The organism is Paraburkholderia sp. A3BS-1L, assembly GCF_051125215.1.
GTDB lineage: Bacteria > Pseudomonadota > Gammaproteobacteria > Burkholderiales > Burkholderiaceae > Paraburkholderia.
Genome location: NZ_CP120446.1, coordinates 626,548 through 741,890, shown reverse-complemented (window position 1 = coordinate 741,890; position 115,343 = coordinate 626,548). Strand labels below are relative to the sequence as shown.

100 protein-coding genes and 8 pseudogenes (2 of these 108 only partly in view) are annotated in these 115,343 nt (G+C 60.2%); 50 read left to right on the top strand and 58 right to left on the bottom strand.

What is annotated here, in order from left to right; genetic code table 11:
- The 5 genes and pseudogenes from P5W99_RS39055 to P5W99_RS39035 form a co-directional block, all read right to left on the bottom strand.
- Positions 1–5,082 carry the beginning of a beta strand repeat-containing protein gene (locus tag P5W99_RS39055; RefSeq protein WP_434667423.1) on the bottom strand. 7,065 nt of this gene lie to the left of the window's left edge, so the window shows 5,082 of its 12,147 coding nt (coding positions 1–5,082); it begins with the start codon at positions 5,080–5,082; its stop codon lies beyond the left edge, outside the window.
- A 626-nt stretch (positions 5,083–5,708) separates the two neighbouring features.
- A pseudogene (locus P5W99_RS39050) lies at positions 5,709–5,897 on the bottom strand (IS6 family transposase); the annotation flags it as partial.
- Between the two features lie 222 nt (positions 5,898–6,119).
- Positions 6,120–6,971 (bottom strand): annotated as a pseudogene (locus P5W99_RS39045) (ISKra4-like element ISBte1 family transposase); the annotation flags it as partial.
- 37 nt (positions 6,972–7,008) lie between these two features.
- Positions 7,009–7,533: a plasmid pRiA4b ORF-3 family protein gene (locus P5W99_RS39040; RefSeq protein ID WP_434667420.1), complete on the bottom strand. Its 525-nt coding sequence runs from the start codon at positions 7,531–7,533 to the stop codon at positions 7,009–7,011.
- Between the two features lie 77 nt (positions 7,534–7,610).
- A pseudogene (locus tag P5W99_RS39035) lies at positions 7,611–8,218 on the bottom strand (ISNCY family transposase); the annotation flags it as partial.
- Between the two features lie 388 nt (positions 8,219–8,606).
- On the opposite strand from P5W99_RS39035, the gene P5W99_RS39030 reads away from it, so the two are divergent.
- The 11 genes from P5W99_RS39030 to P5W99_RS38980 all read left to right on the top strand — a co-directional run bounded on the left by P5W99_RS39030 (position 8,607) and on the right by P5W99_RS38980 (position 19,929).
- Complete coding sequence (locus P5W99_RS39030) at positions 8,607–9,437, top strand: substrate-binding periplasmic protein (protein WP_434667417.1); 831 nt, start codon at positions 8,607–8,609, stop codon at positions 9,435–9,437.
- A gap of 138 nt (positions 9,438–9,575) precedes the next feature.
- On the top strand, positions 9,576–10,721 hold the full coding sequence (locus tag P5W99_RS39025) for a porin (RefSeq protein WP_434667415.1): 1,146 nt from the start codon (positions 9,576–9,578) through the stop codon (positions 10,719–10,721).
- A gap of 429 nt (positions 10,722–11,150) precedes the next feature.
- Complete coding sequence (locus P5W99_RS39020) at positions 11,151–11,984, top strand: amino acid ABC transporter ATP-binding protein (RefSeq protein ID WP_434667412.1); 834 nt, start codon at positions 11,151–11,153, stop codon at positions 11,982–11,984.
- A gap of 8 nt (positions 11,985–11,992) precedes the next feature.
- Positions 11,993–12,664, top strand: coding sequence for an amino acid ABC transporter permease (locus P5W99_RS39015; RefSeq protein ID WP_434667409.1), 672 nt, complete (start codon positions 11,993–11,995; stop codon positions 12,662–12,664).
- Positions 12,665–12,674: 10 nt separating this feature from the next.
- Positions 12,675–13,340 carry an amino acid ABC transporter permease gene (locus tag P5W99_RS39010; RefSeq protein WP_434667407.1) on the top strand — a complete coding sequence of 222 codons (666 nt, stop codon included), beginning with the start codon at positions 12,675–12,677 and terminating at the stop codon, positions 13,338–13,340.
- A 23-nt stretch (positions 13,341–13,363) separates the two neighbouring features.
- Complete coding sequence (gene dapA / locus P5W99_RS39005) at positions 13,364–14,254, top strand: 4-hydroxy-tetrahydrodipicolinate synthase (RefSeq protein WP_434667404.1); 891 nt, start codon at positions 13,364–13,366, stop codon at positions 14,252–14,254.
- 51 nt (positions 14,255–14,305) lie between these two features.
- Complete coding sequence (locus tag P5W99_RS39000; RefSeq protein WP_434667402.1) at positions 14,306–15,322, top strand: 4-hydroxyproline epimerase; 1,017 nt, start codon at positions 14,306–14,308, stop codon at positions 15,320–15,322.
- A gap of 17 nt (positions 15,323–15,339) precedes the next feature.
- Positions 15,340–16,611 carry an NAD(P)/FAD-dependent oxidoreductase gene (locus P5W99_RS38995; protein ID WP_434668431.1) on the top strand — a complete coding sequence of 424 codons (1,272 nt, stop codon included), beginning with the start codon at positions 15,340–15,342 and terminating at the stop codon, positions 16,609–16,611.
- Positions 16,612–16,623: 12 nt separating this feature from the next.
- A complete protein-coding gene (locus P5W99_RS38990) occupies positions 16,624–18,105 on the top strand; it encodes an aldehyde dehydrogenase family protein (protein WP_434667399.1) in 1,482 nt (493 codons plus the stop codon).
- Positions 18,106–18,117: 12 nt separating this feature from the next.
- Positions 18,118–19,149: a proline racemase family protein gene (locus P5W99_RS38985; RefSeq protein WP_434667396.1), complete on the top strand. Its 1,032-nt coding sequence runs from the start codon at positions 18,118–18,120 to the stop codon at positions 19,147–19,149.
- Between the two features lie 72 nt (positions 19,150–19,221).
- The gene (locus P5W99_RS38980) at positions 19,222–19,929 is read left to right on the top strand and encodes a GntR family transcriptional regulator (protein ID WP_434667394.1); all 708 of its coding nucleotides are present in this window, start codon (positions 19,222–19,224) and stop codon (positions 19,927–19,929) included.
- Positions 19,930–19,981: 52 nt separating this feature from the next.
- On the opposite strand, the gene P5W99_RS38975 is transcribed toward P5W99_RS38980, so the two are convergent.
- Positions 19,982–21,394, bottom strand: coding sequence for a PLP-dependent aminotransferase family protein (locus P5W99_RS38975; RefSeq protein WP_434667392.1), 1,413 nt, complete (start codon positions 21,392–21,394; stop codon positions 19,982–19,984).
- A gap of 114 nt (positions 21,395–21,508) precedes the next feature.
- Here P5W99_RS38975 and P5W99_RS38970 point away from each other — a divergent pair, with 114 nt between their 5' ends.
- Both P5W99_RS38970 and P5W99_RS38965 read left to right on the top strand, forming a co-directional pair.
- A complete protein-coding gene (locus tag P5W99_RS38970) occupies positions 21,509–22,837 on the top strand; it encodes an aspartate aminotransferase family protein (RefSeq protein WP_434667390.1) in 1,329 nt (442 codons plus the stop codon).
- A gap of 49 nt (positions 22,838–22,886) precedes the next feature.
- Positions 22,887–24,410 (top strand): CoA-acylating methylmalonate-semialdehyde dehydrogenase, encoded by a 1,524-nt coding sequence (locus tag P5W99_RS38965; protein WP_434667387.1) that lies wholly within the window; start codon positions 22,887–22,889, stop codon positions 24,408–24,410.
- A gap of 273 nt (positions 24,411–24,683) precedes the next feature.
- Here P5W99_RS38965 and P5W99_RS38960 read toward each other — a convergent pair whose 3' ends face one another.
- Together P5W99_RS38960 and P5W99_RS38955 are read right to left on the bottom strand one after the other, a co-directional pair.
- The gene (locus P5W99_RS38960; protein ID WP_434667385.1) at positions 24,684–25,442 is read right to left on the bottom strand and encodes an SDR family NAD(P)-dependent oxidoreductase; all 759 of its coding nucleotides are present in this window, start codon (positions 25,440–25,442) and stop codon (positions 24,684–24,686) included.
- Positions 25,443–25,605: 163 nt separating this feature from the next.
- Positions 25,606–26,898 carry a D-amino acid dehydrogenase gene (locus tag P5W99_RS38955; RefSeq protein ID WP_434667383.1) on the bottom strand — a complete coding sequence of 431 codons (1,293 nt, stop codon included), beginning with the start codon at positions 26,896–26,898 and terminating at the stop codon, positions 25,606–25,608.
- 195 nt (positions 26,899–27,093) lie between these two features.
- On the opposite strand from P5W99_RS38955, the gene P5W99_RS38950 reads away from it, so the two are divergent.
- A complete protein-coding gene (locus P5W99_RS38950; RefSeq protein ID WP_434667381.1) occupies positions 27,094–27,789 on the top strand; it encodes an SDR family oxidoreductase in 696 nt (231 codons plus the stop codon).
- 152 nt (positions 27,790–27,941) lie between these two features.
- Here the strand turns inward: P5W99_RS38950 and P5W99_RS38945 are convergent, their stop codons facing one another.
- The 5 genes from P5W99_RS38945 to P5W99_RS38925 form a co-directional block, all read right to left on the bottom strand.
- Complete coding sequence (locus tag P5W99_RS38945) at positions 27,942–29,126, bottom strand: porin (protein WP_434667378.1); 1,185 nt, start codon at positions 29,124–29,126, stop codon at positions 27,942–27,944.
- A 207-nt stretch (positions 29,127–29,333) separates the two neighbouring features.
- A complete protein-coding gene (locus P5W99_RS38940; RefSeq protein WP_434668428.1) occupies positions 29,334–30,449 on the bottom strand; it encodes a cupin domain-containing protein in 1,116 nt (371 codons plus the stop codon).
- Between the two features lie 135 nt (positions 30,450–30,584).
- Positions 30,585–31,754, bottom strand: coding sequence for an aminotransferase class V-fold PLP-dependent enzyme (locus P5W99_RS38935; RefSeq protein ID WP_434667375.1), 1,170 nt, complete (start codon positions 31,752–31,754; stop codon positions 30,585–30,587).
- Between the two features lie 28 nt (positions 31,755–31,782).
- Complete coding sequence (locus P5W99_RS38930) at positions 31,783–33,078, bottom strand: MFS transporter (protein WP_434667372.1); 1,296 nt, start codon at positions 33,076–33,078, stop codon at positions 31,783–31,785.
- Between the two features lie 39 nt (positions 33,079–33,117).
- The gene (locus P5W99_RS38925) at positions 33,118–34,542 is read right to left on the bottom strand and encodes a M20 family metallopeptidase (protein ID WP_434667369.1); all 1,425 of its coding nucleotides are present in this window, start codon (positions 34,540–34,542) and stop codon (positions 33,118–33,120) included.
- A gap of 122 nt (positions 34,543–34,664) precedes the next feature.
- Here P5W99_RS38925 and P5W99_RS38920 point away from each other — a divergent pair, with 122 nt between their 5' ends.
- Positions 34,665–35,582, top strand: coding sequence for a LysR family transcriptional regulator (locus P5W99_RS38920; protein WP_434667366.1), 918 nt, complete (start codon positions 34,665–34,667; stop codon positions 35,580–35,582).
- 412 nt (positions 35,583–35,994) lie between these two features.
- Positions 35,995–36,333 carry a DUF4148 domain-containing protein gene (locus P5W99_RS38915; RefSeq protein ID WP_434667363.1) on the top strand — a complete coding sequence of 113 codons (339 nt, stop codon included), beginning with the start codon at positions 35,995–35,997 and terminating at the stop codon, positions 36,331–36,333.
- Positions 36,334–36,421: 88 nt separating this feature from the next.
- Here P5W99_RS38915 and P5W99_RS38910 read toward each other — a convergent pair whose 3' ends face one another.
- From P5W99_RS38910 to P5W99_RS38835, 16 genes and pseudogenes are all read right to left on the bottom strand, one after another.
- Positions 36,422–37,180, bottom strand: a complete 759-nt coding sequence (locus P5W99_RS38910) for an SDR family NAD(P)-dependent oxidoreductase (RefSeq protein WP_434667360.1) — start codon at positions 37,178–37,180, stop codon at positions 36,422–36,424.
- A gap of 27 nt (positions 37,181–37,207) precedes the next feature.
- Entirely contained in the window at positions 37,208–38,002 is a 795-nt protein-coding gene (locus P5W99_RS38905) for an enoyl-CoA hydratase/isomerase family protein (protein WP_434667357.1), read from the bottom strand.
- A gap of 148 nt (positions 38,003–38,150) precedes the next feature.
- Complete coding sequence (locus tag P5W99_RS38900; protein WP_434667354.1) at positions 38,151–39,083, bottom strand: LysR family transcriptional regulator; 933 nt, start codon at positions 39,081–39,083, stop codon at positions 38,151–38,153.
- Between the two features lie 150 nt (positions 39,084–39,233).
- Positions 39,234–40,589, bottom strand: coding sequence for an MFS transporter (locus tag P5W99_RS38895; protein WP_434667352.1), 1,356 nt, complete (start codon positions 40,587–40,589; stop codon positions 39,234–39,236).
- Positions 40,590–40,724: 135 nt separating this feature from the next.
- Entirely contained in the window at positions 40,725–40,877 is a 153-nt protein-coding gene (locus tag P5W99_RS38890; protein WP_434667349.1) for a hypothetical protein, read from the bottom strand.
- Between the two features lie 104 nt (positions 40,878–40,981).
- Positions 40,982–41,734: an SDR family NAD(P)-dependent oxidoreductase gene (locus P5W99_RS38885; RefSeq protein WP_434667346.1), complete on the bottom strand. Its 753-nt coding sequence runs from the start codon at positions 41,732–41,734 to the stop codon at positions 40,982–40,984.
- 13 nt (positions 41,735–41,747) lie between these two features.
- Positions 41,748–42,629 carry an SMP-30/gluconolactonase/LRE family protein gene (locus P5W99_RS38880; protein ID WP_434667343.1) on the bottom strand — a complete coding sequence of 294 codons (882 nt, stop codon included), beginning with the start codon at positions 42,627–42,629 and terminating at the stop codon, positions 41,748–41,750.
- Entirely contained in the window at positions 42,626–43,213 is a 588-nt protein-coding gene (locus P5W99_RS38875) for a nuclear transport factor 2 family protein (protein ID WP_434667340.1), read from the bottom strand. Before P5W99_RS38875 ends, P5W99_RS38880 begins: the two co-directional genes overlap by 4 nt.
- A 54-nt stretch (positions 43,214–43,267) precedes the next feature.
- Positions 43,268–45,325, bottom strand: coding sequence for an acetate--CoA ligase family protein (locus P5W99_RS38870; RefSeq protein WP_434667337.1), 2,058 nt, complete (start codon positions 45,323–45,325; stop codon positions 43,268–43,270).
- A gap of 102 nt (positions 45,326–45,427) precedes the next feature.
- Positions 45,428–45,805 (bottom strand): annotated as a pseudogene (locus P5W99_RS38865) (acyl-CoA dehydrogenase family protein); the annotation flags it as partial.
- Between the two features lie 708 nt (positions 45,806–46,513).
- Positions 46,514–47,719 (bottom strand): annotated as a pseudogene (locus P5W99_RS38860) (acyl-CoA dehydrogenase family protein); the annotation flags it as partial.
- A 97-nt stretch (positions 47,720–47,816) separates the two neighbouring features.
- The gene (locus P5W99_RS38855; protein ID WP_434667334.1) at positions 47,817–48,590 is read right to left on the bottom strand and encodes an enoyl-CoA hydratase/isomerase family protein; all 774 of its coding nucleotides are present in this window, start codon (positions 48,588–48,590) and stop codon (positions 47,817–47,819) included.
- 45 nt (positions 48,591–48,635) lie between these two features.
- Positions 48,636–49,448 (bottom strand): SDR family NAD(P)-dependent oxidoreductase, encoded by an 813-nt coding sequence (locus P5W99_RS38850; RefSeq protein ID WP_434667331.1) that lies wholly within the window; start codon positions 49,446–49,448, stop codon positions 48,636–48,638.
- Positions 49,441–50,199, bottom strand: coding sequence for a carboxymuconolactone decarboxylase family protein (locus tag P5W99_RS38845; protein ID WP_434667328.1), 759 nt, complete (start codon positions 50,197–50,199; stop codon positions 49,441–49,443). The genes P5W99_RS38850 and P5W99_RS38845 overlap by 8 nt, the downstream gene beginning before the upstream one ends.
- Positions 50,200–50,231: 32 nt before the next feature.
- Positions 50,232–51,443: an SDR family NAD(P)-dependent oxidoreductase gene (locus tag P5W99_RS38840; protein ID WP_434667325.1), complete on the bottom strand. Its 1,212-nt coding sequence runs from the start codon at positions 51,441–51,443 to the stop codon at positions 50,232–50,234.
- A 10-nt stretch (positions 51,444–51,453) separates the two neighbouring features.
- Positions 51,454–53,112, bottom strand: a complete 1,659-nt coding sequence (locus tag P5W99_RS38835; protein WP_434667322.1) for a long-chain fatty acid--CoA ligase — start codon at positions 53,110–53,112, stop codon at positions 51,454–51,456.
- A gap of 322 nt (positions 53,113–53,434) precedes the next feature.
- Between P5W99_RS38835 and P5W99_RS38830 the strand changes: the two genes are divergently transcribed.
- From P5W99_RS38830 to P5W99_RS38795, 8 genes and pseudogenes are all read left to right on the top strand, one after another.
- Complete coding sequence (locus P5W99_RS38830; protein ID WP_434667319.1) at positions 53,435–54,496, top strand: LLM class flavin-dependent oxidoreductase; 1,062 nt, start codon at positions 53,435–53,437, stop codon at positions 54,494–54,496.
- Positions 54,497–54,968: 472 nt separating this feature from the next.
- On the top strand, positions 54,969–56,159 hold the full coding sequence (locus tag P5W99_RS38825; RefSeq protein ID WP_434667316.1) for a porin: 1,191 nt from the start codon (positions 54,969–54,971) through the stop codon (positions 56,157–56,159).
- 61 nt (positions 56,160–56,220) lie between these two features.
- On the top strand, positions 56,221–57,435 hold the full coding sequence (locus tag P5W99_RS38820; RefSeq protein WP_434667313.1) for a CaiB/BaiF CoA transferase family protein: 1,215 nt from the start codon (positions 56,221–56,223) through the stop codon (positions 57,433–57,435).
- 49 nt (positions 57,436–57,484) lie between these two features.
- Positions 57,485–57,663: pseudogene (locus P5W99_RS38815) on the top strand (ISL3 family transposase); the annotation flags it as partial.
- 242 nt (positions 57,664–57,905) lie between these two features.
- Positions 57,906–58,970: an LLM class flavin-dependent oxidoreductase gene (locus tag P5W99_RS38810; RefSeq protein WP_434667310.1), complete on the top strand. Its 1,065-nt coding sequence runs from the start codon at positions 57,906–57,908 to the stop codon at positions 58,968–58,970.
- 33 nt (positions 58,971–59,003) lie between these two features.
- Positions 59,004–59,792: a flavin reductase family protein gene (locus P5W99_RS38805; protein ID WP_434667308.1), complete on the top strand. Its 789-nt coding sequence runs from the start codon at positions 59,004–59,006 to the stop codon at positions 59,790–59,792.
- 12 nt (positions 59,793–59,804) lie between these two features.
- A complete protein-coding gene (locus P5W99_RS38800) occupies positions 59,805–59,987 on the top strand; it encodes a hypothetical protein (protein ID WP_434667305.1) in 183 nt (60 codons plus the stop codon).
- 57 nt (positions 59,988–60,044) lie between these two features.
- Positions 60,045–60,974, top strand: a complete 930-nt coding sequence (locus P5W99_RS38795) for an alpha/beta fold hydrolase (protein WP_434667302.1) — start codon at positions 60,045–60,047, stop codon at positions 60,972–60,974.
- A 123-nt stretch (positions 60,975–61,097) separates the two neighbouring features.
- Here the strand turns inward: P5W99_RS38795 and P5W99_RS38790 are convergent, their stop codons facing one another.
- Positions 61,098–61,415 carry a DUF4148 domain-containing protein gene (locus P5W99_RS38790; RefSeq protein ID WP_434667299.1) on the bottom strand — a complete coding sequence of 106 codons (318 nt, stop codon included), beginning with the start codon at positions 61,413–61,415 and terminating at the stop codon, positions 61,098–61,100.
- A 506-nt stretch (positions 61,416–61,921) separates the two neighbouring features.
- On the opposite strand from P5W99_RS38790, the gene P5W99_RS38785 reads away from it, so the two are divergent.
- Positions 61,922–62,671, top strand: coding sequence for an electron transfer flavoprotein subunit beta/FixA family protein (locus P5W99_RS38785; protein WP_434667296.1), 750 nt, complete (start codon positions 61,922–61,924; stop codon positions 62,669–62,671).
- A 22-nt stretch (positions 62,672–62,693) separates the two neighbouring features.
- Positions 62,694–63,641, top strand: coding sequence for an electron transfer flavoprotein subunit alpha/FixB family protein (locus P5W99_RS38780; protein ID WP_434667293.1), 948 nt, complete (start codon positions 62,694–62,696; stop codon positions 63,639–63,641).
- A 438-nt stretch (positions 63,642–64,079) separates the two neighbouring features.
- On the opposite strand, the gene P5W99_RS38775 is transcribed toward P5W99_RS38780, so the two are convergent.
- From P5W99_RS38775 to P5W99_RS38760, 4 genes are all read right to left on the bottom strand, one after another.
- On the bottom strand, positions 64,080–64,670 hold the full coding sequence (locus tag P5W99_RS38775) for a hypothetical protein (RefSeq protein WP_434667291.1): 591 nt from the start codon (positions 64,668–64,670) through the stop codon (positions 64,080–64,082).
- Positions 64,671–64,746: 76 nt separating this feature from the next.
- Positions 64,747–65,724 (bottom strand): AAA family ATPase, encoded by a 978-nt coding sequence (locus P5W99_RS38770; protein ID WP_434667288.1) that lies wholly within the window; start codon positions 65,722–65,724, stop codon positions 64,747–64,749.
- 25 nt (positions 65,725–65,749) lie between these two features.
- On the bottom strand, positions 65,750–67,732 hold the full coding sequence (locus P5W99_RS38765) for an integrase (RefSeq protein ID WP_434667285.1): 1,983 nt from the start codon (positions 67,730–67,732) through the stop codon (positions 65,750–65,752).
- Positions 67,729–68,361, bottom strand: a complete 633-nt coding sequence (locus P5W99_RS38760; RefSeq protein WP_434667283.1) for a hypothetical protein — start codon at positions 68,359–68,361, stop codon at positions 67,729–67,731. The genes P5W99_RS38765 and P5W99_RS38760 overlap by 4 nt, the downstream gene beginning before the upstream one ends.
- Before the next feature lie 179 nt (positions 68,362–68,540).
- Between P5W99_RS38760 and P5W99_RS38755 the strand changes: the two are divergent.
- A pseudogene (locus P5W99_RS38755) lies at positions 68,541–69,380 on the top strand (MFS transporter); the annotation flags it as partial.
- On the opposite strand, the gene P5W99_RS38750 reads toward P5W99_RS38755, so the two are convergent.
- From P5W99_RS38750 to P5W99_RS38710, 9 genes are all read right to left on the bottom strand, one after another.
- The gene (locus P5W99_RS38750) at positions 69,377–70,201 is read right to left on the bottom strand and encodes a putative hydro-lyase (protein ID WP_434667281.1); all 825 of its coding nucleotides are present in this window, start codon (positions 70,199–70,201) and stop codon (positions 69,377–69,379) included. The pseudogene P5W99_RS38755 and the gene P5W99_RS38750 overlap by 4 nt on opposite strands.
- 1 nt (position 70,202) lies before the next feature.
- Positions 70,203–70,631: a hypothetical protein gene (locus P5W99_RS38745; protein ID WP_434667278.1), complete on the bottom strand. Its 429-nt coding sequence runs from the start codon at positions 70,629–70,631 to the stop codon at positions 70,203–70,205.
- Positions 70,628–71,995: an acetyl-CoA carboxylase biotin carboxylase subunit gene (gene accC, locus P5W99_RS38740; RefSeq protein WP_434668425.1), complete on the bottom strand. Its 1,368-nt coding sequence runs from the start codon at positions 71,993–71,995 to the stop codon at positions 70,628–70,630. Before accC ends, P5W99_RS38745 begins: the two co-directional genes overlap by 4 nt.
- A 1-nt stretch (position 71,996) precedes the next feature.
- Positions 71,997–72,449 carry an acetyl-CoA carboxylase biotin carboxyl carrier protein gene (locus P5W99_RS38735; RefSeq protein ID WP_434667275.1) on the bottom strand — a complete coding sequence of 151 codons (453 nt, stop codon included), beginning with the start codon at positions 72,447–72,449 and terminating at the stop codon, positions 71,997–71,999.
- Positions 72,439–73,236: a LamB/YcsF family protein gene (locus tag P5W99_RS38730; RefSeq protein WP_434667272.1), complete on the bottom strand. Its 798-nt coding sequence runs from the start codon at positions 73,234–73,236 to the stop codon at positions 72,439–72,441. The genes P5W99_RS38735 and P5W99_RS38730 overlap by 11 nt, the downstream gene beginning before the upstream one ends.
- A 39-nt stretch (positions 73,237–73,275) precedes the next feature.
- Positions 73,276–74,229, bottom strand: a complete 954-nt coding sequence (locus tag P5W99_RS38725) for a biotin-dependent carboxyltransferase family protein (protein WP_434668422.1) — start codon at positions 74,227–74,229, stop codon at positions 73,276–73,278.
- A gap of 23 nt (positions 74,230–74,252) precedes the next feature.
- The gene (gene pxpB, locus P5W99_RS38720; protein ID WP_434667269.1) at positions 74,253–74,960 is read right to left on the bottom strand and encodes a 5-oxoprolinase subunit PxpB; all 708 of its coding nucleotides are present in this window, start codon (positions 74,958–74,960) and stop codon (positions 74,253–74,255) included.
- A gap of 76 nt (positions 74,961–75,036) precedes the next feature.
- The gene (locus P5W99_RS38715; protein ID WP_434668419.1) at positions 75,037–76,296 is read right to left on the bottom strand and encodes an MFS transporter; all 1,260 of its coding nucleotides are present in this window, start codon (positions 76,294–76,296) and stop codon (positions 75,037–75,039) included.
- Between the two features lie 71 nt (positions 76,297–76,367).
- Complete coding sequence (locus P5W99_RS38710) at positions 76,368–77,021, bottom strand: hypothetical protein (RefSeq protein ID WP_434667266.1); 654 nt, start codon at positions 77,019–77,021, stop codon at positions 76,368–76,370.
- Positions 77,022–77,216: 195 nt separating this feature from the next.
- Here P5W99_RS38710 and P5W99_RS38705 point away from each other — a divergent pair, with 195 nt between their 5' ends.
- The gene (locus P5W99_RS38705) at positions 77,217–78,128 is read left to right on the top strand and encodes a LysR family transcriptional regulator (RefSeq protein ID WP_434667263.1); all 912 of its coding nucleotides are present in this window, start codon (positions 77,217–77,219) and stop codon (positions 78,126–78,128) included.
- 27 nt (positions 78,129–78,155) lie between these two features.
- Here the strand turns inward: P5W99_RS38705 and P5W99_RS38700 are convergent, their stop codons facing one another.
- Entirely contained in the window at positions 78,156–79,076 is a 921-nt protein-coding gene (locus P5W99_RS38700; protein WP_434667260.1) for a LysR substrate-binding domain-containing protein, read from the bottom strand.
- A gap of 193 nt (positions 79,077–79,269) precedes the next feature.
- Between P5W99_RS38700 and P5W99_RS38695 the strand changes: the two genes are divergently transcribed.
- From P5W99_RS38695 to P5W99_RS38665, 7 genes are all read left to right on the top strand, one after another.
- A complete protein-coding gene (locus tag P5W99_RS38695; RefSeq protein WP_434667257.1) occupies positions 79,270–79,929 on the top strand; it encodes an RraA family protein in 660 nt (219 codons plus the stop codon).
- A 29-nt stretch (positions 79,930–79,958) separates the two neighbouring features.
- The gene (locus tag P5W99_RS38690; protein ID WP_434667254.1) at positions 79,959–80,639 is read left to right on the top strand and encodes an RraA family protein; all 681 of its coding nucleotides are present in this window, start codon (positions 79,959–79,961) and stop codon (positions 80,637–80,639) included.
- A 15-nt stretch (positions 80,640–80,654) separates the two neighbouring features.
- Positions 80,655–81,287 carry an RraA family protein gene (locus P5W99_RS38685; RefSeq protein ID WP_434667251.1) on the top strand — a complete coding sequence of 211 codons (633 nt, stop codon included), beginning with the start codon at positions 80,655–80,657 and terminating at the stop codon, positions 81,285–81,287.
- Positions 81,284–82,501, top strand: coding sequence for a pyridoxal phosphate-dependent aminotransferase (locus tag P5W99_RS38680; protein ID WP_434667248.1), 1,218 nt, complete (start codon positions 81,284–81,286; stop codon positions 82,499–82,501). Before P5W99_RS38685 ends, P5W99_RS38680 begins: the two co-directional genes overlap by 4 nt.
- A 191-nt stretch (positions 82,502–82,692) precedes the next feature.
- The gene (locus tag P5W99_RS38675) at positions 82,693–83,499 is read left to right on the top strand and encodes an alpha/beta fold hydrolase (RefSeq protein WP_434668416.1); all 807 of its coding nucleotides are present in this window, start codon (positions 82,693–82,695) and stop codon (positions 83,497–83,499) included.
- Between the two features lie 145 nt (positions 83,500–83,644).
- On the top strand, positions 83,645–85,150 hold the full coding sequence (ansP, locus tag P5W99_RS38670; protein WP_434667246.1) for an L-asparagine permease: 1,506 nt from the start codon (positions 83,645–83,647) through the stop codon (positions 85,148–85,150).
- Positions 85,151–85,299: 149 nt separating this feature from the next.
- The gene (locus tag P5W99_RS38665) at positions 85,300–86,445 is read left to right on the top strand and encodes a branched-chain amino acid ABC transporter substrate-binding protein (protein WP_434668413.1); all 1,146 of its coding nucleotides are present in this window, start codon (positions 85,300–85,302) and stop codon (positions 86,443–86,445) included.
- A 249-nt stretch (positions 86,446–86,694) separates the two neighbouring features.
- Here the strand turns inward: P5W99_RS38665 and P5W99_RS38660 are convergent, their stop codons facing one another.
- The gene (locus P5W99_RS38660; RefSeq protein WP_434667243.1) at positions 86,695–87,396 is read right to left on the bottom strand and encodes an IS6 family transposase; all 702 of its coding nucleotides are present in this window, start codon (positions 87,394–87,396) and stop codon (positions 86,695–86,697) included.
- A 42-nt stretch (positions 87,397–87,438) separates the two neighbouring features.
- Between P5W99_RS38660 and P5W99_RS38655 the strand changes: the two genes are divergently transcribed.
- Entirely contained in the window at positions 87,439–88,917 is a 1,479-nt protein-coding gene (locus P5W99_RS38655) for a PAS domain-containing sensor histidine kinase (protein ID WP_434667240.1), read from the top strand.
- Positions 88,918–89,579: 662 nt separating this feature from the next.
- On the opposite strand, the gene P5W99_RS38650 is transcribed toward P5W99_RS38655, so the two are convergent.
- From P5W99_RS38650 to P5W99_RS38630, 5 genes are all read right to left on the bottom strand, one after another.
- Positions 89,580–90,230, bottom strand: a complete 651-nt coding sequence (locus P5W99_RS38650; RefSeq protein ID WP_434666710.1) for a response regulator — start codon at positions 90,228–90,230, stop codon at positions 89,580–89,582.
- Between the two features lie 319 nt (positions 90,231–90,549).
- Positions 90,550–92,289: an IS1634 family transposase gene (locus P5W99_RS38645; protein WP_434661312.1), complete on the bottom strand. Its 1,740-nt coding sequence runs from the start codon at positions 92,287–92,289 to the stop codon at positions 90,550–90,552.
- A gap of 254 nt (positions 92,290–92,543) precedes the next feature.
- Positions 92,544–92,819, bottom strand: coding sequence for an SET domain-containing protein-lysine N-methyltransferase (locus P5W99_RS38640; RefSeq protein WP_434667237.1), 276 nt, complete (start codon positions 92,817–92,819; stop codon positions 92,544–92,546).
- Positions 92,767–93,486, bottom strand: a complete 720-nt coding sequence (locus P5W99_RS38635; protein WP_434667235.1) for an IS6 family transposase — start codon at positions 93,484–93,486, stop codon at positions 92,767–92,769. Before P5W99_RS38635 ends, P5W99_RS38640 begins: the two co-directional genes overlap by 53 nt.
- Before the next feature lie 322 nt (positions 93,487–93,808).
- Entirely contained in the window at positions 93,809–94,150 is a 342-nt protein-coding gene (locus P5W99_RS38630) for an H-NS family nucleoid-associated regulatory protein (RefSeq protein ID WP_434667232.1), read from the bottom strand.
- Positions 94,151–94,682: 532 nt separating this feature from the next.
- Here P5W99_RS38630 and P5W99_RS38625 point away from each other — a divergent pair.
- Together P5W99_RS38625 and P5W99_RS38620 are read left to right on the top strand one after the other, a co-directional pair.
- Entirely contained in the window at positions 94,683–95,285 is a 603-nt protein-coding gene (locus P5W99_RS38625) for an H-NS histone family protein (protein ID WP_434667229.1), read from the top strand.
- 121 nt (positions 95,286–95,406) lie between these two features.
- Complete coding sequence (locus tag P5W99_RS38620; RefSeq protein ID WP_434667226.1) at positions 95,407–95,799, top strand: hypothetical protein; 393 nt, start codon at positions 95,407–95,409, stop codon at positions 95,797–95,799.
- A gap of 62 nt (positions 95,800–95,861) precedes the next feature.
- On the opposite strand, the gene P5W99_RS38615 is transcribed toward P5W99_RS38620, so the two are convergent.
- Both P5W99_RS38615 and P5W99_RS38610 read right to left on the bottom strand, forming a co-directional pair.
- Positions 95,862–96,053, bottom strand: a complete 192-nt coding sequence (locus P5W99_RS38615) for a hypothetical protein (protein WP_321938441.1) — start codon at positions 96,051–96,053, stop codon at positions 95,862–95,864.
- Between the two features lie 349 nt (positions 96,054–96,402).
- Complete coding sequence (locus P5W99_RS38610; RefSeq protein ID WP_434667223.1) at positions 96,403–96,879, bottom strand: hypothetical protein; 477 nt, start codon at positions 96,877–96,879, stop codon at positions 96,403–96,405.
- A 684-nt stretch (positions 96,880–97,563) separates the two neighbouring features.
- Here P5W99_RS38610 and P5W99_RS38605 point away from each other — a divergent pair.
- Positions 97,564–97,884 (top strand): hypothetical protein, encoded by a 321-nt coding sequence (locus tag P5W99_RS38605; protein WP_434667221.1) that lies wholly within the window; start codon positions 97,564–97,566, stop codon positions 97,882–97,884.
- A 249-nt stretch (positions 97,885–98,133) separates the two neighbouring features.
- Here the strand turns inward: P5W99_RS38605 and P5W99_RS38600 are convergent, their stop codons facing one another.
- Together P5W99_RS38600 and P5W99_RS38595 are read right to left on the bottom strand one after the other, a co-directional pair.
- Entirely contained in the window at positions 98,134–99,513 is a 1,380-nt protein-coding gene (locus P5W99_RS38600) for a hypothetical protein (RefSeq protein WP_434667218.1), read from the bottom strand.
- Positions 99,514–99,713: 200 nt separating this feature from the next.
- A complete protein-coding gene (locus P5W99_RS38595; RefSeq protein WP_434667216.1) occupies positions 99,714–100,100 on the bottom strand; it encodes a hypothetical protein in 387 nt (128 codons plus the stop codon).
- 575 nt (positions 100,101–100,675) lie between these two features.
- On the opposite strand from P5W99_RS38595, the gene P5W99_RS38590 reads away from it, so the two are divergent.
- On the top strand, positions 100,676–100,870 hold the full coding sequence (locus P5W99_RS38590) for a hypothetical protein (protein ID WP_421028978.1): 195 nt from the start codon (positions 100,676–100,678) through the stop codon (positions 100,868–100,870).
- Between the two features lie 215 nt (positions 100,871–101,085).
- Complete coding sequence (locus P5W99_RS38585; protein WP_434667213.1) at positions 101,086–101,307, top strand: hypothetical protein; 222 nt, start codon at positions 101,086–101,088, stop codon at positions 101,305–101,307.
- Between the two features lie 99 nt (positions 101,308–101,406).
- Here P5W99_RS38585 and P5W99_RS38580 read toward each other — a convergent pair.
- Positions 101,407–101,559 (bottom strand): annotated as a pseudogene (locus P5W99_RS38580) (cystathionine gamma-synthase family protein); the annotation flags it as partial.
- Positions 101,560–101,990: 431 nt separating this feature from the next.
- Between P5W99_RS38580 and P5W99_RS38575 the strand changes: the two are divergent.
- Positions 101,991–102,359 carry a hypothetical protein gene (locus P5W99_RS38575; protein WP_434667210.1) on the top strand — a complete coding sequence of 123 codons (369 nt, stop codon included), beginning with the start codon at positions 101,991–101,993 and terminating at the stop codon, positions 102,357–102,359.
- A 1,395-nt stretch (positions 102,360–103,754) separates the two neighbouring features.
- Here the strand turns inward: P5W99_RS38575 and P5W99_RS38570 are convergent.
- Both P5W99_RS38570 and P5W99_RS38565 read right to left on the bottom strand, forming a co-directional pair.
- Positions 103,755–104,783 (bottom strand): cyclase family protein, encoded by a 1,029-nt coding sequence (locus tag P5W99_RS38570; RefSeq protein ID WP_434667207.1) that lies wholly within the window; start codon positions 104,781–104,783, stop codon positions 103,755–103,757.
- A gap of 86 nt (positions 104,784–104,869) precedes the next feature.
- Entirely contained in the window at positions 104,870–106,150 is a 1,281-nt protein-coding gene (locus tag P5W99_RS38565; protein WP_434667204.1) for a citrate synthase family protein, read from the bottom strand.
- A 46-nt stretch (positions 106,151–106,196) separates the two neighbouring features.
- On the opposite strand from P5W99_RS38565, the gene P5W99_RS38560 reads away from it, so the two are divergent.
- From P5W99_RS38560 to P5W99_RS38535, 6 genes are all read left to right on the top strand, one after another.
- The gene (locus P5W99_RS38560; RefSeq protein WP_434667202.1) at positions 106,197–107,591 is read left to right on the top strand and encodes an acyclic terpene utilization AtuA family protein; all 1,395 of its coding nucleotides are present in this window, start codon (positions 106,197–106,199) and stop codon (positions 107,589–107,591) included.
- Complete coding sequence (locus P5W99_RS38555) at positions 107,578–107,883, top strand: DUF4387 domain-containing protein (protein ID WP_434667199.1); 306 nt, start codon at positions 107,578–107,580, stop codon at positions 107,881–107,883. Before P5W99_RS38560 ends, P5W99_RS38555 begins: the two co-directional genes overlap by 14 nt.
- Positions 107,884–107,907: 24 nt before the next feature.
- Complete coding sequence (locus P5W99_RS38550; RefSeq protein WP_434667196.1) at positions 107,908–109,332, top strand: MFS transporter; 1,425 nt, start codon at positions 107,908–107,910, stop codon at positions 109,330–109,332.
- Positions 109,333–109,809: 477 nt separating this feature from the next.
- The gene (locus P5W99_RS38545) at positions 109,810–110,868 is read left to right on the top strand and encodes a porin (RefSeq protein WP_434667193.1); all 1,059 of its coding nucleotides are present in this window, start codon (positions 109,810–109,812) and stop codon (positions 110,866–110,868) included.
- Between the two features lie 75 nt (positions 110,869–110,943).
- On the top strand, positions 110,944–111,309 hold the full coding sequence (locus P5W99_RS38540; RefSeq protein ID WP_434667190.1) for a BON domain-containing protein: 366 nt from the start codon (positions 110,944–110,946) through the stop codon (positions 111,307–111,309).
- 137 nt (positions 111,310–111,446) lie between these two features.
- Positions 111,447–113,081 (top strand): 3-(methylthio)propionyl-CoA ligase, encoded by a 1,635-nt coding sequence (locus tag P5W99_RS38535; RefSeq protein WP_434667188.1) that lies wholly within the window; start codon positions 111,447–111,449, stop codon positions 113,079–113,081.
- Positions 113,082–113,356: 275 nt separating this feature from the next.
- Here P5W99_RS38535 and P5W99_RS38530 read toward each other — a convergent pair whose 3' ends face one another.
- On the bottom strand, positions 113,357–114,172 hold the full coding sequence (locus P5W99_RS38530) for a TrmB family transcriptional regulator (protein ID WP_047851968.1): 816 nt from the start codon (positions 114,170–114,172) through the stop codon (positions 113,357–113,359).
- A 132-nt stretch (positions 114,173–114,304) separates the two neighbouring features.
- Here P5W99_RS38530 and P5W99_RS38525 point away from each other — a divergent pair, with 132 nt between their 5' ends.
- Both P5W99_RS38525 and P5W99_RS38520 read left to right on the top strand, forming a co-directional pair.
- Positions 114,305–114,670 carry a RidA family protein gene (locus P5W99_RS38525; RefSeq protein WP_047851969.1) on the top strand — a complete coding sequence of 122 codons (366 nt, stop codon included), beginning with the start codon at positions 114,305–114,307 and terminating at the stop codon, positions 114,668–114,670.
- A protein-coding gene (locus tag P5W99_RS38520) for an MFS transporter (RefSeq protein ID WP_434667184.1) crosses the window boundary here: on the top strand, positions 114,667–115,343 show its 5' portion. The gene runs 526 nt beyond the window's last position; 677 of the gene's 1,203 nt are visible here — the first part of the coding sequence; the start codon lies at positions 114,667–114,669; the stop codon falls past the right edge of the window. Before P5W99_RS38525 ends, P5W99_RS38520 begins: the two co-directional genes overlap by 4 nt.

Here is a 115,343-nt window from a genome sequence, read left to right as displayed (position 1 = left end):
GGCCGCCGGCAGCACCGGCCGGTTGTGCGCGGAATAGATGATGTTCGGCCGGTCCATGCCCCAGCCGTTCGCCAGTTTTTGCTGGGCGCAGATGTTGTGAGGGGCAGGCCGGTCGTCCTGCGGATGGTCCGTGCGCCAGCAGATGCCTTCCTGGATCTGGCCGTTGGTCAGCGCCAGAACCCGCTGCTTGGGGTTCAGCGCATATTTGTGGATCAGGTCGTCGGGGCTGAACAAAACGGCGAGCGGATCGTAGACGAAGTGCAACTTCTGGAGCGAAAGGATCGGCTTGCCTTCCACGTCCAGATTGAAGCCCTGCTGGTAGTAGACGCCGTTCACGGTATCGCCGGGCTGGGCGATCACCTCGGGATAGATGAAGGTCCAGAACTGCTCGTCGAGGAAGTTGGCGATGTCCGCGACGAAGCCCCGGGTGGCATCCAACTCGGGGATGGGCACGAAGATCGTCGGCGCGTAGAAGGTCGTGCCCGCGATGCTCGAGAAGTCGAGCGTGTCGAGCGAGTCGACCATGGTCGTCGGGGTGTAGCTGTCGCCGAAATACTGCAGCCCGCTGCGCTTGTAGCGAGCGCCCTGAGCCAGCACCAGGTTACCGCTCGAGGACGGCACGAAGGTATCGATCAGCAATCCTGAGGTGCAGTTGAGCCCACCCACCGCGCCCAGCGCCGCGCAGCCGGAGACGGCGCGGACGAGATAGACCAGATTGTTGTAGGGGATCGCCTTGAATTGCGGGGTGGGCAAAACGCCGTCGTCGCCGGCCGGTGTGAAGAAGTTCCCGGTATTGGTCAGCGCCGGATTCAGTGCCGGCAAGTTGCTGATCGTCGTGCTGGCCTGGCCAACCACCTGGATTTCCACCGGGAAGCTCATGGCCACGTCATTGCCCATTGGCACCTGGATGCTGTTGGGCGACGGCATCATCCCTAGCGTCGAATAGATTGGCCCACTGGACAGGGCGCTGACGCTGATGACGTAGGGCGTGTTGGCGACGCTGATCGTCTGCGCCGTCAGGAACTGGCGGGTGGAAAAGGTGCTGGTCAGATTGTAGAGATGGGCGGGAATGCGGCTGTCGATGGCGAAGGCCATGTCGAGCCGCATGGGGATCAGGTCGCCGCCGCCGAAGGCGAGATAGACATTGGTCCCCGCCGGACGGGTCGAGACCATCAGCGTGCAGTCGGCGTCCCAGTTGCGGCGGCGGCATGCAAAGGACAGCGAACGAAAGTCGCCGATGGCGGTATTGCTCCCCGCTGTGACGACCGGGCGGTAGGGCAGGTTGGTGTAGACGTAATCTATCCCCGCTCCGGTCTCATGCTGCTCGCTCTCCACCGAGACGGGATTGAAGCTCAACGCGTCGTAGATGCCGCCGGTGTCGTAGAGCGAGCCTATGTAGCCGATCGGGAAATCGTTGGTGTGGGCCACCAGGTTGACGTAGCTCTGCTTGGTTTCGGCCTTTGCGAGATGCCCGTATTGGTCATAGGCGATCGACGGCACGATGATCGACATGTTGTAGGCTTTGAGCCGGTTCACGAACACGACCCGGACGTAGTACGGGTCGTAGGTCGCATTCTCGCTCGGGTGCGGCAGCCGGTCGGGGATCGCAAGGTCGGTCGCGACCAGTTCGATCAGGTAGCACTCGCCCGTAGCCGCGTCATAGGCGGAGAAGCCGTAGATCACCTGCGGCTTTCGGCTGGGCGCGAAGTCTTCGACGGCTACGGCCGTAGGCTGCTCCGCGGTGAGTTCCACCTGCGGCCCGGCCTTCTTGATCTGGGCGAGACTGGCCATCGCCTGCTGCGTCTGCAGGTTTTGCAGGCGCAAAAGGTCGGTGGCCGATGACGCGATGCTGTTGGCGGCGGCGAAAGTCTGGACGGCGATGCCGTTCATCGCGCTCGCCGCCGCGGCCGCACCACTCGCCGCAATGCTCGCGGCGGTGGACAGGGTCGCCGCCGCAGCGCCGAAATCGACGCCGTAGGTATAGGGGTTGGCCTGCGATGCCGCGCCGGGCACCACGATCTGCTCGGCCGACGACATCCCCAGACCGGCTTGCGGCGCTGCCGGAATTATCGTCATCAGCGCCTGCAGGATCCCGCTCACCAGTTCGCCGAGCTTGCCGGTGCTAACCGTCTGGGTCAGCCTTTCGAAGGGGAAGCCGAGGATCGGCCAGACCGCCATTGGGCCGGTGTTCAGATACATCTGCAGCGGCTCTTGCGTCTGCCGCATGGCCGCCGCGATGGTCTGAGTGTCGGCCTGCGCCAGGGCGATGCGGTCCGCCTCGGTCTGGCCTTGGTAGCGGATTTCGAGATAGGGATCGTGGCGGTTGGCGAACTGCCAGAATTGCGAATCCGGCCAGAAATTGGGCGGATAGGGGCGGGCAGTGGGGTCGTCGGTCAGATCGCCCAGTTCGATTACGCTCAGCACGTAGCGCTTGCCGCCGATGACGACGCTGTCGGTTTCCGGCACGAACACGAACTTGGTCGCCGGGCCCATCTGCGCCTGCCGCACCAGCCCGAGCACGAATTGCGTCGGCGCGAAGGCCTTGTAGGAGAGATCGTCGGGCGACGAATTGATCGCGATGCCAGCGATGAAGACGTTGGACGGACTGGCCGAGCCAGCCTTGCCGCTGTCCACGTCGATATTGGTGAAGACGAACAGCGAACTGTCTGTGATCTGCAGCGTATAGGCAGGCAGCCCGGCGCTTACCGCGGTCAAGGTCATGTCGCCGGCAAACGAGACGCCCGCAGGCAGTTGCCTGGGCGCCACCGCCAGGAACACCGGCACCGCCCACAGGGTCGCGTTCGCGGCCCCGCCGACGAAGCTGCCGAAATAGAGGTCCCCGGGCTGCGGTGTCGATTTGTCGTCGGGTTTCGGCGAGGGCGTCGCCAGCCCTGTCGCCAATGCTATCTGGTCGGCATCGAAGATATCGAGGCTGGACTGCTTCTCCCCGTAGGTCAGGCGCAGCGAATAGGTTTCGCCCTGTTCGATCCCGTTGACGCCGACGGCTGGCGCCGGCAGGGTCAGCGACAGGATTGGGTAGAGGCGGACACTCGCCAGCCCGGCCAGATAGACGATCGCTCCGACATAGGTGTGTTGCGCGTCCGGATTCTCAATTGGCGGGGTAGCGCTCAGCGACGAGCCGTCCGATCCCCGCACCGCGAGCGCGGTCCCCCGCAGGGTGAAGACGTATTGGACCCCGGCGGTGAGGCTCAGGCCAGTATCACGGGTCGCGAGATCGATCGGCTTCAGCGCATAGGCGTCGCCGTGGGCGTCGCACAGGTTGAGCACGACGCCGCTCGTCGCGGTCTGGAACGCGGCTCCGGGCCCTAACGGCTGCATGTTAAATGCCGTGCCGATCGGGATGGTCGTGATGCCTGTCCCGACCAGCGCCTCCACGGGTACAAAGCCGTCGAGTTCGGTCTGCACGGTCGACGGCGTCGCAGGGGCGGGGGTAGGGTTGTTGCCGCTCTGGCCCACCGGCAACTGGATCGGACCGACCGGGAATTTTGAAACAATGCCGGGCGGGACCCTGCGCGCTGCCTCGACTGCGTCGGCCGTCGTGCGAGCGGCGGTGACCGAATTCAGCGGCGGGCGGACCGGGGTGACCGGCGCCGGGGCGGGCGCGGGCGCTTGGGTGGGCGTGGTGGTCACCCTCACTGAGACCCGCGTCGTCAACTGGTCGGTCAGGCCCGCAACCGGGCTGGAGCTCATGTCGAATTGCAGCGCCGCGCTCATCACGCTCAGCCCGGGAGCAACGCCAGTGGGGGCGTATTGGCCGGCATTGGCGATCATCAACTGCAACACGTCGGCGGAGATCACGTAGCTCGCCGCCGAGAATTTCGCGAGCACGTTGGGCAGGTTGCCGCCGTTGAGGAACGGGGCGGTGGGGTCGTAGATTAGCGCCGGAACGATTTCGGCGGCAGTTTCGGCGATCTGGAACTCGGAATTGGCCGCCTGATAGTCGTAGATCGGATAGCCCAGGCTCTTGCCCCAGGCATTTTCGCGATAGAAGCCGACGATCCGCTGGTTCGAGTAGGCTGACAGCGGAAGGGTCGCCATACAGGTCAGGGCGGATACGCCGACGATCACTGAGCTTGCGACCACAGTGGTGGTGTAGGCGGTGGATTCCTTGAACGACGTGGTGATCAAGGTGGCCCCGCCGGCGCTCGATTGCTGTACACCGGTCTGCACCAGCGCCGCCGTCTTGGTCGCGTCGAATCCCGGCCCGCCTGTGAAGACCGCGGTTGCGCCATAGTCGAACGACAGGGCCTTGCCGCCCCGCTCCTGGGTCTGGGTCGCGCCGAAACGGTTGACGGCGTATTGGCCCGGCGTCGCCCGATCGACAACGTAGGCGATCGGCAGCATGAAGGTCGTGGCGCCGATGGCGTTGTTGGTGGTCAGGTCGTAGACCAGCGATGTCGCCAGCGGGACGATCGTCGGGCTTTCGTCATAGACCTGTTCGTTATGGACCTGCGTGAAATCGCCCAGCGGCACCACCTGGACGATGGCCGAGCCCATCAGGATGCGGCGCAATCCGGTGGCTGGGTCATAGCCGGTGGTCGTCGTCACCACTCTGCCCGCCGGCGTGCCGGCGACGACGGCGCGGCCTGGAACGTAGGCATGGGTGACGAACGGGAAAATCGCGCTCGCGGACAGGTTCTGGTACATCTGCAGGATGCCGGCGTCGGACCGCTCGTAGAGCTGCAGGGTGTCGCTCGCGAGCGAGGCGTCGGAATCGCGGTCGGCGGCGATCGAGAGGCCGAACTGGCCGTCCCGCTCCTCGATCACGAACAGGCGGGTGGCGCCGAGCTGCCGGTAAGGATCAACATCGGCGCCGATCAGAAACTGGCTGAAGCCGCCGGTCGAGCCGGAGGCGTCGGTATAGCTCCGCCCCAGCCAGCACAGCGCGCTGTAGAACCACGCGGGCGCCCATTTGCGGGGCAGGTGCTTGAAGATCTGGTCTGGCGCCCGTCCCAAGACCGTCCCGAGGGACGGTGATTGGGTGGCGGAGGTTGGGCCAGCGGCGATCGTGTCTAAAGGAACAACGATCTTGACGACGTTATCATTGCTTTCGTCCGCCATGGTATTCCCCAAAGAGACTTCATGAACTGGGCAAACTGTCCTCGGGCAGCGTGTGCTGCGCCCAAAAGCCATGCCCGGGCAGGTTTTTGAGGTTCAAAGTGAGTATCGGCGGGCAATCGATCTATTGAGCCGTCACCGAGGCGACGTTCGTAGACCTGATTCAGCGATCAATTTTCGTATTCTTGCGGACACGCCGCCAGACCTATTGCCGATACAAAGGTGATTTGAGCGTCGCGAACGGCACAAGAGCACCGCGACCAAAAAATTAAAGCAGGCCTGTAGAACGAGGTATTAATTGCATAGAAAGCAGAACGGATCATCTGCCTCCAATGTACATCGCCGCCTATTATCGTTAGCAATCCGACAGATATATAAAACATCAAATCGTTGCGGGAAATGCGACGTCCATTCGTTACTAGTAAACAGACTGCTTATGGAGAGTCATGGATGCGAGATCCTGGAGGGTGGGAGGTCGCCTATTGAGCCACCAATCACAAGGCCAACTATAGGCTACCTCCGATTGATATTCAACCGGTCAGAGAACGTGCTTACACTGCTTGAATGCAGACAGAGGGTCGTGGTGCAAATTGCGGACGTGAGCGATGAATGGCATATTCGCCGTTACTTCATCGTGCTGAAAGGACGGCCTTCCACACAGCAGGCGGTCTGGCATCTACGAGGCGCATGCTTGCCAGGTCAAACTGACCTTTGCGAATGCGATGCATCAGCTCAATGCCGGAAATTGCAACGTTCGCATTCCTGAAGCGATTAAAGCCGAGCATTGCATTGACTCTGGACTTGATGTGGCGATGATCGGGGTATTCTTACTATTCGCGCATTTTCTGGTGGTTTACGCGAAAAATCGTCTTTAAATCAACAAGTTGGAAATCCATCAAGTTGCAAAAGCCGCTGAGGCCGCGAAGCCTTGCTACAAGCGGCTCCTCACGCCGTTTCCGCCAGATTTTGCACGGATCGAACGAATACCCCCGCCTTGCTGTTGGGCGAGAGTGGTCCAATGCGCGCGGCATAAACCCATCAGCGTGATTGTTGACCGGGAGCGCCGGATACCATCGCTCGAAGCGTGACCGCAACTGCTCATTCAGGACCGCCGTCCTCACCTGCAGAAGGGCATGCGCGAGAGCCGGCCGCCACGCCATCTGCTGCCGCTTCACAAAGCGCTTGCTGACCACCTGGTTGACCGCCGATTCGACGAAACTCGAGGTGATCGGCGCCCCATGACGGTAGCGGTCTCCGTAGTTCACGATAAAGCTCTGGTTATTTTCGATGTAACCGATGAACTCCTCCAGTCTGGCCAGCAGCCTGGCCTCCTCTTGACTGCCAACCGCGGCGAGTTCCCAGCCCAGGCTTTCAAGCCGCTGCAGCGCCGGATAAGGGCAGCCGTGCCAGAGGTGCCATTTTGCACTGTGCAGCCTATCGATCAGCGCGCCGACGGCCGGCCGTTCGTCGCGGTCCGGCAACCCCTTGATCACCTGTTCCAGATTCTGCACCCGCATGGCGACGTGAAACCAGTCGAGTACCCTCTCGTCACAATCGCCAAAGTCGAGCTGGGCGCGGCGCACGGTGTCGCCGCCGTCGAACAGGAAAGTTACTGGCTGGTCCGCACCGACACCCTCGTGGGCGAGAAGCGCCAACATCCGATCGGCGGGCGCGTGCTCGAGTACCGGACACACGCTCATCCGAGCGATCGCTTCGGCGGCCTGCGCGTCGATCATCGAACGCTGAAGCTGGCCCAGCAGCGCCTTTGCCTCATCAAGATGCAAGCCGAGTGAGCCGGCATCGAAGCCTTCCCGTTCGAAGCGGGCAATCTCAGTGATACTCGGCTGCTCGTCGACGTCCGTCTGAACCACAATCTGCACGCTGATCTGCATGGCGGCCTCCGCTGGGCGCATCGCCCGGGCGGACAGCTTACCGCGCCAGCGTCTGCAGGCGTTCATTCGCCGCCCGACGGTCGAAACGCCGGTCCAGCCAGATCAACCATCCATCGGCCTCGATGCGCAGATCGTCCACGTCAATCAGGCCTTCGCGTAAAGTCTCAATCCACTCGAGAAATTCGTGTTCGCCATGTACTTCCACAGCGTTCATGTATCTCTCGGATCCGCCGGTATCTTCCGGCGGGCAGCGCCCGGCGCCCGCGATACAGCGAGGTAGTGGTCTTGACAGCAGGTCGCACGTTCGCCGCTCGACGCGCACGTCGTGTAACCACCGCGAGGTGAAATCGTACACGTAGGCAAAGCGCTCATGTTCGTGCAGGCCAAACGCTGCCAGCGACAGGGGGTCTGGGCCGTCGAAGAACTGCAACGCGCCGTCACGATGTCCACCATAACGCCACCCGCGGATGATGAACCGGTGCAGGTGTTCGTCGTTCCAGCCCATGGCGAGTTGCATCACACGATGCAGTTGCGCAATCGTGACCTGCTCGGGAATCAGCACTCGCCGCCAGACCGGAGGGCTCACGCCGCGCAGACTGATTCGCAACTGGAGGACTGAAGGCGGATCGGAAGGCTCGGGGCCTTGTCGCTGTACAGCGCTACCGGCTTGCCGTGACGCTCCAGGTACGCACGCGTCGCCTCGAAATAGCTGAACGTCTATTCGGTCTGCGTAAAGTGCAGGTGCATGATGCGGCTCGTCGCATCGTCCACATACACCAGCAGCGTGCAGGCCGGTGCGCGCTCCTCGAACCAGCGGTGATCGCTGCCGTCGATCTGGATCAGCTCGCCCAGGCACGCACGCCGTGCTCGCGGCTGGTAGACCTTTGGTGGACGCTGCGCACGTGGAATCCACAGCCCGGCGTCCGCCATGAGCTTCCTGACCGATTCCTTTGACAGCACCAGCCCATGACACTCACGCAGCTTCTCGCAGGCCAGCGTCGCCCTAAATCGGCTTAGCGCTCTCGGATGATGGTCAGCGCGCGCAACGCCAGTCCTTCGTCGAGCTTCCGGTTGCCTGGACGGCCGCGCTTGCCGGACGTCACGCCTTGCGCTCCGTTCTCGCGATACCGGATCACCAGCCGTTCGATCTGGCGCATGCTCAGGCCCAGCCGTTCAGCAGCACGGCCCGGCTTCAGGCCCAAATCGACCACCGCCTGAATCACCTTGATTCGGTCAAGCTCTCGCATCGCGTCAGTGTCACCAGTTCAACTGGTCGCACACGACATAATGAAATGGCCAGCCCGATCCCACCGACCGTTCTACGATAGGCAGTTCGGTCCGCGGTAGAGGATATAGCTTCTACAACACACCATAGCGAGCTTCTTCTTCGCCGTCGAGCGCTGCCGACGCGCGTGGCCGTCAACATTTCCATTACCTCCCGCCCGGTGTTAGCCAAGAACACCGTCGGATGCCATCGCTGTAACGCTGTAACTCATGCCGACCAGGACAATCGCCTAGTTGACAGCACGAATTATGGCTTTCTATGATGCATACATCGCTGCACACAATTAAGCGCACAGAATTGTGTGGCGAGTAGTCTTTGTCTACTGGATTACCCTCACTGGAGAAGTCATCATGGCTCGGCTGTCTCGCATTACCCGTCATATTCTTGTCAGTCTTGCAGCAGTTGGCTGCGTAATCGCCAGCGCACCGTCGCATGCCGAGGACAACGGCACATGGCAAAGCGTAAAAAAGGCTGGTGTGCTGCGGTGCGGCGCGGCAGTTGCGCCTCCCTATGTGATGCGTGACCCGAAGACCGGGGCATATAGTGGCTTCTTCTCGGACTTGTGTCGCGACTTTGGCCAGAACGTCCTCAAGGTGAAGGTCGAGTTCGTCGATACCACCTGGGACAACATCGTCGCGGGCCTGCAATCGGACAAATGGGATTTGTCAATGGCGCTCAACGATACGCCCGAGCGTGAAAAGGCTATTTCCTTCTCGGCCCCCGCGACTGACTACAACGTTTCGCTCGTGTACAACAAGAACAATCCCAAGATTCCCAAAGGGGCTCATAACCTCTCTGACATTGACAAGCCCGGCGTGACCATCGCTGTCATGTCCGGAACTTCTCAGGACAAGGCCATTTCGGCCGCCATCAAGCAGGCGCAAATCATGAGGCTGCCGGGCAATGATGAGACGCGTCTGGCGTTGATGTCGAAGCGCGCCGACCTTCTGGCGGATGCGAACATCACCAACATGCTCCTGACTGAGGAGCATCCTGAATGGGCTGTCGCGATTCAACCCAACCCGCCGCTCGCTCAACAGGAGGTCTCGTTCGGCCTGCGCAAAGAAGCGCCAAAGGCGGACATCGCTGTTCTCAACGACTTTCTGAACTCCCAGGTCAAATCGGGCGCAGTCAACCGCCTCATCAAGACTTCCGTCCAGGCAATGCTTGTCTCCAAGTGAGAGCTTTGGCGCCGCTGGCCCGTATGGTCTGGCGGCGCCATTTTTTGCATCAGCCTGAAGAATCCCGGCGTTTTGAAGTAGCAAGCGAAGAAATCCATCAAAAAAGGCCATTCAAGGCCAAAACGGTTTGGATAACTAATGAAAAAGACACTGGTCGGCGCCGTGCTCGCGAGCGCCACGCTTCCCGCATTCGCACAAAATTCGGTGACGCTGTACGGAGTCGTCGACGAGGGGTTTAACTATACAAATAATGTCAATGGCTCAAAGGTCTATGAGCTTCAGAGCGGCTACGTCCAGGGTAGCCGCTGGGGGCTGAAAGGAACGGAAGACCTTGGCGGAGGGCTGAAGACGGTTTTCCAGCTTGAAAACGGCTTTGACGTGAACAACGGAAAGCTCGGGCAAGGCGGCTTGATGTTTGGCCGACAAGCTTACGTCGGTCTGACAAGCGAGCGGTTTGGCACTGTGACCTTGGGGCGCCAGTACGACTCCGTTGTCGACTATCTTGCTCAGACGACCGCGAACGGCAGTTGGGGCGGCTATCTTTTTGCGCACCCATACGATAACGACAATACCGACAACACATTCCGTGTAAACAACACCGTCAAATACACGAGTCCGAGCTTTTCGGGCCTGCAATTTGGCGGCACCTACAGTTTCAGCAACGACACGAATTTTGCGAACAATCGCCAGTACAGCGTGGGAATGCAATACGCGACCGGCGGTTTGCTGTTCGCCGCAGCCTATCTCCAGGCGAACAATCCCTCGGCGACGGCCACTGGCGCAATCAACAACGGCGGGGATGAAAATTTTGTTGCCAACAGGCTCCGTATCTTCGGTGCTGGACTCAATTACACCTTTGGCAGCGCAACGCTGGGATTCGCGTACACGAATACCTACGTCGTGCAACCGCTCAGTTCGGGTTATGTCGGTGCAATCACCCCGACCGGAGGCGCGACTTTATCGTCGCTCAGATTTAACAACTTTGAAGTCAACGCAAAATATCAAATCACCCCAGCGTTTTTCGTCGGTGCGGCATACACATACACGCGCACCAGCTTTGATGCCACCAGCGGCAAGCTGCATCCAGTGTTCCACACGGCCGGGCTGATGGCGGACTACAACCTGTCGAAGCGAACAGACGTCTATCTGCAGGGTGGTTATCAACACGCAGGGGGCGACAAGACGGGCACAGTCCTCGACGTCGCGTACGTGCCAGGCGCGGACGCCGTTTCGTCCACCTCGAACCAGTTCGTCCTGCGCGCAGCCATCCGGCATAAGTTCTGACGAAATCGGTATCGCCTTCAATTGCGGCAGAGCGCACAGGCGTTCTGCCGCTCGTCGCATTGGCAGCACGCATCGGGCTTCCTGCCCACGACACTACACGGCCTCTACCTCTGGCCCACCCCCTTTCGGCCGCTATCAAGGGCGCCTCTTTCCCCGTGTTTTCCCTGGGAATCCCCAATCAGTCGTTGACGACCATCTTTTGACTTTCTAATATGTGTACAACGTTGCACACAATAAGACGTGCAGGCTTGTGTCCTGATGATGGCGTTGTACGCGATAGTCGCGGAAGTTGGCTAGAAGTGTGGCGCTCGGCCTGCAGGCGCGAAATGCGGCGAGGCTGACATCGCGAAGGATTCAGGGCCAGCCGTCAAACGGCAGATTCGATTCACACATTGCGTGCTTCCCGGTGCGCTCCGCTGGAGAGATTTCATGTTGTCACCGCAAACCATGGCTGCCAGACCTGGCGCTTCCTCGTCCGTCTTTGACTTCTCCCCGTCGACGACGGGCGACTTCGTGCAGTTCCGGGATGTCTACAAGCGCTACGGCGAAAACCTGGTTGTCATGGACCATTTGAGTCTCGACATGCGCGCGGATGACCGCCTGGTCATCATTGGCCCGAGCGGAAGTGGCAAGAGTTCGCTGCTGCGCGTCATGATGGGGCTGGAAGGTATTCAGGGCGGGCAGATTGGTTTCGAGGGCAAGCCGTACATCTATGGCGCCGATTCTGGGCGCTCGAAGCGTATCGACGCGAAGCTGCAGAAGCAGATTGGAATGGTGTTCCAGCACTACACGCTATTTCCGCACCTTTCCGTTCTGGGCAACCTCATCCTCGCGCCGGTAAAAACCGCGGGCATCTCGAAAGCGGAGGCGACCGAGCGCGCCCGTACGTACCTTGCGCGCCTGGGGCTCGAAAGCAAACTTCACGCGTATCCGAGCCAGCTCTCTGGCGGCCAGAAGCAGCGGGTGGCCATCGCACGAGCGCTCATGCTCGAGCCGAAGCTGATGCTCTTCGATGAAGTGACGTCGGCCCTCGACCCCGAGATGGTCATTGAAGTGCAAAACGTGATGTTGCAGTTGGCCGAACAAAAGATGGCGATGATTATCGTCACGCATGACATGCATTTCGCCCGGGATATTGCGACACGTGTGGTCTTCTGTGCCGGAGGAAAAATCGTCGAGCAGGGCGCCCCGGCGGAGATGTTCAAGTGTCCGAAGGAAGCTCGCACGCGGGAATTCCTCGAGAAAGTTCTGCATCTCGACTGAGGCCGACCATGAACTACCAGTTTGACTTCCACTTCCTGGAAGGAAGCTTCGGGTCCTTGCTCGAAGGCCTGAAAGTCACCATCGAACTCGCTGTTGCCTCAAACATCATGGGCCTCGTGTTCGGCTTTCTCCTCTGCCTGCTGGCCATGAGCCGCTGGGTCATCGTTCGCTGGCCCGCGCAGCTGTTCATCGAATTCTTCCGGTGCACTCCGGCGCTGCTCCAGATCGTATGGTTCTTCTACTGCATTCCGATGATGGTCGACGTGTTCATTGACCCCATTGTCATGGGCATTCTGGCGCTCGGCCTGAACCTCACCGCCTTCAATGCGGAGGCCTACAGGGCGGGGGTGCAGGCGGTACCAAAAGAGCACCTCGATGCATGCGTTGCGTTGGGATTGAAGCCCTGGCAGCGTACCTTCTACGTGGTCCTGCCGCAGGCACTTCGCAGCGCAATGCCCGTCCTCATGACTAACGGCATTGGCAGCCTGCAGCAAAGTGCGCTCGTCGCGATTGTCGCAGTGGCGGACCTGATGTACGTCGGCAAGAGTCTTGCAACTCAGGCCTATCGACCCCTCGAAACCTACACGGTCGTCGCTCTCATTTATTTCGCGCTTTCGCTTCCAATAGCGAGACTCGTCCACGTGATTGAGCGTCGTCAGGAACTGGCACATCAGCGCTAAGGAGAAGACCATGAATCTTGATTTTTCTTCTGTGTTGCCCTACTGGCTGGTCCTGCTCAAGGGGCTGGGTTTGACGCTTGCAATCACCAGCAGCTGTTCCGTCATTGGCAGCTTGGCAGGGTTTGTTCTCAGTCTGCTCCGTATGTCGCCGTCTCGATGGGTGAAAACAGCCACGACGTTGTATGTCGAATTCTTCAGAGGCACTCCGCTGCTCATTCAACTGTTTTGGGTCTTCTTCTGCTTTCCGGTCGTGTTTCGCATTCCGATTCCGCCGTACGCGTCGGTGGTCATTTCGCTCACCTTGTACATGGCGGCCATTACGAGCGAGACCTTCCGCGGCGCACTCAAATCTATCTCGTCTGAGCAGCACGATGCCTGCATCGCGCTCAGCCTGACACCGCAGGCGAAGATTGTGTACGTGATTTTTCCTCAGGCACTCCTGAGAGCAATTCCTCCCTTGCTCTCAAACGTCGTCAGCTTGTTCAAGGAGAGCGCACTCATCTCGTCTGTGGGTGTAGCAGACCTCATGTTCGTAGGGCAGAACATTTCGAATAGCACCGCACGGCCGGTCGAGTTCCTGACAACGGTCGCAATGATTTACTTCCTTGTCGCTTTCCCGCTGACGCGTCTCGTCGGCGTGGTTGAGACGAAATTGCTCAGGCGCTTTGCCTACTAACCCCCCAACCATTCCTTCGTGAAGTGGAGAAACACATGCAGATGAAAGGTATCCTGCCGGCGCTCGTTACGCCGTTCAACGCGTCGGGCGCTGTCGACCATGACACCCTCGCGAACATCCTCGAATTCCAGTTGAAGGCTGGTGTGAACGGCTTCGTGCCGCTTGGTAGTACGGGCGAATACTACGCCCTGACGCACGATGAGCGTCGCGCCATTCTGAAGACGGTTCTGGAAGTCGTCGGTGACCGCGGCATGCTCATTGGTGGAGCAAACGGCTCGTGTACCCGCGAAGTTATCGAACAGACGCGTCTGGTGCGCGACGCAGGTTACACGAACGTTCTGATTGCTCCGCCGTACTACGCTCTGCCGTCGCAGGAAGAACTCGTCGGCCACTATCAGGCGATTCTCGAAGCGGTGCCGGACGTCAACGTTGTTCTGTACAACTATCCGGTACGCACCAACGTGGAAGTGGGCTTCGGTGTGCTGGACGCGTTCAAGGACAACCCGCGTGTCATTGGCATCAAGGAGAGCAGCGGTAACCTGCTGCGTGCCATCGAAATCGGGGAGAAGTACAAGGACCACTACCAGCTGTCGTGCGGTTCCGACGACCAGGCACTGGACTTCTTCCTGTGGGGCGCGACCAGCTGGATTTGCGGTCCGGCAAATTGCTTCGTCAAGCCGGTGGTCGACTTCTACAACAAGTTCACCGCAGGCGACATCCGCGGTGCGCAGGACGTGATGCGCTCGCTGTTCCCGGTCATGGCGACCATGGAGGCAGGCAAGTTCGTCCAGAAGGTGAAGTACGGCTGCGAACTGGCCGGTTTCAAGGTCGGCGCAGCGCGTATGCCGCTGCAGCCGCTGACCGACGAAGAGAAGGCCGACTTCCGCGCCGTCTTCGAGGCGGCCCAAGGCTGACAAAGGCCGGCGGGTTGCTCCGCCGGCAAATCACTCTTCCAGGGATTCCGGATGAGCAAATACAGTTTCATGAGCATCGAGGGGCATACCGAGGGTATGCCCGTTCGCATGGTGATTGACGGAGCACCATTGCTTGCGGGGGCGACCATGGAGGCACGCCGCGAAGCGTTTGTCGAAAGGCATGACTGGATTCGGCGCGCGCTGATGCTGGAACCGCGTGGACACGCCCATATGTCCGGGACGCTTCTGTACCCGCCGGTGTCAGACGATGCCGACATGAGCCTGCTTTTCATCGAGACGTCGGGTTGCCTGCCGATGTGCGGTCATGCCTCGATTGGTTCTGTTTCGTTTGCACTCGAAGCTGGTCTCGTCCGCCCGCGAACCGCCGGTACCGTCGTTGTCGATGTGCCGGCAGGAAAGCTCACCGCCAGGTACGAAATGGACGGCAGCCGGGTCGCTTCGGTGCGCTTCACGAACGTACCGAGCTTCCTGCTTCATCGTGATGTCGAAATCCGGCATCCGCATTTGGGCACGTTGAATATCGACATTGCCTACGGTGGGAATTTCTATCCTATTGTGGAAGTACAGCCGAACTTCCCTGGCTGCGAACACTTTTCTCCGGAGGAACTGCTGGAATGGGGTCGCCAGTTGCAAACGACGGTAAACGAAGCAATCAACGTGGTTCACCCCGATAACCCGGGCATTCGCGGGGTGAGGCACGCCATGTGGACCGGCGCACCGGTCTCGGAAGGCGCAGATGCCCGAGCGGTGGTTATCGCCGGCGAAAGCCTGATTGACCGCTCACCGTGTGGTACCGGAACGTCAGCGCGGGTGGCCCAGCGACATGCGCGCGGTCTGCAACGCGAAGGAGAGGCCTTCCGGCATCAGAGCCTGATTGGCAGCTGTTTTATCGGTCGGGTCGAGTCGACAACAAAACTCAAGAGTGGTCTCGATGCGGTTTTGCCGAGTGTGGAAGGGCGTGCCTGGGTGACTGGGCGGGCGGAACATTACGTCGACGACTCACAGCCGTACGCTCATGGCTTCAGCCTGCAGGAGTATGTGAATTGAACGCAGTTCCTCGTGAAATGCCATCGCACGAGCCGGTTGCCTCATTGGGCGAAGCCGCCGTGGTGATAGGCGGTGGAATCGTAGGCGTGTGCTGTGCGCTGTATCTTCAGCGCGCTGGCTATGTGGTCACGCTCATCGACCCGGAAGAACCAGGCAACAGTACAGCGAAGTGGAGCTGTGGGCAGATGGCGGTGAGCGAAATCATCCCGCTTTCGAAGCCGGGCATCCTCATGAAAATACCGGGCTGGCTGATGGACCAGAAGGGCCCGCTTGCACTTCGTCCGAGCGCGCTTCCCGGGATTGTTCCGTGGTTCGTACGGTTCCTCATGTGCGCGCGGCATTCGAAGATTGTCGATATCGCTCAGTCCATGGCGACACTGACACGCGATGTCTATGAGGATTACGCTCCGCTACTGGACGCATGTGGCGACAAGGCACTTATGGGTGAGCGTCCTATCCTCGAAGTATTCGATGATCCGAGCGGCATCGCTCACGAGCAGCCCCACCTGGAACTGCGTGAGTCGCTCGGATTCAAGTCGCAGCGGCTCAACGCGAAAGACATCGGCGACCTTGAGCCTGCGCTCGCTGGCAAGTTCGCCCACGGGCTCCTTTTTCCCGACTGGCGTGCGGTGAGCGACACGATGGGCTTCATTGCGGCACTGACGGAAAGCTTCATCGCGCAAGGGGGGCGTCGAGTCCGAACCGAGGTAACGCGGATAGACGAATCCAACGGTCGCGCAACGGGCGTTACGCTCGAGAACGGCGAACGCGTTGCTGCTCGACATGTTGTCATAGCGGCTGGCACTGGCTCGCGCCGCTTCTTCGGTGCACTCGGTGTCAGCGTACCGCTGGAGGGTATTGCGGGCTATCAGGCGGTGGTTAAAAACCCGGGTGTCGAGATTCGCCACTCAACAATCTACGCGGACGGCGGCTTCTGTTTCAGTCCCATGACGCGTGGCCTGCAGATTGGAGGAACCATTGAGTTTGCGGGCCACGGGTCGAAGCCGAACTTCAAGCGCGCGGACATCATTCTCGAGAAGGCAAAGCGCGTCCTGCCGGAGCTACAGACCTCGAATGTCGAGTACGGCGTGGGCTATCGTCCATTCCTGCCGGACACCAAGCCCATCATTGACCGCTCGCGCAGACTGCCTAATGTCTTCATGGCGTTTGGACACGGTCAGCTTGGCCTGACGCTTGGCGCGACAACTGGCCGGCTGATTGCAGACATGGTTGCCGGCCGTCCAACAAAGCAGAACCTTGTGCCTTTTAGCGCCTATCGCTTCTCCTGACGAGACGAACTCATGAAATCGTACGAAAAACTCTATATCGACGGCCGCTGGGTGGCGCCCGTACACAACGGTACTTTCGAAACCGTCGACCCGAGTAACGAGCAGGTCATCGCGAAGGTCGCGGCTGCGACTTCCGAAGATGTCGACCTCGCAGTCAAGGCTGCGCGAAAGGCGTTCGACGAAGGCCCGTGGCCGCGCATGAGCGGCGCAGAGCGCGCGGCTGTCCTTCGCCGGGTTGGCAAGGGCATTCGTGACCGTTTGCAGGAACTCGCTGAAATCGAGGTGCGCGACAACGGCAAGCCGCTCCCGGAAGCGCTCTGGGACCTTGGTGATGCGGCCGGGTGCTTCGAGTTCTATGCAGGCCTCGCCGAGAAACTCGACGCGAACTGCGAGACACCCGTCGCGCTGTCCGATGACCGCTTCAACTCGGTCGTTCGCAAAGAGCCCATAGGTGTGGCCGGCGCCATCATTCCATGGAACTTCCCCATGCTCATGGCTGCATGGAAAGTCGCCCCTGCACTCGCTGCGGGGTGCACGATGGTCCTCAAGCCGTCCGAGCTTACGCCGCTCACAGCGCTCGAACTGGCCGACATTGCGGCGGCAGCGGACCTGCCACCGGGCGTGCTGAACGTAGTGACCGGCTTCGGCAAAGATGCTGGTGCGCCGTTGAGCGAACACCCCGGAATCGACAAGCTTGCATTCACGGGAAGCGTGCCGACGGGAAGCCGCATCATGCAGGCCGCCGCTCGCGACATCAAGAACGTCAGTCTCGAACTGGGCGGCAAGTCGCCGTTCATCGTCTTTGACGATAGCGATATCGATGCCGCAGTCGAGTGGATCATGTTCGGTATTTTCTGGAACCAGGGTGAGGTTTGTTCCGCGACGTCGCGCGTGCTCGTGCAACGCGGCATCTACGCCCGCCTGCTCGAGCGGCTCGAAGAAGAAGCGCGGAAAATCACCATCGGTAACGGCCTTGAAGACGGCGTGCTGCTCGGGCCGCTTGTCAGCAAGGGGCAGTATGAGAAGGTGCTCGATGCGGTCCAGCGCGGCAAGGATGAGGGAGCCCGTCTTGTCACGGGCGGCGGCCGCCCCAAACACCTCGACAACGGTTATTTCATGGAACCCGTGGTCTTTGCCGACGTCCCCGCTGACGCCTGGGTGTGGAACGAGGAGATTTTCGGCCCGGTCGTATGCATCCGGCCGTTCGAAGACGAAGCTGAAGCGGTGTGTTCAGCCAACGACTCGCGCTTTGGCCTTGGCGCGGCCGTGATGTCGCGTGATATGCAGCGCTGCGAGCGCGTTGCGCGCAATCTCCGTGCGGGTATCGTCTGGATTAACTGCTCCCAGCCGACTTTTACGGAGGCGCCGTGGGGCGGGTACAAGCAGAGCGGTATCGGTCGCGAGCTCGGTGAGTGGGGTCTGAATAACTACCTCGAAACGAAGCAGATTACCCGGTACGACAGCGACAAGCCGTGGGGCTGGTACATCAAGTAAGGTGGGTCAATCATGCGCTGGAAAAAGACGCTTCAACTCGTAGACGTGCATTGCGAAGGCGAGATTGGCAAGGTCATCACCGGCGGGGTCGTCGGAATCCCGGGTGAGACCATGCTCGACAAGATGAACTACATCAACGAGGTGGACGACAGCCTTCGCAGGCTCGTCGTGCTCGAGCCGCGAGGCTGCCTCCAGATGTCGGTCAATCTGTTGCTGCCGCCGACGCGACCGGAAGCGCACGCTGGTTTCATCGTGCTGCAGGCGGACAAGGCGCACCCGATGTCCGGGAGCAATGCTATCTGTGTTGTTACTGCATTGCTTGAGCTTGGCATGGTTGAGATGGTCGAGCCGGAAACGACCGTCGTGCTGGATACGCCGGCAGGCCTCGTGACGGCTCGTGCAACCTGCCGGGACGGGCGTTGCACCGGCGTTTCGCTGGATATGGTGCCGTCGTTCGTCGAGCAGCTTGACGTCAGCATCGAAACCGCGCAGTTCGGGAAAATCCGGGCCGACGTCGCTTTTGGCGGTGTCTACTACGCGCTCGTTGACGTCGGGCAGGTGGGACTGACGATTGCCCCGGAGAGCGCGCGCGAGCTCGCCGAGCTGGGGGTGTCGCTGAAGGACGTCATCAATCAGCAGATAACGGTTCAGCATCCGCTTTACCCCCAGATTAACGAAGTGGCCTACGTGATGTTCCGCAATCGCGTGAGCGACGGGCTCTACCAGACTTGCACGACTTTGCCTCCTGGCCGGGTAGACAGGTCCCCGTGCGGTACCGGAAGCTCGGCAAACCTCGCAACGCTCGCCGCGCGTGGCCTCGCGGACGTTGGAACGAAGCTGAAGTCGCGCTCGACCATTGGGGGCGAATTCTCCGTCGAGCTGCTCGGCAAGACGGAAGTCGGCGGCCGGCCTGCGGTCCTGCCGCGTGTACAGGGCCGTGCGTGGATTTACGGCATCCAGCAGATTGGGGTTGACCCGGACGACCCGCTGGCTGCCGGGTTCATGCTGAGCGACACGTGGGGCTCGGGATTTCCGAAGGCCTGAGGGGCGGGGCGCGCGATGTTAAACTTGAGCGCACGCCCGTCCTTCCGGGCCCACGACGATGGCGGTAAGACTATGAGCAGAGATACGAGCGAGGCGGAGGTCAATGTCCGTCGCCATGGCGGACGATATATCTACGAAGAGTTGCGCAGGCAGATTCTGACGCTGCAACTCAAGCCTGGCGCTCCGCTAGACGAAGTTTCGCTTGCGGCGCAATTCGGCCTTTCGCGCTCGCCTGTACGCGACGCGCTGGCGCGATTGATCAGCGAAGGTCTGGTCACCATCCTGCCGAACCGGACGACGCTGGTGACGCCGCTGGAAATTGAAGAATTCCCCAAATACATTTCGGCACTTGACCTCATCCAGCGCGCGGTAACCCGTCTGGCGGCACTGCACCGTACGGATGATGACCTCGTCCGTATCAAAAAGGCTGACGAAGCCTATATGCGGGCGGTTGATAGTGGCGACTCCGAAGCACTGACAGAGACAAACAAGGCGCTGCATATCGAAATCGCGCATGCGGCGAACAATCCCTATTTTGTGGGGTATTACGAGCGACTTCTGGGTGAGGGGCAGCGCCTTACGCATCTCCATTTCGACTTCACCGTGACGTCACCGAACGCGACGAAATTGGGGCGCGACCACGCGGAAATCATCGACGCCATTACGCGAAAGGATGCCGATTTGGCCGAAAGGCTCGCGCACGAACATACGATGCTCTTCCAGAAGCGCTTCCTCGATTACATGCGCCAGAACATGACGGAATCGATGGCAGTTGTCTGATTGCGCAACAGTGCCTTGGTCACTGCGCGGAGTACTCATCGCGCCTTTCGGGCTAGTCGCCGCTGCGCTTCAAGTCCTTCATAAACGTCCAAAGTTCAGGAACGTCAGATGTCGCGGCGTTGAATCTGAACCATTCGGATGCAGGCTCACCGGGGCGGAAGTATGACCCCGGGGCTAGCCAGATACCCTTCGCCAATGCTTCGTTCGTGACGGCAATGCTGTCTTCGGGCCGAATGGGCAATTTCGCCCATAGAAAGAGTCCCGCATTGGGCGCGTGAAATAGCTCGAGTCCCGCGTTGAGCATGGACGCTGCGACACGTGTGTGTGCGTTGAAGAGCCGTTCGCGGATAAAGGCAACATGGCGATCGTAGTGCCCTTCAATCAGGACGTTCGCCACCGCGCGCTCAGTAATTTCGGATGAAGTCAGGCCTACTGCCATCTTCGTCAACGCGAATCGAGAAATGAGCTCCCGGCTTGCCGCGATATAGCCCACCCGCATCGCCGGTGTGATGGTCTTCGAAAAGCCGGACAGATAGATAACCTGCTGCAATCCCTCCATCGCCGCCAGGCACGGCGCGCCGGGCGGCGCGAGTTCTCTGGAAATGTCATCTTCCACGACCCAAAGTCCTTCCCGGTCCGCAATCTGGAGGAGCCGGAATGCTGAGGAAACCGACAGGGATGTGCCTGAAGGATTCTGAAGCACCGTATTGATGAACATGCCCTTCGGTCGATGTTGCTTGACCGCCTCTTCAAGCAGTTCGATATCAATGCCGTCAGGCGTACGCGGGGCGCTGACGACATTGATGAACGCCACCTTGAGAATCTGGAGGAGGTTGCAGTAACAGGGGTCCTCAACAATCACGGTGTCGCCCGGCCGAAGAAGTGTTCGCACGACCAGATCAAGCGCCTGGGTGACGCCTTGCGTGAGCAGGATGTCCGCACTGCCGACGGACAGGGAATAGCGCCGCAGCGAACTGGCGATATGTTCGCGCAGGGTCACCAGGCCGTAAGGATGCCCATAGCCACCAATGCGTGGGCCTGGTACGCGTCCCACGACGCGCAACGCATGCTGCACACCGCTCTCGTTAATCCAGTCATTAGGAATCCAGCCGCATCCAGCCTTGATGGGCACGGATTGGTCAGCAAATACATCGGACAGAAGCCACGCTGCATTCAAGGTTGGCGCGCTCCACCCTGGCGCGTCGGGTGCGCACCCCATAGGGGTTGCGACGCGGTAGCCGGCGCCAGCACGCGCAGTCACCAGTCCGAGGGACACGAGCCGTTGATAAGCCTCGGACACTGTGTAGGTGCTCAGATTGTGGGTCTTCGCCAACTCGCGAACCGAAGGCAGCTTTGTTCCTGCAGGGTAGATGCCGTTGCGCAGTTCGTGTTCGATTGCCGAGACAATCTGATCGACCAGCGTGCCCTCATTCTTCCTGGCGCGGGAAAGATTCAGCTTGAACATTTCAATACAGTCTGAAGGAAATAATCAATACGGTTTGGCCGTTTGATTTTGGGTGTCCAGTGATTGTAGCGTGCGATGTCGCTACAGTTGGCTCCATCAACACGGAGCCATTTCATGAGCACTACGCACAACACCCCGGACCTTTCGAATTTCTGGATGCCGTTCACGGCCAACCGGCAATTCAAGGCGGCCCCGCGACTCTTCAAGTCTGCCAAGGGCATGTACTACACGACCGTGGATGACCGCACCGTTATGGATGCAACGGCAGGTCTCTGGTGCGTGAACGCCGGGCACGGTCGCTCTGAAATCACCGAGGCCGTCGCGGAGCAGCTCGCGACGATGGACTATGCGCCCACGTTTCAGATGGGCCATCCGCTCGCGTTCGAGGCAGCGACCAAAGTCGCGGAATTCATGCCTGCAGGTCTCGACCGAATCTTCTTCACGAACTCCGGTTCCGAATCGGTCGATACCGCACTGAAGATGGCTCTCGCCTATCATCGCGCACGCGGTGAAGGTCAGCGCACCCGCTTTATCGGCCGTGAGCGTGGATATCACGGCGTCGGTTTCGGGGGCATTTCCGTTGGTGGCATCTTGCCGAACCGCAAGGCGTTCTCCGGCAACCTCATGCCCCATGTGGACCACCTTCCGCATACGCTGAACATCGCAGAAGCGGCATTTACCCGCGGCCAGCCGACCTGGGGCGCACACCTTGCCGACGAGCTCGAACGGCTTGTCGCACTGCACGACGCGTCGACCATCGCTGCGGTTATCGTCGAGCCGCTCGCGGGCTCGACGGGCGTGATTGTGCCGCCGAAGGGTTACCTCGAGCGTCTTCGCGAGCTGTGCACGAAGCACGGCATTCTGCTGATTTTCGACGAAGTCATTACCGGCTTCGGACGCCTCGGTGCACCGACGGCGAGCGAGTACTTCGGTGTCACGCCGGACATTATTACGATGGCCAAGGCAATCAACAACGCGGCCATACCGATGGGTGCAGTCGCGGCCAGCCGAACGGTGCACGATACAGTCGTGAATGCCGGTGCCGAAAATGCCATCGAGTTCTTCCATGGTTACACCTACACGGCGCATCCCGCCGCTGCAGCTGCGGCAATCGCAACACTCGACATCTACAAGCGCGACCGCCTCTTCGACCGCGCACGCGAACTGTCGGGCGTGTTCGAAGATGCTGCACATGAACTGCGCGGCTCGCCGCATGTGAAGGACATCCGCAACCTCGGTCTCGTTGCTGGTGTCGAGCTCGAATCACGGCCGGGAGCACCGGGGGCGCGTGCGTATGAGGTCTTTCTGAAGTGCTATGAAGCGGGCGTGCTCGTGCGTTACACGGGTGACATCCTTGCGTTCTCGCCGCCGCTCATCATCGACGAGCAGAAGATTAACCAGATTTTTTCTACGGTTCGCGACGCCCTGCGCAACGTGGCCTGAATGTGAATCTCCGGTCGCAGGTGGCCGGAAAAATTTCCGGAGTTTCGAAATGAATGTTGCAAACGAGAATTCGAATCTTGCTGTGAAGCAGGTTAGCCACTTCATCAACGGACGGGTGGTTGAGCCGTCGAGCGGTCAATTCAAGGATGTGTTCAATCCCGCGACGGGCGAAGTGACGGGGGCGGTAGCGCTTGCCTCGGTCGACGAAGTCAACCAGGCGGTACAGGCGGCCAACGCGGCCTTCGCCAGCTGGAGCGAGATGGCGCCGCTCAAGCGCGCCCGCATCCTGTTCAAGTTCAAGGAACTGCTCAACAAGCATCACGATGAGCTCGCAATGCTCATCACGCGCGAGCACGGCAAGGTATTCACGGATGCGCAGGGCGAAGTCGTCCGCGGTATCGAGGTCGTCGAGTTCGCGTGTGGCATTCCCAATCTGCTCAAGACCGACTTCACCGACCAGATTGGCGGCGGCATCGACAACTGGAATCTGCGTCAGCCGCTCGGCGTGGTAGCGGGTATCACGCCGTTCAACTTTCCCGTGATGGTGCCGATGTGGATGTTCCCTGTAGCACTCGCATGCGGCAACACGTTCGTGCTGAAGCCGTCGGAGCGTGACCCATCGGCTTCGCTGCGCCTGGCAGAACTGCTGAAAGAAGCGGGTCTGCCGGATGGCGTGTTCAACGTCGTGAACGGTGACAAAGTGGCTGTCGATGCGCTCATTGACCATCCCGATGTCGCCGCACTGTCGTTTGTCGGCTCGACGCCGATTGCGGAGTACATCCATTCTGAAGCGTCGAAGCGAGGCAAGCGCGTGCAGGCGCTGGGCGGTGCAAAAAATCACCTCGTGGTGATGCCCGACGCCGACCTGGACCAGGCCGTGGACGCACTGATTGGCGCGGCCTACGGTTCGGCAGGCGAGCGCTGCATGGCGATCTCGGTGGCTGTCGCGGTGGGCAACACCGGCGACCAGCTCATCGAAAAGCTGATTCCGCGTGTGAAGTCGCTCGTTATCAAGAATGGCGAGAACCTCGATGCGGAAATGGGCCCGCTGGTGACGAGTGAACACAAGGCCAAGGTGACCGGCTACATTGCTTCGGGCGAGGCAGAAGGCGCGAAGCTCATCGTTGATGGTCGCGCTCATCCGGTTTCCGCCGAACCGGGCTACTTCATCGGAGGCACGCTGTTCGATGACGTTCGCACAGACATGAAAATCTACAAGGAGGAGATTTTCGGCCCAGTCCTTGCGGTGATTCGCGTGCCGGACTTCGCGAGTGCCGTGAAGCTGATTAACGCACACGAGTTTGCGAACGGTGTGTCGCTGTACACGTCGGATGGCGGCGTTGCACGCGCGTTTGCACGCCAGATTCAGGTCGGCATGGTCGGCGTGAACGTGCCGATTCCAGTGCCGATGGCGTGGCATTCGTTTGGCGGCTGGAAACGCTCGCTGTTTGGCGACCACCATGCCTATGGCGAGGAGGGTGTCCGCTTCTACACGCGCTACAAGAGTGTGATGCAGCGCTGGCCGGACAGCATCGCAAAGGGCGCAGAATTTACGATGCCTGTCGCAAAGTGATGTGCTGATGTTGTAGCCCGGCGGACCGGTGCCAGGTCCGCCGGGAAAAGTTGCCGGGTTCAAAGCACACCGTCGCAGGGTCGCTTCCGCAGAGAGAAGATGGCAAGCAATAATGCAGGCTCCAGCGGAGGGGCTGTTGCAGAATTTCGCTGGCCGATGACCGAGCCGCGCACCCGCCGGCGCCGCCGCCGGTGGCGCCTTCCGTACTCCCCATGGGCTGCATGGCGACGACTACGGGCTCGTTTCGCCTAACAGGAACCGCTGCGAAGTTGTTTATCGGATGTAGCTGCCGCCGTTCACATCGACTGTGGCTCCGTTTAGCGAAACCTGTGATCTACGGAGAACGAACGAAACAAGTTCGGCGACTTCCGATGGCATTGCCATTTCTCCAATGGGAATTTCCGCCACAGCGGTCAGCTTCCCGTGCTTCTCCACGTATTCTGCTGCCATGTCGGTGAGCACCCAACCGGGCGCAATGTTGACGGCCGTTACGCCGTCGGCCGCGAAAGAGCGGGCGATGGATTTCGTGAGATTCGCGAGCGCCGACTTGGCGGCGCCATAAGGCATCGCGTTCGCCGCATAACCCCGCTGGCCTGCGCGGCTTGTCATATTGACGATGCGTCCTCCACCGTTTTCCCCGAAGTGCTTGATGGCTTCCCTGCATAGGTCAACCGCTGAAAAAAAGTTAACCTGAAACTCTCTCTGCCAGGCGGCGTGCCAATCATCAATGCTGTCGTCGACCGTGACCTCGGTGCGAATACCGGCGCCGTTGACGAGATCGTGGATACGGCCGGTCGCATCAATGGCCCTGCGCCAGAGTTCGAAGGCTCCGTCGCGTGAGGACAAATCGCTTTGAACAATCACGCCTTTGCCGTCAATATGGGCGAGCAATGCATCCGCCTTCGTCTTGTCGCGGCCATAGTGAATGATTGGTCGCGCGCCGTCGGCAGCTAATTGTTCGACGATAGCGGCACCAATACCCCCGGAAGCCCCTGTCACGAGGACGGTCTGACCATCAAGCGGCTTACCCAAGTTTCTCTCCTGACATAAAGGGATGCGTTGTCTTCTTCAGGCATCAGAAAGCCCGAATTTCCAATGGTGTGGATTGTGATTTGCGACCCGCTAATCGGGCGGCGATAGGGGACCGCCGAGTATTGGCGGATTGCGCCGGCGCATCTGCCGACGCTTTCGACATTCAACTGAGGTCGAAGTCCGCTGGAGCCGGGGTGTCCTTCGCGTAGCGGGAGACATTCAGGTCGTCGTGTCGAATCGCCGGCTGTTTACCTGAAATCAGGTCGGCCAAAAGCTGGGCGGAACCACAGGACATGGTCCAGCCGAGCGTGCCATGACCAGTATTCAAATAGAGGTTCGGTACTGCGGTGCTACCCACAATCGGCGTGCCGTCAGGCGTCATGGGACGAAGCCCTGTCCAGAACGTTGCCTTCGCGGTATCGCCCCCGCCCGGGAACAGGTCGTTCGCACACATTTCCAGCGTTTCGCGGCGGGCTTCGCGCAGGCGTTTGTCGAAGCCAACAATTTCCGCCATTCCCCCGACACGAATGCGCTTGTCGAACCGCGTGATAGCGATTTTGTACGTTTCATCTAGTACCGTCGAAACCGGCGCGCATTGCTCATTGATGATGGGAGCGGTAATGGAGTACCCCTTGAGCGGGTAGACAGGAATCTTGACGACGTCAGAGAGGAAATTGGTCGAATATGCACCGAAAGCCACGACGAACGCATCGGCGTGAATGAGCTTGGCACCATGTCGGACGCCAACAACTTTACCACCCTCAACGACGAGACCATCGACCTGCGTGTTGTACCGAAAAGTCACGCCAGCGCGCTCAGCCAAAGCAGCAAGTCGAGTCGTAAACAACTGGCAGTCGCCCGTTTCATCGCCCGGCAAACGCAGACCACCGGTCAATTTGTGCGAAGTGGCTGCCAGAGCCGGCTCAACCCGGGCGAGCTCCTGTCTGGTCAGCAACTCGTATGGGACATTGGCCTCCTCAAGCACGGCAATGTCCTTCGCCGCACCGTCGAATTGCTGCTGGGTCCGAAAAACCTGCAAGGTGCCACCCGTGCGGCCCTCATATTGAATGCCTGTCTCTGCTCTTAGCGCCTTCAGGCAGTCACGACTGTATTGCGCGAGTCTGACCATCCTGTTCTTGTTGATGGCATAGCGCTCCGCAGTACAGTTCTGCAGCATCTGCCACATCCATTGAAGCTGGAACTGCTTGTCCTCGTCGTCCGGGCGAATCGCGAGCGGCGCGTGCTTCTGAAACATCCACTTCACTGCTTTCAACGGTACGCCTGGAGCCGCCCATGGTGCTGCGTACCCAGGGGAAATCTGCCCCGCATTTGCGAAGCTCGTCTCGAGTGCAGGCCCTTGCTCGCGGTCAATGACGGTGACTTCGTGCCCTGCACGCGAAAGATAGAACGCGCTCGTCACTCCCACGACCCCACTTCCCAACACGACGACACGCATGGCGGCTCCTGCGATAGAATTAATTGCACACAACAATGTATGCAGAATTAGGAGATGATGCTACTCATACTTTGGCAGTTTTTACTAATGTTTAGTCTGGAATTTTTGGTTGAATTGCCTGTTTTTACGAGGAAAATCAGTTTTACTTGTTAAATGCGGTTTATCGTTTTTTGACCGACTTTCGACGGAGGTGAGATGGATAAGGTTGCGATTGTTACTGCTGCTGGCAAAGGGATGGGCGCCGCTATTGCGAGGGAGCTTGCGAAGACCCATCGAGTCGTCCTGATGTCGCCATCGGGGAGTGCGGAGCAGTTGGCGCATGAACTGGGCGGCGTAGGCATTTCGGGCTCGGTCACGGAGGAATCCGACCTGCAACGTCTTGTCTCAGCGGCCCTGGGCAAATACGGTCGCATTGACGCTGTTGTCAACAACACGGGACACCCGCCCAAAGGGGACCTCCTGGCGCTCGATGATGCAAGCTGGCACACAGGTCTTGACATGCTGATACTCAACGTAGTGCGCATGATGCGCCTGGTGACGCCGGTCATGGAAGCGCAGGGTGGCGGTGCCGTCGTGAACATCTCGAGCTTTGCCGCAGTAGCTCCGGAGCAGTCAATGCCGGTTTCGTCGGCGCTCCGGGCAGCGTTGGGCGCCTGGACTCATATGTACGCTGAGCGCTACGCCGCGAGGAACATCCGTATGAATGCAGTGCTTCCGGGGTTTATCGACAGCTGGCCCGAGACACCGGAAATCGTAGACCGTATTCCGGCGGCGAGATTTGGCAAAACCAACGAAATCGCTAAAACCGTGGCATTTCTGCTGTCAGATGGGGCGGGCTACATCACGGGGCAGAACATCCGTGTCGACGGCGCCATTGTGCGCGCGGTGTGACCAACACTTATCTTTTCTCACAAACGTGAACTACCAGGAACCAGAAGCTGGACGTGTGATTGGTTCGGTGCTGAGGCCCGGCAAGCCCGGCGGCGCTCCATGTTGCCGAGGCGGCTCCACGATTTCTGGAGCCGCAGTTCCTTCAGGCGCGCTTAAAACTTGTGTCGCATGCCCACCTGAACGAACGTCTGCCGGTCAGTTGAAGAAGCCGTCAGCGCATTGAGTGTCGCACGTGCTTTGTGGCCGGTAGAGTCGGTACCACCGGCAAACTCGGTGCTGCCAATGATATAGACGTCTGTGCGCTTCGAGAGGTAATAATCGAAGGAGAGCGAAATATTGTTGTAGCTCGAACTGTCGATGGAGCCGACACCTGACCCGTGGGTGTAGCTATAAACGAACTCGGAAACCAGGAACGGCGTCCAGTAGTGCGTCATGTTGAATTCGGCAGTATCGAACTTCGCGGTACCCGACAGGCGCAACGGATTCGCTCCCGACGAAGTATTGCCCAGGTTCTGAAACTGCACGTTGCTGTAGACGATTCCGAACGTCGTGGTCTGCAGCGTGTAGCGCGTGGCGAATGCGACAGCCTGATAAGTATGCGCCGAAGCGTACCCGCTATAGACGGGACTGGCCGTCATGTTATTGACGTTCGTGCCGTTGACGTTGGTGGGCGAACTCGTGAAGAAGGACTGGTTCGGGTTGCGCGCATTCATGTAGGCAACGCCGGCGGAAAGATTGCCGTAATCGTAGCCCGCGCCCACCGACCAGATCTGGTTGCGCGAGTAGTCGCCGGCCTGGCCGCCGAAACCATACACCCCGCCGAAGGTGAAGCCAGCCAGGCTCGGGCTCATGTACTTGACCGAGTTGTTGACGCGCTTGCTGTTATTCAGGTTGTCGAGGTCACCAGGGTGCGCCGTCGTGCCGCCGCCGTAATTGGCGGAGTTCATGCGGCTTTCAACAAACGTCACAAGCGAGTCGTACTGGCGCCCGAACGTGAACGCGCCATATTGCCTGCTGGAAAGTCCCACGAAGGCCTGGCGGCCGAACAGCAGCCCTCCTTGAAGCGCAGAGCCCTTGCCGAGATCAAAGCCGTTTTCGAGCTGGAAGATGGCGCTTAGCCCACCGCCCAGGTCTTCATTGCCCTTGAAACCCCAGCGCGAGCCTTGCATGATGCCGCTCGCACCGCCTATGACGCGCCCGCCGCCGCTGTTGCTCTGATAGTTGACGCCGTAGTCGATCAGGCCGTACAACGTGACCAAGCTGGTATCCGCATGGGCCAACCCCGATGCGGTCGCGAGCAGGAAAGTGCAGGGAATTGCTATTTTAATAGTAAGCATGGCGAAATAAATTGGAGATTTGAGGTTCGCGACAAATCAGCGCGCATTCAGGCTGTCAATCGATCCGATGCGCCCGGATAAAACAGTAACGCTGCCGGCTGTTTCCTGTATTCGCAATTTATCAAGCGAGGTTTGCGGCACAAGCAAGGCTCACTTGAACGTCACACGGGGGCGCAGTGCAGCCAGGCGGCCGCGCTGCGCCCGAGCTCATGCCAACTCGAACACCGCCGGCAAAGTCACTTCGAGCAGTTCGAGGTCGTCGCTGCCGTTGGCGAGCGAGTAGGGCAACTGACCCGGAATCGTCACGCTGTCGTCGGCGGCAAGGCGCCATTGCCGCTCGCCTTGCACGACGTCGACCGCGCCGGCGAGCACGAAGAAGAAGCAGAACTCCGTATCGTGCCGGCGCACCGCCGCGCATGGCTCGCCGCTGTGACGCACGACGCGCACGCCGGCCACGCCGTTCGTTGCCGCGCCAATGCCGGTGTCCGCCGCCACAAAGCCCGCCGACGTCCAGGGCGTCCACGCAGCGCGCGCTTTCACGTGGTGCACGAAGCGCTGACCGTTGAATTCATGCTCCGGCGCATAGCGCTGCGTCGGCAGTGCCATTGTGTGGTCGGCCATGGTGATGTGATCGGCAGGACTGCCGATCTCCACGACTTCCGCCCCTGCGGAGCTCTCCAGCACCCGGTGACGGATCTCGGGCGGCTGGAGCACACAATCGCCCGCTTCGAGGACGAACGGCTCGCCCTGGCCTTCGTAGACGAGGCGCACCCAGCCTTTGCGGCAAAAAATCATCTGGAAGCGAGTCTTGTGATAGTGCACGTAATCGGGCACGGGTCCGCCTTCGAGGATACGGATATGCGAGGCGATGAATGCGCCACCGTGCCGCTCGGGCAACAGATCGCGATAGCGCATGCCTGCGCGACCGACGCTCCAGTTCGCGTTCTCACTCGCGCTCGCGAGCACCAGCGTCTGACGCGTGGGGGGCGTCCTGAGCGGCGGATTGGCGTGCACGAGGCGCAGGCGCACGCCGTTTGGCGCGATCAGTTCGCGCGTCCCGCCGGCGACCGAGTCGGGGTCGTCGCAGAGCACATCGAGCTCGGTGACGCCTTCGCGTACCTGAGTGCTGAGCCGGATCGCGAAGCCTTCGCGCGAAAGCATCGCGGTGCGCGGTTGATCGGCGGGAAAGATGGCGTCGATGCGAAAACCGAGTCGATCGATGAGGAATGTCATCGTCGCGGTGAGATCGGTGCAGTGCATCGGCACGTGCAGGCCGCGCACGCCGGGTACGCGGACATCAGTGGAGTCAGAGTTGACGTTCATGGTGAGGATCGCCAGGTCGTTATGCATGGGATTCGCGGATTCGGGCATCATGAGGCGTTCGAACCGGCGGCCCCGTCAGCACGCACGCAATCCCCGCGCGTCGCGGCGAGCGTGAACGGCCGCCGCGGCCGTCCTTTAGCGCGGCAAACATCGTGCGAGCCGCTCAAGTCCTGCTGCGGTCGTGCAGGTGCCGGGCGACAACCTGATCGTGCGGTCGCGCGCATCTACGAAGAGGTGCGCTTCACCGAGTTCTCGGACGATCTGCTCAGGATCGAGATGACTGGGCACGCGCGCCATCACGCTTGCGCCGCGTTCGTCATCGGTGCGCGGCGAGAGCAGGGTGTAGCCCTTTTCGTCGAGCAGCGCCATGAGTGTGTGGCAGAGCGCGAGGTTGTGCGCGCGCAGTTTGCCCGCAGGTTGCGTGCGCACCCAGCGCATGCCCGGCAGCGACGCAATGAAGGGCAGCACGGACGGCGTGCCGGTATCGAAGCGTCGTGCGTCGGGCGCGTAGGCGAAGCGTTCGAGGTTCCAGTTGAACGGATCATCCTGGCTAAACCAGCCGCGCACGGACGGTTCCATGCCCTGCGCCATGAGATGAGGGGCGACATACCCAAGGCCGGTGCCCGGCGCGCCGCAGAGCCATTTCAGCGTCGAGCCGCAGACGAAATCGAACGGCGTCTCGCGTAGGTCGAAGGGAAGAATGCCGATTCCCTGGGTGACGTCGAGCGCAACGAGACTGCCGGTGCGCAGCGCGTGTTCGCGCATGGCGCCAAGATCGACACGCTTCGAGGTGAGCGACGATACCCACGTGATGAGCGCGAGCGCGACGTCGTCGCGCCATGCATCGATGAAGTCCTCGTCCAGCACGTAGCACTTGCCTTCGCGCACGGGCACGGTGCGCACTGCAAAGCCGCGGCGGCGGGCCTCGCCGTGCAGCAGGAAATGCAGGCTCGGGAAGCAGTCAGCGGCGACCAGCACGGTCTTGCTGCGCAGCACGGCGTCGTTGAGCCCGTCCAGAAAGCGCGCGAACGCTTCCGTCACGTTCTGCGCGCCGAATACGTCCTGCGCACGAGCGCCGATCAACCCGGCCCAGTCTGCCAGCAGGCTCGCGCGCGAGGACAGCGCCTGGTCCCAGCGGTGCTCGTCTGCGGCGCCCCAGTAGTCGGCGAAGGTCGTGAGTGCTTCGGCCATCGCCTGCTGATGGCCTGGGTAGACGCCCACGGAGTGATACATGAGCCAGCCGCTGCGGTCGTCGTGTGCGGCGCGCGCCGGGGCGGCAAGCGTGTCGGTAGAAAAATCGTTCATGTCGTTGGAACCCGAATGCGTAAGGAGTTCAAATATGCTTGACGATGCAGCGGTGATAGATCGCGATACAGACGAGACTCAGCGCGGCGCAGGCTATGAGGTAGAACGCTGGCGAGAGCGGATCGTGCGTCCAGCCGATCATCGCGGTGACGAGCCAGGGTGTGAACCCGCCGAACACCATGACGCCGATGTTGTAGCTGAAGCCGAGGCCGGTGCTGCGCACTTCCGTGGGGAACAGCGACGAGAGCACGGCGGCGAGCGGGCCGAAGTAGATGGCCTTGAGTGCACCGGCCAGCACCATGATCGTCATCAGAACACCGAACGAACGGCTTGCGAACAGCCACGCAAAGCACGGATAGATCGTGGCAAATGTGGCGATCGCCGAGAGGGTCATCATGCGGCTGCGCCCATAGCGATCGGCGAAGTGGCCCATCAGCGGGGTGAATACCATCAGGATCGCACCCGTCACGACGGTGGCGGCGAAGCCGGTCGAGGCGGGCAGATGCAACTGCCGGATCGCGTAAGTCGGCATGTACAGGATCATCAGGTAGCTCGCCGCGGTCGAGACGGCCATGATGCCCGCAGCCAGCAGTACACGGCCCTTGCAGCGCGCGAGCAGTTCGCGCACTGGCGCCGTGCTGCTGGCCGACGCGACGTGCTGCGCCGGTAGCGTGTCGTCGATATGGCGGCGGATGTACAGCCCGACCGGCGCGACCAGCAGGCCGAATACGAAGGGCGCGCGCCAGCCCCACGACTCGATCTGCGCATGCGAGAGCTGTGTGCTGAGCACAAGCCCGGCGCAAGAAGCAAGCACCGTGCTCATGCCCTGGCTCGAGAACTGCCAGCTCGCGAGAAACGCCTTTCGGGCCGACTTTTGCTCGACCATCAGCGCCGTACCGCTGCCGAACTCGCCGCCGGTAGAAAAAGCGATCAAAATGCGCGCCGTCATCAACCCGAGTGGCGCAGCGAGGCCGATGCTCGCATAGGTTGGAATGGTCGCGCAGACCAGGGTGCCCAGCGTGGTGAGCGCGAGCGAGACGAGCAGGGCGGCCTTGCGTCCGCGACGGTCTGCATAGCGTCCCAGCACGAGCGCGCCGAGCGGGCGGAACACGTACGAAAGCCCGAAGGTGCCGAATGTCATGAGCAACGACACGGTATCGTCGTGTGCGGGAAAAAAGAGCTTCGAGAGCGTGACGGCAAAGAAGCCGTATGCCGCGAAGTCGAACCATTCCAGCGCGTTGCCAATGCTCGTGGCCACGATCAGGCGCCTGAGCGGTTTGCGGTCTTCCCGCGCGCTGCTGTCTCTGATGACGGTTGAGTCCATGACGTGTCCTGTGCAGAAATGTAAGCAGGGAGTGCGGTTTCAGCGCGCCTGAGCCGTATATTGGGTGTGTCGGGTGTGCTGCATGTAAGGCGTGTCGCCACTGCCGAGATCCCAGAAAAGGCCCGCCATCAGCCCGAGTCCCTCGCGCAACACCGAGGCGAGCCCGTGCTCGTCGGGCGCGTGCTGCCGGCATCCGGGGTAAGAGTGCGGGATCCAGATCGTTGGCAGTCCGAGCGTGTGCGCAAAGCATTCGTTAGGAATGGTGCCGCCCAGGTTCGGCAGGATGGTCGCCGGTTTGCCGGTCGAGGCTTCGATCGAGCGCTCGGCCCAGGCCACCCAGGGAGCATCGGGATCGAGGCGCGTGGCGGCGCCCGAGGCTTCGATTTCCACATCGATATCGGCGAAACCCTCGCGCGCGAGATGCGCGCGGATCAGCTCTCGCGCGTTGCGCCAGTCGGTGCCCACCACGAAGCGCAGCTGGCAGACGGCTTGTGCGAGATCGGGAATGGCGCTCACCGGCCGGCGCACGTCGCCGGCCTCCATCGCCAGCACTTCGAGCGTGTTCCAGGCGTAGACGCGCTCCGCTGCCGTGAGACCCGGCTCGCCCCAGCCCTGCGAAAGCGCGGGATCGCCTTCATCCACACCGATTTCCAGGTTTGCGATGCGCGCGCGAACCTGAGGCGCGATAGGCGGGGGCAGCAGCCCGTTGATGCGAATGCGGCCATGCCCGTCGACGAGCGAAGCGAGCGCGTTGGCGAGCACGGTCGCGGGATTGGCGAGCACGCCGCCCCAGTTGCCCGAGTGACGCGCACCGGCGGGATTGCGCGCGCGCAGCCTGAAGTGCAGTGCGCCGCGCGATCCGAGAAAGAGCGTCGGCGCGTCGGCGCGCTGCCGGGGGCCATCGGAGGCGATCAGCAGATCCGCGGCGAGACGCCCGCGCAGCGTCTCGCAGAGTGCGTCGAGGCCGGGTGAACCGACTTCCTCCCCCATTTCGAACAGCACCTTCGCATTGAAGCCGAGCCGGCCGCGCGCCTCGAACACGGCCGCCAGTGCAGTGAGATTGACCGTGTGCTGGCCCTTGTTGTCGGCGATGCCCCGTCCATACCAGCGTTCGCCTTCCACCCGCAGCTGCCACGGCGAGCGGCCTTCGCTCCAGCGTTCGGCGTCGCCGCCGATAACGTCGCCGTGACCGTAGAGCAGCACGGTCGGCAATTCAGGTGCTTCGATGCGTTCGGCAAGGAGAAAAGGCGGCATCCCGGCGATGGGATTCGCGACGATCTCGCAGGAAAACCCGAGGGCGGCGAGGGAGCTCGCAACCTCTTCGGTCAGGTAGGCGTGCAGGATGGGTGCCGATTCGGGGCGCTGGCTTTCGGTGGCAAGCGCCACGCGGCGGGCGAGGTCGGTGCGCAGGGCGCCGGAGTCAAAGGCACGCAAGGCGAGGTTCAGTGCGGTTTCGCGGGACATGTGGGCAATGCGAGTTGGGTTCAGTGTGTGTCGTGAGACCCAGATTAGCCGCACGGGAGTTTTTTTGTATTCGCAATCAAACAAGGTACATTTGCGTTTTACGCAAACCTCAGGGGCGCCCAATGCGCAAGCTGCTCGAACCCTCGCTCTACTACTTTTCGGTCGTGGCGCAATCGGGCTCGCTGAGCGCCGCGACTGAGAGTCTCGGCTTGACCGTGTCGGCGCTCAGCCGGCACATCGCCAAGCTCGAAGGCGATATCGGCGTGCCGCTGTTCGAACGCCACGCGCGCGGCATGGTGCTCTCGCAAGCGGGCCGGCTGCTGCTGCGCCACGCGCAGCGCACACTGTCCGATGCGCAGGCCGTGGTCGAGGAAATTCAGGGCGAGGAGCGGCGGCGTGCACGCAAGCTGGTGATCGCGTGCACCGAGGGGTTCGCGTTCGACTTTCTGCCCGTGGCGATGGGCGCGTTCACTGCCCGGCACCCTGACATTACGCTCGAGATCGAGGTGGTAACGAGCGCGCGCGCGAACCAGATGCTGCTCGCGGGCGAGGCGGCCATTGCACTTGCGTTCAGTTTCAAGCCGGAGGCGGGCGTGGCGGTGCAACTCACGCAACCCGCGCCGGTCATGGCGTTAATGCGCAACGATCATCCGCTTGCGGCACAGCGCCGGATTGCCCTCAAAGACCTCACACGCTGGCCCGTGCTGTTACAGGACAAGGGGACGACGAACCGGCAGTTGTTCGATATCGCGTGCGGCGTTGAAGGCATCGAAATCGTGCCGCTCATGAGCAGCCGCTACGTGGCGGCGCTCTACCGGTTTGCGCAGGTGGTACCGCGTGCGATCATGCCATCGGGATATGTTTCGGTGGCGAACCGCCTCGAGGCAGACGGGCTTGTGGCGCTGCCATTCGACAATCCGCTGCTGACGCAGCGCCGCCTGCAGGTCAAAACACTCGCGGGGCGCGTTCTGGATGGCATGGCGAAGGAATGTTTGGACTGGATTATCGAGCAGCTAAAGCGCGCAACGCCGCCGCGATAAATACCAAAGCAAAACTGCCGAGTACGCACACCCCAAAGGGCGGTTTTGAATCTAACATAAATTTAATGATCGATTTTTATCAATCAGCCTATAGTTGCTATTCATTATTATTCAGAAAATCTTGAAATCCGCCGAAACTAAGCAAAGAAAGTCCGCGTGCAGGAGTCAACGACCACTCGCGATATGTGAAACAGCCACGCACTGGTAACACGACGTAGAGGTCCGACCGGGATTCGATACCCCTGATACAGCAATTCGCGAGCGAGCTCCTTACCATAAGCCAGGGTCAACGCCCGCTATTCTCTTCAGTGCAGATCGTTTAAATTGAATGATGCGCACGTCGTGCGCAATGCGCCGCTTGCCTTAGCATTCGGCCAAGGGAAAGCCATTCAAAACAATCATAGAGGAATCGATGCGCCCAACTATTTTCAAACTGACTTTCGCCGCAGCAACCACTGCATTCTTGATCGGCGCCGCCGCGCCCGTGCTCGCGCAAACGGAGGCCAGCGCTACGGCCGGCGCCCAAGCTGCTGCCTCACAACCGCTTACGAAGGAACAGAAAGCGCAAGCGAAGGCACAGGCGAAAGCACAGCACAAGGCGGAACGCAAAGCCGCCCGCGCGAAAAACCACGCCGAACTCAAGAAGCTTGAAGATGCCGGCTACAAGCCATCACAGACCGATCCGAACTATCCGCAGAATCTGCAAGACGCGCAGAAGAAGGCTGGCGTGGCTGCTGGCGCCAGTCAGTAACGGGCGGCCATTCAGGTAATCCTATGGATTCCTGAAGACAAAAAAGCTCGCGCAAGCGAGCTTTTTTGTTTGCTGCCATAACTACTGCTTAAATATTCGTGAAGGTGATCCCGCCATCGACGGCCATCCACTGCGCGGTCACGAACCCAGCATCATCGGAAGCCAGATACACGATTGCCCTGGCGATGTCATCGACGCTGCCTAGGCGGCCCAGCGGAGTCGTGGCCACGCGTCTGGCATCACGTTCCTCATTACGATTTCGAACCGTGCCTTCGGTCGGAACCGCGGAAGGGCAAACTGCATTGACGCGGATATTTCGGGCACCCAGTTCTGCCGCCGCCGCACGCGTGATCCCCAGTATACCGGACTTGATGCCGGAGTACACGATGGAGTTCGCGGCCGAGCGCAGCGCTGCCGTCGAGGCCACGTTGACGATTGAGCCGCCGCGTTGAGGATCCATGACGGCGGTCGCGGCCTGAATGCCCCAGATTACGGCTTTGAAACCGATATCGAGCATACGATCGACAGTCTCGGGCGCGATTTCCAATACCGACTGATAGCGAACCCAAGCGGCGTTACTGATCAGAATATCGAAACGGCCGCTTTTTTCGTACATCGTATTAACGGCCTCTGTGATGCCTTCGCGCGTCGAGACGTTCTTCACGACCGGACATGCCTGGCCGCCTGCGGCGATCACGGCTTCGACGGTATCGTTGACGAGATCTTCCTTCAGGTCGTTGACGCCAACGACAGCGCCACGTGCGGCCAACCTGAGAGCAGTCGCTTTGCCGATGCCAGCGCCGGCTCCAGTCACGAGGGCATAACGCCCTGCCAGGTCTTGTTGCATATTCGCTTTCTGTTATCGGTTAGTGGATTAACGACCCTTAAAGACCGGTGCGCGCTTTTCCAGGAAGGCCATGCGCGCTTCCCTGGCGTCTTCGGTCCTGGCCAGCATCATCGTGATGTCCTGCTCGTGACGGTAGGCCTCACGCTGCGGCATCTGGTCGGTGAAGTTGGCCGCCTTCTTTGCCTGAACGAGCGCGATGGGGGACTTGCTGGCAATGCGGCGAGCCAGTTCCATGACGTGGGGCCGAAGCTGGTCGGCAGGCAGCACGTCCTCGAGCACATTACGACGCAAGAGATCTTGAGCCGTCAACTTGTCGCCGGTAAAGAACATGCGGCGAACGGTCGAGCGGCCGAACAACGTGCGCAGCATCGACGCACCGCCAGCCAGGCCGACGTTGATCTCCGGCATTGCAAACACGGCGTTCTCCGACGCATACATGATGTCGCATGAGGCCATCAGGCCCAGACCGGCACCCAGGGCTGCGCCGTTTACTGCAGCGATCACGGGCTTCGCGCACTCTTTGATCGAATTGCCGGTTTCGCGAGTCCAACGGTTGTGATCGAGGAAGTCGCCCGGGATGTCGGGGTCCGGACGATCGCGGAGGTCCGCTCCGGCGCAAAAGGCGGTGCCGGAACCGGTCAGGACAGCGCAGCGAATATCGTCGCGAAGGCTGATCTCGTCGAATACGGCAATGAGACGACGGCGCATGGCGCGCGACAGCGCGTTCTTGACCTCCGGACGATTGAGCGTGACCAGGGCCACGCCGTCCTGGACTTCCAGGGTCACCGTATTTTCGGCGGTCTCTTGCACGTCTGCGCTCATGTGGCTACTCCAATAGTTAGATCTTGATTTGTGGTATCAAGCTACGGGAGATTTTACTGTGGCCAGATTGGCTGATTTTCAATCAAAAACCAAGGCTGAATCATCAAAATTGCGGGTAATCCAATGTGCCAGCCGGGCCTTACCATGGTCAGTTCGTGGGGTTCCTCGCTTCGTGGGACTCGTAAGCGGAGAACCTGAGTTCAGAGCCGGAGACGCGGGAAGCGACGAAGTCCAAAAACAGGCGGATCTTGGTCGGAATGGACGGAGAATCGATAATCGTCGCGTACATACCGTCTTCGAATGAGGAATTGGTGACCTGATATTCGGGAAGCAGGCGCACCAGTCTTCCGCTCATAAGGTCCTTATGCACGGTGTAGTCATCCAGCAGAACGATGCCTTCGCCCATGCGCGCGAATTCGAGTAGCGCAATACCGTTATTGCTCACGTGACAGGGCTGGAACGAGACTTCGGTTTCGATATTGTCTTTTCGGAATCGCCAGGAATAGCCGTTTCCCGGCTTGGAATACGCGACGCACCGGTGAAGTTTCAGTTCTTCCGGCGAGGTGGGTTTGCTCCGGCCAAAGAAGTAACCGGGAGACACGACGAGGTAGCGGTCGCTCCTGAAAAGGATCCGGCGCTTGATCCCCGACTCAACTGGAGGTGCAATTCGAAAATCAATATCGATCTGGTCCTTGCTCAGATCAGCCGGGTTTTCACTCAGCATCAATTCGACTTGAATGTCCGGGTACAGCTTGGAGAATTCGCTGATCAGAGTCGGCAGCACGCCCAGGCCGAACATAACGCGCGAGTGAACCCGCAGCGTTCCCGAGGGGGCAGTGGTAATGGAAGTGATGCTCCGATGAGCGTCTTCAATGCGTCGCAGAATACCTTCGACATGCTTTGCGTATTCGAGCCCTGCTTCGGTCAAGGCGACATTACGGGTGGTGCGAGTGAACAGCTTGACCTTCAGATCATTCTCGAGATCCAGGACCATTCGCGAAACAGAGGCAGGGGCGATGCCGAATTGACGAGCGGTCTCTGAGAAGCTTTTATTTCTAGAGATGGAAAGGAAGAATTCCATCGCACGTAGTCGGTCCACGACGACTCACCTTTTGAAATTCAATAAAAATTAATTATTGCACATTTCGGAATAACTCTAACAGAAAAAGCACAAATCCGCCGTTCCTCGACGGCGGATTTGTACGTAGCGCAAAAATAGATCGTTTATTGATCAGTGGAAAGACGCAGCGGCGCCTTGATAGCGGCGAAGGAGCGCTGGAATTTTGACCCCGATGAAGATGATCGAGAGCGAAGCCAGCACTGCCGGAACCGCAACCCATGCGACGATGGCGGTCATCGTCCAGCCCATGCTCATCAGAACCGGGCCCAGGAACGTGCCGGCGACACCACCGAAACGACCAATCGTGAGCATCCACGCAGCGCCGGTAACCCGTGACGACGTTGGGTACATCTGGGTGGCCAGCGTCGACATCGAGGAGCAGGCGCCGTTGTTGGTCATCGCAACCAGCATCAACAGCGTGACCAGCGTGCTGCCGTGAGCGCCCGTAATGCCGACCATGAGCGCGGCCAGCGTGCAGACCGCGAAATAACCGGAGATCACGCGCAGCGGGCCAAAACGGTCCATCAGGATACCGGACAGGAAAATGCCGACTGCCGAGACCAAGTTGAAGTTCATCATCATGTCGGCCATGTCCGCCAGCGCGTGGCCGTTTGATTGCATGATCGACGGGAGCCACATCTGGAACACGTAGAGCGTGACGAGCGAGCAAAAATAAGCGATCCAGATCAGAATCGTAGGCATGGCCAGGTGGCTGCTGAACAGTTCGCTAACCGGCAGACCTTTTCGCTTGACCTGAACGGCCTGGTCGGTCACGAACCTGATACCCGTGAAATCGGTGCCAGGTGCGATCTTCGTCAGTGCCTTGGCAATACGGTCATCGTTATTGCCTTTGGCGGCCAGGTAGCGAACCGATTCGGGCAGCGTCAGGGCGAGCAGTACCGCGACTACGATAGGGGTGATACCGCCGACGATCAGATAACCTTGCCAGCCGTGTGCCGGAATCACGGCTTTGGCCAGCGGGCCAGTGACTGCGCCGCCAAACGCGAAACCGCAAAGCATGAAGTTCACGGCCATCGAGCGCATACGCGTCGGCACATATTCCGACATCAAGGTGGCACAATTCGGGATCGCGGCGCCGAGCCCCACGCCGGTCAGGAGACGCGCCCACAGAAGTTCAGTGACGTTCGTGCTGTAGCCGGCGGCGACGCTGAAAATGCCGAAAAACGCCACGCTGAACACCAGCACGGAACGGCGACCGATACGGTCTGCGATTGGCGCGGCAAAGGCGGCGCCGATGCCAATGCCAATCAGTGCAGCGGAAAGTACCGGGGCCAAGTCAGCCTTGGTCACGCCCCACTGATTAATCAGAGCCGGCGCGATCAGGCCCATCGCGCTCGTATCCAGACCATCGAGAACAATGGTCAGGAAACACAGCACAAACAGAAGCAGGTGGAAAAGGTTAAGCGGCCGTTCGTCGATGAACGACTGTACGTCAAGGGTTTTCATGTCCTAATCCCGTTTTACCTACGAATAATAAGCGCGCATAGCGGCGTGGCCGTTAGCTCCATGGCCACGCTGCTAATTCTTTGTGCCGAGAGGCGCCTGTTCAAGGCCTTCCCGGCTCTGCGGCATTTGACTGGTCTATGTGGATTTATGCGCCACTTGAGCGTCAGCGCGAATCGATGCGCTTTTAGTCGAGAAATTGTCCGGTGCCTGGTCGGCCCGCGCCAGTCCGGCAGCGCCGACGCCGAACAGGGTGCTGATACCGACAAAAATCGCCTTTTTTAAACTCATGCTGTGTCTCCAACCATGATTATCTATCTCCAATATCGGTGTAATTTTACTTTTTCTGCTTGTGATGCTGACTGCGTGGAACAACGGGAGAAAGCGGCTATCGCTTACAGGTAGGCAATCGCCGATCCGCCGTCAACGCGGACACATTCGCCATTCACGAACGAGCTTTGATCCGAAGCCAGGAAGCAGGCGGCGTTCGCGATGTCTTCAGGCTTGCCCAAACGGGGCATCGGCGTCTTGGCCTGGCGGATTTTGCGCGTTGCTTCGCTGACGTTCTTGACTACGCCTTCCGTTTCCGTATAGCCGGGAGCGACCGAATTGACGCGAATGCCGCGCGGGCCTAGTTCGGCGGCGGCGCTGCGCATCAGACCTAGAACACCAGCCTTGACACCGCAGTAGATCAGCGCCTTGGGCAATCCGATAAAGCCGGACGAGGACGCGATATTGACGACCGATCCGCCTTCCTTCATGTATTCGGCAGCCGCTTGAATGCCCCAGACAACCGAGTTAAAACCCGTGCCGGTCATCATCGATACGTCTTTTTCCGTGATCTCCAATACCGGGGCATAACGAACCCACATGGCATTGCTGACCATGACGTCGAACCGGCCTGCTTGCTCAACCAGGCCACCCGCAGCCATAAAAATGGTTTCACGTTTTGCCACATCGCCGCCGAAGGCATAGGCCTGGCAGCCTTGCGCCTTGATTTCATCGACGGCGGCCTGCGCTTTTTCCAGATCGCGATCCAGAATGCCAACGACCGCACCCTCGGCAATGAACTTGTTGACGATGCCTCGACCAATACCCTGCGCGCCACCGGTTACGAGTGCGACTTTGCCTTCCAGTTGCTTCGTCATTTCCATTCCTGATTTAAAGATCGTTAAACCGGCATTCGGTTAAACCACGTACACCGGTGCCTGTAATCGCTACAACGGCCCCTGCGTTCGGGTTCTCGCTTTTCAGCGTATTGCCGCTGTTGCTGATTGAGGTCACGAAGATCGTGTCGAGATTCGGACCCCCGATAGAGGGGCAGGTCGGATAGACCGTAGGCAGATCGATCAGCAGATCGAGCCGGCCATCAGGAGAAAACCGGGCCAGTTGACCCGAGATGACCATGGCTGCCCAAAGGTTGCCCTGTGCGTCGATCGTGGCGCCGTCAGGACCCGATTTCAGCGACGTCGTGGCCACGAACAGCGTCCGTTCGCTGGTCGCTCCGGACGCCGAGTCATAGCGATAACGGCGCAACTGGTGGCTCAGGCTATCCGAGAAGTAAAGATGCTTGCCATCGGGACTAAAGCAGGTTGAATTGGTGACGCAAATTCCCGTTTCCAGAACCTTCAGATTGCCTTGTCCGTCGAGTTGATACAGCTCGCCAACCGGCTCACGGCGCCCGAGCGCCATCGAGCCAACAACAAAGCGGCCTGCACGATCAACCCGGCCGTCGTTGAGCCGCATATTCGGCGCGGGATGCACCACGTCAACAAAGTGGGTGATGTCGCCTGTCTCGGTATTGAGAAAGCAAAAGCTGTCCGCGAGGGCGACGAGAAGGCGACCACTTTCGCACAAGGCGATGGAACCGATCTGTGATGGCAGTTTCCATTCGCGCACGGATTCGGCTTTCGGATCGCGCGCTTTCACGAGGCGTGCGTGGGAATCAATCCAATACAGGATCTGCTTGCGATCGTCCCACAGCGGGCACTCTCCCAGCGCATCGCGCGATGTTCCAATAACGTCAATAGAATGATTTGTCATTTTGCTTTCTTGCCAGTGCCTTCCACTTCAGCAGCATTCAGCGCCAGGATATCGGCGCGAACTTCATAGAGCGTGTCCGTTGGGTAGCGGGAACCCAACGGACGGCGAGCGGTTCCGAACATTTCAGTTTCGGTAGTGGTTTCGATGGGCCACGTGCAGCTCCAGTCGTAGACGACGGTGCGCGCCGTTACTTTCCATTCGCCGCCTCGCCTCTCGAAATGGTCGATATAGCGCCCATAGAGAATGACTTCGGTGGGTTGATTCGCTTCTCCCCGGGATTCCTGAACGGCGTGGAAATAGCTTTCAGCCAATGCACGGTCGCCGTGCAGTTCGATCATGATGTTGCCGATCATATGAATCATACGACCCGCGGTTCTGAGCGATTCCATGGCCCAATCGCAGAATCCCGATGCGGTGCCCTGGTAGGGGCCATGGCGGTCCGTTGCGTCCTTCCAATAGGTCGCGCGCAGCGCAATCTCGTCGCCGCGATCCACGCCACGGCAATAGCGATAGAGGCATTCGCGAATCGCTTCGCGGTCAAGCAGGTCTTGCATTGCTTGATTCGGTATTTCTGATTGGCTCATGTGTTTCCTGGCGCGGGTGGGATAGCGGCCGGATGGTCCGGCCACGTTCACGGCTTAGAGAGCTGTTTCAGGATGCTTGACGATCACAGCATCAAGCACTGCGGCACTGGATTCACGCACGACAAGCGGGTTGACGTCCACGCTCATGACTTCCGGATGATTCATGGCGAAATCCGAGAGTTTGACCATTGCCGCGACGAGTGCGTCCATGTCCTTGGGAGCAGCCCCACGCCAGCCTTTGAGGAGTGCCGTAGCCTTCACCTTGTCGATTGCCTGACGTGCGCGTGCTTGCGTGAGTGGGGCGGAGACGAGAGACACGTCCTTGTACAATTCGGTATTGACACCCCCGGCGCCCACGAGAATCATCGGACCAAAAGTTGCATCGTTGTTCATCCCGAGGATCATTTCGGTGCCACCCACAATCATCGGGCACACGAGGATGCCGTCGATCTGTGCTTCAGGGGCATGAACGTACACGCTGTCCAGGATCTGCTGGTGGGCTGCGCGCACGGCATCAGCGTTCCTGACGTTGAGAACGACGCCGCCGACCTCCGTCTTGTGCGCGATTTGCGGACTCACGATCTTGAGCACCACGGGGTAGCCCATGGCTTCGGCCGCAGCAACCGCGGCATCGGCGTTGATCGCGAGGACGTCTTGCGGCACCGGCAGGCCAGCTTCGGCCAATGCTTCCTTGGCCAGAGCTTCCGTGCTCACGTCGCCCAACTGATAAGCCCGGCGCTTCGCTTCACCCGGCTCGTAGAGATTCGCCCAACGCGCGCGGATCGTTGCTGCCGCACCCAGTGCGAGCGTGGCGCGCGTAGCGTCGTTGAAGACTGGAACGCCGATTTTTTCGAGTTCGCGGTCCACTTCGGGCACGGAGAGCGTGACCACGATGACGTCGCGTTCCGGGTGCCGGGCCTTGAGCGCGGTAAACGGCTGCTCGTAGTTGGTCTTGAACGATGCCGGAGCGAGGCCTGCCGACGCCAGATACGCCAGCGTTGTGCCGTAGCTGCTGTTCGAGAGCATGACGTCCAGGGCGCGGACCGTGCCGTTCTTGACCGATGTGATTTGAGCCGTCACGTCCAGCGGGTTGGTGGCCACCGCGAACGGCAGCAGTTCAAGCATTGCCGTCCGGGCGGCTTCAGGCAGGGGAGGCATCGCGAGGCCGGAGTCGCCGCATGCGTCTGCGACCATCACGCCGATACCGCCCGACGACGTGAGAACGCCCAGTTCGTTGTTGACCGGCAGATGGCCCGTGGTCGAGATCAGGTACGCGATGTCCAGCATCTCTTCTTGCGACTGGGCGCGATACGCACCGCATTCGGCGAAAACGGCGTCGTAGGCCGCGTCGTTGCCGGCCAGCGAACCCGTGTGAGTTGCTGCGGCAGCCGCGCCGAGTTCGGAGCGACCGACCTTCATGATAATGACCGGCTTTTGAGCCTTCGCCGCTTTCAGCAGAGCATGACGCAGTTTTTGACCGTCCTTTGCCGATTCGAGCGCGGCCATGATGACCCTGGTGCCCGGATCTTCAGCCAGATAGTCGATGGCTTCGGCGACATCGACGTCTGCTTCGTTGCCCGTGGCCACGATCTTGCTGAAGCCCATGCCGCGCAGCGTAGCCGCGCCATACAAAGCCGAACCGAAGGCGCCCGACTGCGTCGCCAGCGCGATCTTGCCGGCCTTCGGGCTGACGCCGTAGAGCACGACCGAGAACGTCGAAAACAGGCGCGATTCAACGTTTAGCAAACCGAGCGAATTCGGTCCGATCATGCGAACGCCCGAAGCCTTGCACATCGCAGCCATGCGGTCTTGAACGGCACGGCCTTCTGCGTTGATTTCGGCAAAGCCCGCGGTCAGGACGACCACGGATTTGACACCCTTCTGGATTGCATCGCGCAATGCCGATTCCACACTACCGGTCGGAACCACGATGATCGCTTGATCCGGGACTTCGGGTGCGTCGAGGATCGACGGGTATGCGGGAAGGCCCTGGATTTCGGAGCCACTGCGGTTAATCGGGAACAATTTTCCCTGATAGCCGGATTCGCGAAGGAATCGCAGGACGCGACCGCCGATGCGGTCCGGATCCGACGAGGCGCCGATAACGGCCACCGATTTTGCGTCAAACAGTGCGCTGAGAGTAGAAGATGTCATGGTGTACGAGTAGGATCGAGCGCTCCCCGGTCATATTGGGGAGCCTGAATCAAGCCAGCTTTAGACCTGTGCGACGAGCCAATCGAGACATTGGCTACGGTTGCCGAATCGCTCCGCTGCTGTGCGCGACTGCATGCAGAGTTGCGTTGCAGGCATTTCCACCGTCATACCCATGCCACCGTGCATCTGGATAACCGCGTGGCCGATTTCCTTCGCAACGCCGGCGCAGTACATCTTGGTCAGCACGACCTGACGGTCGATAGCGCAGTCATCGCTACCGCTGAAGCCTTCAATCAGGCGAGCGACTTGACCCTTGATACCTTCGTAGGCCACATAGCAATCCACGACGCTGTGCTGGAGCACCTGGTGGACAGCCAGCGGTTTGCCGAACTGCACACGGTCGTTGAGGTACTGGATCGTCTGTTCGATCTTGGCGCCGACAGCACCGACGATCTGCACGCACGACAGCAGTGCGCCGATCTGCAGGGCCTGGTTGACCGCGACGGTAGCGGGAGCGCCGACGAGAACGATTTCGTCTTCGCTGACTTCGAGGCCGTCGACCTCGTAATCCACGGTAACCGTCCCGTCGATGCCGCCGAAGAACCGGGCGCGATCAGCCAGACGCGAACGTGCGATCAGCACCAGGGCCTGACCGTCTGCGGTAGACGCGTTGAAGATGAGGTGCGTGGCAGGTTCGCTTTCGTTCGAACCACGGATTGCACCGCGCAGGACATTGCCTTCCAGGCTGACCGTCGCGGCCTGGAGAGGCGTGCCCGACTTCGATTGCAGCACCGGCGACACCGACGCTTCGCCGCTCAGCAGTTGTTCGAGCACCGGGGCCGCAACCGGTACCGCCGCAACTGCTTCGAGAAGGACCGGCGCCACGGCGCAACGCTCGACCAGCGGCATCACGTTCGTGTAACGCGAGGCCGCCTCAACAATGCTCGCGAGATCCGCGAGCGTAGCGCCGACGCCGCCGTTGTCCTCCGAGACCAGAACCGACTGCCAGCCCAGTTCGAGGGCTTGTTGCCACTTGCCCGAGGCCTTGCCTTCCACAGCGTTGCCCTTCTGCGTTTCAGCCGCAGTGGCGAGCCGTGCCGACGAGTCGAACATGTCGCCCTGGAACATGTTGCTCACCGCATAGCCCGCGCTCATGATCGACTTGGCGATGATGTTCTTCTGGACTTCCGTCGAGCCGCCGGCCAGCGTGCGCGAACGGTAGAACAGGTACGTATGGACAAAATTGCGCTCGAGGTTCAGCTCGTCTTCCGCCGTCGCCAGCGGCAGCAGCGGGAGGAGGCGAGCAGCGTACTCGGGCCCGAGCACGTCCATCGCAATCGACGTCACCTCCTGGCTCTGCTTCGAGCACGCCATTTTCAGCGCCGACGACTTGGACGACTGAAGCGTGCCGGCCATGTCTTCCTTGATCGCCGAAAGCAGGATTTCACGCGTGCCGTACGCACCGGCTTCGACTTCGAGCAAGCGATCGAGTGCCTTCAAGAGCGATGGGGTTGCGCCCTTTTCCTTGATCTTGTCCTGAACCAGTTCGGTCACTTGCTGAACGTGACGGAGCAGGCGCGGCATCAGCGCCGGACTCAGGCGTTCGCGGTCGAGCAGGAACTTGCCGTACGACCAGCCCTGGCCTTCGGCGCCGATGCGATTGAACACCGGCACCTTGACGTCCTTCAGGAACACTTCGTTGACATGGTGCCACTGGTCAATCGTGTGAATCGGACGAACTTCGATGCCCGGCGTGTTCATCGGAATCAGTAGCAGCGTGATGCCTTCCTGACGCTTGCCTTCGTTGCTCGTGCGCACGAGCGTGTACATGATGTCCGCTTCCTGCGCGTGCGACGTCCAGATTTTCTGGCCGTTGACGATGTAGTTCTCGCCAGTTTCGTCCAGAACGGCAGCGGTCTTGAGGGAGGCCAGATCGGAACCGGCACCCGGTTCCGAATACCCCTGGCACCACCATTCCGAACCCTCGATGATAGGCGGCAGAAAGCGTGCCTTCTGCTCGTCCGTGCCGAATGCCTGGATCACGGGACCAATGTGGCCAATGCCGTGGTGATACAGCTGCGGGCAGTCCATTGCCGCCGTCACCTCTTCGAAGATCAGGCGCTGCATCACGTCCCAGCCGGGGCCGCCGAACGCCTTGGTCCAGCCCGGAGCCGAATAGCCGAGACCACCCTTGGCCATGGCAGCCGTGTATTGGCTCAGGAGCTTGCGGCCCAGCTTCTTGTTTGCACGCGTTGCAGCACGCACTTCGGCGGGCACATTGGCTTCAATATAGTCAGCAATTTCTTTGCGAAACGCGGCATAAAATGCTTCGTCACGCACTTGATCCCGCATTTGATCCATTTCACTCATGGTTAACTCTATTCAATCTATTAGGGCTGCTAATTCGATTGTCGGCTCGTCGCCGCAGATCTTTTAACAACTGCGTTGATTAGCGGCCCACGTAAACCGGAGCGCGCTTTTCGAGGAAGGCGCGCTGTGCTTCCTTCGAGTCTTCGGTTTTGGACAGGAATTCGGTGTTGCCCTGCTCGTAGCGATAGGCTTCACGCAGCGGCATGTTCTCGGTCATTCGCGCTGCTTCCTTCGCGAGACGCAATGCGATAGGCGACTTCGAAGCGATTTCCCTGGCGATTTCCATAGCGAAGGGCAGCAGTTCTTCCTTCGTCGTGCATGCCTCCACGAGGCCGAGGCGATACAGTTCACGGCCGGTGACTTTCATGCCCGTATAGAACATCCGGCGGGCCCGCGATTGACTAAAAATGCGGTTCAGGAACGAGACGCCGCCAGCCAGACCGACATTGATTTCCGGCATCGAGACGTAAGCGTCTTCCGACGCCACCCAGATGTCCGAGTTCATCACGATGCCGAAGCCGGCGCCCATGGCTGCGCCGTTGATGGCGGCAATGATGGGCTTCGGGCATTCGCGGATCGCATACGCCGATTCACGGACGATACGGTGATGCTTCGGGAACGCGCCAGGCTGCGAGAGGTCCTTGCGGTCGCTGATGTCGGCGCCCGCCGAGAACGCCGAACCCGCACCCGTGACAACGATGACCGACACATCGTCACGCGCGCCGAGCACGTCGAAACAGTCGATGATCTCATTGCGCATTTCGGCGTTCTGAGCGTTGCGCTTTTCCGGACGGTTGAGCGTAACGAGTGCGATCTTGTCTTTGATCTCAACGAGGAGGGTATTGAATTCCATTTTCCTAATTCCTTTGTTAAGTGCGAGTACTGCGCATACGATGAATCAGACGCGCGGAATGTTTTTCATGACAACCCGGCTCAAACCGCCATCGATCAGGAGATCCTCGCCATTGACGTAACTGGACCGATCGCTGGCCAAGAATAGAATCGCTTCTGCCATGTCACTCGACGTTGCAATTCGACCGCTGGGTACGGCCTCATTGCGCGCGCGCAAACGGCCCTCATCCTGGTAATAGGCCTCGCTCATAGGCGTTCGTACCAGGCCAGGGCTCACGCAATTACTGCGAATGCCATATTGTGCGAGCTCCAGACAAAGTTGCCTTGAGAGCATCAGTACGCCGGCTTTGCTTACGCTATACGCAATGCCCTTGGGAATCGCGATGTCCCCGCCAATAGACGCAACGTGCACCATGGTTCCGCCTTTTCCCGCATCGCGCATTTGCGCGCCGAATGCCTGTGCGCAGAGGAACGCGCCGGTCAGATTGATTGACAGCAGACGCTGCCATTCGTCGAGCGACGCATCGAGCAGCGCGACACGGCCACCACCGCCGACACCCGCGTTGTTGACCAAAACATCAGCGGGGCCGAGTTCACGGATCACCGTTTCGGCAGCAAGGGCAACAGACGCGGGGTCTGATACATCACAGCCGACAGCGATCGCGGTGCCTCCGGCCAGCAGAATATCGTTCAGGATTTCAGAACAGATTTCCCTGGTTCGATCCAGGATCGCGACTTTCGCGCCCGCAGCCGCCATCTGCCTTGCCGTTTCCGAACCGATGCCACCGGCACCGCCGGTGACTACGCAAATGCGTCCGGAGAGCCCCAGCCAGGACATCGCATTTTCACCGTTAGTCATTACCTTGACCCTTGGCCGATTCAATGATTTCGTTAAGTGAGATTGCCCCCAAAGCCGTGCCATGCACGGAAAGATGAGCGCCAAGCTGAATAACCTGGAGAATTTCCGAAGCAGAAATGCCCTTGTTCAAAGCAACACGAATATGGCGGCGCACAGCATCGGGATTAAACGCAGTGAAACAGGCATTCAACGCGATCTGGACGAGCAGGCGTTCGCTATCGCTCAGACCTTGGCCCGTTCCACCGGATCGAATAAAGTCCATCACAACCTGCGCGTACTCTGCATCGAACTGCGCGAGGTCTTCGATCAACGAGGCAGCGACGGGATGAGCGGCCTTGAATTCGTCACCAATCGGAACGTCAGCGTAGTGGCTGTCGTCCGGTTTCCGCGCGCCAAGTTCCTCGCCAAGAATCGCGGTGCCGGCATAAACGGCCTCCAGCCCCTGCATAGCCACCAGATGGAGCACGTCGAGCACATCGAAAGGTGTTGCGCCCGCATTCAATGCGCCTTTGAGATGGGTCGAAAGGCCCGGCGCGTACATGTGCGCCGAAGAAGCGTCGAGCGCAACATATACAAGTTCCACCATCCGCGGACTGAGCGGGCCCTTCCTTGCAGGCTGCCCGGCATAATCGGCATACCGCTCAAGAAAGTCGGGATGGAGGTTCAGAATGGCATCGGTCCACGGGCGCCAGTAGCCGCGTGCGGCGATGAACTTTTCCTTGATCCGTTTCTGTTCCACTGACTGTTCCATCCGCGTCTCCATTTGTTATTCGATACCAGCAATCAGGGGGTTATCGTCCACGACTGGCCGGTCAGGAATTGCGCCGCCGCGCTCGCCACGTAGTGGGCGATGGGCTGCACCCTGGAGACCGGGGTCTGCGGATGGACGTCGAGCGAGTTGACGCGCAAACCCTTCGAGCCCCATTCGCAGGCCTGCGTCGCGACGAACATGCGTGCCGCCGCTTCGTCACCGCAGGTAGCCCAGTCGTCGGTATGCGCGGGGAGCAGGAAAATCAGGCTTGCGTTGTGCGTACAGGAGCGAGCGAATCTTTTTGCTGCTTCATGCGCGGCATTCAGGCGCTGGCCATCCGGTGCGTTCAGCACGGAAGCGTCGATAACCGACTGGTACCTGGCGTCCTTGTTTTTGGTCTGTAGCGACATCCAGTTCTGTCTGGCGTCCGGGGCGGCGCCCACGACGTCGATGGCCGTTTCCGTGTCCATGGGCACAACGTCGTACTCGGCCGGGGCGCACTGGATTGAGCCTCCGTAGACCGAAGCCGCACCGTCCACCGACACAGCGGAACCCGAGAGAGGGCGCGCGCCTTCGCTGGCGAGGAAGAACAGGGCTTCAGCAAGTTCGACCGGCTCGGCAATACGACCGAGGGGAGTTTTGCCAGCGGCGCGAACCGGATCGAGGCGGCCCGATTCGATCAAGCGACGCACAAGTTCCGTGCGTACAAAACCCGGGCACAGGGCGGTCACGCCGAGATCCGGACGTGCCTTGGCCAGCGCCTTCGTGAATGCGATAACACCGGTCTTCGTGGGGGAGTAAGCGCCACGGAATGGGATTGCATGCAGCCCAGCGCCCGACGAGACATTGACGACGCGGCCATGCGGCTTGAGCTTCTTTTCCAGCGCCTGAAAAATCAGACGAGGCGCATCCAGATTCAGGCGGACGAGGGGCGCAAACTGCTCTTGCGTCATCGCCGTGAGCGGCAATTGCGTGCTGTCCGACATGCCTGCATTGTTGATGATCGCGTCGAGATCCGGCATATCCTCGGCCAGTGCCGCGATTTCCGCGGGCTCCATCAAATTGACGACGCGAATCAGGTGCGGCTCGCCAGTCAGCGGCATTTTCCCGATCAAACCTCGCAACGCCTCAGCCTGATAATCCACCAGCACGCAGCGCCAGCCAGCTTTGGCGAAACGCATGGCGCTGGCATAACCGATACCGGAAGCGGAACCCGTGATAAGAACAGTTTTCTGGGACGGCATACGCATATCCTTAAGCATTTTCGACATCGGTCGAGAACCTGAAGCTCTCGAATTGCTTGCGCAGCGGAACCTTGTGGAGTTTCCCGGTCGCGGTGTGGGGGAGGGAATCCACGAAGACAACGTCATCGGGAAGCCACCACTTCGCAACGTGAATGCGCATGTGCTCCAGCACGTCTTCAGCCGTCACGTCCATGCCCTTGCGCTTGACCGCGATGAGTAGCGGGCGCTCCTGCCAGTGCGAGTGGCGCAGGCCAATAACCGCCGCCTCTTCAATCGAAGGATGGCTGAGCGCCGCGCTTTCCAGGTCCAGCGACGAAATCCATTCACCGCCCGACTTGATCACGTCTTTCGCGCGATCCGTGATCTTGAGATAGCCGTCCGCATTCAACGTCGCCATGTCGCCGGTTGCGAACCAGTCATTCGCGTCCCACGCGTCGTCTTCGCGGTTGTCGCGGTTGTAATAGGCGCGGGCAATCCAGGAGCCGCGCACTTTTAGTTGACCCGTGGTATGACCATCGCGGGGAAGGCGATTGCCTTCGTGATCGAAGATCGCGATTTCGGCACCGGGCAGCGGACGGCCGGCCAGCATTTGCAGGTCGAAGCGCTCATCGAGCGTCAGGTGGCTGTGCCTGGGTAGGGGAACGTTCACGGTCACGACAGGACTCGTTTCAGTCATACCCCACGCCTGACACAAATAGACACCGAAATACTGCTCGAACTTCTCGATAATGCGTCGAGGGGCAGCCGATCCCCCGGAAAGTACGCGGGTCAAGACGATGTCGCGACGACGCTGTTCCGGGTCCACGTTTTCCGCGTATTCGAGCAGCGAAAGCCAGACAGTGGGCACGCCACAAGACACGGTGCATTGCTCGTCGCGAAGCATCGAGTAGACGTTCTCGCCGGAAAGTCGCGAGCCCGGAAGAACGAGCCTTGCACCGGCCATTGCCGAGGAATGCGGGATGCCCCAACCGTTCACATGGAACATGGGCACGACCAGCAGGATGCTGTCGCGGGCGCTGATGGCAAAGCTGTCCGCCATGCACGTGGCCATGGCATGCAGGACGGTCGACCGATGGCTATACAGCACACCCTTGGGCTTGCCCGTCGTGCCCGAGGTATAGCACATGGACGACGCGCTATTTTCGTCGAGTTGCGGCCATGCGTAGACGTCACTGCACTCGTCCATCAGCGACTCATAGCAGGCGAGACCCGGAACCGCGATGTCTGGCATCTGATTGGCTTCGCACAGCGCGATGAAGCCTTTTATATTCGGGCATTGCGGCGCGATCTCTGCCACCAGCTTTGCCAGGCTCGCGTCGAAGAACACATGTGTGCTCCCGGAATGATTCAGGATGTAGACGATCTGTTCCGTGAACAGGCGCGGATTCACGGTCGTCAGGACTGCGCCAGTGCCGGAAACCCCATAGTAGAGTTCAAGGTGGCGATGCGTATTCCAGGCCAGCGTCGCGACACGCTGACCAACGGCCACCCCGAGTGACTGGATGAGGTTTGCAACCTGCTTCGCGCGGCCACGAGCGGCAGACCAGGTATAACGATGGAGAGTGCCGTCGCCCAGGCTGGATACGATCTCTTGATCGCCATGGTTGTTGGCCGCGTGCTCGATCAAATCGGAGATCAGGAGCTGCCTTTGTTGCATCAGTCCGTTCATTGTCGTCCTGTTTTATCTGTCTAAAGTCTCACTCCATGGGCCCGTTTGCCGAATAGCGAAAACGGAGCCGCAACGTGCCATCTACAGGAAACGCACTGCTGAACCATTGGGGTTAATGCCGAATCTGGATCGAACATATCCCTCCATGTGCGAGGCTACTTTACTACACAGAAAAGCTGCAATTGCGTGAGTATTGATGTCAAATTCGCAATACAGAACGAGACATTTTCTGGGTTGTGCGATGGTCGCTGAACTGCTTAGAATCCGCTCCAGATTAAGCTCCAGCCAGTAATCTACTTACCATTGCAACGGAGATGCCATCGTGGAATTCGGCGTATTTCTTCTTGCGCAGCAGCGCAGCTACGCTCAGACATCACAGTGCGTCATTCACAATACGATCGAGCAAACGGTCGTGGCCGAGCAGGCGGGCTTCGATGCCGCCTGGTACGCCGAGCACCATTTCAACAACTACTCGCTCTCGCCGTCGCCGCTGATGACGATTGCTCACGCAGCGGCTAAAACCACGAAAATCCGTCTGGGTTCGGCCGTTTGTATCCTGCCCCTGTATCACCCCGCACGTCTGCTCACTGAAATCGGACTGGCCGACACGCTCTCTGAAGGGCGTCTCGAGTTGGGCATCGGCTCGGGCTACCAGCAATTCGAATTCGAGCGATTCGGCTGCAACCTCGCAAACAGTGGCGAGATCTTCCACGAGATCTGGGACATCCTCAACAAGGGCCTGAACCAGAAGGTCTTCGACTACAAGGGGAAGCATTTCGAAATGCTGCCGACCTCCATTGCGATCCGCACGGTGCAGAAAAAGGTGCCGCTGTGGATCACGTCGATGAACCCGGGCACGCTGGGTCGCGCATTCAACGAAAACGTGAACCTGTTCACCACGGTCCTGCACGGCGGCAACGACGCCTTGCGCGGTTTGCGCGGTCGGCTCGAAGGTCTGGCCTTGGAGCTGGGCAAAGACCTCAGCAAGACCAAGATCGGCTTTCTGCGCTGCGGCTTCGCATCGGACAGCAAGGCTGAAGTCGATGCGTATCTGGATTCGGCGCGCTGGGCACGGCGTATTTCGGAAGCGCTGAAGGATCGTCGCATGGACGTGGACGACGGGTACCTCATGAGGGAAACGCCGTGCGCGGCCGACATGACCCTCGACCAGCTGCGCCAGAACCTTCCGGTCGGCTCAGTCAATGAAGTGATCGACAAGCTGCTCACGGAAATCGAAATCCTGAAGCCGAACCATATTGCACTTCAAACGCAGCTTGGTGACTGCGACCAGAAGACGATGCTCAAGCAGATCGAGCTCTGGGGCGACAAGATCATCCCGGCAGTGCGCAAGGAACTGGCGCGCAATGCCAAGCTCGCGGCTTAAAAGAGCGGAATAGAAAGACTACGGCTATGCGTCGGCGCATGACGAACAGTGGCGCGATTACGCCTATTGTGCCGTCGCACTGTCGAGTATGACGTCATACACACGACGACCTTGGGCACGCACGAGACGTTCGTGGGCAAGATCCGCAAGACAACCACCGACGATGCAAGATCGCCGATAGTGAATTTCAACGCGGGAATTCGCGGCCTCGCGCAGTAACCGGCAATCCAGGCGCCTCCCGACTGCACCGCGTTAAAACGCCGCTTTATTCGAAGACAGGCATGTTCGCAGCCATAGGAGAGGGCTGCGGAGGCGAAAAGCGCCTGAAAGAAATAGCCGTAGAAGTTCGTTTTTTGTAGTCCTGTCGATCAGGGATCGAAACTAGCCAGCCTTTTCGATCGCTTTGCCTCTTGCAGACGGACATCGGTTGTGTCCGGTAACGCAATTAATAGAAATATATTGGAGACATGCAATGAAAAAGACTTTCGCGGTTGCCGCATTGTCAACGTTTGCCGCTGCGGCACATGCACAAAGCTCGGTGATGGTGTACGGTATTCTCGACCAGGCCATTACGTACACGAACAACACAGGCACGACGAACGCAAACGGCACCGTTACACCGGCCGGCTCGAAAATCGCTATGGACTCGCTGTCGGGTACGGCGGGATCGCGCTGGGGTATCCGTGGTGACGAGGATCTGGGTGGCGGGCTTCACACGATCTTTACGTTGGAATCGGGCATTAACATGCCGACCGGTGGCTTCGGTCAAGGTGGTCTGATGTGGGGCCGTCAGATCTTTGTCGGCCTGCGAAACTCGCAATACGGTCAGGTGACGTTGGGCCGCCAGTACGATTCAGTCTACAACTTCACGATGGTGCTGGATGCGGGTTCGCTGGCCTCGAACGGCGCCGCCATGCACGCGGGCGACCTCGACAACGCCGCAATCAACCTGCGCGAAAACAACTCGATCCGCTATCTGAGCCCGAACATCAGGGGCCTGACGTTCGGGGGCGGCCTTGCCCTGGGTGGCGTTGCCGGCGACGTTACCAATGGCCTGCAATACAACTTCGGCGCGCAATACGATACGGGCGTGGGCCTGAAGGTGGGTGCTGCATATGAGTTCTTCAAGAACCCAACCGGCCCTGCGGGCAGCACCGGCTGGTTCACGTCGAATGGCTCGGGCACGCTGCTGAGCCATCAATTGGACACTGGCTACGTCAGCGCGCAGTCGTACCAGATCGCAATGATCGCCGCACAGTACACGAAGGGCGCCTGGACGTTCGCCGGTTCGTGGTCGAATGCCCAGTTCGGCAATATGAGGGCATTCAACGGCAGATCGGCCACGTTCAACACTTTCGATCTGGGCGCTCAGTACATGTGGACGCCCTTCTTTTCGACGGCGGTGGGATGGAACTACCAGACTTCGGCTGGCGTGACCAAGGCTGACGGCACGAAGATTGGCAACCAGCATTCGAACCAGTTCTACATGCGGACTTCGTACGATCTGTCGAAGCGCACGATGCTGTACGTTGCGGTTGGCTACCAGGATTCGCGCGGCGTGAACTCGCAAGGTGGCCGCGCGGTGGCCGACATCGACAATATCGTGGATAGCTCGACGGGTAAGCAGGTTGTCGCCCGGCTTGGCATCCGTCACAACTTCTAGGCACAGCAGCGATACAGCCCTGCGATGCAGGCGTTGCCGGGCTGCAATGAGGAACGATTCAATGGCTTCGGAAAACACGGCTTTGCCGCTTGCCGGTGTGCGCGTGCTCGATCTTTCCCGTGTGCTCGCCGGCCCGTGGTGCGCCATGGTGCTCGGCGACCTGGGCGCGGAGGTTATCAAGGTCGAGCATCCTGGGCGCGGCGACGACACGCGCGACTGGGGCTTACGCATTGGTCGCACCGAAACAGCCTATTTCAATAGCGTGAATCGCAACAAGCGTTCGCTCACGCTCGACTTGCAGACGCCGGAAGGACAGCAGATCGCGCGCGATATTGCCAGGACCTCCGATGTCGTCATTCAGAACTTCAAATTTCGAGGCGCGGAAAAACTCGGCCTCGGTTACGACCAATTGAAACGAGAAAATGGCAAGCTCGTTTATTGCTCGATTTCCGGCTATGATCGCGCCGGCCCGGAAGCGGAGCGCCCCGGCTACGATTTGCTCGTGCAGGGCGAAGCTGGATTGATGGCGTTGAATGGCGAGGCCGAACGGCCGCCGCTTAAATTCGGCGTTGCGGCCGTCGATCTTTTCACCGGCATGTACTCGGCGCAGGCGGTTCTCGCCGCGCTTTACGAGCGAGAGCGCACCGGGGCCGGGCGTCACATCGAAATGGCGCTGTTCGACTGCGGGCTCATGATCACGGCCTATTACGGACTCGAAGCGCTCGTGGCCGGAGAGGATCCGCCGCGTTTTGGCAACGAGCATCCGTCGATCGTTCCGTATGGCGTATTCGAAGCCGCCGATGGCCCGCTCGTGGTCGCGGTAGGCAATAACGGCCAGTACGACCGTTTTTGCCGTGAAGTGCTGCTGCGCCCGGATCTTGCCGACGACGCGCGCTTCAAGACCAATATCCTGCGCTCGCAGAACCGCGCCGCGCTGCTGCCCGAAGTCCGCCAGGCCATTGCGGCCGAAAAGCGTGCCGCGTTGTTGGACAAGCTCGCAGGTGCGGGCATTCCATGCGGCGAAGTGGCGGGGCTGCGCGAAGCACTGCTTTCGCCGCGCGCGACGCAGGCAGGGCTGCTGACCATGCAGCCTCACCCGCATACGGAATCGGGCACCACGCCTGTGCTCGCGCCGCCATGGCGCTTCGACGGCGAACGCATGCCGGTACGGCGCGCGCCGCCACAACTGGGCGAGGGCACGCGCGACGTGCTGCAAGACGTGCTGGGCTATAGTGCCGAGCGTATCGACGATCTGGCGAACCGGGGCGTGGTGTGACCTGATCTGACGCGGCGCGCGCTTGCAAAAGGCGGCGCGCCTTCAATTGTGCAACCTCGAAAATCGAACGCCGCGCATCAAATTGCCCGACGGCCGTATGGCGCCTGTCGAGCCCGATTGGCCGGCAAGCTCAGCGGTTACATGCTGCTGTTCGAGGCAGTGGTGCTCGTACGCGCCCGCCAGTTGCCGCTTGCAGCTCTCTCTCGTTCCCTGCGCGAATCGTGGCACAGCGATTCCCTTGCGTCCCATGATCGCCCCCGCCTGTCCTGATTCATTTGCAGGACGATTTGCATCTATGCAATTTTATTTACGTGATTGAAAAAGACGGGATTTGAAGCGCATTGATGTCAAATTCTTAATACAGAAGGAGAGTTTCTTGGATTGTGCTGGATTCGTCGAACTGCTTAGAATCGGTTGCAGTGGATACCCATTAATCGAATTCAACTAACCATTACAACGGAGACGTCATCATGGAATTTGGTGTATTTCTTTTGGGTCAGCAGCGCTCGTATGCGCAGACTTCGCAGAGCATCATTCACAATACGATCGAGCAGACGGTGGTCGCTGAACAGGCGGGCTTCGATGCCGCGTGGTATGCCGAGCACCATTTCAACAACTACTCGCTCTCGCCGTCGCCCCTGATGACGATTGCTCACGCAGCTGCCAAGACGACGAAGATCCGTCTGGGCTCGGCCGTTTGTATCCTGCCCCTCTATCACCCCGCGCGTCTGCTCACTGAAATCGGTCTGGCCGACACGCTCTCTGAAGGGCGTCTCGAACTCGGCATCGGCTCGGGCTACCAGCAATTCGAATTCGAGCGATTCGGCTGCAACCTCGCAAACAGTGGCGAGATCTTCCACGAGATCTGGGACATCCTCAACAAGGGCCTGAACGAGAAGGTCTTCGACTACAAGGGAAAGCATTTCGAAATGCTACCGACGTCGATTGCGATCCGCACGGTGCAGAAAAAGGTGCCGCTGTGGATTACGTCGATGAACCCGGGCACGCTGGGTCGCGCATTCAACGAAAACGTGAATCTGTTCACCACGGTTCTGCACGGCGGCAACGACGCTTTGCGCGGTTTGCGCGGTCGGCTGGAAGGTCTGGCCTCGGAGCTGGGCAAAGATCTCGGCAAGACCAAGATCGGCTTTCTGCGCTGCGGCTTCGCATCGGACAGCAAGGCTGAAGTCGATGCGTATCTGGATTCGGCGCGCTGGGCGCGCCGTATTTCGGAGGCGCTGAAGGATCGTCGCATGGACATAGACGACGGGTACCTCATGAGGGAAACGCCGTGCGCGGCCGACATGACCCTCGACCAGTTACGCCAGAATCTTCCGGTTGGTTCAGTCAATGAAGTGATCGACAAGCTTCTCACGGAAATCGAAATCCTGAAGCCGAACCATATTGCACTTCAAACGCAGCTTGGTGACTGCGACCAGAAAATGATGCTCAAGCAGATCGAGCTCTGGGGCGACAAGATCATCCCGGCAGTGCGCAAGGAGCTGGAACGGAACGAAACGGCAGTAATGGCTTGATCAATCAGTAAGCAAGAAATAAGGAGACCTGTAATGCGTCTACATTTGACGAACAGCGGTGCGATTACGCTTATTGCGCCGTCGCACTTCAAACAATTCGAAATCCTGGTAGACGAGCAGCCTGACCCCTTGCTGAATCAGGCGATTGCACGGGTCGGTCAGCGTTCGGATGAAGAGCACGTCTGGGTGAATCCCCAGGTCATCCGTTTCCTGTCCGGTAAGGCCGGGGACGCTGAATGGGAGACCGGCTTCGAAGCGATGGTGGGCTTCGCCAGAAAATTCAACTGGGTGAACGAAGATGGCCTGATTCGTGCGCACATCGTGCGCAATGAAAACGCGGCCGGGAGTTCCGTCGACGATTTCAAGGCGGCGATGCGCATGCTTCCGGCGGGCGTCTCGGCGATCACCACGGGAGATATCGCAAATCCGAGCGGGATGGTTGTATCTAGCTTGACGGCGATTTCGGCTGAGCCGCCGTTGGTCGGCTTCTTCGTGCACCGCGATTCATCCATGCTCGAGCCGCTGAAAACCCATGGCAAGTTCGTGGCCAACATCCTGGGCCAGGCGCACCACGACGTGGTGACAAAGTTCCTGAAGGAGCCGCAGGGGTGCGCCCGTTTTGCTAACGGGCAATGGGGCTCAGGTCTGGACGGCCTGCCGGTCCTGGTTGACGCGTTGGCCAATGTGGAATGTGACGTCATCCACACGACGACCTTGGGGACGCACGAGATGTTCGTGGGCAAGATTCGCAAGACGACCACCGACGATGCAGGATCGCCCATGGTGAACTTCAACGCGGGGATTCGCGGCCTGACGCAGTAACCGAAGATCCAGATGGTGACACAAGACAGGAATATCAATGCTGCCCAGCAAGACACAAACGTGATCTCCGAAGGTTTCCGGACCGCGGTTGTATCTGCACTCGTGAGCCGCAGGGATTACGGGGCCGATCTGTCCAGCTATTTCAGTGCGGGTGCTGTGGAGCTGGTGAATTTCCGGGTGCAAGGAAAGACCTGATCCCTGGACCACGACTGACAGGTTCCGAATAGTAATGGAAGGAAGGGAAGCCAGACTATGGCTATTGCTAGTCTGAACGACGAAATCCGGCGCCTCGCGGGCAGCGGTGAAAAATATACGGTCTTCTGGGGAACAATACCCGTGGTCTGGCGAAAATTCGGTTCGGGCTCACCGTTGGTGCTCATTCACGGCGGGTATGGCAACTGGCTGCACTGGGTCAAGAATATCGAGCCTCTCTCGTGGAAACACACGGTCTGGGTGCCGGATCTTCCTTCGATGGGCGAATCCGGAACCATGATCGAAAGAGAAGATCCGATGGAATCGTTGAAGGATATGGCGGCAGCGCTAGTTGCCTCGTTATCCGAATTAATCAATCTGGAAACGGAGATTGACATCGCGGGCTTCTCCCTGGGGGGCGTTATCACGGCCCTGTTTGCGCAGCAGTGGCCCGCGATTCGACGTATCGCGCTGCTTGGCCCCAGCGGACATGGTCAGGGGCGCCGGCAAACGAAAGCCATGATTTCATGGCGCAAGCTTGAAGGTCGGGAGCAGAAAGACGCGTTCCGCCACAACCTTATGTCGCTGATGCTTCAACGCTCTGCCTGCACAGATGACGTGGCGCTCGAAGTCTATGAATCGACCTGCCGACAGTGCCGCTATCGCGGTGGGAATTTTACGCGGCAAAGCATGATACGGGACATGCTGGAGACGTTCTGGAATCCAATTCTGTTCATCTGGGGTGAAGGCGACGTAACCGCGAATTACCCGGCCAAGGTCGCAGATTGGCTCTCAAGAGGTCGTCGCGGCCGCAAGTGGGCGGTTCTTCCCGGAGGACACTGGATTCAGTATGAGAACGCTGATACGGTGAACCAGATGCTTCTCTGCTGGTTCAGTGCGTTTGCCAGTCCCTGTGCCTCGGTCAACGTCCACGTCGCTACACAAAACGGCAGAAGCGAGGGCGACGAACAAATGAAAACACAGCCTTAAGCCGGGTTTGCCATTTGTGGCTCACGGTCGATGCGCAACAGGTAGTCGATTCGGTGCGAGGAAGACGGCAAGAAAACGTTGTCGATGTTCTCTGCCGCCTGAGTTCTTTTTTGGCCAACGGTCTTACGGATTGACGATTGTTATTGTGCTTTTAATGTTGCAACGCTGTTTCCATTCAGCCGGTCCCTCGCCGTTGGCCTGCACGTTTTGCTTGCAGGCCAATCGTCGCTTAGCTTCGAGGAGATCGTCCGGGTACAGGGTGTTGCTGGTGATATCGGGGCGGTATCCAACAGCCTTCAGATCAATCACCTGCTGTCGGACTTCGGCGCGGGTCAGTGGTTGAGGTCCGTCTATGTAGTTGGGTGACGATTGTGCAAAGGCTAAGGGGCTAGCGAACAGCGCACTTAAGCCAGCGATCTTGATGCCGCGTTGTAGATTCATATTCCCTCCGTCGACGTGGGCAATGGTTGACAACGGGACTGCCGAAGGCTACGGAAGTATAGACCCCGATTCCAAATCAGCAAGGATGGGGCAGCGGTGCGATGCTTCCGGGCGCCCGAAGCATTATGTGGCGGTGCATCAGTTGCGGCCTCTCGTTGTGCGTCCTTCCGGGCGTTGAATGAGCGCGGCGTGCTGCAAATGGCCTATTCCTCTTGCCACCCGATCTCGCCCAGGGCGTGTACACGATTGTCAAATCGCATTTGACGGTCTGTCAGTTTATTTGGAAATTGTTCATTATCTTTCGCACGATGAAAATGGCTAAGCTTGGTCGCCGAGAGGGGCGCGCCAGAAATCCCATCATTCCTATCCCGTCATTTATTGACTTGTGTCCGGCGCAAAAGGGCTGACGATGAAACGTCTTCCAGACGCATTTCCCCCCCAGAGCCGCCTTCGAGGCTGCTATTGCCGCTTCGGCTCCCACGATGAGTTATCAGGAAATATCGAGTATGAAAATTCTGATTGCAGTGAAGAGGGTTGTTGACTTCAACGTGAAGGTTCGTGCGAAGTCGGATGGCACGGGCGTCGACATCGCCAGCGTGAAAATGTCGATGAACCCGTTCGACGAAATCGCCGTGGAAGAAGCGGTTCGTCTGAAGGACGCCGGTGTGGCGACGGAGGTGATCGCTGTATCTGCCGGTGTCACGCAAGCGCAGGAAACGCTGCGCACGGCGCTCGCCATTGGCGCGGATCGCGCGATCCTCATCGAATCGAATGAAGACCTGCAGCCGCTGGCGGTCGCGAAGCTGCTCAAGGCGCTGGTCGACAAGGAGCAGCCGCAGCTCGTGATCCTCGGCAAGCAGGCGATCGACGACGACTCGAACCAGACCGGCCAGATGCTCGCCGCGCTGGCGAACCTGCCGCAAGCGACGTTCGCTTCGAAGCTCACGGTGGCCGACGGCAAGGCCACGGTCGCGCGTGAAGTCGATGGCGGCGCGGAAACGCTGTCGCTGAAGCTGCCCGCGGTGGTCACGACGGACCTGCGCCTGAACGAGCCGCGCTACGTCACGCTGCCGAACATCATGAAGGCAAAGAAGAAGCCGCTGGAGACGCTCAAGCCCGAGGACCTCGGTGTCGATGTCACGCCGCGTCTGAAGACCCTGAAGGTTGCCGAGCCGCCCAAGCGCAGCGCAGGCGTGAAGGTTGCCGATGTGAATACGCTGGTCGAGAAGCTGAGGACCGAAGCCAAGGTGCTGTAAAGGTTAGGGGAGCAAGAAAGAAATGACGAATCTGGTTATTGCTGAACACGACAACGCAACCATCAAGGCTGCGACGCTGAATACCGTGGCTGCCGCGCAGAAGATCGGCGGCGACGTGCACGTGCTGGTTGCAGGCCACAACGCTCAAGCGGCTGCTGAAGCCGCGGCGAAGATCGCGGGCGTTTCGAAGGTGCTGCTGGCCGACGCGCCGCAACTCGAAGCAGGTCTTGCTGAGAACGTCGAAGCGACGGTTCTGACGCTTGTGCAAAATGCGGCGAAGAACTACTCGCACATCCTCGCGCCGGCAACGGCAGCGGGCAAGAACGTGACGCCGCGCATTGCCGCGAAGCTGGACGTCGCGCAGATCAGCGACATCACGGCAGTGGACTCGCCCGACACGTTCGAGCGCCCGATCTACGCGGGCAACGCCATTGCAACGGTTCAGTCGCAAGACCCCATCAAGGTGATCACGGTTCGCACGACGGCATTCGACGCAGTTGCGGCCGAAGGCGGCAGCGCAGCGGTGGAGAAGCTCGATGTGGCAGCAGACAGCGGACTCTCACAGTTCGTCGGCCGCGAAGTCACGAAGCTGGACCGTCCGGAACTCACGAGCGCGAAGATCATCGTCTCGGGCGGCCGGGGTCTGGGCAGCGGCGAGAACTACACGAAGGTGCTGGAGCCGCTCGCCGACAAGCTCAACGCAGCGCTCGGCGCATCACGCGCGGCGGTGGATGCGGGCGATGTGCCCAACGATTACCAAGTCGGCCAGACCGGAAAAATCGTTGCGCCCCAGCTGTACATCGCGGTCGGTATCTCAGGCGCGATCCAGCACCTCGCGGGCATGAAAGATTCGAAAGTGATCGTCGCAATCAACAAGGACGAAGAAGCGCCTATCTTCAGCGTGGCCGATTACGGCCTCGTTGGCGATCTGTTCACCGTCGTGCCGAAGTTGGCCGGAGAACTCAACTGACTGCAGCAATTTCTGTACGACCGCAACACGAATTGCCGAATGCAGACACCTTACACAATACTACTGCCTTGAAAGTCGCCATCGGATCATGGTGACAGTATGGCGCCGCTTTCGGCTTGAGAAAGCGTGCGGAAGGCTCTTGCGCAGGTGGGCAACGCGGTCGCTCTCAATGCATCGAAGAGGCGCGTCGGGACGGTCGCTGGTGATCGGTTCCGATGGCCGGCGACTGACGCCTATGACGTCGAATGCATTGGACGAACGCAACTCATCGCGCACTCGCGGTGCCGCGAGCCGTAGACCAAAATAAAGATGTCACAACTTCGCTAATAAAGATGTCACTTCGCGGCCCCATTGCGAAGCCTGCCGAAAAATAACCGTAAATTCAAATGTTTACCGGAAACGAATTAAAGTTGTCACCGGCGTGGCATCGCGTGGGCGTCAACAAGGGGCGGCGATCGGCCCTTGATCGACTGCGGCGACGATGCCGTTGCCCAAGCGCAGATGCAGTCGGCGAGTCAGGGCGATGCGGTCCCGCCTACGCATTGCAGGCGTGGTCGACAGAAGAGAAAGACGCCCATAACTGAAGTGCGAATGGCACCAGACGCATCGAAACGGCGCCTCGATCACGCTGGTGTTGACGAGATAAGGTGTCTCGCCGCGGCAGTGCGGACAGCGCGTTTCGAGCGATTGATGATGCGCCGGGCAATGATCTTCATCCTCGAGCTGATGCAGCACGCTGTGGTAACCGTGCGCCACGCATTGTCGGCAATACCGGAACGTCGCGTGATACCGACCTGAGCGTGCCGTATCGAGCAACGAGATGCGCAAGACGTACTGGGGTAGGCGGAGGACGCGGCACAGGCGCATGAGGTCGATGTCGTCGCGCACCGGCGCCACGCCTTCAGACGCGTCAGCCTCGGGGCTCAACAACTGAACGAGCACGTGGCTGGGCAGCGAATTGGCACATGCGAACTTCCACAGGATCGAGACAAGTGATTCTCCGGGCACCAGCCACTTGAGGTTGAACACGCTGCCGAACGCGAGCGAGACTTGCCGCTCGTCAAAGGTCAGAATCGGAAAGCGTGGCGGCTTGAGCACTGCGGGATCACGCGGGGACAAGCACGCGTCCGGTGGCATGGCGGGATTGGACGTAGCCGCAATGCTGCACGGCGTAAGCCCACAAGGCTGCCGTGGGACAGTAACCGGGTGCATCTTTGAGTTCGCTGTCCTTGAGCACGATTTCGACGGCGCGTGCGAACGATTCCATCGGGATTTCCAGCCGGCCCGGCAAGCTCGCCTTGTGGTGTGCTGCCTCGAACGCCTGCCATAGCACACCGGCGTCGTCGATCAGGCGGTAGCTGGAGTCAAACGCCTGCGGCACGTAGAAGCGGGTAAAGCTCCACTGGCTGCCCTCCGGGTAGGCTGTTTGATCGTAGCCGTCCAGGCACGTGGCGACATCTTCGGCGTTGCGGATGCCGCAGAAGGCGAATTCCTCGACCATGAGCCGCGCGACAATCTGTGTCTTGCCGGCGACCTGCAGCGCCGTCTTCTGAGCGAGCAGATCCTCCTGTCCGACAAGAAAGGTAAAGAGTTTGATGTACTGACGATCGAGGGCGTCATGCACATCACGCAGCCACTCGTATTCGTTCTCGTTGTAGCGTTGCGCCTCGTCACAAAAGAGCAGCACCGTGCTGCTGCCGGCGCGGGCGGCGGCCTCGCGAATGCGCAGCGTCAGGCGCATGCGTTTGGCCGGATTGGTGCCGGAGTTCGGCGCGTGATCGCCCACGGCCTCCAGCAAGTTCACGAAGAATGGACCTTCGGCGTGCCGCGGCTTGTGCTCGCACTGCGCGTGGAAGGTCGTCATCTTCGGGTGCTGACGCGCGAGCATGAGCCGCACGTACTCGATTGCGCGAGTTTTACCGATGCGCGAGGGGCCGTAAATGAGCGCCCCCATGATCCGGTAGCGCAGGTAGCGCGTGACGAGCTCATGGAACGCCTCGATGGGGGGTGTTGCGATGCGGTAATTGCCTGTGACGAGCGGGTGCAGCGACGGGTCGATCGGACGTGGGATTTGCGGCGACATGGGGCCTCCCTTGCAAACGACAGCGTTAGAAAACCTGTCCGGTGCCAATGGTGAGCTTGCGGGGACGCACACTCGCAGGCGGGGTCGTTTCGGCGTTCGGCGCCGCGGCCAGCGCCGCCGCCGGCGCGGCGATCTCGGCCGATGTCACGGGACCTGGCGGCACGCATACCATGGGTGCTGCGGCGAGCATGCGCATCGCCTGAGCGAGGTCGGATGCGGCCTTGCGCGTCTTCCTGGCCTCGGCAAGCTTGGCTTGTATGTATGCTTCGATGGGATTGGAGCCGAGCGGACGGGCGCGCCTGTCGCCATGTAGCTTCAGAATTTCCTGACGCAGCTTGAGATTGTGCGGTACGACGCGCCATGCCCCTTGCGCCTCAAGTACGCCGAGTTCGGTGCCGTCGGCGAGAAAGGCGCGCACACAGCGCAGATCGTCCGCATTTATGTAGACGAGCAGCGGCTGCCCGATCAGGTGCGTGCTGCAGGCGAGCACGGGGTTGGTGTAGCGGACCCGATACAGGTTGATGTGCGGGCGCACGCCCTGCTCAAGATAAGCCCGCACGCGGCAGCGCCTGGCCGTTTGCATCAGGCACAGCGTTCGCCGGTGCTGCTCAGGAAGCCAGGTGAGCAGCTGCTGTTTGCCGCGCACGAAATACGTCATCGCTTCAAGCGGCGTGATGCTATTCAGGCCTGCATGCGGAGTGCCGTGGTAGCTGGCGATCGCATATTCGATCAATTCCTCCAGCTCGTCGAGCGACACGTAGAGGCGCAGATTGCCCTTGGGGTCGGCCAGCGCCCGGCGCAGATCGCGCGGGTGCGAACCGGTGTAGCCGGGCAATCGCGAAGACAGGCGAGACGCGACCGTGCCAAAGAAGCGCTCGATATAAGGTCGCTCGTCCGGGCTATAGTGGGGACCGGCGTCTACGCTGCAGCCGACGAATTCGCACAGTGCGGCCAGCGTGTCGCTCGCGAGATTCGCCTTCGCGTTGTCGAGCTTCATCCACTCCCACGCCACGTAGGCCAGCTCGGGCAGACGCTGGGAAGGAAACCCGTCGTGTGTTCCGTACGCGAGACTGGGAATGCTGAAGATGCGCGTGGGGTGGGGCTCAAGCGCTTTCTCGATGGTCTTGATGACGTCGTAGCGGCTGTACTCGCGCGCCAGCACAAGGTGGTAGCCGAGCACCGCGCGCGTGCAGACGTCGATGATGACAAGCAACCAAACCCGTTCGATTTCGAACTCATGCGCGAAGCCCAGTGGATCGGACACGACGACCTTGAGCCGGATGTCGAGCTTGTGACCATCGAATTCGACGACCTGATAGGGGCGGCTTGCCGCTGGCGCGCCTGCCTCATCATCAGGGCGAGGCAAGCCTTTGAGGTGCGAGGCGCCGGCCGCGCGCGCAGCAGTACCGAAACTGCGTAGCAGCTCCGCCTTCACGCACGCCGAGAGGGAGCGAATCGCCTGGCCAGCCGTATTGAACGGATAATCCGCCGCCGTCAGGCCCACTTTCCGGCACTGCTGCAGGAATTCCGTGTGCAATGCTTGCAGGCCGCGCAGGCGCGTATGCAGCGCGCCGTCGGTATGGCGCTGATCAAGCTTGACGCGGCGCTGCTTGAGCTGCAGCCGGAGCCAGCCGGCGAGGGTAGGGTAACGCTCAAACAGCTGTGAGAGGGCGCCCACGGCGCCACGGCTGCCCCGCTCGCCTTGTACGGTGACGGGGCGCACACGGACGTACTCTGTTACGCGGACATGCGCGATCAGCGCGCGAAACCCATAGATGCGCCCGTCGTGATGCAGTTCGAGCGCCCGCTCGAGCAAGCGATAGAGCTGCCGGCGATTCACACCGGTCGCGTGCTCGATGTCCTTGACAGGCTCGCCGCGCGCGTAACGCTCGATTGCTTGCATCCGAAGCCGGATGCGCTCGCGCGCAGGCGCAACGAACTCGGTCCACGCCACGGTCGGCCACGTCGTCAGGTCAAGTGCTTGCAGTTCGGGTTTGCGGCGACTCATGATCGGGCCTCGACAGCAGCAAAGCGCGTGAGCCACGAAAGTGGCTCGGTGCGCAACTCGGGTGCTGTCACGCGGCCTGTATGCAACAGGCCGAACAAGGCCGCGCGCACGACAATGGGGTCACCCGTTGAGAACTCTCGCTCGATGTCGAGCAATGACTGAGACGTTGCGACGAAGCGCTCGATCGAGTTGAGCAGCGAAGCTGGCACGAGACCGCGTGTGGCGATCAGACACGGCAGGATGCGCTGCCAGTTGTCGACCCAGATACGCGAGGCCACCAGCTCTGCGGACTCGACGTGGCGCACAGTCATCGCGCTGGCATCATCGGCCGCACGAGATTTGCCGTCTTCCACGATGACCGGATCGGGTAGGAGCAGCAGTTCTTGACGGTCAGCGTAGCAGACGTGGAAATCGATGAGATATCGCCGGCCATGGAACTGAACAAAGCATGGACGCTCGCAAAAGGCGCGCACGGTCGGATCGGATTCGAGCACGAACCATTGATCGACGGCGCAGCGTCGGTCGAGTGTCAGCCGGCGTTTGAGCTTCGGGCTGAAGACTTCGAAGCGGTGTGCGCCGCGCGCTCGCGCGAGCGCGACCGGCTGCGTCAGGTGCGCAGGAACGTCCATAAGATCAAGACCTTAGGAGCGGGATTCGAAGTCTAGAACGCGAATTGACGAATTTAATGCGGACTTATGCGAATTGACGACATTATTTCGTTGAGACTGCAAATAAAGTCGTCAATTCGGTGTGCGGAATCCCTGCGCTTCAGGGAGTTCGAATTGACATCTTTGCTTTGCTCTACGCTGGGCGACGCGGATTTTTTGCGTCCTTTCAGTACGTCACGATCATCGCCGGCCAGATCGCTGCGCTGGTCGTAGTCGTGTTCTTACAGCAACTCCTTTCGCATGCCGATCTGGTGTTGTGGGGATGGCGGATTCCCTTCGCCATGGGAGGAGTCGGTGCGCTGGTCGCGCTGTATCTGCGCCGCTCGCTCGAAGAGACGACAACCACGCGAAGCCAGCACAACGCGGAGGCCGGAACCCTCTCGGGCCTCCTCATGCGCAAGCGTGCCGTGGCGACTGTCATCGGTTTCACGGCGGGCGGCTCACTCGCTTTCTACACGTTCACGATCTACATGCAAAAGTATCTGGTCAACAGCGCGGGTATGTCGGCGAAAACCGCCAGTGGCCTGATGACTGTTGCGCTGATCGTGTACATGTTGATGCAGCCGGCCTTTGGAGCGCTCTCCGACCGCATTGGTGCGCGGCGTTCAATGGTACTTTTCGGGGTGCTGTCGGCGCTTGGCACCGTTCCGTTGCTCGATACACTCCGTACCGTCACCAATCCCTACGCGGCGTTCGCCCTGATCGTTCTCGCACTTGCCGTATTGAGCTTGTACACGTCCATCAGCGGTCTGATCAAGGCCGAATTGTTTCCTCCCGAGGTGCGCGCGCTCGGCGTTGGGTTGCCATATGCCATCGCTAACGCGGTGTTCGGTGGGTCGGCCGAATACGCCGCGTTATCCCTGAAGGCACACGGCGCAGAGTCAATATTCTTCTGGTACGTTACGGCAACCTGCGCGATCGTCGCGGTCGTGTCTTTCCTGATGCCTGATCCGGCGACAAACGGGTATCTGCGCAACTAGAGACGACTGGCCGGATCGACCTGCGGAGCGCTCCGCACGGGCAACGCTTCGGACCGCTCGGCCTGGTCCAGCCGAAGGTCCGTAACGAGCATATGGCCTGGCGCGTGTCCGACCGCAAAGTCGAGCTTTGCACCGAGGAGCGCCACCTGCGGAGTCAACCCGCAGGCCCAGAAAACCGGTACCTCGCCTGCGCGCACGTCGGCAATTCCCGGAAAGTCGGGCCGGCCGAGGTCACCGATCCCGATGGCCGACGGATCGCCAAAATGCACGGGCGAGCCGTGAACGCCCGGATACCGGCTAGTGATCTCGATCGCACGTATCGCATCGGCCGGCGCGAGCGGCCGCATCGACACGGCGAGGTTGCCCGCGAATGGGCCCGCGGGCCGGTTAGGCCGGTTCGTGACATAAACGGGAGCGCTGCCACCAAGCTCGACATGGCGAACCGGAATGCCTTCTCGCAAGAGGAGATGCTCGAACGAGAACGAGCACCCCAGCGCGAACACGACCAGGTCGTCGCGCCAGACGTCGACCAACTGATGCACGACTTCGGTCTTTTCGCCGTTTCGATAGATCCAGTAGGCAGGGACGTCCTGCCGGATGTCGATATCCTCGCCCAGCGTGGGGAGCGTCCATTCGCCTGGATTACTGATCGCGAGCAAGGGGCAGGCCTTGTCGTTGAGCTCGCAAAACTGCCTGAACGCGCCCGCGTGCGCCTGGGGCAAGATGGCGAGGTTGGCCTGGACGTACCCCTCGCATTGCCCGGCGGTGGGCCCCGTGAACTTTCCTTGCCTTACGTTTCGGCGAAATGCCAGAGGCGTCATGTTATTGCCCTGTAGAGAGTGTCATTGCGATTTCAGTCAACGCGTCGCCGTAGCCAACGAGGGCGCCTTCGGGGACGAAGCTGGGGCCCACACGTCCGCCCGATGGCGCCGTGACCGGAAAAAGCACCGATTCGATCTGCATGTACCCCAGGTTCTGGCCTTCGGAAACGACGGCGCCTTCGCTAGCGGCAGCCTCCGGCCGCAGCGGATGGGTGCTGCGGAAATTCCCTGAGCACGGCGCGCGCACACGGACCGGCACGCTGCCTGGTTCAGACGCGGAACCTGCATCCCGAAGCAGGTGATCATCGGCCTCGGCAGGCCGTATCGAGCGCACGAGTCGTAGCGTTTCGTCGCCGTCTGTAATGACGCATCGCGTGAGATCCGACGTTTCCATTGCTTCCGCAAGCGATTCAATATCCTTAATATTCATGCTTTGACTTCATCCTGAAGTGCATTCGATTCGATCAGACGTTCGAGATGGTGAATATCAAAGCCACCCTCGATGAACCGCGGCTCCAGCATCAGCCGGCGATGCAGCGGAATCGAACTCTCGATGCCGTCGACGACCATCTCGTCGAGCGCCGCGCGCATGCGTGCGATGGCTTGCTCGCGGGTCTTGCCATGCGCGATGAGTTTGGCAACCAGCGAGTCGTAGTTGGGCGGAACCGCGTAGCCGCTATACAGGTGAGACTCCACGCGAATGCCGGGGCCACCCGGCGCGATCCAGGTCCCGACTTTTCCCGGCGAGGGTGTGAATTTCCATGGATGCTCAGCCGTAATCCGGCACTCGATCGCGTGCCCGTTGAACTCGATGTCAGCCTGATTGACGGAAAGTGGCGCGCCCATGGCAATGCGGATCTGCTCCGCGACGATGTCGACGCCGGTCACCATTTCTGTGACCGGGTGCTCGACCTGGACGCGCGTATTCATCTCGATGAAGTAAAAGGCGCCGTTCTCATAGAGAAACTCGAACGTGCCGGCGCCGCGGTAGCCGATGCGCACGCAAGCCTCGGCGCAGAGCTGCCCGATGCGGCTGATTTCGCCGCGATCGATGCCAGGAGCGGGAGACTCCTCGATCACCTTTTGGTGCCGGCGCTGCATCGAGCAATCGCGTTCGCCGAGCCATACGGCGTTGCCGTGCGTGTCGGCCAGCACCTGGATCTCTACGTGTCGCGGGCGCTCGAGGAACCGTTCGATATAAACCGTGGCGTTGCCGAACGCCGCGGCCGCCTCCTCGCGGGTCATTGAAGCGGCGGCAATGAGGTCTGACCGGTCGCGCACGACTCGCATACCCCGGCCGCCGCCCCCACCGGCTGCTTTCACGATGAGCGGGTAACCCACTTCGTCCGCCATGCGGGCGGTGGCGTCCGCGTCTTGCGGCAAAGGCCCGTCCGAGCCCGGCACGCATGGCACGCCAGCGTCGCGCATCGCGCGCTTTGCGCTGACCTTGTCGCCCATGAGGCGAATGGACGACGAAGTCGGCCCAATCAACGTGAGACCGGCACGTTCTACCGCCTCGGCGAAATCCGCGTTTTCGGAGAGGAAGCCATAGCCGGGGTGGATGGCGTCGGCTCCGGTCAGTTGCGCGGCGATCAGCAGTTCGCTCTTCTGGAGATAACTCTTCGCAGCTGGGGCAGGGCCGATGCACAGCGCCTGGTCGGCAAGCTGGACATGCCGGAGATCGGCATCGGCCTCGGAATGGACGGCTACTGTCCTGAGACCGAGAGCCCGGCAGGCACGCAGTATTCGCAGCGCGATCTCGCCGCGATTGGCAATCAGTACGGTATTGAACATCTCAGCTTTCCATGGGTTCGATGACGAAGAGCGGCGTGTCGTGCGCGACCGTGGCGCCGTCCGCAACGAGGATCTCGACGAGTCGTCCGCGCCAGTCGGCTTCCACGGGATTGAGCAGCTTCATGGCTTCGACGAGTCCGAGGGTCTGCCCTTCCTCGACGAGGTCGCCAGGTGAGACGAACTGAGGCTGCCCGGGACCGGGCGCCCGGTAGAAGGTCCCCGTCATGGAGGAGTGAATGACATGGAGCGCGGGGCCATCGGCGCAGGCAGGCAACCGCGCAGAATTTTCACTCTCCGCGCGCAGGCTGTGCGCGGTGATCGCCTTGCTCGACGGCGCGGCTTCGCGGCGGTCCCGCACGAGCCATACGCGCTGGCTGCCGTTCGTGTAGTCGATTTCGCAAAGCGACGAGCGTTGGAGCAGGGCGACAAGCCCTTCAATGAGTTCACGATTCATTGACGCGCCCTTGGCTGAACGACTTGATCACAACGCCCGCATCCTCGAGCGTGCGCCGGACCTTGGCCGCCATTTCGATGGCGCCGGGCGTGTCGCTGTGGACGCAGATCGTGTCGATCGGAACCTTCAGCATGCGCCCGGAGAGCGTCTCGATCGCGCCCTCGCGGACCATCCTCAGCATCCGCGCGGCGGCCTCGTCGGCGTCGTGCAGGACGGAGCCCGGCACCTTGCGCGGCACGAGATGGCCTTCATCGTCGTATGCCCGGTCGGCGAAGACCTCGCTGCGGACCTCCAGTCCCATTTCGCCGCAGACCCTTTGCATGACGGCGCCGGAGAAGGTCATGCAGATGAGCGCGGGGTTCACGGCCTTGATCGCGCGCGCAATGGCTTTGGCGACGTCCACGTCGGCCTGGGTGAGGTTCCCGAGCGCGCCATGCGCCTTTACGTAGGTGATGCGGTGGCCTGCATAGCGTGCGAGCGCTTCGGCTGCGCCGATCTGGTAAGCGATCAGGCGCTCGATTTCGCCGGTGGAAAAGGGAATGATGCGGCGGCCGAAGCCCCAGAGGTCGGGAAAGCCGGGGTGTGCCCCGACGGCAACGCCGCGCGCGTTGGCGAGCGCAAACGTCCTCGCCATGATTTCCGGGTCGCCCGCATGTTGACCGCAGGCGACGTTGGCCGACGTGACGATATTCAGGATCGCTTCGTCGTCGCCCATCCGGTACGCTCCGAAGCCTTCCCCCATGTCGGAATTGAGATCGACTTCGACCGGCTTGCTCATGCTGTTCATCAGTGGAGTCCTATTTGCAGTGCTTCGTTATATGGTGCGTCAGCCGCGATGCGCCATCAGCGCGAGTGCGGCGCGGATGCGGCCGAGTTCCACGGCCTGCTCACGCAGTGCCGCAACGGCTGTGTCGATATCGGTGATCTGGAAGCGGATACGGCATCCCACTGGTGCCTGGGCGAGCTTCCACAGATCGGCCTCGATGACCGTCGCGATCTTGGGATAGCCACCGCAAGTGTTTGCTTCGGCTAACTGAATGATCGGTTGACCGGAAGGCGGGACCTGGACCGTGCCTGGAACGATGCCGTGCGAGAGCAGCTCGACGGGCGTCTGAAGCGGGAGTGCGGAACCGCTCAGCCGGTAGCCGACGCGGTTGGCATCGGCCGTGATTTCATAGTCCGACTGCTCGAAGCATTGTCTTGCGCTGGCCGTGAAGAGCGCATACTCAGCGCCTTCGAGCACGCGCACGCTCACGTACCCGGCCGATAGTTCCCGCCAGAACGTCGGCACGTCTTTCGGCACCACGCCGAGCCCGCTTGCGCGCCGTCGCGGCCTGCCGGGAGCCTGGCGGGCCTTGAGCGTGTCACCGCGTTTCAGACCGCGACCTTCCATCCCACCGAAGTTCGCCTTGAGGTCGGTCGATCGCGAGCCCATCACCGGTTCGACGTCGATGCCGCCACCGATCGCGAGGTAGGCGCGCGCGCCGCGCCTGGGGCGCTCGATGACGACGGTCTGGCCGGCACGCACGGAGCGCCCCCACCACGGGGCGACGATTTCGTCTTCGACGCGGACCACACAGTCGGCGCCGGCGATCGCGAAGTCGAGGTCTTCGCTAGGGCGGAAGCGAAAGGGGAACAGGCTGATCTCGATGCCCGCTTCATCGGGCTCGTTGCCGACCATCGCGTTGGCGACCGACAACGCGAGGCCGTCCATGGCGCCTCCGCGGCTCAGCCCGTTGTCCAGGTATCCGGGACGCCCGAGATCCTGAATGAGATTCACGGCACCGCTCGACAGAACTTCAATCACAGCTCGATCCTTTTTACGGAAAATTGAACCCGGTCGCCGGGCGCGAGCAGACACGCCTCGCGCCGGTCCAGCCTGAACATTTCAACGTCGGTTGTCCCGATGAGGTGCCAGCCGGAGGGCGCCGTGCACGGCATGACGCCGGCCTGCGTTCCGCCGACGATGACCGTGCCGGCAGGCACCTTCATGCGCGGGATCTTTCTTCGCGGGACGTGTAGCGGGTCGGGAAGCCCCGTCATGTACGCAAAGCCCGGCGTCGAGCCGATGCAGGCCACGGTATAGACAGCGCTGGAGTGCCGGCGCACGTACTCCCGCACATCGAGTGAAGCGCCAGCGGCCAGTTCCATCAGGTCTTCGCCAACCTCGCCGCCGTAGACCACCGGAATTTCGATTTCGCGCCCGACTTGCCCCGACGGCTCAGCCGCTTCCCAGAGACGCAGCAATAGCGCCCTTGCTTCGCAAGGGTGCGTGCGCAACGGATCAAAGACGTAAAGCAGGTTGTTCACGCCCGGTACCAACTCATGCAGTGAATCGTTTCCAACCGATTTGCGAATGAGCCGGGCCAGTGCGATGAGGCGTTGTTGCAGTCCGGCGTCAAATGCGCCGTTCGCCGGATCGAACAGGAGCGCGCCTGCACCTGCCGCGTGGATGCGCGGTGTGGTCCTGGGTAGCGTCTCGGGCTCCAGCAGTTCAAGAGGGGAGTTCATTCAGCGTTTCTCGTGAGTCGTCGTGCAACAGCGGGTACATGACGCTGCCGGACCGTTTCCAGGCCCGGCTGCCTCGTCATTCGGCAAGCTGCTTTCCTGCGGTCTCTCTTGCGGCGAGTAGCGCGATCAGGGTGATGGCCAGTCCACTGGCGATATACAGGCAGATCAGCGTCGTGGACTGGTATGCCTTGTAGAGACTGGCAAAGATCAGCGGTCCGAACGCCCCGCCGATGATTCCGCCCAGCGTTGCCGAAAGCGATGCGCCTGCGTAGCGCACGCGGGTAGGGAATTGCTCCGTAACGAAGGCTGCCTGTGGGCCGTACATCATCGCCTGGAAGAGCATGCCAACGACAACGGCAATACAGATGTTCACCGCCTGGCAGGTGCCCATCAGATAAAAATAGGCGAACGCCCAGAGAATGGAGAAGGCGGCACCTGCGCCATAGACGATCCGGCGTCCTAACCGGTCTGAGAGGCTGCCGAACAGGGGCACGCAGACGGCATGCAGCGCTGCACCCAGCATCGTCGCCAGCAGGGCGAGCGAGCGTGGCAGGTGTAGTACGTTCGTCACATAGGTAAGCGTGAAAACGACGAGCAGCCCATAGACGATGTCGGATCCGATGCGCACGCTCCCGGCTATCAGCAGGCGTCGCCAGTGATCGGCAAACACTTCCTTCACCGGCATCTCGACCTTGTGGTGATGGCGTTCAAGCTGCTTGAACATGGGCGTTTCATCGACGCCGCGTCGCAGCCACAGCCCGAAACCCACGAGCACCGCACTGGCAAGGAAGGGAATGCGCCAGCCCCACGCCTGGAAAGCACCGGCCGGCAACGCCGCCGTGCACAATGCCAGAAAGCCGGCGCCAAGCAGGGTCCCGCACGCGGGACCCACCTGTGCCCATGACGCGTTGCGGCCGCGCTGCTTCTGGTCGCCGTGCTCCATGGAAAGCAGCACGGCGCCAGCCCACTCGCCGCCGATCGCCGCACCCTGAAGGAAGCGCAGCGCCACGAGCAGGATCGGACTCCAGACGCCCCACACCTGGTAGGTGGGCAACAATCCCATGAACCCCGTCGCGGCGCCCATCATCAGGAGCGTGGCAACGAGCACGAAGCGGCGCCCGAGCTTGTCGCCCAGATGGCCGAAGATAACGCCGCCAAAGGGGCGCGACAGATAGCCGACAGCGTAGGTGGAAAACGCGAGGATGGTCCCCGAGAGCGGGTCGAACGACGGAAAGAAGACGGCGTTGAAGACCAGCGCCGCCATGAGGTTATAGACCGTGAAGTCGAACCATTCGAGCGTGGTACCAATCGAGCTCGCCGCAGCAAGCCTTGCCATGCGAGGGCGGCTTTGCGTCGAGCCGTTCACTTCGACCGATGACTGCTGGTTCAGGGCGGATGTATTGTCCATCACGCGCACTCCCGCGATTCGAGGTTCCATGCAAGTGCGTAACGCGCGACGGCGGCAGGCGAGCATGGCAGATGGGTTATGGCCTCGAACAGGGCGAATTCGCTGGACTGTGCGCTGCTGCTTTCGATGATGAAGATCGGTTGCATCCGGCGCACGCCAAGGTCTTCGAGTGGCAGAGGACGGCTCAACCTGTCGTCGGGTGTGAGAAGATATGAACGGACGAAGCCTGGCCGCTGCACAAGTGTTTCCCCAATCGCGGCACATCGTTCGCTTAACGAATCAGTTACCACGGAAGCGGGCAAAGTCAGGACGCCGATGAATCCTCCATTGCCTTTCCCTACTTCCGCGCTCAGTTCGCCGATCCGGCGCATTGGCGCGCGCATTTTCGGCAGGACTTTCACGGACCACGGTGTCTGATGCGTGAAGGCGTGTGCGTATTCGGGAGAATCGAACGCCTGAAGCGAGCCGGCCCAGTACAAGGCCAGATATTTCGGTCCGCCGTCGATCGCGACATATCGCGAAGCGGCAATGACGCCGTTCATCCGAACACGATCCTCGAGGTGCTCGCGGTCGTACCACTGGTTAAAATCTTCGTCGTCTTCGCGATCTACATCAGCTGCCACGAAGAGCATCCCACGCCGGCCTGCTTTCATCTCTCGTCCCTCTCCACTTGTTGGATGCCCGATCGTCCCAACTCAAAAAGGGTCGGGCAAACGGGAATTTGTTGGGCCCTTTGATAGATTTTTCTTTTCAGGCAAGCTATGACGGGCGGGGGGCGCGAAACCGGCTGCATGGAGCTGAATCGATCCCCGGGAAACCCCTAACGTCGAATCAGGGAAAACGGAGTAATGAATACGCGATTTCTGGAGAGCTTTCTGCTCGTGGCCCAGGTAGGAAGCTTTCGCGCTGCCGCAGACCGTCTGCACGTGACGCAGGCGGCCATCTCTAACCGGATCGCCGCACTGGAGGAGGAAATTGGCGCACGCGTCTTTATACGAGGCCCGGGCGATCTACGGCTCACGCCTGTCGGCCTGCGTCTGATCAGCTATGGTGAGCGCATGCTCGAATTGCAGGGCGACATCATGCAGCTCGGGAGAACTGATCAGAAGTTGCTGGGCGGGGTGCGCATAGGTGCAATCGACACCGTCGTTCACACCTGGCTGGTCGGCTTCGTCCAGCATCTAAATGCTTCGTATCCCGGCATCGAGGTGCAGCTGAGCGCGGAATCGACTGAACGCCTGAACAGGAGCCTGCGCGATGGAGAGGTGGATATTGCGCTGCAGACCGATCAGATGATTGGTGAAGGCATCGTCAGCCAAACCTGCCTCCCGATGGCGATGGGCTGGGTTGGCCGCCGCGGCGAACCGCCCGAGTCACGTGCGGATTTGCGCGCAGTGCTTTTGGGGCCGGTCGTCACCATGAGCCGCGGCTCCCAGCCTTACCTGGTGCTCAAGGACGTCTACAAGCGAGCCGGCATACCGATGGGCAAGGTGCATTGCGTCAATTCCATTTCTGCACTCGTCCGGTTTGTCAAATGCGGTCTCGGCAATGCCATGGTCCCGCTTCCGCCCGTCAAGGAGCAGGTCGACAGCGGCGAGCTCGAAGTCATTCACTTCGACATGCCCTTGCAGCCTCAGGGGCTCGTGGTCAGCTATCTGGCAAGCCGGGCATCCGAAGCGATTCGCTTCGTTGCCGAACTGGCTTGCCAGGAAGCCGATCGCTACATGCGTAAGATGCCGCCGCCGTTCGCTCCGCGATAAGCGGTGCGCAACGCTGCCACGCACTTTTCAACGTGCTGTCTGCCGGGCCTTGCGCTTCTTGAGCGACGCGACCACTTCGTCGACCAGCGGGTGGTGGCGTTGCGTATTCCATAGCAAGGCGGCGGTCACGACCTCGATCTTTTCCTTCAACGGCCGCACCACGACATTTTCGGGCGCGAGCTTGCGCATCGACGACGGAACCAATGCCACGCCTTGCCCACATCCGACGTAGGCGATCTGCGACGTCACCGAACGCACCTCATGCGTGACGCGCGGCGTCAAGCCGTGCGCGCGGCACACCGACGTCAGCGTATCGAAATAGACCGGGCTGACCTGGCGGGACGACATCACGAGGTGCTCGTTCGCCAACGACTGCAGCCGCACCCTGGGCATGGCGGCCAGCGGATGGTCCCTCGGCAGCGCCACCGCAAGCCGGTCGTCCGCGAGTGGCATGGCTGCAATGCCGCTTCCCACCTCGCCGTCAATGCGCACGAAGGCCAGATCGAGCTCTCCCGATTCCAGCGCCGGTATGGCATCGACGCTGTCTATCTCCTTGACGAACACGGTGAGATTCGGATGGGCCTGCTTGAGCGCGTCCAGCACCGGGGGAACGGTTTCCAGCATGGCGGAAGTAATGGCGCCGACGTGCAATACGCCGGACTGTCCGGCCGCCACCTCCCGTACAACCCGCTCGAGTCGCTCGACCTGGCCGGCGAACTGGCGCACGGCCGGCAGGATCGCCGCGCCCGCCGGACTCAACTGCGTACCCCGCCGGGAACGATGAAAGAGCTCCAGTTTCAGCGACTGCTCCAGCACCTTGATCTGCTCGGTCAGCGGGGGTTGCGACATGTTCAGGCGTTTTGCAGCCCGCCCGAAATGCTGTTCCTCGGCTACGGCGAGAAACATCCATAGCTGGCGTATCAGCCTGAAGTCGATCGTATTGCTCATGTTGACCATCTCCTTTCGGATCGACGCCGGCGTAACCGCGCGCCTTGCGTGGCCACCATTATCGTCGTCGCGACTCACGCGCCGCGCGCTTTTCTGTGTTCCGAAAAGCGTATCAGAGAGATACGAAATACGAAATTTACAGAACAGACCACCGGGCTCACGATGGCTGCACCTGTCAACGGACAACAGCGCCATGAACCAGACCTCGCTTCTTGATCGCCTCGCGTCGCTCGATACCAACACGGTTTCCGACGCGCTCGATTTCCTCGTGCTCCCCGGTGCGACCTACGGCCTTCGCCCACTCTGGGACTGCCCCAGGATCGTCGGGCGGGCCAGCACGATCCAGCTTGGCCCCAAAGCCGACGCCACGCCAACGGTTCACCTCATTTCGCCGGTGATCGACGCGGTCACCGCGGATGACCGTGTACTCGTGATCGCCGGTGGGGCGGACGGCATCTCCTGCTGGGGCGACATCCTTGCCAATGCCGCGACGGCCAAACAGATTCGCGGCTCAGTCATCGACGGTTTGAGCCGCGATATCGAAGGCAGCGAGTCGGTCGGCTACCCGGTGTACGGCCGCGGCGTCACGATGATCAGCGCGCGTAACCGCGTGATCCAGATTGATTCGGGCAAGCCCGTCCAGATGGCGGGCGTCACCGTGCACGAGGACGACTATGTGATCGCCGACCGCTGCGGGACGGTTTTCGTGCCTGCCAGCCGTATCGAGGAAGTTCTCGATCTCGGCGAGCGCATTGCACGCCGCCAGGACGGCATGGTCGCTGCTGTGCGCGCCGGCCGCTCGGTCGCCGAGGTGATGCACGACAAGGAATTCGAGACCATTCGCGCCCAGTGACATCCACATCCTCTTTTGGAACATCTCAAATGGCAAATTTCCTGAGGGCTAACCCCGAAGACCAGGAACTGGTGGCCCTCTTTGAAGGGCTGGACACCCCCGGCGTTTCTGACGCCATGGACAAGCTGGGCTTGCACGGGCAGGCCCTGGGCATCATGCCGCTGGCTGACTACAGCAAGGCAGTGGTGGGTCCGGCGTTCACGGTCAAGTACGTACCGGCGAGCAACCCGCCAGGCACCGTCGGTGACTTCATCGACGACGTCGCAGAAGGCGACGTCGTCGTGATCGACAACGACGGCCGCACCGACTGCACCGTCTGGGGCGACATCATGACCCAGTATGCGGGCCTGCGCGGCATTGCCGGCACGGTGATCGACGGCGTGTGTCGCGACGTGAGCAAGGCGCTGGGCGACGGCTACCCGGTGTTCAGCGCGGGCCGCTTCATGCGTACCGGCAAGGATCGCGTGCAGGTCGAATCGGTGAACACCACGGTCGCCATCGGTACCGTGCGCGTGGCTTCGCGCGACATTGTGGTGGCCGATGCTAACGGCGTGGTCGTTGTGCCGCGTGGTCGCGCCCGCGAGGTGGCCGAAACCGCCAGAAAGATCGAAGAAGTCGAATCGCGCATCCGCGAGCAGATCGCGCAGGGCAAGACCCTGGGCGAAGCGCGCGCCGCGCTGGGCTACCACAAGCTCCAGACCAAGGAATAGGAAGAAGCAAGCATCATGACCTACAGCGCAGAACAACTCGCACAGGCCTGCAAGCTCGGCACCTCCACGCTCTTTGAGGCTTCGGGCATCCCCACCAGCGCTGCCGACATCGCCATCCGCCCCGTCTGGGCGGGCGCCTCGGTTGCTGGTCCAGCCTATCCACTGGAATGCTCGCCGGGTGACAACCTGGCCATCCACATCGCAATGGAGAGGGTGCCGCGCGGCAGCATCCTCGTGATTTCCACTGGCGGCTTCGTCGCGGGCTACTGGGGCGAGGTGCTTACAGTGGCGGCCGAGGCTGCCGGCGTGGCGGGCCTGATCATTGACGGCGGCGTGCGCGATATCGCGGCGCTGACGGCGCGGCGCTTTCCGGTGTTCTCCCGCGGCATCTCCATGCGGGGCACGATCAAGGCGAGTTCGCCTTCGGTTGGCCGGCCGATCAGCTTCGCGGGCACGCCGGTGGCGACCGGGGATCTGGTCGTCGCGGATGATGACGGCGTGCTGGTGATCCCGGCTGCGCACGTTGCAGAGACGCTTGCCCAGGGGCAGGCACGCGCCGACAAGGAGGCGAAGATGATGGACGCATTGCGCGAAGGCCGCAGCACGCTGGATTTGATGGGGCTCACGAGCTGGAGGGAGGCGCAATGACCGGGCTGTCTGAAGGTCTGAACCGTTTCCTGGCCGCGGCACGCCCGTCGGCGACCTATAGCGTCATGGATCGCGTCGCGGCACGGCGCGCGAGCGGTGCCGCCGTGATCTCGCTGAGCGCCGGTGAGCCCGACTTCGACACACCGGAGCATGTTCGTGAAGCGGGCATCGTCGCAATCCGGGCGGGTCATACGCGATACACACAGGTAGCCGGGCTGCGCGCGCTGCGCGAGGCGATTGCTGCGAAGTTCCAGCGTGAAAACGGTCTTGACGTCGACTGGCGCGACACGCTCGTCTGCAGCGGCGGCAAGCAGGTGATCTTCAACGCGCTGGCTGCCACGCTTAACGAAGGCGACGAGGTCATCGTGCCGGCGCCGTACTGGGTGAGCTACCCGGAGATCGTGCAGCTTTGCGGTGCGCAGTCCGTGATCGTGCCGTGCGGCGCCGGGAGCGACTTCAAGCTTGCGGCCGATGCATTGCAGGCTGCCATTACGCCGAAAACGCGGTGGCTGATCCTGAACTCGCCGTCGAACCCGTCCGGCGCCGTCTACAGCCGCGAGGAATTGCAGGCGCTGGCTGAAGTGCTGCTCGCACATCCGCAGGTACTGGTGCTATCCGACGACATCTATGAACACCTGATCTTCGATAACCTTGAATTTTTCACGATCGCGCAGGTGGAGCCCCGCCTGCGTGAGCGTGTACTGACGATGAACGGGGTGTCGAAAGCGTACGCGATGACGGGCTGGCGCATCGGCTTTGGCACGGGTCCTGGCTGGCTGATAGAAGCGATGGAGAAGCTGCAGGGTCAGCAGACTTCCGGCGCGTCGACGATTTCGCAGTACGCAGCACTTGCGGCACTGACGGGTCCACAGGACTTCATCCGGCATTCGCGCGAGGCATTCCAGCTCCGGCGTGATCTGGTCGTCAGGCAGATCAACCAGGCGCCGGGCCTGCAGTGCGCAGTGCCGCAGGGCGCGTTCTATGCGTTCGCGTCATGCGAAGGCCTGATCGGCAAGACGACCCGGGCCGGAACGCGCCTGGACGGGGACGAGGCGGTGGTCAACGCGTTGCTCGACGAGATGGGCGTGGCGACCGTGCATGGGAGTGCGTTCGGTCTCGGACCTTATATCCGTATTGCGTATGCGCTGGATGAAGAGTCGCTGTCGCGCGCGTGCATGGCCATTCAGGATTTTTGCCGGTCGCTGACAAATTGAACACACCCAAACGATCGGCGCAGTGAGGCCACCGCGAAGTCCGGAGACGCGAAGTGCGCAGCGCCGTACGGCTACGAACAAGGCGCAGATACGGACTGCCTGAACCGAAATATTCGCGCCGAAGGCCGGTCTCGACAGCATGCGATAGGTCGGGCCGGCGCGAAGCGATCCATATCCGAAGAGAAAAGAAGATGCCTGCAGAATTTAACCGCGCGCAGTTCGTGTTTTCCATCGATGGCACGGCGCTGGACGTGTCGGCCATCCATCGCGAGGGCGACAAGGCACCGATCCTGTTCCTGCATGGGTTCGGATCGACGAAAGAGGACTATGCCGACATCGTCCGCTATCCGGAATTCGCGGGTCATCCGTTTGTGGCGTATGACGCGCCCGGTTGTGGCGAGACGCATTGTGCTGACCTCTCGAGGATCAGCATCCCGTTCCTGATGGAAACGGCGCTTGCCGTACTTGATCGGGTCGGGTTCGAACGCTTCCATCTGGTCGGGCATTCGATGGGCGGCCTGACTGCGCTGATGCTTGCGCACCGGTATCCGGAGCGGGTGATCAGCTTCGTCGACATTGAAGGCAATATCGCGCCAGAGGACTGCTTTCTTAGTCGCCAGATCGTCGAGCATCCGCGCGACGGTGCACAGCAATTTTTCCGAGACTTCATCGAGCGCGCCCGGCATGCCCCGGCATATGCGAGCGCGCTCTATTCGGCGAGCCTTTGGCACAAGGTGCGTGCCGAAGCTGTCGGTGGAATTTTCCGCTCGATGGTCGACCTGTCGGACAACGGCGACCTGATGACGAAGTTCCTCGGCCTGCCATTCCCGCGGATGTTCATGTACGGCGATCAGAACGCAACGCTCTCGTACCTGAGCGATATCCGTGAACAGGGCGTCGAGCTGGCGGAAATCCCGGATTGCGGGCATTTCCCGATGTATTCAAACCCCGCGCTGATGTGGAGAGCCATTGCCGGGTTTCATCGGCGTGCAGGCTGACTTCCCGCTATAGACAGACGTGGCCCAGCGAAACGGGCGCAACGTAAAACATTCATCCGGTGCGCCTGACGACTGGCGACAGTCGCCAGGACGGACCGGGCATGAAAAAAATATCAGCTTTACGGCTGATACAGGAGACGGTTTGATGAATTCCAGGATACAGAAAGACGAACCTGCGGTGCACGGTGCCGCCGACGTCAGCCGCAGAGAGTGGCTTGAGTCGCATGAAGCGGGATATCACAAGACCATGGACAATCGGCAGGTCCAGATGATTGCTGTTGGCGGTGCGATCGGCACAGGCCTTTTCCTCGGCGCCGGCGCCCGCCTGCAAATGGCGGGGCCTTCGCTTGCGATCGTCTATCTCGTATGTGGCGCGTTTTCATTCCTGATCCTGCGTGCGCTCGGCGAGCTCGTGATGCACCGGCCGAGCAGCGGCAGCTTCGTGTCGTATGCGCGCGAGTTCCTCGGCGAAAAGGCGTCTTTCGTGGCCGGCTGGATGTACTTCCTGAACTGGGCGATGACCGGCATCGTCGACATCACCGCAGTTGCGCTGTACATGCACTACTGGGGTGCGTTCGGCGCGGTGCCGCAATGGGCGTTCGCACTGATCGCGTTGTGCCTGGTCGCGGGCATGAATCTGGTCGGAGTGAAATGGTTCGCCGAGATGGAGTTCTGGTTTGCGTTGATCAAGGTTGCCGCGATCGTGATCTTCCTGATTGTGGGAACTGCGATCCTGGGTAGCGGTGGACAGGTCGCGGGCCACGCGACCGGCGTCCATCTGATCATTAATAACGGCGGCTTTTTTCCGCACGGATTGGTGCCGGCGCTGGTGCTGGTGCAGGGTGTCGTGTTCGCATTTGCTGGTGTCGAACTGGTCGGTACTGCGGCGGGGGAGTGCAAGGATGCACACCGGGTGTTGCCGCGCGCGATCAACCGGGTGATCTGGCGAATTGCGCTGTTCTATGTCGCATCGGTAGCAATGCTGGTGTGTCTGATGCCGTGGAGCGCATACAAGGCGGGGCAGAGCCCGTTCGTGACATTCTTCAGCGCGCTCGGCGTGCCGGGCATCGGTTCGCTAATGAACATCGTCGTGCTGTCCGCCGCGCTGTCGAGCCTTAACTCCGGGCTGTATTCGACTGGTCGAGTACTGCACTCGTTGTCGATGGGCGGCTCCGCGCCGAAACTCTTCGCACGGATGAGCGCGCAATCAGTGCCGTACACGGGAATTCTCGTGACGGTCGCCATCTACGTGGTGGGCGTGGTGCTGAACTATCTGGTGCCGTCGAATGTGTTCGAGCTCGTGCTCAACATCGCGTCGCTCGGCATCATCAGCACCTGGGGCTTCATCGTCGTCTGCCAGATGAGGTTCCGTGCGGCGGTAGCGCGTGGCGAGGTTGAAGATGTGGCGTTTCGCATGCCTGGGGCGCCGGTCACGTCGTGGCTCACGTTGCTGTTCCTGCTGGGCGTGCTTGTGCTGATGGCATTCGATTATCCGAACGGCACCTGGACAGTCGCCTCGATTCCAGCTGTCGCGGTATTGCTTGTCATCGGCTGGAAGACGATGAGTGCGCGCGCACGCCGCGCCGTGATTACGCCGACGATTCCCTCGATTGCACTTACGCAAAACGTGCTGGAAAGCGACGAGCAATGACCGGTCCTTGCGATACCCGCCGGGTTCGCCCGCTGGTGTCGGGTCAAAAGAAAACAGAAAGACTCTCATCCCTTGACTGCCGTGTTTCTGCGGGGCGTTGTACGCCTTGGGAGATGGCATTGTTTTCGAAACTGATGATGGAGACCATGATGAATCTCAGCATGAAAAAGCAGGCGCCTGTCGCCGCCGCAGCAATGCTCTGCGCGATGATGGCTACGTATGCGGTGGCGGACCAGACCGTCCTGATTGGCCATGTCGCGCCGTTGACCGGCCAGATCGCCCATCTTGGGAAGGACAACGAGAACGGTGCGAGACTCGCAATCGAGGAAATCAACAGGAAGGGGCTTGTGATCGGCGGACAGAAGATTACATTGGTACTCGATGCACAGGACGATGCCGCTGACCCGCGCACGGCGACACAGGTTGCCCAAAAGCTGGTCGATGACCATGTTGTCGCGGTGGTCGGTCACCTGAACTCGGGGACGTCGATACCGGCATCTAAAATCTATAGCGACGCAGGTATCCTGCAGATCTCCCCGTCCTCGACCAATCCGGCCTTGACCCAGCAGGGGTTCAAGACAACGTACCGGCTGGTGGCGACGGACGCTCAACAGGGCCCGGCGCTCGCGAACTATGCGGCGAAGAGTCTGAAGGTGAGGTCGGTTGCAATCGTTGACGACGCGACCGCGTATGGCCAGGGCCTTGCGAGCGAATTCGAGAAGAGTGCGAAGGCACTGGGAATCACTGTCCTGTCGCACGATGCGACAAGCGACAAGGCGGTGGATTTTCGTGCGGTTCTGACGAAGATCAAGGGCGAAAATCCGGATGCCATCATGTATGGCGGCATGGATGCGACGGGCGGCCCATTTGCGAAGCAGTCAAAGCAGCTGGGACTGCGTGCGAAAGTGCTCGCGGGAGACGGCCTGTGCACCGAAAATCTGGCCGATCTGGCCGGTACGTCGACTGATAACGTCATCTGTTCCCAGGCAGGCCTCGCGCTCGAGAAGATGGCCTCGGGCAAGGAATTCCAGCAGAAATACGAAGCGCGCTTTCATCAGCCGATCCTGATCTACGCGCCATTTACCTACGACGCCGTGTATATCATTGTCGACGCGATGAAGCGTGCGAATTCGATCGATCCTGCGAAGATTCTGTCCAAAATGCCAGGTACGGACTACACAGGGATGCTTGGGGAAACCACCTTTGATTCAAAGGGTGATCTCAAGCACGGAGTGATTTCACTATACGACTACAAGGCAGGCAAGAAAACGCTGCTCGACATCGTAAAAATGTGATCTTGTTGATTGCCGGAGTTCGACGTCGGGCCGCCATGAGGCGGCTCGCGATTCATTTTCCTCGTATCTGCGCAACTGGCGGTGATTTATGCGCTTGAATGACGATGAGCAGACCCGAATCTAGCTCCCACGTTGGCAGCGGTCTCCTGCTTCCAGGTGCATGTCGCGCCTGGAGGCACGGCAACATGCTGGAGGGTTTTGTCGCGGTAAGGATCAAGAGGCGAGCGGGATCAGTATGAAAAGTACTGCTTATGTTGCGAGACCGTAGAATTGATCGGCGACCGACGGTTGGGTTCCGAAAGCACACTTCATCTGCCCTTTCGCGATCATGTGCATAACCTCAATACCGGCCAGTAGGATCCGGGCACAGCGAAAAGACTTGAACCCCAGCATGGGCCGGGCGCGACGCTTGATCGCCCTGTGGTCCTGCTCGACCACGTTATTGAGATATTTGCACTGGCGGATCCTGATGGGCACGTCACGATCGACATTGATTGCATCGAGCGCGGCGAGATTGGCGCCGCTTTTGTCGATGGTTACTGTCTCGGGCACACCGTTCTGGGCCATTGACTTCTCAAAGTAGCGCCGGGCTGCAGTCTTGTCCCGGTGGGCACGAAGCAGAAAATCAATCGTGTTGCCGTCCTTGTCGACTGCACGGTAGAGATAGCGCCATTCCCCCTTGACGCGAATATACGTCTCGTCCATGCGCCAGCTCTTGCCAACCGGCTGCTTGCGGCGGCGAAACGCCTTCTCCAGCACCGGCAACAGCTTGATGGCCCAGCGGTGCACAGTCGAATGATCGACCGAAATACCGCGCTCAGCCATCATGTCTTCAAGGTGCCGCAGGCTCAGTGGATAGGCCACGTACCACCGCACGCACGTCAGGATCACGTCGAGCGGATAATGCAGGCGCTTGAGCACTCGGGCTACAGCCGGATTCAACGTCTTCATCGAGCTTTCTGTCGTTCCTGTCGTCCCGCACATCATAGCCGATTGCCTTATTGCAACAGAACCCGCGTTACTGCTGAAGAGCGCTATCGGTCGCTGGTCGATGCGATCAAGGACTACGCGATCTTCCTGCTGGATCCCGAGGGACACGTCGCCAGCTGGAATGCCGGTGCCGAGCGCATCAAGGGCTATCGGGCCAATGAGATCATCGGACGGCACTTCTCGGTGTTCTATCCTCCCGAGGCCGTCGAACGTGGTTATCCAGCAGAGGAACTCGCACGCGCTTCGAAGCTCGCCCGCTGGGAAGACGAAGGATGGCGCATCCGCAAAGACGGGTCCCGCTTCTGGGCCGATGTCGTCATTAACGCGCTGTACGACGGGGACGGTTCCGTGATCGGGTATGCAAAGGTTACCCGGGATCTGACCGAGCGTCGCAACGACGAAGAAAGACTGCGTCAAAGCGAAGAGCGGTTGCGGCTGCTGATGGATGCCGTCGAAGACGCTGTCGTCATGCTTGATCCACAGGGCCGTATAACGAGCTGGAATGCGGGTGCGACGCGCCTCAAGGGATTCGAGGCGGGTGAGATCATCGGCCAGCACATTTCACGCTTCTATCCGATGGAAGATATTGCAGCCCGAAAACCCGAAAGGGAACTGTCCATCGCCGCGACAGATGGCAGGGTGGAAGACGAGGGCTGGCGCTTGCGCAAGGACGGTTCGCGCTTCTGGGCCAATGTCGTGATCACCGCCATATACGGGCCAGCGGGCGAACTGGTGGGTTTCGCTAAAGTCGTCCGCGACATGACCGAACGTGACCGGCTCAGGCAACTCGAGTATGCCAGTGAGCTGGCTTCGCGCATCGAGGCGACGCGCGAAGAAGAAAAAAGGCGGATTGCCCGGGAGCTCCATGATGATCTCGGCCAGCAATTGACTGTGCTCAAGATGGGGCTCAACAGCCTATACAGGGACCGGGGTGAAACGTCTGCGACGTCTGTGCCAGACGCTCTGCGCGAAGCGGTCGAGCGCGCCATTGCCTCCGTGCGTCGAGTGGCGGCGGGATTGCGCCCGGCGATACTGGACGATCTGGGCCTGCTGCCCGCACTTGAGTGGCTCGTGGATGACTTCCGGCAGCGTTCGCATCTGCGGGTCGAGTTGCGCTGCGATGCCAGCGAGATCGCGTTCAACGACGCTGCATCGACCGCGCTGTTTCGCATCGTTCAGGAAGGCCTAACCAATATCGCCCGGCATGCTGGTGCCGCGACTGAAGTCCGCATCAATTTTCGCTGCACTGCATCGATGTGCGACCTGTCAATACAGGACGACGGTACGCCGATTGCATCGGGCGATCCTCGGCCGGCTGGCGCGACTCCCTCCTCGGGGCTCGCCAGTATTCGCGACCGCGTACGACGCCTGCAGGGAACCGCGGTCATAGGCCCGCGGCCGGATCGCGGGTTCGAAATCAGGCTTTCTATTCCGCGCAGCACGATTGAACAGTTGACGACGGACTCATCTGGTAATGCCTGAGACAGGCAGGCGTTCAACCGTTATGTCCGTGGCGTGCACATCGCGCGCGTCTTCGCAGGTCATCGAGCATCGGGATGCGTTGGGTGACAGGCTACCCGCAGTTTGATGCAGATCAATTTTCAGACAAAGGCCAATCGGGATACTTCTGGATCAGGTCAGTGTTCGGTCTACAGTCAGCATTTAATTCGGATACCTGTCATGTTAAGCGCGCACGAGATTGCCACGCTCATGGTTGTTGCCAGTACGCCGTCTCAGGCCGACATCCATCGAGTCGATTTCCGTTCCCTGCTTGATCGAGGTCTGGTGCACGTGGAGATCTCGACGAACAAAAAACCCTATCCGTGCGTATCGGCATCCGGACGGCGGATCGTTGCTTGCCTCAATTCGCGGACCGTTGGGGGATGAGCATCACGGACAGCCCACTATCTATTGCGGGCGCCCAGTGATCTGGCATTCGCGAACGACGCGCACGCAGCACGCACCCGCCGGAAGCAACAGGTGCAAGACGCAGTTCGATGCATTTGCGGCGATTCGCGGAAGGTGAATGACCGCATGCCTTGCCGCGTACATCCGAACGTCATGATGGCGGTCGATGTGAGAGACTAGCTATGGCCGCATTGCGACTCGCGACGATCAGGGCCACGACTGGCGGCGTAAATTACCTATGCTCCCGGATCGTCGTCGGGGACAAGCTTGTAGACAGTCGCGTAACGGACCAGATCGCCATCGCTTCTGAGTGCCATTTTCCTCAGGATATTCGCACGATGGGTGCTTACGGTCTTCGGGCTTACGCCCAGAATGGTTGCGATGTCGGCCGCTGTCTGGCCGCATGCGATGCGAAGGAGAATATGGAGTTCCGTGTGCGTCAGCCGCTCGTGTGGTAAGCCACTCCCAGCCGCCGTCGCATCAAGTATCGGCTCGGCAGATGCCGTGAGGTTCACGTAGACGCCACCTGACGCGACCCTTCGGACAGCAGCAAGCAGTTCGTGCGCAGGGCCGGTCTTGACGACAAAGCCCGAGGCGCCCGCCGCAAAACATTGACTGGCAACGCTCGGTATCGAAGACCTCGTAACAACGACAATCCGTGGCGACTGACCCGCGCGCCTGATTTCCCGGATAAGGTCTGTCTCGCTCGTGCGCTGCATGACAAGACCCAGCGTTAGCACGGCAGGCGATTCGGTGCGCACAAGCTGCAATGCGCCGTCTCCATCGGAAGCCTCGCCTGCAACCTCGATGTCGCCCGCGGCCTCAAGCGCGTTCCGGATTTCAGCGCGCATGATCGCGTGTGCTTCCACTATTCCGACTCTGATCATGAAGCGCTCCACGAAAACACTGCGCAAAGTCCTCAGTGTTTTGAGATTCCAGCAATTTGCGAGCCCGCGAGCTCCGCGTTTGTGCGTTACCGCGCACTCTCTATTTCGCGGTGAGCGTTGCCGCAGCCGCCATCTCTTGGGCTGCATCGATCGGAGTTTCGCTGAGATGGAGCGTGGATTCGTGGCTTTGCCATTCCCGTCTGACGCCTGTGCGTGTTGAACCGGCAGCTCGGGAAGGGCCGCAGCTAAGCCGAACTTTGAGCGCGCGGCGCGCGCAAGTCTTTGATTTGTCGCGGTTGCGCGTGTCCGGCGGAGTCGGTTACTGGGTACGCGCGGGGCTGATGTTGAGCAGGCGGAAGGCCTTTTCCTGAACAGGTGTGGGCCGCGTGGTCATCACGATCTTCGCCTCAGGGTTCAGAGGTGTGTGGCAGACGTTGTAGGCGAGCGTGGCCAGATCATCGAGCAGCGTGCGGAAGCTGTGGAGTGGCAAGCCGTCCTCACCCAGCCGGGTGGTGTCCTTGGATTTCGCCTGCTCCGAGCGTTGCGCCTTGGCGACTGGCGAAGCTCGGGCGGCGCGCGCGAGCTCGATGTATTCATCGTCAAACAGCATGGGCTTCAAGGTCTCGCGCATGTGCCATTCGACGTAGTAGGCGAGCGTGCACAGAAACACGTGAGCGCGCACGCGCTGGGCGTTCCAGTGGAATATGGGGCGCACCTGCAGGTCGACCGTCTTGAGCGAACGGAACGCACGCTCCACGACCGCCAGGCCCTTGTAGGCCGATACGGCCGCCTCGGCTGGCAGGTCCTGTTCGGGCAAGCTGGTGCGCACCACATATAGACCGTCGAGCGACGCTTCCTGCCGGATCTGTTCGGACTTGCGCGTCCACGTGAAGCCCTCGTCGGTAAAGCTCAGATCGAAGTGCTTGGCCATCTTGTAGTGGTCGATGACGCGGCCCACGCGCAAGGCAATCGTCTCCACGCCCTTCAGGCGGTTGCGGGCCCGCGTGGTCGCTGCGGCGATCTTCATCAACTCGGCTTCAGTGGCCTGCAGCAGCGCCTCGCGCTTGCGGCTGCGCTCCTCGGCCAGCAGCGGATTGCGGCACACGATGAGCCGCTCACCGGGAAACGACTCACTGGTCACCTCGAGCAGATTGCGCTCATCAAACAGCGACGGCTGGAAGGGCCCCTTCTCCTGGGCAAGCGCGCTCACCTGCGGCGCGCGCAGGCTGCTCACCCAGCCCAGGCCCGCCGGGCGCAATACCGTGTCAATACGCGCCTGCGTGAGCATGCCCCGGTCGCCCACCCAGGCGAGCTTGCCGATGCCAAAGCGCGTCTTGAGCTTCTCCACCTGAGAGGCCACGGTAGCCGGATCGGCGGTGTTGCCCGCGAAGACTTCGACGGCCACCGGACATCCATCAGGAGTGCAAACCAGCCCGAACACGATCTGCGGATCGTCGCGCTTGCCATCGCGGCTGTAGCCGTGGGCGGCGAGCTCGCAGCAGCGTCCGGTCACCCAGGTGGAGGTGAGGTCATAGAGCACCAGCGTGTTGCCGGCCAGATGTTTCCTGGCGAGCCGCTTCTCGATGCCTTCCTGGGCATCGCCGAGCCAGTCGAGCGCGGCGTAGATCTGCTCAAGGTCAACGTCGCCCAGACCGAGCAGCCGCGACAGCGAATGGGTGGCGGTTTCGTCGCGCAACATGCGATGGGTGGCGAGCTTGGAAGCCGGCGAGACCACCCGCGCCACCAGCAGTGCCATCACCACCGAGCGCAGCGCGGCAGGCGCCGATGCAAACCACTGCTCGGCGCCACAGGCGCGCGCGGCGCCGAGCGCCGCGGCCACGTGTCCGTGTGGCAGGCTGCGCTCGATCACGAAGGCCTCTTCAGCCGAGGGCACCGCGACGCCCCCGCGCAAGAGGACCTTCAAGCCCTCGATGACCTCGGCGGGAAGCGCCGAGAGGTTGGCGAGGGTGCGCTTCTTCACCTTGTTGCCATCGCGATACGACTCACGCAGCAGGATCGCGGGTGGGGAATTGCGGTTGGGAACGTGTTCGACGTACATGAACACTAATTCAAGCACAAAAACCGCTAAATGCAATATAAAAATACTAATTTACATGGGTACACGATAGCCTCAAAAAATAGCCGAAACCCAGCACTGATAGGGGTTCCAGCTATTTGAGAAGGCAAAGCTCGGGCTAAGCGCCATCCCGACACTCGAATGTCCGTGCAATCGTGTGACGTGAGTCCGCTTGAGGCCGACTCCAGCCCCCGCCCAGCGGCGCCGATAGCTGCATTCGACGCACACAGCGGAGGTCAGATTAGGTTGAGCATGGTCCCACGGCAACGCTTGGTGCGGCAGCGACAGGCGTATTCCTTGTTGGCTTCGCCTGCCATTTCAGGCGCGACTTCGAGCGCGTAGTCGATGAACAGTTCCTCGCCTGGGGCGATGTTGCGGATTGTCTCGATATAGACGCGGCCGCCGGATCTGGTGCAAATAGATGGCGAGTCCGCGATGTCTCTTATAAATATGGATACCTTATCGATTGAAAAGGACAGCGCTCCAGACAGAGGAAGCAGTGATGTCCTCAAGCGCGAGAGCGGATAGGTCGAACTGCCCCTTGCGGATGCGATGCATCAACTCGATACCTGAAATCGTGGTCGCGGCATTTCTGAATTGCTTGAAGCCGAGCATCACATTTGTTCTGGACTTGATGTTTCGATGGTCCTGTTCGATCACGTTATTGAGGTACTTCGAAGAGCGCACCTTCGTGTCCTCGGGAAGCGGACCATCGCTCTTCATCTCACGTACGGCCCTGTGCGAGGCAGCATACCCATCAAGCGTGACCGTCTCGGGCGGCCGGCCCTGATGTTTGATCGCCTTGCTGAGAAACGCCTTTGCCGCAGACACATCGCGCTTTGCCCTGAGCATGAAGTCTACCGTCTGGCCTTCCCGATCCACCGCCCGATATAGATAAACCCATTTGCCCCGGATCTTCAGGTATGTCTCGTCAACCCGCCACGACCGTCCAGCAGGCGTGGCAAATTGGTTCCAGCGCTTGACGAACTCGGGCGTATAGCGACGCACCCAACGCAGGATCGTCGTGTGCGCAAGCGACAACCCTCGCTCAGCCATCATCTCGACGAGATCGCGCAGGCTGAGTTTGTAGCGCAGATACCAGCGCACACAAAGAATGATCACGTCGCGGTCAAAGTGGCGGCCCGCGAACAGCCCGTCCGGATTCTTCAGTTTGCTCATCGCGGGGCCTCAAATTGGTCAGCCCGCCACTCTAACCGATTCGTTGGTCGCTGTTTGCACCACAGCCATCCAGCGAAGGACGGGGCGCCAGAAGTCTTGCCCCTCGCCATGATCCCGTCGCATTGGCTCGTCAGGCGCGCTCCAGTCGGTGTATTTCCAGTCATTGGCCAGCTCGCGCGCGTCGCGTACTACGTGGCTTTTTGCCCCATGGTGGAAGCACTATTCCTGATCGGCATCGAGTCGCAACTCGCGCACGTCCACGATCCTGGCGCAAGGAAGCGGCGGTCTGGCTTCAGATCCTGGCTGACCCTTGATCATCACCTCAGGCGGCGGGAATGCCCTCTGTCCTGATTGTGGCCAGTCTGGTGCCAGCAAACGGGTCATTGCGCCAGTCGGCGCCAGTGCCCTTGTCTGCGTGCCGGTTCGGCGTTCCATCAATGGCGAAATGCTCAAGAGACTGCCCGGCGCTGGTTGCCTGAACAATCCATTGCGGCGCAGCGCCCTTGCCATCCCATGTATTACCGGAAGCGTCGCGAAAACGCACCGCCCGCAAACGCGCCTGATCTGCCGCAAGTGAAGTCGCGATGTCTTCCGGACTGATTCCAAATTCCGCCATCCGTCTGCGCAGATAGGCCACGATGCTATCGCGCTTTCTTTCATCCATTCGGTATTCTCCGTACAACAACCTGTTGTTGGGCAGGTAATTGCAAACTGCGTGCCGCCAGGATAACACCCGACTCTAGCAGGCCATGCTGCGGTAGCGAAGTGGGTGGGGTATTCTCGAACGGCGCTCTGTTGGGAACAGCACACGAAAACGCAGCGACTGGCGGTCGCTTTCTTTTCAGACAGTATAAATCAACCGGACGGTGCTGCCTGGTTAGCTCCCGCACAGTTTGTAATCTTGTGTTTCACTCATGAGTTCGTGTACGGAATAGAGTATCGGTCACGCGAGCGACGAAACGCGGGGTACGTGTCTGGGAAATGGAGAATCAAACTCAGGTTTTAACGTCCAGTAACACTGGAACTGCTGGGGCGCTGGGCATTCAGTTTGCACGAGCGTACTGATAAAGTCATAATCACCGCCATTGACGATGGCGTCAGCTCTGCCGGGCAGACCAAACTTCGAAGTGCCTGGCAAACAAGCCAGGGAAGTTTCAGGATCGCCTGGTCGAAAAACTCACAGGGAGGATTGGAATATGGCTACTTTGGACGCAATCAACTTGAAAATTGCCAAGCTGCAAAAACAGGCGGCCACGATCGCTGAAAAACAGACGTCGGTTGGGCTGACGAAAATCCGTGACCTGATGCAAAAACACGGCCTGACTGTCGCTGACATCGAAGGCTTTGTTGCAAAGCGCCGCGGTCGCAAACCTGGGACGACGCTGGCAAAGGCGGCAGCAAAAGCCCCGCGTGCGGCCGTGCATCACGTGGCGCCGAAATACGCGGATCCGAAAACGGGTGCGACGTGGTCGGGCCGTGGTCTCGCGCCGCTCTGGATTCGCGACGTCAAGGACCGTTCGAAATTCCTGATTGAAGCTGGGGCAACGGCGAAGACTGCCGGCGCCAAGGCAGCGCCTGCGAAGAAGGCGGGCGCAAAACGTGTCGTGGCTAAAAAGGCGGCGAAGACGGCGGTCGCAACGAAAAAGGCTGGCCGTGCAGCAGCGGCTCCGGCAAAGGGTGTGCGTGGGCGCAAGGCCGCAGCACCCGTGAAAAAGGCCTCGGCGCCGCGCAAGGTTGCAGCCAGAAAGGCTCCGGCCGCAGTTGAGGTTGCTGCCGCGCCTGAAGTCGCAGCAGCGTAACCGCTAACGGGCGATCCAGTCGTAGCTGGCGGAGCGACAGGCTGGCCACGCCGCATTCGCGGCCCGCTACGACTGATTACTCAGGTCCCTTCGCGCGTCGCCTTAATGAGAGCGGCGCGCCATGTTTGTACGTGAGGAGGTGCGGACACAGCGCCGCGCCGTCAACCCAATGGCTTACCGTTTCGCGCTCGTATCTCTCGCGTTGCCAGTTGACTGTCCACCGGAGTTGGTTCCTTCGACAGTTAGCCGGCTGATCGCGGCCGCCTGGAATGGCATGAGCCGCGCGCAGCTCGTGGACCGCGCCCGTCGCCTGGACATGCGTGCATCGCTGCGGGTGCAGCCCGGTATCGGACCGGATGGGCTGACGCAGTTCAGGCTCACGCTCAGTTTTGCGAACGGAAGCTTCGAGCTGATCGCCCATGTACGCCGTGTCATTCGCCGGCGCACGGGCGCGCGACGCCAGAAACCGTCATTGCCTCCCGCGCGCGATATCCGGCAACAGAGCCTCTTCTGAGTTTTCAGGAGGCTGGGCACAATGCCTGTCGACACCCAGGCATCACCGCTGAAAAAGGCCCGCTAGAGAATTCTGAGATTGCGAATCTTTCCGATTGCCGGTGAGCGTTCGACGATCAGGTTCGCGATGAACTCCGGCAGCAGCGCGCGCGGCACGTTCGCGGGGATATCGGTCACGAGCTGCGAAGGCACCTGAACGATGAATTCCTCCGGCGCCGTGGCGAGACTATGTTCGTACGCAACGCGGATGTCCATGCTGTTATCTTTCGGAGATGTGGTTGCCGGGAGCGCATGCAATGTGCACAGGGCTATGCGGGGTTATGGACTCAGTGTGGCGCGCGATACACCTGTCGTTGTTCTGTTGTGAGCGCTTGCGCGCTTTTGCCGACCATCGCAGGCTGTACCGCCCGCGACTCCATTTCCCTGTGATGCAAGCCCGGCGTTTTGGTGCCCGTCTATGGGGGCCGGTTACCATCCGATGCCAGAATAACCGTATGACGTTCGCGTGAGCCTCTCTCACGTCCGCCCGTCCTTGTTCACCCACAGCCTTTAATGCGCATGAGCAGACTGATGTGGGAATGCGCGACGGGGCGCGTTGACGACGTTATTGTGCAACCTGGAGATGACTGTCGTTGGTGCGGGTGTCATGCGCGACCCTATCCACCAGCTTTCCGAGGTAATCACTCGCCCTCACTACGATCTCCATTCGGGTCACGCTGAGCGCGCGGTCGTATTCATTGACAACGGCGGTGAGACCGTCAGTCAACGATTCAGGCACATTCCAGACGCCAGTGTGGTCTGCCTGATTGAGCACCTCTCCGAGGCCACGTTCAACGCGTTCGATGTCCGCGATATCGAGCTGCCCGTGCCCGGCCCGGGTGATGAAGCTCGTGATGATGATGATCTGCGACAGGAGATTGACCAGCGAGCGGTCCGCTTCTCCATTGCGCAGACGCTCGAGCGCAATCCGTGCACGCAGCGCAAGATCCGAGGATTCCTTGCGGGGCATGGGCAGAAAGAGCGATTTTGCACGCGCACTGGCAGACGGACGACGCGGGGAACGGTAGTTCTTGTTTGACATGTTCGACAGCTGGCGAATGGATTTCGGGTTCGCATATTGGGACGCTTCACCGCAGCGCAAGAGCACCCGTCAAAATTTGTCCCTGTCTCGCGGGTCGTCGCATTTTCTGTGTGGTCGCCTTCCGATGCCTCGATGTTGCCTTGTTGCGAAACCGCCTATAAACGCGACTAACTGTCCGCGCGCCGCGACTCCGGCAAGCGCCTGACGGCGGCCTCGCTTTCCTGCATTGGCGGCACTTCCCAGGAACCACTGGAAAGTCGGAGCAGGCAGCGGGGCGTTGTTGTCCGGACCAGGACGAAAACAACTGTGCCTTCCTCGCGCTGTTTGCGCAGACGGAGCCGGAGTCTGTCAGCGACCTGGCGTTCAGGATGGCAGGCGCTAAACCGGATCGGTCGAGCGCCTTGAAGGCACGCGGGAAAGATCGGCTGATTCACCTTGAAACGAGCTTCGGCCCGTCAAATGGCGTCGCGGGCCGTATCGTTCGCGATGTCCTTCCACAAATGCTACGCGGGAGCGACTCCCTGTTCAGCGGGCATCGGAAGAATGGAATCGGCGAGCGTTGAGCAAACGCTAGAATAACCGTCCTGGTAGCCGTAGCCGCCCGTGACGCATCCGCCTGACCAGCGGAAACAGGGCGCGTGATGCCGCAAGTGCGCGGCGCAAGGATTGCGGGAGCTAAAGCAGATGAACGATGAACTAAGGGCGAAGATTGGTGCTGTCGCGGGCAAGCTCGTGCAGGAGGCGATGACGACCGGACTGACGTGGGAAGAGATCGTCGCCGCATTTGGCCTGGCCGCTAAAGCAACTGCTCAGGCCGCCGCGAGTGCGGGCGATGCGCCGGCCGATGAATGCGTTGCACGCGCGCGTAGCTGTCTGGAAGATGCCTTCGAGCAGGACGTCCACGTCGTCATTGCGGATGGCGGTGCGCCAAAGGGCGACGCCGAAGCCGACGAGAACCCGCTTCTGGCAACTGCCCGCCGCCGTCACATGTCCAAACTCCATTGAACGGCAGGCGAACTCCGCGCCGCGAATATCGTGGCACACGCTGTTTAGTATGTCCAGGAAAAACCCGCGAGAAAATCCAGGCTCCGCCATCGCCGGCAGCGTCAGATGATTACCCTCTCCGGTTAGTCCGGCGATGCAGGTCGGTGGCAAGTCGACCTGACACAGCGCACCTTTTTTGCGTAGCGGGACCCGGTCACCTCGATGCGCTTTGTGCGGCATGGCGCGGGGAGCCTGGTACGCTATACCGGCTTATAGCAGGATCGCCTGCTGCAGCAGTTCCAGCGCTTTCAGTTCGTCCAGGCGACCCGTGCGTGCCTTGCCTGCCAGCGTCTTGAGCAACGCTTCCGCTATCGGCTCAATACCGTGAAGATTGTCCAGGCTCGTCAGGGAAGCGAAGGGGAGCGCTGCCGCCGAGTTTCGCTGCGGGACTGAGGACGCGGCGAACGACTCTGGGGTTGCCGGTGTCGCTGCCGCGGCACCGTCATCGCTTTCTTCAGGCAGGTGACCGGTGACGTCGACGGGAAAACCATTTGCGTGATCTTGCGGGCCGACAACGATCGCCTCTTGCTCTCGTGCGACATCCGCCGAAACAGGTGAAGGGCTCTCTGGATCGGCAGCCCACGCGCGCCGTCCACGCGCCTTCGCACCGGCGGCCTTCGCTGGCATGTCATATTTTGTTGCGGGAGCAACTGGTTCGTGTAGTTGAGCGGATGCGCGTCCGCGCGAAGCAGGCGCAAGCATCTGCGACACCGACGCCGGAATATCGGCTTCGGAGCGCGGGGTGTCCAGCCAGCCAGCTGGCAAGCCAAGCCGTTCCGTGAACCGGTTTGCTTCGACAGTGTCCATGCGCTTCTTGCCATGTAGCCGGTGGGCCATGTTGGATCCACTCATCTCCATGACCACACCAAGTCTCGCTTTCGAGCCGTTGCGACTCGTGAGTACGTGGAGGTTGGCGCGACGGATGTTTTCTACGTCGGCGCCGTCGTTCAGTGCCAGCGACTGCTGCTGGGCCGTTTCAGGAGATGTCCTGAATTTCGAACGCGCACCTTTTCGCGGCGTACGGGCTTCGGGTTGTCCAGCCGTTTCGCCCGGACTGGTCTTGACGGCCCTGGGCGTACCGCTGGTTGCTTTCCTGGGCATTTGTGCTTCCTCGGACAAACTGTCTTCAAGAGAGGGTTGCGGGTCGACGGTCAGGACGGAAGCCGGCTTGAGTGCTTCGGACTCTGCGTCTGGTTCGTCGTCGGGTTGAATGAAGTCGAGTGGTGACTTCAGCCGGGCGATAGTCTCGGCTGCGAGCCCAGGATTGGGCTGGTCAAAAAAACCTTGTGGCAACCCGAGCGTGGTTTCCATGTGAAAGGCCGTCTCGGGTGTGAATCTTTCGCCCTTCAGCAACTCGGCCACGCGCGTCATGCTGGATTCAAGCGCGATGGCGATATTCTCGGCGCCTACCGTATCGACGAGAAACTGGAACGATCGTGTCTTGAAAATGGAGGCGGTCTGGGTGGAGTCCTGAGCAGGCGCCTTCACATACGGTTGTCTCGGCCGGTTGGGCTGAGACTTCTTTTCCTGGCGAGCCTGGCGTTGGCCGCTGTCGCGGGATCCCGCATATCGCCCGCGGGCTTGACTCATAAAGTACGGCTCCATGCGATCGTTGATATCCTGAATTTTTTCATTATAGATCTGGCGATGTTGGCATTTGATGCGTCAGTGTTGCCGCCAATGTCGAACTGAGCCAATTGCCGAACCACTGGGCAAACTACAGTTCCGTCGGGGAGCGTGGCAGGCGGCGACGTCGCCACTGTGGAGAGAACAGTGCGCGCGAAGACGGACTACCGTCGCGGCGCTTCCCGGGCGTCGCAGAAAAAGCTCAGGGTATCGTCATCCCTGATCTTGACGTGCCATTCTCCAACGCAGTATTTGGCGTCGGAGAACTTCTCCCGCCATCGGTGCGAGAGCTTGCCGATCCAGACACGCTCTTGCGATGGCATCTGCGGCGAGGCGGCCATCTGCTGCAGCATCTGCAGATAACCGGGGTCTCCCCAGCGGGCGGTGGCTGCGACGTGCGCGTTCCAGACAAGTACCACCAGCTTGTATATCTCGCGCACCACAGCAATCGGCGTATCTTCCGTAATGGCCTCGGACAGAAGCGGCTCACCGAAGTCCAGAATCGTCTCGGAGATCTTGCGTTCGTCCTTGCCCGTGCTTGCTTTGTTCATCGTTTCGTTCCGTTGATGCGTGAGCGCAGTTCAGTGCCGGGTCGCCGCGCGCGTGGCGCCGACGGACTTCCAGTCTAGTACCTCTGTCGCAGGCGGTGGCGATCAACAGCGCCTCTTTCTTGCCGCTGAGCTTGCGCTGCGTCCCCCAGGCTGAGCCTGACAATGCAAGTGAAGGGTGGGAGATCTAACTCGGGGCACGCATGCCTGCAAGTAGCTGTTCGCGTGTACGATGGTTGGCCTCGACGCGCATTTTTGTGTCGCCAATTGCCGAAGCGGTTCGGCCGTAGATGGCTGGAAAGAGCCCCTGGCTCACCGGCTCGCTTCTATGACGCGTTTCGTCACTGCCGCGTCCCTCGCAGTGCCCGACGGCCAAAATCTCCCAATATGCGGGACACCCCGAATTGCCGTGCTCCCGAACAGCCTTTTACCATGGGCTCCCTCGCTGCATACCGCAGCCAGACACGCGACCGGTAATGCGCTGCAGAAAGCAGGCACATGGCCGGGCGGGCACCGCTTGCAGCCCGGTGGCCGATGCAATCCGATGCAGCACCTACTCATTCTTCCAGGAGGCAGGTATGCTCAGTCCCCACGAATTTGCGACATTGATGCTGGTCAAGGACTCCGCCGACCAGATTGCCGACCGCGACGAACTTGACGCACTGCTCGAACGTCAACTGGTTGCGATGGAGCAGCTTGCGGGCGGTGTCGTGCGGCCTCGCATGACGGAGAACGGGCACATCCTCCTTCGTACGCTCGCGCGAACTCACTGAGACGTCGGACCGTGTGAGCCGCTCGCGGCAACGATGCGGGTTCGAACGTCCGTCCAGATGCTTGTCGTGGCCCCTAGGATTTCCGGAATCCGATCGCGGAGATCACCATGTCCCGCGAGTCCGAATGGATCAGGCTCGTGCTCCAGGAGGAATTCCCGTCTGACGTTGAATTCGTTGAAAGGAGCATATCGAACCATGTCGTTGTCGAATGGTAGGTGGTCGGGCCGGATGACGCACCGGGACGCAACACGCCCTTTGTCATCGTCATCGATCCGGCGGCCATCGATCGCCATGAAAGGAGCAACCCGCCGACGCAGGCGAGGATTGCGTCGCGCATCCGCGAAATCGTGCAGGAGCGTGGCGTTCACTACCAACCTTCGGGTCCGGTCGACTTGGCCACACCATTCGTTGTCGAGATCGGCGAGGGTGACCTCTGAGCGACACGTCCAGTACACGCACTGGCCGTTACGTGTGTCGGCGACGGCGCTGCCGGGAGCAGGACAAGCGAGGCCAGCGCGCCAGTCTCGTTCGCAATCTCAAAAATACGAATGCCAAGCCGCCAACTGCCGCGCCTGCGAGAAGTCGGCGATCAGGTCGCCGATATCCTCGATGCCCGCTGACAGACGCCGCATGCCGTCGGAAATGCCCATCCCCTTGCACGTTTGCGGGCCGGCCTCGAAAAAGATCGTAGCTCGCTCGATTAAGGACTACGAAATTCACGGCCAGCGTCAAAGATTGTTTGCGAGGGAATCCAGCCATAGGCCATGTCAATTGCCACGTGGTGGTCGCTGCGGGTGTCTTCTCAGTCTGCGCCATCGTGACCGGGCGCGGGCCGGGCGTCAAAACCGGCGGACGATACCATTTCTTCTCTGGGCACTGATAAGCCATCCCAGTGCTCTGCAAAAACGATTGCCGTCACGATGTTGTAGTGTTTCTGCTAGCGACAGGCAGCCTTGCTGCGGATGTCAGAACTGAAGGAAGCCGGATCGCTTGAGTCAGACCGCCGCCCGCCTTCATGCACCCATGCTATCGTTGCTCGGACTTGACCTCCTTCTCGTCGCTAAGGCGGCGTCGCGGCGCGAAGACTGTGCGTTGTGACTGCCGAAATCATGGACCGGAGATGATGGAAACCGTCGCGTTTATCTCGACCGAGAACGGGGATGACTTGATCGTATCCTTTGCGGTCATCGACCCAGCGGATCCAACCGAGGTCGAAAGTCTCACCCTTCTGCGCACGCCGAAATACGAACACCTGCTGGGCGATTGGGAGCGAGGAGTGAGCGTTTCGTTTGAACGGTACGTGGAAGACGATGAGGAATTGCTGGAAGCACTGCACCTTGACAGAAAATCGGCCGTAGTGCGTTTGACAACCAGTCTTCGGAATTATGAGCTGGATATTCGAAAGATCGGCGAGAGAGAGGTGAAGGCAATGAGAAAGGTACTCACCCGGATGAACTATGACCGTCGGATTAGGTTGTTGGGCATCTAACTTTAAAGACGAGCCAGACCTTCAGTCCGCGCCGCTCGCGCAGCTCGCACACCGGGTCGGGCAGCAGCCGCATTGCTGTGCCGCCGCTCCCGCTGAGAACGAATCGCACGCCGCGATCGGTGCGGAGGGTGCACAGTAATGGGTATCGCTACCGCGATTAGACCGGCGGCGATATGGCGGCCGCGATGAGTCGGCGGGAATGCTGACAGTCCTCCTGTAATGTCAAATGGAGCGAGACTAAATCGCCGGGCGGTACGCGGCATGTCTGCAGCGTCGGAGATCAACGAACGCGCCTCGGTTCGGTGCGAAAGCGAATGGGTCATATCGACCCATTGCTGTCGCTCGAACCCTCGCAGCTCGAAGGGCAGCTAATCAACGCGGAACGGCCGCTCGGTGCCGTCAGGCGCCCAGTCACCCCTGATAGAATCCAAATAGTGCTTCGTCCGTGAGAACAGCACTTCGATGCGAAAATCGGTGCCGGTCTCATGGAGAAAATGACTGAGGCGTTCCAATGCCTCGACTCGAAGCGCTACCGGCATTGCGACGGGCAGCGACTGTAGTCACAACATCGAAGGTTTGTTGGCGCACATGCCGCAAATCAACTTCTAAATCGGCACGCCGATAGCTTTTGTGAGGCGCTCGACAAATCGTGCATGAGCGGAATGGCAGCAGGTCAGAGAGTTCTATGCTGTGTGGGCGCGACACTTCGAAGTCGGATTCTCGCATTACCTAGCGGGCCAGTCCTCGGTGGAAATACGCACCAACCACCGTTTTCGCGGGCAATCGTCAAGGCATTCGATGGTCGGTGCACCTCGACGAATCGCACACCGTTTGCTGTGCGTCCGAATCGAGTAACTCGTAGCGGTGTCGCTGTGGTTGGCGCGAGCCATCTCTCAACGAGCATACGTAATGATCTTGTTTCGGTGTTCATGCTCATCCCATGGTCTCTTCAGGAGACACGTGAAGCAAGAAAGACCTGACCTTCTCCCTGCATTGCATTGGGTGAATGGTTGGTGTGCCTCGATCTGCGAAGCTTGTTTTTCACGACCTGCACTGGACAGCCAGATTTTGAGCGAGACCGTCGAGTGCACGATTGCCCTCGTTACGCGCATCAACTTCCTGAGCGAACGTGACTTTGCTGTATGCGAGAACCTTCGAACCGCTGCCTGTGACACGCGGAATTGCAATTCCCCAATGCCATCCCCCGTCCTGCTCGAAGACGTGCAGCGTCAGGTGCGGTGTTGGCGTTTGGGACGTAGCCATACATGCTCCACTTTCACAACTATGGTACTCAGCCGGAGAGATGTTCCCAGCTCGACCGGTTCAGTTTTCGGTGCGCGCTGAAATCCTGCCGGCCGATTGCAGAGAACGGTCCGCGGGTGCGCTCGTAGGCTTCTAAACTGTTGCGACTGGTGTGACCGGTGAGCCAGCTGCCCCTGGCAGCCGCAGCGGCGGGGCTGTAAGCAGGAACCTGCTGCGGCCATGCTCACGCAGCCACCGATTCAGCGGCGAGAGTAACCATTGCTCTCCGAGCGGCACTCCCAACTTGAACAAACAATGTTCGTGGATGGTGCTCGCAGCGCCCGGTGGCGGTGGAAGAATCTCAACAGCACGATTGTCCGAAATGAGGGCGGCGACACCGGAGTCCGTGATCCATTGCAGCAGTCGGGAGTCGGATCCATCGAGCCCCGCGCAGCTGTTGTGCAATCGCCAGGGGTCCGGTGCTCGGTTCATCTCGAGCAGCAACTCGTCAAAACCCGTGCACAAACACAGCATGTCTCCGGGTTCGACTTCCACCCCATCGTCCTCAAAAATCCGCATGAGTTCGTCATAGCCGACGCGGTGGTGTTCACGGCCGAATCGCTCGAACAAGTCGACCATTACGCCGCGCCCTTGCACGCATGTCGCAGCCATCGTGTCGATGCCTAGCGGTCCAGCGCTGACGCCTTCATGACGCGCCCATTCCTCGACCTCCTCTCGCGGCGGTGGCGTCACAATATGTTCACCGCCGCGCCATCCGTTGTAGTAGACGACCTCGGCGACGCCGTCACCGTCCGCGTCAAACTCGGCGCCAACATGTGCAAGGCTGTCCCATTGGGTCGAGTATTGGGTGGAGAGGAGCACGGCGTCGTCGCAGACGACCGACCGACGCCCAGTGCCCGGCACAAGTCGCGCGTGGTTGTGAAAGCACTGGCCGCCATGCATCGCGCCGAACAGCCGGGGCGGGTGTCGCCGGGGATTGGCGACATCGCCCCCGGGGTAGTCGAGCGGCAGGCTCAAGCAAAACGTGAGGCCTTCTTGTGCCTCCGCAAGGCCCTGTCTGACCTTATCTGGTGTAAGAAGATTCAGCCTGCCGATCTGATCTTCGTCGCCGAAATCACCCCAGTTCGACCCTTCCGGCCGACGTTCCCACCGCTTGCTCATACTGTCTCCCTGAACCCGAGTGTTCGCTGAACATACAGTTCGTAGAAGGAGGCTGTCAATATCGATTGACTGCGTCGATATAAATATCAACCTGGCAAAATACCGTTGTAGTTGACCTTCCAGCGTACCAGGGGCATCTCGTTTTGCTGCTCCCACGCATGTGCCACCCAACCGGCAATGCGCCCTAGCCGCACCAGATTCGCGTCTGGCTCGGCGCCGATGCGGCGGTTCACATAGGCAGCCAGCAGGGCGAAATCCGGTTGCTGGCCCGTAAGATCAACGGCGAGGTCGATGGCGCGCGCAAAGCCCGCAAAGTTTCGGTCGGTAGCCAACAGAACGCGCAAGGAAGCCCACAACGCCGCCGAACGCGGATCTGGAGCATTGAATGGCGAGTAGCCAAACCCGGGAATGTCTTCGCTCTCCCGCATGCGAATTCTGACTGGCTCGGTCGTGTCCTGCGCGTTGTCGATTTCGGCCAGAAAGCGGGAAAACGCACCGACGCGAACAGCCGGCAAGCGTTTGCCCGTGGCGGCCGAGAGTCCAGCAATCACGCACCGATAGGGCGTTGCGCCGGTGCTGGCAGCAGCGCGAGCGACGTAGGTTGCGGGATGCAACGCCTGATCGGCCGAAAGAACGAGCACCCTGCGTACGGCATCCTCAAGTTTCGGCCCACATTTTGTCGTTGCGCCAATGTACTGATGCAGCGGCAGCCTGGCTGGAGATGACTGTCCCAGCATCCAGGCTGCGAACCAGCGCAACACGTCTGCCCCAGAGCGAAGAAAGCCATGCTTGCCGAGGTCATGCGCGCGAGGATTAGCCCCCTCGATGGCGGGAAGCAGCATGATGGCGCGGTCCAGCGCACTGTAGCCGGCACAGGCTTTGAGCAGCGCACCGCTCTGCGGGGGGGGCGAGGTCGCAGAGCCTTCAAACGGATCGAACTCGCCGGCATCCCACAGTAGCCTGGCAACGTCCTCCAAGGTGGCCTCCTCTGCCAGATCGATGGCACTCACGCCGCGATAGAAGGAGCCTGCCTCCGTCATCAAGGTGATAGCAGACGAACCCGTGAGACCCGGCGCGGTGTCGCGCGCTGAGGCAGGCGCGACGCCGGACTTGATCTGTTCGATATCCGAGCGCAGGTACCGGCTGACCCGGCTGCCGCGAGTCTTGTGCGCACGAATGTTCTTGCGGCTGACATAGGTGTAGAGCGTGGGCACGCTTACATTCAGTGCGCTCGCGGCTTCCTCGGCCGTCATGTAAAGGCTATCGCTGGAGCCCAGCGGTACGGGTGTTGTGCTTGTCATGGGGGGGAAGGAAAAGTCGATATATCGACAATTATCATCGAGATTGACTGGCGATGCCATATACATCGACACTTGTTCCTACCGGGTCATTGAACATCCGGGTGGAGACAACATGAAGGAATGCAGGTTTATTGCCGCGAGCGGGATGCTCGGCATCGGCGTCCCCGAAGAGAGCTTGCGCAAGGCGATGGCATGCGAGCCACATTTCGTTGCTGCCGACGCCGGCACCACGGACGCCGGTCCGTTTGCATTGGGAATGGGCGTGTGCGCGTTTCCACGAGAAGCGATCTTGCGAGATCTCACGACCCTGTTGCGAAACACAGTGCCCGCCAAGGTGCCACTGCTGGTTGGCTCGGTAGGCACGGGCGGCGCAGACGTGCACGTTGACTGGTTCATGGAGATCGTGCACGAGGTCGCAGCCTCTGAGGGGCTGGAGCTCAAGGTGGCCGAGATTCGCTCGGAGCAGTCAAAGGACTTCCTGCTCGAAAAACTTGGGCAGGGGCGAATCCGCGCCCTCAATCCGGCTCCCCATCTCGATGAAACAACGATCCGGCGAAGCGAGCGCATAGTCGGCATGATGGGCGTCGAACCGTTGCAGGCGGCGCTCGCCGCTGGCGTCGATCTTGTTGTCGCTGGGCGCTGCAGCGATCCGGCGCTCTATGCGGCTATGCCGATCCAGATGGGCCTGCCGCATGGACTCGCCTGGCACGCGGGCAAGGTTGTCGAATGTGGCCCGTCGGTTTGCGAAAGGCCGGCGCATGGGATGGTGGTCGGCTATGTGCGGCCAGACGAAGTGGTGATCCAGCCGATCGGCCCAGGTTTGCGTTGCACGACACAATCCGTCGCCGCGCATAGTCTCTACGAGAACGCCGATCCGTTTTGCTTCACAGAGGCCTCGGGCGTACTGGACATTAGCGAGACCGTTTATGAGCAGATTGACGAGACCAGCGTGCGGATACGGGGAAGCAAGTTCAGGCCAGCTGAGCAGACCACCATCAAGCTCGAAGGCGCCGAACTTGTGGGATATCAAAGCATCATGGTGGGGGGCATCCGCGATCCTTTCATCCTGGGGGAATTTGACGACTGGCTCGGCAAAGTGATCGAGCGTGTCCAGCTGTCGGTGGAAAAGGTATTCGGTAAGTCGTTGGACGCGATGGGCGCCAGGATCGACTACCACGCATACGGCCGCGACGGCGTAATGGGGGCGCTTGAGCCAGATCGCGCACAAATCCCGCATGAGATCGGGCTCGTTGTCGAAGCAACCGCTCCGGACCAGCGGATCGCCACCGCACTGGTGCAATTGACGCGGCAACCGTTGCTGCACCAGCCCACGACCAAGTGGAAAGGATCGATAACGGGCTTCGCTTGTCTGCACAACCCGGCGCACATTGAACGTGGTCCGGTGTACGCATTCAACATAAATCACGTCGTGCTGCCCGATTCCCCGGTGTCCATGTTCAGGACCAACATCACGCATATCCAGGAAACCAAGGATGCAACTCTCTGACATCGCGGCGATGATCCGCAGCAAGAACGCAGGCCCTTTTGTCTTGACCTTTGACATCCTGTTCAGCGATGACGAGGGCTATCGACTCGTCAAGCGCTCCGGGGCGCTCAACGTGGAGATGTTCTCGCGCCTGTATCGCACCACGCCCGACAAGGTTCGGTTCTTCGAATGTGACAGCGCTCGCGCATTCAAGTTCAGCATCCCGCATCCATCGACGCAAGGTGCACTGGGGGCGTCGGATCTGCACGGCGGGCAGCAGTTCATTCCGCTATTGAGCGTCCGGCTCGACTGACCGGTCGACTCAGGAGGAGGCAAATTGAACAGAATTTTGACAGCTGCAAGGGCCACGGAAGATCGCGTGTCCTCGCGCAACAATCCCGAGAATGCCGCCGCAGTGGCACAGATAGGTGCGCGCATTGATGCATTGAACGGATCAACGCGCCTTTGGGGTTGGGTCGCCCTAATCGCGGTAGGCGGCTTCTTCGAGATTTACGACCTTGCTTTGACGGCACCCCTCTCGCCCGGGCTCGTGGCAGCGGGAATTTTCAAGACAGGTAATGCTGGTCTGTTTGGATTTTCCGACCAGGCAACCTTCATAGCGGCCACCTTCCTCGGCCTGTACGTCGGCGTGATCGGCTTTGCAGGATTAGGAGATCGATTCGGTCGCAAAGCCGTGTTCGGCTATGCGCTGGCCTCCTACGCTCTCGCGACATTCGTCATGGGGTTGCAGAACGACTCAATCTGGGTCTGCTTCTGGCGATTCCTGGCGGGTGTCGGACTTGGCGCCGAATCGGTCGCAATCGACTGCTTCATCGTGGAAATCATGCCCAAGCACCTCCGGGGCAAGGCATTCGGCATGGGTAAATCCATCGAGTATTCTGCAATCCCCATCGCAGCCCTGCTGGCGGCCGTCATGATCCCGCACTCGATATTCGGCGTCACGGGGTGGAGGTGGTTGACCTTCCTTCCGGCGGCGGGCGCGGCGGCATTCTGGATATTTCGCCGAAATCTACCGGAGTCCCCGCGTTGGCTTGCATCCCAGGGGCGTCGGGAGGAGGCGCACGCCGTGCTCGATGCCTTTGACGGTGGAGCGCAGCCCGCGGCGGTTGCGCCAGCAGCGACAGAACCCCGCACGGCAAACCGCCCCGCCCCTCGCTACGTGCGGAATGCGATGTTAATGATGATCGTCTACTTCGTCTTTCAGAACATCGCCTACTACGGGTTCAGCAACTGGATCCCCACCCTCCTGGAGGCGCAGGGGGTGCCGCTGAAGCACAGCCTGTTCTATACCTTCGGCGTCAGCCTTGCAGCGCCGTTGGGGCCAATATTGGTCGCTTTGCTGGCAGATCGATTCGAACGTAAGCATCAAATCATCGTGATTGGCTTGATCGCCATTGTATTGGGTGTCATCTTCGCACACTCAGCCTCCCCCATTGGCTGGATCAGCACGGGGATCGGATTGACATTCGCGAATGCGGCCTTGAGCTTTCACGGTCATGCCTACCAAAGCGAGATCTTCCCCACTTCCATAAGAGCCCGCGCCGTTGGTTTCGTGTACTCGTTTACGAGATTGTCTGCGGCAATCAGCGGGTACATCGTTGCCTTTGCTTTGACGCGTGGCGGCGTCGCGACAGTGTTCCTTACGATCAGCGGCTGCATGCTCGTCGCGGTGCTCACCATCGGACTAGCCGGCCCGAGAACACGCAATAGAACCTTTGAGGAAATAACGGGGCGACCGTGAGCGAATCAGGCCGATATGACGACCTGATCCCCCACGCACGCATGATGAAGCGTTTAGTACCTGAGCTGTAAATCAAGAAAATCATGCTCCCAAGCGACTCTGCTGGACGGCGTCGGGGAGCGAGATCATCGCGGCGGCCAGTAATGCGTTCGATCGCCGGATGCAGCGGCATAGCCAATCCAGCTGGAGCGATCCTTAGCCCGGACGGTATGGCTTACGCACTTCGCCGCACGAGATCATGATTTTCAGCTCTTAACCGCACCGAAAGGCCGCGGTCACAGCGTTAGTTTTATCTGCCGTTTGCCGGAAAGCAGAAGTTCATGAAGCAGTATTCCGGCAGCGATGTTTTGGCGTCGAGGAGACAGACGCCTTTGGAGACCGTTTTCCGTTAACTGGCACTGCTGGCCCCAAGCTGGGCAGACGCGATTGGCGGTGACGTTTAGGCCATCACAATTCAGTTTTTATATAGTTATACTAATGACAAAGATACTACTTTCTGCAATCTTTCTGTCCTCGGCATTCAATCTTGCGCACGCACAGTCAAGTGTGAGCCTATACGGTATTGTTGGCGGAGGCGTCAGATGGGTTAATGGAACAAAGGGAGGATCGACAGTCGAATATTCCAATGTCATCGCGCCAAACCGCTTCGGTCTGACCGGTTCCGAAGACATCGGTGGCGGAGTGAAGATCATTTTCCGTCTGGAAAACGGCTTCAACTCCTCAAACGGCGCCTTGGCCACAAATAACGTCCTTTGGTCCCGTCAGGCATATGTTGGGTTGGATGGGACGTATGGACGTCTGACGATGGGACGTCAGTTCAGTTCATTTGAGGATTTAGGCATTTCTCTGGATCCCTCACATATCGGCGGTGCAGATCCTGCGATCACACCGGGCGGCCTTCTCGGTGTTAACTTTTTCACCTTGGATAGCCGCTTCAACAATTCCGTGAAGTACACAAACGGATTCGCCGGAGCAAAGCTTAGTGCAAGCTATTCATTCGGCGGTGTCGCCGGGAACCAGCGCGCAGGATCCAACTACTCGGCGGCTGCTAGCTACGATACGGGACCGCTAAGAGGCGGTATTGCGTATCAACGCACCTACAATGCGGATGCAAGCCAGATGGCACAGAACTATTACGCCGGTGGCGTGTGGCAGATGGGACCCGTTCGCGCTTATCTCAGCTATCTGGTACTAACCGTGAGTGGTTCCACGAAAGCTCCTTCACAGCGACGTGACGACGTACCGCAGGGAGGCGTCGTCTGGCAAATTACGCCGGCATTTGCGGTGACCGCTGCCTATTACGATGACATCGCCAGCAACCTGGGCAACGTAAATGGCGCCAGTGGTCACAAGCAGACCGCGTATGTGATAGCCGAATATTTCCTCTCAAAGCGAACAGAAGTTTACGTGGAAGCCGACCGAAATCATTTTTCGGGTGCCTACAAGAACGACCCGACGAATATCGCTGTTCTCAATCGGAGCCCCGGGAGTTCGGGTATCACCGGCGTATCGGCCGGACTACAAACAAAGTTCTAACGATGGCGTATCGGCGATCGCATGGAGTTCCAGCCGATTTCGCCCGCAATCTAATCAATACTCAGCGGAGAAGATATGCATCGGATTACAGTGAGAGGCGTTACATTGGTGTGCTTGCTCTTCACATTGAATGCGCTCGCGCAACCGGCACAGCCCGCGAGCGGCAATTCGAATGGTGAAGTGGCGTCCGCACCGACATCACCAAAGGCCGTGCGCGCCGCAAACCGGGCCTTGTCAAAACGGGTTTTGAAGGCGCTCTCGCGCATAAAGGGACTAGACGCTACCGGAATATTTGTTAAGGCTTCTGACGGCAACATTATCTTGTCTGGAGTGGTCCAGGACGCCAGTCAGATTCCTCTCGCGGTCCAGGCTGCAAGGAACGTCGACGGGGTGATTTCCGTTCGCGAGAGTCTTCGGTTAGCTACGCAGCCCACTCATTGATATACCGCACCGTGCAATTCACGCTGGTTCGCATGTCTCGCGAACCAGCGATTCAAACACTGTACGCAGCCACTTCTCGTAAGAGGCCTCGTATCATTCTGTTGGCAGGAAAACTGCGCTGTTAGGAGTCAAATTCCATGGAGCTGTTCGGCCAGATGATGCACATTCCTATGTTGCTCTCGTCTATCATTCAGGCGGCTGCTCGACACTATTCTGATGTCGAGATTGTTTCCCGCCGAGTGGAGGGCGACATTCATCGCTACGGCTACGAAGATTGTCACGACCGCTGTAAGCAAGTAGCACACGCCTTGATTAAACGAGGTATCGGATCTGGTGATCGTGTCGGCACGTTGGCCTGGAACGGCTACCGGCACATGGAGCTCTACTATGGGGTTACCGGTATTGGCGCTGTCTGCCATACGATCAACCCCCGTCTGTTTCCCGATCAAATCGCGTACATCATTAATCACGGCGAGGATCGGTACGTCTTTTTTGACGCGACCTTTGCGACGCTGGTTGAACAGATAGCTCCACAGTGTCGGAATGTCGAGAAGTGGGTCATGTTGTGCTCCGAGGACGCGCTGCCTCATGATTTATCAGTGCCCCTTGAAAGCTACGAGACACTCATTGCGGAACGAGCGCCAGACTTCGTCTGGCCAAGCTTCGATGAAGAACACGCGGCGATACTCTGCTATACGTCTGGTACTACGGGCGATCCAAAAGGCGTGTTGTATTCCCATCGGTCGCTTACGCTAATGTCGTACGCGTCAGCTCTGCCCGACGCGTTGTGCCTTTCGACCCGGGATACCCTCGCGCCTGTCGTTCCAATGTTCCATGTTAACGCGTGGGGAACGCCTTTTTCGGCTCCGCTTGTGGGCGCCAAGCTTGTCTTTCCCGGCGCTAAGCTGGATGGGGAATCACTTTCCACACTCTTCGCAGAGGAAGGCGTCACAATGTCGGCTGGGGTACCGACAGTTTGGCTTGCTTTCGTGGAGCATCTAGCGCGCACCGGAAGGCGATGTAGTACCCTTCAACGGGTGATTGTCGGCGGTGCCGCCTGTCCGCCGAGCCTCGCGGCAAGCTTCAGGAAACTCGGGATTCGCGCCGTGCATGGTTGGGGAATGACCGAGACTTCACCGTTAGGTACGGTATGCACGCCCTCAAGAGGCTGCAGCAAAAAGGCGCTCGAAGAACAACTGCTGACTGACTCGAAGCAGGGGCGAGCCGTGCCGGGGATCGAACTGAAAACGGTCGGGCTCGACGGCGCAGAACTCCCACGGGACGGGCGAACGAGTGGGGAACTGATGGTGCGAGGACATTGGGTGGTCGAACGCTACTTCGGCGCGTCTGCCTCTGCGCTCAGTGACGGGTGGTTCGCTACGGGAGACGTGGCAACTATAGACGAGGATGGTTTCCTGCTTATCACAGACCGGAGCAAAGATGTCATCAAATCAGGCGGCGAATGGATTTCATCCATAGCCTTGGAGAATATTGCAATCTCCCATCCGGAAATCGAGGCCGTCGCCTGCATTGGCCGCGCGCATCAGAAGTGGGACGAACGTCCTATCTTGATAGCGGTGCGCAAAGAGGGCAGCACGATTTCCGTCGGACAAGTGCTTGAATTTTTTGAGGGTAAAGTCGCCAAATGGTGGTTACCGGATGACGTAAGATTTGTGGAGTGTCTGTCTTTCACGGCAACGGGAAAGGTGAATAAGCTCGCATTGAGGCAGCAATTCGGGCAGGTTGAGGGGCAGACTATCGAGCAGAATTGATCCTATGTGTGCACGCCAGAATGCTTGTGACGTCCGGCTCCGGACGGCTGCTGTCGAATGCGAAGGAGCCGTTCGTGTGACTGGGGCTTTGATCGATCCAATGACCGGAGTTGGCCGGCTAGCGCCCGACGACCAAGGGTGGCGATCGCCGCGGGCGCGGCTTCTCATGCAAAAGGCATAAAGCGACCCTTCCCGGCCATTCGCTATGTCAACTTGATCGTCTTCAATGAACACTACAGCGGCCACTGAATCTGTTGCGAAGAGACAGTCGATGGCTATTGGTTCGCGACGGGACGAAGCATTGCCTGCATGTCAGGTGTGGCCAGAAGTTTTCTATACGCGGCCGGCGTCATGCTATTAATCATGAGACGCCCACTGATGTCGGCCTTGATGTACTCAACTGCAAGCAGAGCGATAACCGGGTTGGTGGTGAGGGTGGCTTGATCCGGCGTACGGTCACCGAACTCTGCCACTGCAGCATCGTTGTCGTCGGCAACCATCACGGCCAGGCGTCGGCCTGAGAGTCTCAACCTGGCACTGGCGCCGCATTCGGCCATGTCGTACGTATGGGGACCATTTAGGGCTTTAGTACCGTAGATGGCTACATGGGTGTCAATCCCTCGTGCGGCTGCCGCTTCAAGCAACGGCCCCAGCTCGTCGAGTTCTTCATCCCAAATGCCCGCGAAAATACTCGCTTTCGCATTCGCGATGGTGCGTGCAAAGGCCTGAACGATTGGCTCCCTGCCACTCAGTGACCAAACTAGACCAGGTTCCTGCTGCACCGGCAGGCGATCAAGCGCCGCCGCCGCCGAGTCGAGATCGGCATTGAAACGCGTACGCAATTCATCCAGCAGCGCTGTGTGAGGCACGGCCGCATAGCGGACTGGTTCGGACCGATTGACCAGCACCGCCCCCCTGGCTTCAAGACGGGTCAGCGTCTCGTAGACCTTCGAGGGTGGCATGGCGGCCCTCCGACCAACCTCGGCACCGGTAATCGGAGTCTGGCCGACGAGCGCCGTATACGCCTGCGCTTCGTATTGCGTGAAACCCAGACGGGTTAGGGAGGCGATCAGCTCGGAGTCTGCGGTCATGCGTTGACCTTTCCTGTTGGCTACCTGAATAACGACCATGGCACTTGATTAACTACCTCAGTAGTATACAATCGTCTTCGACTACTACCCAAGTAGTTATTCTGTCCAACCATTGTGAGAGGAAGGTTCAGCATGCGTCAACTCATCAGCACGGGTTCCCCGTGGGAGCCCAAGGTCGGATATTCACGGGCAGTAGTCCTGAACGACACGATTTATATCTCGGGGACCGCAGGCAAAGGATCGGATGTGTACTCACAGACCCGCGATGCGCTGGCAACCATCGAGAAAGTGCTCACCGACAGCGGTTTTTCCCTTTCTGATGTTGTCCAGAGCCGCCTGGTCGTCTCGGACTTCGAGCATTGGGAAGACGCAGCCCGCGCTCACGGTGAGGTCTACGGTGAAATCCGCCCGGCGTTCTCGCTAGTGCACGCCCTGCCTTTCGTAGAGGACACGATCCTGGTCGAAGTCGAAGCCGTCGCGGTCAGGACGAAGAAGTGAACGCCGGTGACAGGAATGCGCGGGTATCGAGTACCGCAGTCGCGGTACTCGCCATTGCCGCCGGCGGAGCCATCGCGAACGACTACGCCATACAGCCAGCGCTGTCCGATGTCGCACGCGACTTCAGCGCTCCCGTTACGCTCATCACCACGGTCGCGTCTTCAACGATGATTGGCTACCTCCTGGGACTGGTCCTACTGGTTCCGCTGGTCGATAGGGTCAGCCCGCGGACACTTATCCCTGGACAGATGGGGGCACTCGCGCTTGCTCTGGTTCTCGCAGCCGCAGCACAAAGCCCGGCCGTGTTGATCGGTTGTTTCATCCTTGTCGGCGCAACCACGACAGTTGCGGCTCAATGCAGCGCTGTCGTCGGCAAACACGCAGGACGCGACAACCGAGCACGCAGTATGGGCGCCATATCCGCTGGCATCTCGGCGGGAATCCTGCTCAGTCGGTTTGTTGGGGGACTTCTGACCCGTTGGTGTGGATGGCGTGGCGCGCTCCTCGTCTTCGCCGGGTTCGCGATTCTTGCAGCGCTGTGCGCGCGGTCTTTCCTGCCCGCAGAACGACCACACTGGCATGGCAGATACCTCGCCACATTGCGTACGATTCCATTGCTACTGCGCGAATCGGCACAACTACGCCGACGTACCTGCGCTGGCATGCTCTGGTT

Bases quoted from the DNA above. Each gene is read 5' to 3' on its own strand.
- P5W99_RS39030 (WP_434667417.1), top strand. From the start codon at position 8,607: ATGGCTCGGCTGTCTCGCATTACCCGTCATATTCTTGTCAGTCTTGCA.
- P5W99_RS39025 (WP_434667415.1), top strand. From the start codon at position 9,576: ATGAAAAAGACACTGGTCGGCGCCGTGCTCGCGAGCGCCACGCTTCCC.
- P5W99_RS39020 (WP_434667412.1), top strand. From the start codon at position 11,151: ATGTTGTCACCGCAAACCATGGCTGCCAGACCTGGCGCTTCCTCGTCC.
- P5W99_RS39015 (WP_434667409.1), top strand. From the start codon at position 11,993: ATGAACTACCAGTTTGACTTCCACTTCCTGGAAGGAAGCTTCGGGTCC.
- P5W99_RS39010 (WP_434667407.1), top strand. From the start codon at position 12,675: ATGAATCTTGATTTTTCTTCTGTGTTGCCCTACTGGCTGGTCCTGCTC.
- P5W99_RS39000 (WP_434667402.1), top strand. From the start codon at position 14,306: ATGAGCAAATACAGTTTCATGAGCATCGAGGGGCATACCGAGGGTATG.
- P5W99_RS38995 (WP_434668431.1), top strand. From the start codon at position 15,340: ATGCCATCGCACGAGCCGGTTGCCTCATTGGGCGAAGCCGCCGTGGTG.
- P5W99_RS38990 (WP_434667399.1), top strand. From the start codon at position 16,624: ATGAAATCGTACGAAAAACTCTATATCGACGGCCGCTGGGTGGCGCCC.
- P5W99_RS38985 (WP_434667396.1), top strand. From the start codon at position 18,118: ATGCGCTGGAAAAAGACGCTTCAACTCGTAGACGTGCATTGCGAAGGC.
- P5W99_RS38980 (WP_434667394.1), top strand. From the start codon at position 19,222: ATGAGCAGAGATACGAGCGAGGCGGAGGTCAATGTCCGTCGCCATGGC.
- P5W99_RS38975 (WP_434667392.1), bottom strand. From the start codon at position 21,394: ATGTTCAAGCTGAATCTTTCCCGCGCCAGGAAGAATGAGGGCACGCTG.
- P5W99_RS38970 (WP_434667390.1), top strand. From the start codon at position 21,509: ATGAGCACTACGCACAACACCCCGGACCTTTCGAATTTCTGGATGCCG.
- P5W99_RS38965 (WP_434667387.1), top strand. From the start codon at position 22,887: ATGAATGTTGCAAACGAGAATTCGAATCTTGCTGTGAAGCAGGTTAGC.
- P5W99_RS38955 (WP_434667383.1), bottom strand. From the start codon at position 26,898: ATGCGTGTCGTCGTGTTGGGAAGTGGGGTCGTGGGAGTGACGAGCGCG.
- P5W99_RS38950 (WP_434667381.1), top strand. From the start codon at position 27,094: ATGGATAAGGTTGCGATTGTTACTGCTGCTGGCAAAGGGATGGGCGCC.
- P5W99_RS38945 (WP_434667378.1), bottom strand. From the start codon at position 29,126: ATGCTTACTATTAAAATAGCAATTCCCTGCACTTTCCTGCTCGCGACC.
- P5W99_RS38940 (WP_434668428.1), bottom strand. From the start codon at position 30,449: ATGAACGTCAACTCTGACTCCACTGATGTCCGCGTACCCGGCGTGCGC.
- P5W99_RS38935 (WP_434667375.1), bottom strand. From the start codon at position 31,754: ATGAACGATTTTTCTACCGACACGCTTGCCGCCCCGGCGCGCGCCGCA.
- P5W99_RS38930 (WP_434667372.1), bottom strand. From the start codon at position 33,078: ATGGACTCAACCGTCATCAGAGACAGCAGCGCGCGGGAAGACCGCAAA.
- P5W99_RS38925 (WP_434667369.1), bottom strand. From the start codon at position 34,542: ATGTCCCGCGAAACCGCACTGAACCTCGCCTTGCGTGCCTTTGACTCC.
- P5W99_RS38920 (WP_434667366.1), top strand. From the start codon at position 34,665: ATGCGCAAGCTGCTCGAACCCTCGCTCTACTACTTTTCGGTCGTGGCG.
- P5W99_RS38915 (WP_434667363.1), top strand. From the start codon at position 35,995: ATGCGCCCAACTATTTTCAAACTGACTTTCGCCGCAGCAACCACTGCA.
- P5W99_RS38910 (WP_434667360.1), bottom strand. From the start codon at position 37,180: ATGCAACAAGACCTGGCAGGGCGTTATGCCCTCGTGACTGGAGCCGGC.
- P5W99_RS38905 (WP_434667357.1), bottom strand. From the start codon at position 38,002: ATGAGCGCAGACGTGCAAGAGACCGCCGAAAATACGGTGACCCTGGAA.
- P5W99_RS38900 (WP_434667354.1), bottom strand. From the start codon at position 39,083: ATGGAATTCTTCCTTTCCATCTCTAGAAATAAAAGCTTCTCAGAGACC.
- P5W99_RS38895 (WP_434667352.1), bottom strand. From the start codon at position 40,589: ATGAAAACCCTTGACGTACAGTCGTTCATCGACGAACGGCCGCTTAAC.
- P5W99_RS38890 (WP_434667349.1), bottom strand. From the start codon at position 40,877: ATGAGTTTAAAAAAGGCGATTTTTGTCGGTATCAGCACCCTGTTCGGC.
- P5W99_RS38885 (WP_434667346.1), bottom strand. From the start codon at position 41,734: ATGACGAAGCAACTGGAAGGCAAAGTCGCACTCGTAACCGGTGGCGCG.
- P5W99_RS38880 (WP_434667343.1), bottom strand. From the start codon at position 42,629: ATGACAAATCATTCTATTGACGTTATTGGAACATCGCGCGATGCGCTG.
- P5W99_RS38875 (WP_434667340.1), bottom strand. From the start codon at position 43,213: ATGAGCCAATCAGAAATACCGAATCAAGCAATGCAAGACCTGCTTGAC.
- P5W99_RS38855 (WP_434667334.1), bottom strand. From the start codon at position 48,590: ATGGAATTCAATACCCTCCTCGTTGAGATCAAAGACAAGATCGCACTC.
- P5W99_RS38850 (WP_434667331.1), bottom strand. From the start codon at position 49,448: ATGACTAACGGTGAAAATGCGATGTCCTGGCTGGGGCTCTCCGGACGC.
- P5W99_RS38845 (WP_434667328.1), bottom strand. From the start codon at position 50,199: ATGGAACAGTCAGTGGAACAGAAACGGATCAAGGAAAAGTTCATCGCC.
- P5W99_RS38840 (WP_434667325.1), bottom strand. From the start codon at position 51,443: ATGCCGTCCCAGAAAACTGTTCTTATCACGGGTTCCGCTTCCGGTATC.
- P5W99_RS38835 (WP_434667322.1), bottom strand. From the start codon at position 53,112: ATGAACGGACTGATGCAACAAAGGCAGCTCCTGATCTCCGATTTGATC.
- P5W99_RS38825 (WP_434667316.1), top strand. From the start codon at position 54,969: ATGAAAAAGACTTTCGCGGTTGCCGCATTGTCAACGTTTGCCGCTGCG.
- P5W99_RS38820 (WP_434667313.1), top strand. From the start codon at position 56,221: ATGGCTTCGGAAAACACGGCTTTGCCGCTTGCCGGTGTGCGCGTGCTC.
- P5W99_RS38810 (WP_434667310.1), top strand. From the start codon at position 57,906: ATGGAATTTGGTGTATTTCTTTTGGGTCAGCAGCGCTCGTATGCGCAG.
- P5W99_RS38805 (WP_434667308.1), top strand. From the start codon at position 59,004: ATGCGTCTACATTTGACGAACAGCGGTGCGATTACGCTTATTGCGCCG.
- P5W99_RS38800 (WP_434667305.1), top strand. From the start codon at position 59,805: ATGGTGACACAAGACAGGAATATCAATGCTGCCCAGCAAGACACAAAC.
- P5W99_RS38795 (WP_434667302.1), top strand. From the start codon at position 60,045: ATGGCTATTGCTAGTCTGAACGACGAAATCCGGCGCCTCGCGGGCAGC.
- P5W99_RS38790 (WP_434667299.1), bottom strand. From the start codon at position 61,415: ATGAATCTACAACGCGGCATCAAGATCGCTGGCTTAAGTGCGCTGTTC.
- P5W99_RS38785 (WP_434667296.1), top strand. From the start codon at position 61,922: ATGAAAATTCTGATTGCAGTGAAGAGGGTTGTTGACTTCAACGTGAAG.
- P5W99_RS38780 (WP_434667293.1), top strand. From the start codon at position 62,694: ATGACGAATCTGGTTATTGCTGAACACGACAACGCAACCATCAAGGCT.
- P5W99_RS38770 (WP_434667288.1), bottom strand. From the start codon at position 65,724: ATGTCGCCGCAAATCCCACGTCCGATCGACCCGTCGCTGCACCCGCTC.
- P5W99_RS38765 (WP_434667285.1), bottom strand. From the start codon at position 67,732: ATGAGTCGCCGCAAACCCGAACTGCAAGCACTTGACCTGACGACGTGG.
- P5W99_RS38760 (WP_434667283.1), bottom strand. From the start codon at position 68,361: ATGGACGTTCCTGCGCACCTGACGCAGCCGGTCGCGCTCGCGCGAGCG.
- P5W99_RS38750 (WP_434667281.1), bottom strand. From the start codon at position 70,201: ATGACGCCTCTGGCATTTCGCCGAAACGTAAGGCAAGGAAAGTTCACG.
- P5W99_RS38745 (WP_434667278.1), bottom strand. From the start codon at position 70,631: ATGAATATTAAGGATATTGAATCGCTTGCGGAAGCAATGGAAACGTCG.
- accC (WP_434668425.1), bottom strand. From the start codon at position 71,995: ATGTTCAATACCGTACTGATTGCCAATCGCGGCGAGATCGCGCTGCGA.
- P5W99_RS38735 (WP_434667275.1), bottom strand. From the start codon at position 72,449: ATGAATCGTGAACTCATTGAAGGGCTTGTCGCCCTGCTCCAACGCTCG.
- P5W99_RS38730 (WP_434667272.1), bottom strand. From the start codon at position 73,236: ATGAACAGCATGAGCAAGCCGGTCGAAGTCGATCTCAATTCCGACATG.
- pxpB (WP_434667269.1), bottom strand. From the start codon at position 74,960: ATGAACTCCCCTCTTGAACTGCTGGAGCCCGAGACGCTACCCAGGACC.
- P5W99_RS38715 (WP_434668419.1), bottom strand. From the start codon at position 76,296: ATGGCAAGGCTTGCTGCGGCGAGCTCGATTGGTACCACGCTCGAATGG.
- P5W99_RS38710 (WP_434667266.1), bottom strand. From the start codon at position 77,021: ATGAAAGCAGGCCGGCGTGGGATGCTCTTCGTGGCAGCTGATGTAGAT.
- P5W99_RS38705 (WP_434667263.1), top strand. From the start codon at position 77,217: ATGAATACGCGATTTCTGGAGAGCTTTCTGCTCGTGGCCCAGGTAGGA.
- P5W99_RS38700 (WP_434667260.1), bottom strand. From the start codon at position 79,076: ATGAGCAATACGATCGACTTCAGGCTGATACGCCAGCTATGGATGTTT.
- P5W99_RS38695 (WP_434667257.1), top strand. From the start codon at position 79,270: ATGAACCAGACCTCGCTTCTTGATCGCCTCGCGTCGCTCGATACCAAC.
- P5W99_RS38690 (WP_434667254.1), top strand. From the start codon at position 79,959: ATGGCAAATTTCCTGAGGGCTAACCCCGAAGACCAGGAACTGGTGGCC.
- P5W99_RS38685 (WP_434667251.1), top strand. From the start codon at position 80,655: ATGACCTACAGCGCAGAACAACTCGCACAGGCCTGCAAGCTCGGCACC.
- P5W99_RS38680 (WP_434667248.1), top strand. From the start codon at position 81,284: ATGACCGGGCTGTCTGAAGGTCTGAACCGTTTCCTGGCCGCGGCACGC.
- P5W99_RS38675 (WP_434668416.1), top strand. From the start codon at position 82,693: ATGCCTGCAGAATTTAACCGCGCGCAGTTCGTGTTTTCCATCGATGGC.
- ansP (WP_434667246.1), top strand. From the start codon at position 83,645: ATGAATTCCAGGATACAGAAAGACGAACCTGCGGTGCACGGTGCCGCC.
- P5W99_RS38665 (WP_434668413.1), top strand. From the start codon at position 85,300: ATGAATCTCAGCATGAAAAAGCAGGCGCCTGTCGCCGCCGCAGCAATG.
- P5W99_RS38660 (WP_434667243.1), bottom strand. From the start codon at position 87,396: ATGAAGACGTTGAATCCGGCTGTAGCCCGAGTGCTCAAGCGCCTGCAT.
- P5W99_RS38650 (WP_434666710.1), bottom strand. From the start codon at position 90,230: ATGATCAGAGTCGGAATAGTGGAAGCACACGCGATCATGCGCGCTGAA.
- P5W99_RS38645 (WP_434661312.1), bottom strand. From the start codon at position 92,289: ATGTACGTCGAACACGTTCCCAACCGCAATTCCCCACCCGCGATCCTG.
- P5W99_RS38635 (WP_434667235.1), bottom strand. From the start codon at position 93,486: ATGAGCAAACTGAAGAATCCGGACGGGCTGTTCGCGGGCCGCCACTTT.
- P5W99_RS38630 (WP_434667232.1), bottom strand. From the start codon at position 94,150: ATGGATGAAAGAAAGCGCGATAGCATCGTGGCCTATCTGCGCAGACGG.
- P5W99_RS38625 (WP_434667229.1), top strand. From the start codon at position 94,683: ATGGCTACTTTGGACGCAATCAACTTGAAAATTGCCAAGCTGCAAAAA.
- P5W99_RS38620 (WP_434667226.1), top strand. From the start codon at position 95,407: ATGTTTGTACGTGAGGAGGTGCGGACACAGCGCCGCGCCGTCAACCCA.
- P5W99_RS38615 (WP_321938441.1), bottom strand. From the start codon at position 96,053: ATGGACATCCGCGTTGCGTACGAACATAGTCTCGCCACGGCGCCGGAG.
- P5W99_RS38610 (WP_434667223.1), bottom strand. From the start codon at position 96,879: ATGTCAAACAAGAACTACCGTTCCCCGCGTCGTCCGTCTGCCAGTGCG.
- P5W99_RS38605 (WP_434667221.1), top strand. From the start codon at position 97,564: ATGAACGATGAACTAAGGGCGAAGATTGGTGCTGTCGCGGGCAAGCTC.
- P5W99_RS38600 (WP_434667218.1), bottom strand. From the start codon at position 99,513: ATGAGTCAAGCCCGCGGGCGATATGCGGGATCCCGCGACAGCGGCCAA.
- P5W99_RS38595 (WP_434667216.1), bottom strand. From the start codon at position 100,100: ATGAACAAAGCAAGCACGGGCAAGGACGAACGCAAGATCTCCGAGACG.
- P5W99_RS38590 (WP_421028978.1), top strand. From the start codon at position 100,676: ATGCTCAGTCCCCACGAATTTGCGACATTGATGCTGGTCAAGGACTCC.
- P5W99_RS38575 (WP_434667210.1), top strand. From the start codon at position 101,991: ATGATGGAAACCGTCGCGTTTATCTCGACCGAGAACGGGGATGACTTG.
- P5W99_RS38570 (WP_434667207.1), bottom strand. From the start codon at position 104,783: ATGAGCAAGCGGTGGGAACGTCGGCCGGAAGGGTCGAACTGGGGTGAT.
- P5W99_RS38565 (WP_434667204.1), bottom strand. From the start codon at position 106,150: ATGTATATGGCATCGCCAGTCAATCTCGATGATAATTGTCGATATATC.
- P5W99_RS38560 (WP_434667202.1), top strand. From the start codon at position 106,197: ATGAAGGAATGCAGGTTTATTGCCGCGAGCGGGATGCTCGGCATCGGC.
- P5W99_RS38555 (WP_434667199.1), top strand. From the start codon at position 107,578: ATGCAACTCTCTGACATCGCGGCGATGATCCGCAGCAAGAACGCAGGC.
- P5W99_RS38545 (WP_434667193.1), top strand. From the start codon at position 109,810: ATGACAAAGATACTACTTTCTGCAATCTTTCTGTCCTCGGCATTCAAT.
- P5W99_RS38540 (WP_434667190.1), top strand. From the start codon at position 110,944: ATGCATCGGATTACAGTGAGAGGCGTTACATTGGTGTGCTTGCTCTTC.
- P5W99_RS38535 (WP_434667188.1), top strand. From the start codon at position 111,447: ATGGAGCTGTTCGGCCAGATGATGCACATTCCTATGTTGCTCTCGTCT.
- P5W99_RS38530 (WP_047851968.1), bottom strand. From the start codon at position 114,172: ATGACCGCAGACTCCGAGCTGATCGCCTCCCTAACCCGTCTGGGTTTC.
- P5W99_RS38525 (WP_047851969.1), top strand. From the start codon at position 114,305: ATGCGTCAACTCATCAGCACGGGTTCCCCGTGGGAGCCCAAGGTCGGA.